Here is a 115,343-nt window from a genome sequence, read left to right as displayed (position 1 = left end):
GCCGGCAACCTGTACGTGCGCGACGCCAATGGCGGCATCAGCATCACCCGTGACATCGGCAGCATCGTCACCAAGGAGCCGGGTTTTCTCTGGGGCGTGTTCAAGGATGACGTGACCCACAGCGTCACCGCCAATGGCCTTGCGTCCGGCGGCAACCTGACCCAGTACGCCTCAAGCGTGAAGGGCACGATCGGTGCCGACACCCTCAACGCGCACGCAACGGGTGACTGGATGTTTGGCTTCGATGGCAACGACCATTTGCTCGGCAGCACCGGCAACGACGTGTTTGTCGGCGGGGCGGGCAACGACCTGATGGAGTCGGGCGGCGGAGTCGATACGTTCCTGTTCAGCGGCGCGTTTGGCCAGGACCGGGTGGTGGGTTATCAAGCCAACGACAAACTGGTGTTCCTCGGGGTTCAGGGCGTTTCGCCGAACGATGATTATCGGGCCCATGCCACGGCGGTGGGGCAGGATACGCTGCTGACGTTCGGCAGTGATTCGGTGACCCTGGTGGGTGTCGGGCTGGACAGTTTGTCCGGTAGCGGGATTGTGATCGCCTGAGTTTAGCGGGGCACCTGTCAGGGCCCTATCGCGGGCAAGCCCGCTCCCACAGTGGTTGGTGATGTTCACAAAATCTGTGTCCGCATCAAATCCCTGTGGGAGCGGGCTTGCCCGCGATGAACGATAACGCGGTAAACCTGCCTGTCTACGTGACCCGTCGGTCACCCTCGAACTCCAATACCTGCACCAACAGGAACTGGCACTAAACCATCAGCCCATTCGCGCGTTATACTATAACGCAGGTGCTGCATGCCGCCATTGAGTACAGGAGATTTTGCAACGTGAGTAACAGCAAGAGGTTCACCTTCGGTTTGGCGCTGGCCTTGTTATCGGCAACCGCCGCCGCAGAACTGCCTCAAAGCTCGATTCTGACCCGTTACGGGGTCACCTCCGATCAACTGCCGAAACCGGCGGCGATCGAAACCACCAAACCCGCCAAGCCCATCGAAGAAAAAAGCCGCTTTCAGGTCCAGCCGGAACAGCCTTGGGTGACAGTGCGCCTGGGCGACGGCAAACAACCGGAGAAGACCGGCAATATCAGCATTGATCGTTCAATGCAGCAGGAACGGGAGCGTTGCCAGCGGATGCAGGAACGACTGATCGGGCGCGCAGGGCCGTCCTTCTCCTGCGATAACAGCATTCCAGGGACTCACTGAGCAATGACCGAAACGGGCGTTGCCAGGCTAAAGAAACAGAGCCGAGCCCACTGACCACCACATGAGTGACTGATATGACCCTATCCACAAGCGTGGCCGGGCAGGCGGGAAGTGTTTCTTCTGCGCTTGCCTCCAGCGCTGCAAAAACCACCAGCCGGATGCTCGCCATCGATGCCCTGCGCGGCTTCGTCATGCTCTGTATGCTGGTCGACCATGTGCGGGAAACCTTTTTGCTGCACCGTCAGGTGACCGACCCGATCGACGCCTTGAGCGTTACCCCGGACCTGTTCTTCACCCGACTGCTGAGCACAATCTGCGCCCCGGTGTTCATCTTCCTCACCGGTTTGTCGGCCTGGCTCTACAGCCAGAAACACACGGCCAACGAGACGTCGGTGTTCCTGCTCAAGCGCGGGCTGTTCCTGGTGTTTCTGGAGCTTACGTTCGTGTGCTTCGCCTGGAACGCCGAGTTCCCGCCCAAGACGTTGTGGTTGCAAGTGATCTGGTGCATCGGCATTTGCATGATCGCGCTCGCCGGGTTGCTGCACTTCAAGCGCGGTTGGTTGATCGTGCTCGGGGTAGCGATTGTCGCCGGGCACAACCTGCTCGACGGCGTGACCGTAGGGCCGGAGTCGCCGTTCTACGTGCCGTGGTCGATCCTGCATCAGCGGGTGTTCATCGACATCACCGAGTTCACTCGGGCTCGCACGACCTATCCGGTGTTGCCGTGGATCGGGGTGATTCTGTTGGGCTGGGCCATCGGGCCATGGTTCGGTAAGGACATGGAACCGGCCGAGCGGATTTCGCGGTTACTGAAAGTCGGCGTCGGCCTGCTGGTGGCCTTCGTGTTCATCCGCTACTTGAATGTTTATGGCGAGAAGCCTTGGGTGCAAACCGGTGAGTCGTTGCGCACTTTCATGAGTTTCCTGAGCGCGAAGAAGTACCCGCCATCGCTGATGTTCCTGATGCCGACGCTTGGCCTGGGGTTGATTCTTTTGGCGTTGTTCGAGAAAGCCCAGGATCGCTGGTCCACCGCGACCTTGGCGATCTACGGCGGTGCGCCGATGTTTTTCTATTTGCTGCACCTGTACGTGCTCAAGGCGATGTACCTGGTGGCCGTCGCGATTTGGGGCACCAATCAGGGCACTTATTATGGCTTCGATAACCTGCCCATGGTCTGGCTGTGGAGCGTGATCCTCGGGGTGTTGCTGTTCTTCCCGACGCGCTGGTTCGCCAATCTCAAGCAGCGCCGTCGCGACATCGCGATTCTCAAATATCTCTGATTGGCTGCCCGCGTTGACAACAACGCGGGCAACCAGGAAATCAGTCTTCCTTGCGAACCGTGGCCACTTCATCGGCCCGGACTTTAACCTTCGCCCCGGAAATATCTTCAAATTCGTAGAATCCATCCTCGGTCTTGGTGTTCGGCATGTCCTTGGTCAAATACTGAGTGCCGTTCTGCAGGGTCACGACCGTTGGCGTCGAGCAACCGGCCAGGGCCAGAAAGGCCGCTACTGCCAGGGGTAAACCCAGAGTCTTGATATTCATACACACCTCTCCATCACTCAAAAAAAACAGCACGAACGCCTCGCTCGAGATCGATCGTCACTGTGCCTCTAACGCGGTTGGTGCGATGGAATGGCAGAAAGTTCGATGGTCACCCGAAAATTGCCGAATAGCGTCGCCACTGATCCTTTTCCATTTGCACCGGGTGGGGCATAGCTGGTATCTGTACGCATAACCAGTACTCGCTTGCCATGGCCCTTTTGCCCGTGATTGTAAATCCTCTCGACGACCCGTTCTATTACTTGAACAACTTCATGCAAGTGCTTGATTGGCTTGAGCATCGTTATGCCGATGTACTCAGCATCGAAGAACAGGATTTCATCCGCGACTTCAATCGACTGCCCCGCGAGTCCCAGGCCTTGCTGGTCAGACTGGTGATGCGCAAGGGCGTGCATTTCAGGGCGGGTAAACTGAGTTACGTCGAGATCGGCGACATCGACAGTGCTGCGGCGCCGCTGTTGGCATCGGGCTGGGTCGATGAGCAGTCGTCATTGCACATCGAGGACTTGTTCGAGGTGCTGCTCAAGGCCGAGATTCTCCAGTGCTTTGGCAGCGCCATCGATCAGCCCAAAGGTAAAAAGACCGATTGGCTGCCGGCCCTGAGCGAGCAGTTTCCCGAAGCGCAAAGTTTTGCCCAGTGGTGCCCGGCATTGAATGACCGGTTGTTCAGCCTGACCGTCATGGGCCTGTGCGACCGGCTGCGGCTGATGTTCTTCGGCAACCTTTACCAGGACTGGTCGGAGTTCGTGCTGGCTGACCTGGGCATCTTTACCTACGAAAAAGTCGAGTTCTGCGCCGAGTCCCGAGGGTTGCGCAGTCGCGAGGATGTCGATGCCTGCCTGTTCCTGCACAGCTGTCAGCAGCGTTTCGAGGCCGGTGAAGAGGTGGCGGCGATTGTCGAGCAGATCAACGGGCTGCAGCTCGGCAATCCCTGGCTGCAAAAACGTCGGGGCAAACTGCTGTTCCAGATCGGTCAGCACTGCGAGCGCGTCGCGGATTTTTCCACCGCCCTGAGCCTCTACCGCGAATGCGCCTACCCCGGCGCGCGTCTGCGGCTGATTCGCGTGCTGGAGCGCTGTGCTGAATACCAACTGGCGATGGACCTGGCCACTCACGCCGAGCAAGCCCCTGAAAGCGCCGCCGAGCATCAGCATCTATCGCGTGTGCTGCCCAGGCTGCGGCGCAAACTGGGCGGGCCGCCGATCAAGCGACCAGCCCCTCGGGCCATGCAGCGTCTGGACCTGCAACTGCCCCGGCACGATCCAGCGTTGTCGGTGGAGTCTTACGTTCAGGCGCACCTGGCAGACGATTCCGCGCCGGTGCATTACGTCGAGAACAGCCTGATCAACTCACTGTTCGGGCTGCTGTGCTGGCCGGCGATCTTCGCGCCGTTGCCGGGGGCGTTTTTTCACCCGTTCCAGCGCGGGCCGGTGGACCTGCTCAACGAGGACTTTCATGCACGGCGCGCGGAGCTGTTTCAGACCTGCCTCGCCGAACTCGATGACGGGCGTTATTTGCAAACGGTTCGCGAGCGTTACAGCGCCAAGTGGGGCGTGCAGTCACCGTTCGTATTCTGGGGCGCGCTGAGCGAGGAACTGCTGGAGCAGGCGCTCGATTGTCTGCCCGCCGAACACCTCAAGCACTGGTTCAATCGATTGTTGCTCGACATCAAGGCCAACCGCGCCGGCATGCCGGACCTGATCCAGTTCTGGCCGCAAGACAAAACCTACCGGATGATCGAAGTCAAAGGCCCCGGCGATCGGTTGCAAGACAATCAATTGCGCTGGCTGGAGTTCTGTCACGAGCACCAGATGCCGATCGCCGTGTGCTACGTGCAATGGGCGGAGCAGGGCGCGTGAGCTACAGCATTGCGGTGCGGGCGCTGTGTGAATTCACCGCCAAGGTCGGCGACCTCGACCTGCGCTTCACCCCGTCACCGACTGCGCTGGAAGGCATCGTCGGGCATCGCACCGTGGCGTCACGGCGCAGCGAGGGTTACCAGAATGAAGTCGCGCTTGAGGGCCAGTATCGAACCTTGACCGTGAAGGGCCGGGCGGACGGCTACGATCCGGCGCAAAACTGCCTCGAAGAGGTCAAAACCTACCGTGGCGACCTGAGCAAGCAACCGGCCAACCACCGCCAATTGCACTGGGCGCAGGCGAAGATCTACGGCGGGTTGATGTGTCAGAAACTGCAGTTGGAGCAGATTAATCTGGCGCTGGTGTACTTCGACATCGTCAGCGAAAAGGAAACCTGTCTGGTCGAGGCCTTCAGCGCCGCCGATTTGCAGCTGTTCTTCGAACACCACTGCGGGTTGTTCCTGCATTGGGCCGAGCAGGAAATGACCCATCGCGAAGGGCGCAATCTGGCGGCACAACGGTTGGCATTTCCCCATGCCGATTTTCGTCCCGGGCAACGGCATCTGGCTGAGTCGGTGTTCAAGGCTGTCAGCACCGGTCGGTGCCTGATGGCCCAGGCACCGACCGGTATTGGCAAGACCGTTGGCACGCTGTTCCCGATGCTCAAGGCGCTGGCGCCGCAACAACTGGACAAGGTGTTTTTCCTCACGGCGAAAACCCCGGGGCGCAAATTGGCGCTGGACGCCGCTCAGGTCATCCTCGACAGCGCCGACGCTCCACCGTTGCGAGTCCTCGAGATGATCGCCCGGGACAAGGCTTGCGAGCACCCGGACAAAGCCTGCCACGGCGAGTCGTGCCCGTTGGCCCAGGGTTTTTATGATCGTCTGCCGGCCGCGCGTCAGGCCGCCAGCCAACTGAGCCTGCTGAACCAGAGCGCCTTGCGCGAGGTCGCCCTGCAGCATGAGGTTTGCCCCTACTACCTGAGCCAGGAAATGGCCCGCTGGGCGGACGTGGTGGTCGCCGACTACAACTACTATTTCGACTTCAGTGCGTTGCTGTTTGGGTTGGCCCAGGCCAATAACTGGAAAGTCGCGGTGCTGGTGGACGAAGCCCACAATCTGGTGGAGCGCGGCCGGCAGATGTACAGCGCCAACCTTGACCAGGCGACGTTGAACAGCGTGCGAAAAACCGCGCCTGAGCCACTGAAGAGATCCTTGCAGCGGGTCAATCGCGAATGGAATGCCCTGCATGATCAGCAACTGAGCCCCTATCAGGCCTACGACAAAGCCCCGGAAAAACTGCTTCAGGCGCTGTCCTTATGCTGCGCAAGCATCGGCGACTACCTGAACGATCACCCTCAGGGCCTGGACAGCGGCTTGCAGGGTTTTTACTTCGACATGCTGCAATTCGGCCGCGTGGCTGAACTGTTCGATGAGCATTTCCTGTTCGACATCAGCAAACGCGACCTCGAGCGCAAGCGCAACCTGTCGCAGCTATGCCTGCGCAACGTGGTGCCCGCCGCTTTCATTCGCCCACGCCTGACTGCTGCGCGTAGCACCGTGCTGTTTTCCGCCACCCTGAGCCCTCGGCATTACTACGCCGATTTGCTGGGAACACCGACGAATACGGTCTGGATTGATGTGGAGTCGCCGTTCAGCGCCGAACAGCTGCAAGTGCACATCGTCAGCCAGATTTCGACCCGCTATGTCCACCGACAGGCTTCCCTTGAGCCTATCGTCGAGCTGATCGCCAAACAGTTCACCCAACGCCCCGGCAACTACCTGGCGTTTTTCAGCAGCTTCGATTATTTGCAGCAAGTGGCACAGTTGCTGGCCGAGCGGCATCCGCACATCACGCTATGGTCGCAGTCCCGGGGAATGGGGGAAGGGCCGCGTCAGGCGTTTCTCGATCAATTCACCGTCCATAGTCAGGGCGTAGGGTTTGCGGTGCTGGGTGGCGCATTCGGCGAAGGCATTGATCTGCCCGGCGCGCGGTTGATTGGTGCATTTATTGCCACCTTGGGGCTGGCGCAACTGAATCCGGTCAACGAACAGATGAAACAGCGCATGGCGGCGATTTTCGGTGCCGGGTATGACTACACCTACCTGTTTCCTGGCGTGCAGAAAGTGGTGCAAGCGGCAGGGCGAGTGATCCGCACTCAGCAGGATCAAGGGGTAGTGATGCTGATCGATGACCGGTTTGGCGAGAGCAAGGTCAAGCAATTGCTGCCGCGCTGGTGGTCGATGAAACCGGCGCTTTTTTAGCCTGCTGTGTAGCGCCCCCAAAGATCGCGTTTTTTTGAATTTCCAAACCTGCGGTTTGTCGCATACTCCAGAAGAACAACAACAAGGACAGGGATCCATGAGCGATGACCGGACCAGGATCAATAGCATCGAGGAGATGCGCTTTCGTCTGCTGATCGATGCTGTGATCGACTACGCGATCTACATGATTGACCCCGATGGCATCATCACCAGTTGGAACGCTGGCGCCAAGCGTTTCAAAGGGTATGAGGAAGCGGAAATTCTCGGTCAGCATTTCTCGCGTTTTTATACCGAAGAGGACCGCAAGGCCGGTTTGCCTCAACGCGCCCTTGATACCGCCATTCGCGAAGGACGTTTCGAGGGCGAAGGCTGGCGGGTTCGCAAGGACGGCACGCATTTCTGGTCCCACGTCATCATCGATCCCATTCTCGATCCGTCGGGCAGATTGCTGGGTTTTGCCAAGATCACCCGGGATCTGACCGACCGCAAAATGGCCGAAGAAACCCTCAAACAAAGTGAGCAGCAGTTCCGACTGCTGGTGCAAAGCGTCACCGACTACGCCATCTACATGCTCGCCCCGGATGGACGTGTGACCAACTGGAACCTGGGGGCCCAGCGAATCAAGGGTTACCGGCCTGAAGAAATCATCGGCCAACACTTCTCGCTGTTTTACACCCCTGAAGACCGCGAAGCCGGTGAACCGCAGCGGGCGCTGGACATTGCGATTCGCGAGGGGCGATTCGAAAACAAGGCCTGGCGCGTGCGCAAGGATGGCACGCGGTTTCTGGCACATGTCGTGGTCGACCCGATCAGGGGCGACACCGGCACGTTGCTGGGATTTGCCAAGATCACTCGGGATATTACCGAAGCGACACAAGCCCAACAGGTACTTGAGAAAACCCGCGAAGCATTGTTTCAGGCGCAGAAAATGCAGGCCATCGGCCAGCTCAGCGGGGGGATTGCCCACGACTTCAATAATCTGCTGACCGTTATTCTCGGCAATCTGGAAATCGTTCGTAAACGTGCGGTAGACGACCCGAGAATTACCCGTTTGCTCGACAACGCTACTCAAGGCGCCTTGCGTGGCGTTTCCCTGACCCAGCGTATGCTGGCGTTTGCCAGGCGTCAGGAACTCAAGACCGAATCGGTCGAGATACCGACGCTGATACAGGGGATTACCGGGCTGTTGCGCAGCTCTCTGGGGCCTGCGGTAATCATAGAAACCCGCTTTTCGCCTGAACTTGAACCGGCCATGGCCGACGTCAATCAGCTCGAACTGGCGGTGTTGAACCTGGCGACCAATGCCCGCGATGCCATGCCCGACGGTGGAAAACTTGTCATCAGCGCCCAAACCGAAGAAATCCACGATCAGCCGCAATTGTCCCTGGCGCCAGGCCGCTATGTCTGCCTGAGTGTCACGGATACGGGGGAGGGCATGGATGACGCTACGTTGGGGTCAGCAATGGACCCTTTCTTCACCACAAAAGGTGTCGGCAAAGGCACTGGCCTGGGGTTGTCGATGGTTCACGGGTTTACTGAACAACTGGGTGGGCGCTTCATCTTGAAAAGCCAGAAAGACGTCGGCACCACTGCCGAACTCTGGTTACCCGTTGCGCTAGCCAACTCGACCACTGAACCCGCTACCGAGGAGACAGCCATGTCGCGGGTGCCTCGTCTGTGTGTGTTGGTTGTGGACGACGATAGTCTGGTGTTGACCAGTACCAGCCTGTTGCTTGAGGACCTGGGTCATCGGGTGATCAGTGCAGCGTCGGGTGCACAGGCACTGGGGCTGTTCGACTGCGAGCACGACTTTGATCTGGTCATTACGGACATGGTCATGCCCAAGATGAGTGGCGAGCAACTGGCACAGGCTATTCGGGTGATAAGGCCACATCTGCCGATCATCCTCGCCACCGGTTACGCCGAGCGCCTGGAAGGCTTCGCGGCCAGACTTCCGCGCCTGTCGAAGCCTTTTACCCAACTTAATCTGGTGGAAGTTATTGCGCTGGCGATGAAGTGAGTCAGGTAGCGAAAATCCTGTAGGAGCGAGGCTTGCCCGCGAAGAACGATGACGCGTAATACCTGAAAAACCGCGGTGCATTCTTCGCGGGCAAGCCTCGCTCCTACAGGGTATGCGTCTTAACTCACCGCTATCAAGCAGCGAGATTGGGCGCGCCCAGCTCTTTTTTGTAGCGGGCTTTCAGGCTTTCCATCTCCGCACCCAATTCGTCGAGTGTCGTTTTGCCCAGTAGCTTTTTGGCCTGAGGAAACATTTCCTTTTCCTCTTCTTCAATGTGATGTTCCAGCAACTCCTTGACCACTTTCACTCGACCGGCAAATTCGAGGGTGGAAGGATCAGTGGTTTTCAGGTCTGGAAGCACCAGCGTATCGACGGTGCGATGTTCTTCCTTGGCTTCGTAATACATCACGTCCTGTTCCTTGCCCCCGGCTTTTTTATACGCCGGATACAAGACTTCCTCTTCCAGACGGGTATGGATCTTGATTTCCATTTCCAGTTTGGCCAGCAACTCAGTGCGCTTTTTAACCCCACGCTCGGTGGACTCGCTCAACTGGGCCAGGATGCCTTTTACGCGTTCATGGTCGGCTTTCAACAGGTCAATGGCGTTCATGGTCAAACCTCTTGTTTAGTCACGGGTCAGGCGCAAACGGTCTTCCTGCCGTTGTCGCTCACACTGCTGGAGCATTTCCCGTGCCTGTTTCAAAAATCCATAAAAAGCCAGTAAAAACAGATGGTTGTAATTGATTTGAGATGGCGTTTGTCGTGCAACCTGCATGAATATCCATTGCTGTTCAGTGCAGGTTGACCGAAGGAATGGTTTCGCCAAGGAAACCGTCAGACGTCCTTCTGATTGCGCCGCTCATAACGGGCCAGCATCGGTTGAGTACTGATGCCATGCGCCAGAATACTGAGCGCCACCACCGACAATGTCAGATCGGTGCACAGCGTCGCCGCCGCCGGACCGAGGTCATGGTTCAAGGCGTAGAACAGGTAATAAAAGCTCCCGATCCCGCGAATCCCGAACCAGCCGATCAACAGCCGCTGGCGACCGTCGAGCAAGCGCCCCCACGGCATGAGCCATACACACAAGGGGCGAATGGCACAGAACAACACCAGTGCAACCACCAACGCTCGCCAATCCCAATGGCCCACCAGCACCACGCCCAGCAGGGTGACCAGAAACACTTCCATGGCGCGTTCCACCAGACTGCCGAATGCCAGCATGTCGCCCATCATGATGCCCGCCGCGACTTGGGTTTCTGCCAAGTTCGTCACGTCGCCGTGGACGGCAGCCGCAGGTTCGACGTTCTGGTGGCCGACCACCGGTTGCACCAGATGCTCGGCGGGGATCCGCGCGTCGCCGGTGGATTTGACTTCGGCCTGCCGCAACCCCAGGCCGGCGGCGAATACCGACAAAAAGCCATAGGCATGTATCTCCTCGGCCGCGACATAAGCGAGGGCGATCAGGGCCAGGGTCAGATAATCGTTGGGAGAAATCGTGCTGTCGGCATTGCGGATGCGCATCGACAAGGTCAAGCGACCGATGCCATGGCCCATCCAGTAACCGATGAACAAACCGGCAGGCACGGCCCACAGCACACTTTTCAATGCCCACTCACCGAGCCAGGCGTCGCTATTGCCGCTCTGTTGCACAAACAACAAACCGAGGATCACGAAGGGGAAGGCGATGCCGTCGTTGAGCCCCGCCTCACCGGTGAGCCCGAAACGCACCGAATCGTAATCCCTGGCGTCGTTGACCTGTACCAGCGAGGCCAGTACCGGATCGGTGGGGGCCAGAATCGCCCCGATCAGCAGCGACGGCCCCCAGGCCAGGGCAAAACCGTAATGCAGTAGCAGGCAGACGCCAATGATGGTCAAGATCATCACCGGTCCTGCCAGGCCGAACGCCACCCGCCATCGAAGATCCTTCAGCGGCAGGCGCAATTTGAGTCCGCAGACAAACAGCGAAAAGAGCACCGCGACTTCCGTCAGGTGCTCCATCCAGATCGCCGCGTCCTTGATGTCCAGCTTCAGCAAGCCCAGGACCGCCGGACCGATCGCCACGCCCAGTGCCAGGCACACCGCCGAGGTGGTCACCGGCATCCAGCGCAGATAGGACGAGGTCAGTGCCAGGGTCAGCAGCACCGCCCCCAACACCGCCACCCATACAATGAAGCTCATGCCCGGTTCTCGGAGGTGTGCCGTAGACCGTCGAAGGATCGCGGGCTCAGGACAGTCAAACGCCGGTCACGCGTAAGTACTCAGGTCTCAGATAGTTGGACCAGAGCAAAATCATTTCCACCAGGATAGTCACCAGTACCAACAGCCCGACACCCCATAGGCTCGCCGCATTCAGCAGGCCTTGCTCCCTGCGTTCGTGCATGAAAATCGGCAAGCCGACGAACAGCAGGAACGTCGAATAGATAGAGGCGGCCCCCAGCACCGTGATCGCCAGCCAGCGGCTGGGGTACAGCCCGGCGATACCCGCGAGAAAAAACGGGGTCACGGTATAGGCGGCAAAACCGATGCACTGATTGACGTTGGGGCGTGAGTCGAATGTTCGCGACATCCAGCGGATGAACAGCCCCATCAGCACCACGCCGACAATGATGCTCAGGTACAGCAGCCCGCAGAGTTGCAGGGCGCTGGTGGTGGTGAGCCTGACCGTTTCGTTCTCGACCAGGCTCCAGCCGACGTAGGTGGTCCCGATGAACAGACATACGGCGGGAATCAAGGCGAGCAACAGCAAATGAGCGAGGTAATGGCGCGGATGCGCTTCCTCTTCCTTGCGAATATCTGTCCAGACGAAATTGGGCTGAGTGAACAGCCTGACGAAAGGTGCGGACATGACGACCTCCAGATAGCAAGCGGCCCGGCATAGGGGCCCCTAAAAGTATTGAGGTGCATCCATCGCCGGGGGTTCATTTTTTATCGGGGGCATGGGCGGTCTGCCCGAGGGAATGTTTGCCAGCGTCGAAGGTCAACCGAGCAGTTCCTCTTGCCTGGATGCCTTGTCATGAACGTCAGCCAAACCGTCGTCGAATATTTGCGCCAACACGACCTGCGACTGACGACCGCCGAATCCTGTACCGCCGGAAAGATCGTGACCTTGCTGGCCGAAGTGCCGGGCAGCGGGGACCTGATCGAGAGCGGTTACGTGGTCTATTCTTCCGAAGCAAAGCAACGCTTACTTAACGTCAGCCCCCATACGATCGAAACCTTCAACCTGACCAGTTGTGAAGTCGCTCGCGAAATGGCCTTGGGCGCCTTGCTCGACAGCACCGCCAACGTCGCCGTGGCCACCACCGGTATCCTGGGGCCAGAGGATGTAGACGGGATTCCGGCAGGCACCGTCTGTTTTGCCTGGGCCTACCAGACTGAGCAAGGAAAGTGTGTATTCACTCAACAGCATCGCTTTTACGGATCCCGCAGCAAGGTCCAGTTATTGGCCGCAGAACATGCCTTGAAGCGGATCTCGTTTTTTCATAAACGTGCGCTAGCTGGTGAATATGAGCGGTGAAAAGATCAGGTAAATCAATGAAAGACGAATCTCGCCGCACCGAATACCACAGCCGCGACTTTCCGGTGCGCGAAGACATGGCGTATCAGGTCAAGGTCTGGCGATTCGAGCGCTGGGGCTGGTACGTGATGGTACTGCTGGTGGTGCTGGCCTTGCTCGGCTTGTTTTCGCGTGGCCCGCTCAGCTCCCGGGACGTTCACGGCAGCGATGGCAAGGTACGGGTGGAGTACGAAATGTTCCACCGTCATGGCTCGACCAATCCGATGAAGGTCAGTGTGATCGGCCGGCCGGATGCCACGGTTGAGCTGGAACTGACCGGAAAACTGTTGGAGGGCTTCGAAATCGAAACCCTGCAACCAGAGCCTGTGCGTGCACTCAGTGGCGAGCAGGGCATGAAACTGTGGGTACAAACGGACGCGCAAGGGCAGGCCAGTCTTTACCTGACCTTGCGTGGCGAGGGGCTGGGTCTGTTCCGCAGCCATATCGCCTCGCCCGGTGCGGCCTCGGTCAAGGTGGATCAATTCATTTTCCCTTAGGTGACTTATGGATTCGGTATTGCGCGCGGCCGTGATGTACCTGGCGTTGATGGTGCTGTTCAAGATCGCCGGTCGGCGCTCGCTGGCCGAACTGACGACGTTTGATTTCGTGCTGCTGATGATCATCGGCGAGGCGACCCAACAAGCGTTGCTGGGCAATGATTTTTCCCTGACCAATTCCATACTGGTGATCATCACGCTGATTGCCATTGACGTCGGGCTTTCACTGCTCAAACAGCGCTCGCAATGGGTGCAGCGGCTGATCGATGGCGGGCCGACGATCATTGTCGAAAACGGCAAACTTCTGCACAAACGCCTGCGCCATGCGCGACTGGTGGAAGCAGATGTCATGGAGGCTGCGCGTTCGAGCCAGGGCATTGAAACCCTTGAGCAGATCAAATTCGCCATCATCGAGCGCAATGGCAAGATTTCGGTGATTGCTCAAGAGCCCTGACTTAAGCGAATGAACCGCTTTTCGTAGGAGCCAGGCTTGCCGGCGAAGGCGTCCTTAAGAGCGCCTTCGCCGGCAAGCCTGGCTCCTACAGGGGCCGAACGCAGGCCACGCTAGTAGCTTCAGAGCATCGGCTTGCCGCCCGTGACGCCATACCGTTGCCCGGTGATGTAGCTGGCTTCATCCGAGGCCAGCAGCACATAGATCGGCGCGACTTCCACCGGTTGACCGGGACGGCCGAGCGGGGTTTGCGATCCGAAGTTTTGCACGTCTTCCTCGGGCATGGTCGAGACGATCAGCGGCGTCCAGATCGGCCCCGGCGCCACGCTGTTTACCCGGATGTTCTTTGGTCCCAGCATCTGTGCCAGGCCGGCGGAAAAGTTGGCAATCGCGCCCTTGGTGGTCGCGTAGGCCAGCAATGTCGGCTTGGGCATGTCGGAGTTGACCGAACTGGTGTTGATGATCGAACTGCCGGGCTTCATGTGTTTCAGCGCGGCCTGACAAAGCCTGAACATGGCCGTGACGTTGACATCGAAGGTCATCACCCATTCTTCGTCCGGGATGTCCTCGATGTTTTCGTGGGTCATCTGGAACGCGGCGTTGTTGACCAGAATGTCGATCCGGCCAAAGCGCTCGACCGTTTTGTCCACCAGCGCCTGGCAGTGCGCTTTTTGCGCCACATCGCCAGGCAGCAGCAGGCATTGACGACCGGCCTGTTCGACCCAGCGCGCGGTTTCCTGCGCATCTTCAGTTTCATTCAAGTAGGCAACCACCACATCCGCGCCTTCCCGGGCGAATGCAATCGCCACCGCACGGCCGATGCCGCTGTCGCCCCCAGTGATCAGGGCAATCTTGCCCTCCAGCCGACCCGAACCTTTGTAGCTCTGCTCGCCACAATCGGGGTAAGGGTCCATTTTCGTTTGAACACCGGGGACTGGCTGGCTTTGTTTCGGGAAGGGTGGTTTTGGATAGTCAGTCATCGGGAAATCTCCTCTGTTCAAGGCAAAAGACTCAAGCGCCACAAGCACTCGTTGAGGGTTGACCCCGGTCTTTTGTCTTGAGTTCGGTTGGACTTCCGACGGGTTTAGCGCAAGAGGAGAGTTCGCTGTTCCTGCATACACTCAACTCATGAGTTAGGCTCAATGCGATGCAAGAAACTCGATGAGGAGTTGCTCATGAATACTCAATCGCTCGTTGCACTGGCACTATCGTTGGCATGTCTCGCAGGCTGTGAAAGCAAATACGAAGTGAATGAGAAAAATTGCGAGCCGAAAAACTTCATGAAGCTGCCGGACGATCAGAAGCGGGAAGCCTTCATCAAGGCTTGCATGGAGCGCATAACGCCTTGAACGGGATTCGATACTGCGCCTATCGCCCATAAAAAACCCGATGCACAGGCATCGGGTTTTCGGTATCAACCTGGGGTGTCAGGCCTGGCGGTTACGCAAACTACGCTCCATCCGCGCGATCCCTTCCTCCAGCAGCGCTCGCGGGCAGCCGAAGTTCAAGCGCACGAACTGCTGGGCGTTATCGCCAAAATCCAGCCCTGCGCTCAGCCCGACCTTGGCCTGCTCGAGGAAGAATTGCTGCGGGTCATCCAGCCCCAGCGCCGTGCAGTCGAGCCACGCCAGGTAAGTGCCCTGAGGGATGTTCATGGTCACACCCGGCAACCGCGTGCGAACCGCTTCCACCAGATAATCCCGATTGCTTTGCAGATAGGCCATGAGCTCGGTCAGCCACGGGCCGCCTTCGCGGTAGGCGACGCGGGTGGCTTCCAGGCCCAGCGGGTTGACGCTGTCGACCATGCCGCAGCGGGCGTTGTTGACCCGATGGCGCAGTGTCGCGTCCTGGATGATCATGAACGCCGTCTTCAAACCGGCGATGTTGTAGGCCTTGCTCGCCGACATCAGGGTGATGGTGCGCTTGGCGATTTCTGGGCTGAGCGAGGCGGTCGGAATGTGTACGCGGCCGTCGAAGCACAACTCGGAATGGATCTCGTCGGAGATGATCCAGGCGTCCTGCTCCAGGCAAATGTCGGCGACCGCTTGCAGTTCCTCACGCGGGAAGACCTTGCCCAGCGGGTTATGCGGGTTGCTCAGCAGCAGCGCGCCGCCCCCTTGCAGCGCCTCGCGCAAGGCATCGAGCGGCGTCGCATACGTACCATCAGTCAACGCGTCGAAGTCCAGTTCGACTTTGTTCAGCTGCCAGTGGCTCGGTGCATGGCGCAGCGGCGGGTAGTTTGGCGTTTGCACGACCACGTTCTGCTGCGGCTGAACCAGCGCATGCAGGGCCATGTTGAAACCCGACTCGATACCCGGCAGGAATACCAGCTCCTGAGGTTGCACACGCCAGGCGTACTTGCGCCACAGGTCGGCGACGATGGCGTCACGCAAGTCATCCTGCGCCACGCTGTAACCGAGCATCGGGTGTTCCAGGCGTTGTTGCAGCGCCTGAATGATCGCTGGCGGCGCGGCAAAGTCCATGTCGGCGACCCACATCGGCAACACGTCGGCCGGGTAGCGGCTCCACTTGGTACTGCCGGTGCCATGGCGGTCGAACACCTGATCAAAATCGAAAGTCATGCTCAGTCTCATAAAAGGCAGGGGGTTAATCCGGCGGCCATGATAAGCGCCAACCTCTGTGGAAGCGACCTGTGGCGAGGGGGCTTGCCCCCGTTGGGGTGCGAAGCGCCCCCGGCATTTCAAAATCAAATCGCATGTATAGGGTTTACGACTGCTTCGCAGCCGAACGGGGGCAAGCCCCCTCGCCACAGGTCGCTTCCACATTAATTGTGTGTCCGGCTGGCTTGCGGTATTACCCGACGGTCGGTTTTTCCACAGCACAAAACAGCATTGTCTACAGTTTAAAGTGGCGGTAGTTCCGTTGCCGTCACCGTGATCGTCTAGAAAAACCCGGCCAACGCACCGGGTTTCCACCTGATCAGGAGTGCACGATGGACCTCAACCGTCGTCAGTTCTTCAAGGTCGCTGGTCTCGGCCTTGCGGGCTCAAGCCTCGGCGCGCTGGGCATGGCCCCGACGCCCGCTTTCGCCGAACAAGTGCGTCATTTCAAGCTCGCCCATACCCATGAAACCCGCAACACCTGCCCGTACTGCTCGGTCGGGTGCGGCTTGATCATGTACAGCCAGGGCGACAACGCGAAGAATGTCGCCCAGAGCATCATCCACATCGAAGGCGATGCCGACCACCCGGTCAATCGCGGCACCCTCTGCCCCAAAGGCGCAGGCCTGCTCGATTTCATTCACAGCCCCAGCCGTCTCCAGTACCCGCAGGTGCGCAAGCCCGGCACCACGGAGTGGACGCGAATCTCCTGGGATGAAGCGCTGGATCGCATCGCTGACCTGATGAAGGCCGACCGCGACGCCAATTTCATCGAGAAGAACGCCCAGGGGCAAACGGTGAACCGCTGGCTGACTACCGGTTTCCTTGCGGCGTCGGCATCGTCCAACGAAGCGGGGTACATCACCCACAAGGTGATTCGCAGTCTCGGCATGCTGGGGTTTGATAACCAGGCACGTGTCTGACATGGCCCGACGGTGGCAAGTCTTGCCCCGACGTATGGCCGTGGTGCCATGACCAACCACTGGACCGATATCGCCAACGCGAATCTGGTTCTGGTGATGGGTGGTAATGCCGCCGAAGCGCACCCTTGCGGTTTCAAATGGGTGACTGAAGCCAAAGCCCACAACAAGGCGCGGCTGATTGTGGTCGACCCGCGTTTCACCCGTACGGCCTCGGTGGCCGATTATTACGCACCGATCCGCACCGGCACCGACATTGCCTTCATGGGCGGGCTGATCAATTACCTGCTGACCGAAGACAAGATCCAGCACGAATATGTACGCGCCTATACGGACGTGTCGTTCATCGTCAAGGCCAACTACGGTTTCGAGGACGGCTTGTTCAGCGGTTACGACGCGAGCAAGCGCACTTACACCGACAAGTCCGGCTGGGGCTATGAAATCGGCGAGGACGGTTTCGCCAAAGTCGACCCGACCTTGCAAGACCCACGCTGCGTCTATCAATTAATGAAGCAGCATTACAGCCGCTACACCCTGGAGCTGGCCAGTCAGGTTTGCGGCATGCCCGTGGACGCGATGCAGAAAATCTGGGAAGAGATCGCCACCTGCTCGCAACCGGGCAAAACCATGACGATTCTCTACGCGCTGGGCTGGACCCAGCACTCGACCGGGTCGCAGATGATCCGCAGCGCGGCCATGGTGCAACTGCTGCTGGGCAACGTCGGCATGCCGGGCGGGGGCGTCAACGCCCTGCGCGGGCACTCCAACATCCAAGGCCTGACCGACCTGGGCTTGCTGTCCAACCTGTTGCCCGGTTACCTGACCCTGCCGGCCGAGACCGAACAGGATTACAACGCCTACATCGCCAAGCGCGCACTCAAGCCGCTGCGTCCGGGGCAAATGTCTTACTGGCAGAACTACGGCAAGTTCCACGTCAGCCTGATGAAAGCCTGGTACGGCGCCAATGCCACCGCTGAGAATAACTGGGGCTACGACTGGCTGCCCAAGCTGGACATTCCCGGCTACGACATCCTGAAAATGTTCGACATGATGGGCAAGGGCGAGGTCAATGGCTACATGTGCCAGGGCTTCAACCCGATCGCCGCTTTGCCGGACAAGAACCGTGTAATGAAGGCGCTGGCCAAACTCAAATGGCTGGTGGTGATGGACCCACTGGCTACCGAAACCTCGGAGTTCTGGCGCAACGCCGGGCCTTACAACGATGTGCAAACGGCCGAGATCCAGACCGAAGTCATCCGTCTGCCCACCACCTGTTTCGCCGAAGAAAACGGTTCGCTGGTCAACAGCGGTCGCTGGCTGCAATGGCACTGGAAGGGGGCCGATGGCCCGGGGCAGGCGCGCACGGACGTGAAGATCATGGCCGAGCTGTTCTTGCGCCTGCGCAAGCGTTACCAGGCCAATGGCGGTGCCTGGGCCGAGCCGATCCTCAAGCTCGACTGGCCCTACAAGATACCCGATGACCCGACACCGGAAGAGCTGGCCCGGGAATTCAACGGTTACGCCGTCGCCGATGTCACTGACGCCTCGGGCGCGGTGATCAAGACCGGTCAGCAACTGTCCGGCTTCGGCCAACTCAAGGACGATGGCAGCACGGCGTCCGGGTGCTGGATCTTCTGCGGCAGCTGGACCGAGCAGGGCAACCTGATGGCCCGGCGTGACAACAGCGACCCGTTCGGCATGAAGCAGAACCTGGGCTGGGCCTGGGCCTGGCCGATGAACCGACGGATCCTTTACAACCGCGCCTCTTGCGACCCTCAAGGCAAACCGTGGGACCCGAACAAGCGGCTGGTGTGGTGGAACGGCAAGGTCTGGACCGGCACCGACGTGCCCGACTACAAGGCCGATGCACCGCCGGAAGCCGGAATGAACCCGTTCATCATGAACCCCGAAGGCGTGGCGCGTTTCTTCGCCCTCGACAAGATGAACGAAGGGCCGTTCCCGGAACACTATGAGCCGTTCGAGACGCCCATTGGCATCAACCCGATGCACCCCAACAACAAGCAGGCGACCAGCAACCCGGCCGGACGGATCTTCGATTCAGTCTGGGACACCCTCGGGCAGGCCAAGGACTTCCCTTATGCGGCGACCAGCTACCGGCTGACCGAACACTTCCACTTCTGGACCAAGCATTGCCCGATCAACGCCGTGACCCAGCCTGAGCAGTTTGTCGAAATCGGCGAGGTGCTGGCCAAGGAGAAAGGCATTGCTGCCGGTGACCGGGTGCGGGTCAGCTCCAAGCGCGGGCATATCGAAGCGGTGGCGGTGGTGACCAAGCGGATTCGTCCGCTGCAGGTCAACAATCAGGTGGTGCACCAGATCGGTATCCCGTTGCACTGGGGCTTCACCGGCGCCACCCGTCACGGTTACCTGACCAACACCCTGGTGCCGTTCCTCGGCGATGGCAACACACAGACCCCGGAATCCAAGTCATTCCTGGTCAACGTGGAGAAAGTCTAAATGGCCAGCCAAGACATCATCGCCCGTTCGGCCACCACCACCGTGCCGCCTTCGGTGCGCACGCAAGAGGAAGTGGCCAAGCTGATCGACACCACCAAGTGCATCGGCTGCAAGGCCTGCCAGGTCGCCTGCTCGGAATGGAACGAGCTACGCGACGATGTCGGTCACAACCTAGGCACTTACGACAACCCTCAAGACCTCAGCGCAGACACCTGGACCTTGATGCGCTTCACCGAGCATGAAACCGACGCCGGTAACCTCGAATGGCTGATTCGCAAGGACGGCTGCATGCACTGCGCCGAGCCAGGCTGCCTGGCGGCGTGCCCGAGCCCGGGGGCGATCATCAAACACGCCAACGGCATCGTCGACTTCGATCAGGACCATTGCATCGGCTGCGGGTATTGCATCACCGGTTGCCCATTCAACATTCCGCGCATCTCGCAAAAGGATCACAAGGCTTATAAATGCACGCTGTGCTCGGACCGGGTGGCGGTGGGGCTGGAGCCGGCCTGCGTGAAAACCTGCCCGACCGGCGCCATCGTTTTCGGCACTAAGGAAGACATGAAAGAACACGCCGCCGAACGTATCGTCGACCTCAAGAGTCGCGGTTTCGAAAACGCCGGTTTGTATGACCCCGCAGGCGTCGGCGGCACCCACGTCATGTATGTGCTGCACCATGCCGACACGCCGAGGTTGTATGCCGGGTTGCCGGATCACCCGGCGATCAGTCCGCTGGTCGACCTGTGGAAAGGCCTGAGCAAACCCTTGGCGTTGCTGGCCATGGGCGCGGCAGTGCTGGCCGGTTTCTTCCATTACGTGCGCGTTGGGCCGCAATTGGTCGAGGAGGACGAACATCCAGTCATCGTCGACCCAGCGGTGCATGAATTCGATCCATCGGTGCACACCTTTGATCCGACGAAACCCGGCGGGGAGGACAGGCCATGAACGACAAACCGATCCTGCGCTACACCTCCAACCAGCGCACCAATCACTGGCTGGTGGCGATGCTGTTTCTCATGGCCGCGCTGTCGGGGCTGGCCTTGTTCCATCCGGGATTGTTCTGGCTCAGCAACCTGTTTGGCGGCGGTTCGTGGACGCGCATTCTGCATCCGTACATGGGCGTGGCGATGTTTGTGCTGTTCCTCGGCCTGGTGTTCAGTTTCTGGCGGGCGAATTACTTCAGCGCCAACGACCGGTTGTGGCTCAGGCGCGTCGGGACTGTCATGCGCAACGATGAGGAGGGCGTGCCGCCGATCGGCAAATACAACCCGGCGCAGAAACTACTGTTCTGGGTGTTGCTGATCTGCATGCTGGTGCTGTTGTTCAGCGGGCTGGTGATCTGGCGTGCCTGGTTCAGCGCGTACTTCGGCATCACCGGTATTCGCTGGGCGATGCTGCTGCATGCGCTGGCGGGGTTCATCCTGGTGCTGAGCATCATCGTTCACGTCTATGCCGGTATCTGGATTCGCGGCTCGGTCCACGCCATGGTGCGTGGCAGGGTCAGCCGCGCCTGGGCGAAAAAACACCATGAACTCTGGTACCGGGAAGTGACCGGTGACGAAACGCCTGAGCGACCGATCACCAAAAAAGGATGACCCCTTGGCCACGATCCTCGAGCCTGGGCAGATAGAAGCGGCGGCGAGCTCACCGCCGTTTCTGTACCTGCCACCGAACAACCTGTTCACCTTGCGCGCGCTGCGTCTGGAACACCTGGCCGACGGGCATCCCATGGCGGACTACCTGCGTTTGATCGCGGGGCTGTGCCACGTTCAGCAGAACCTGATGGACGATCCGCCCGTGGCCGCCATGCCCGATCCCGAACGTCTTCGGGTGTGCGTAGAACATGGCTTGCCACCGTTCGCCGCCGACAGTCTGGTGCGCGAAAATGTTTGGCTACCGTATCTCGAAGCCTTGCTGCAACGCTATCAGCCACCGCCACAAACGGCGATAGAAAACGCCGTGGCGACTTTGCGCAGCGCCAACCCGGGGCTGCTCAAAGCGTGGGCAATTGCCTTGGTCAGCGGCCAGTATTCAATGCTGCCGGCAGAACTGGTGCCGTTCCTCGGTGCAGCGCTGCAAGCGGCCTGGAGTCATTGGCTGTTGAGCACGCCTGATCTTGAACTCAAGCGCGGTGACAGTCTTAGTCAATGCCCGGCCTGCGGTTCGCCGGCGATGGCCGGAGTGATTCGTCATCGCGGCAAATACAACGGTTTACGTTATCTGGTGTGCTCGTTGTGTGCCTGCGAATGGCATGCGGTGCGGGTCAAGTGCGTGTATTGCGAACAGAGCAAGGGGCTTCAATACATCAGCTTCGAGGATGACCGTCATGCTGCCAATCAGGCGCCGTTGCGGGCGGAAGTCTGCCCCGGCTGCAACAGTTATCTGAAACTGATCTACCTGGAAAACGATGCCGAAGCCGAAGCGCTCTCGGCGGACTTGGCCAGCCTGATGCTGGATATGCGCCTGGAGGAGGAGGGTTACCAGCGCCTATCGCCCAATTTGATGTTGGCACCAGGGGCATAGGTTTCTACGCGGGGCTTGGGGCTTTGTGTTGGGAGTACATATCCATTTCTGCGGTAAGGGCCGCTTAGGGTTCCGCCCTGACGGCGGGTCCCACGCATTTCCCTGTAGGAGCTGTCGAGCGAAGCGAGGCTGCGATCTTTTGATGTTGCCGTTGCTGTCGGAGTTGGCTTGCCTGCGAAGGGTGGTCTGATCGCCGACCTGTTTCTTGCAGATGTACACCGATCAAATTGTGGGAGCTGGCTTGCCTGCGATGGCGGCCTGATAGCCGACTGGGATTTTGATGGTGTACATATCCGTTTCTGCGGTAACGCCAACTGGCGGTTTCGCTTTTACAGCGAGTCCCTTTTCCAAACGCCGAAAAGGAACCAAAAGGCTTTGCCCCTCCATTCGGTGCCTCGCCTAGGCTCGGCATGCCATAACGAAGGCATTGCTCCGGGGGCCCGCCGCCATCGGCCATCCATGGCCGGGGGCGGCTACCGCGGCATCCTTGCCGCGGTGCCCCCTACGCAAAGCCTGCGTTCGGCCTCTGGGAAAGGGGCAACAGATCAAAATCAAAAGCCAAAGCAACAGCAAGATCAACAGCATCGCGAGCAGGCTCGCTCCCACAGGAGGAGCGGGTATATACAAAATCTGTGTACGACACAAATCCTGTGGGAGCGGGCTTGCCCGCGATAGCGGTGGGTCAGTCAATGTGATGTTGAATGTGCCGCCGCCATCGCAGGCAAGCCAGCTCCCACAAAAAATCAGAGTACATCCACTCTGCCTTTCACCACTCAACAGGCCGAGCGTTAGCTCGCCTGCAGCTCTTGATCTTGAGGCACCGCCAGCGGCCGTTACCGCAGCAACGGATATGCACACCATCAAAATCGGAAAGATACCCACGCACCGGAGGCGACTGAGCTTGCCCCCTTGGGCAGTGAGCTCAGCGACTACACTCAGACGCGACGGTCATTCGCTTCCGGGAGCCTCTGATGTCCGCAACCTCCGCCAGCCAAGCCTTGCGGCTGCCCTCTATCGACAGCTTGCTGCGCCATCCCGCCTGTCAGGCGTTGGCCGAGCGTTATGGGCGTGACGCGCTGCTGGCTGGCCTGCGGCAACTGCTCGATGATCTGCGCGAACCGGTGCTCAAGGGTGAACTCAATGCCGTTGAAATAGCCCCCGACGTATTGGCGGGTAGGGCAGGCGAGCGTCTGGCGATCCAGCATCGCAGCCAGGTCCGCCGGGTGTTAAACCTTACCGGCACGGTGCTGCACACCAACCTCGGGCGCGCGTTGTTGCCGGAGTCGGCTATCGAAGCCGTTCAGCTCGCCGCCCGCTATCCGCTCAATCTGGAATTTGATCTGCGCAGCGGCAAGCGCGGCGACCGCGATGATTTGATCGAAGGGTTGATCCGTGAGCTGACCGGTGCCGAAGCGGTAACCGTGGTCAACAATAACGCCGCCGCCGTGTTGCTGACGCTCAACAGCCTGGGCGCGCGCAAGGAAGGCATCATTTCCCGTGGTGAACTGATCGAAATCGGCGGCGCCTTCCGCATACCCGACATCATGGCCCGCGCCGGGGTCAAGCTTCACGAAGTGGGCACCACCAACCGCACCCATGCGCGGGATTACGAGGCCGCCATCGGTCCGCGAAGTGGTTTGGTGATGCGTGTACACGCGAGCAATTACACCATTGAAGGCTTCACCGCCCGAGTGCCTACGGCTGAGTTGGCGGAGCTGGCTCACCGTCACGGGCTGCCGCTGCTGGAAGACCTGGGCAGCGGCAGTCTGTTGGACCTGACTCGCTGGGGATTGCCCGCCGAACCGACGGTGCGTCAGGCACTGCTCGATGGTGCGGACATCGTCACCTTCAGTGGCGACAAATTACTCGGTGGTCCCCAGGCTGGTTTGATTGTCGGTCGCAAAGACCTGATCGCGAAGATCAAGAAGAATCCGCTCAAGCGTGCCTTGCGGGTCGACAAATTGACCCTGGCCGCCCTCGAAGCCGTGTTGGCGCTGTACCGCGATCCTGATCGGCTGGCCGAACGCTTGCCGAGTTTGCGCCTGCTGACCCGGCCTCAGGCCGACATCTTTGCCCAGGCCGAACGCCTGCAACCGTCACTGGCGCAGGTGTTGGGTGACGGCTGGAGCGTCAGCGCAGTGCCGGCGCTGGGCATGATCGGCAGCGGCAGCCAACCGGTGGCTCGCTTACCTGGCGCTGCGTTATGCCTGCGGCCCAACGTTTCCAAACGTCTGCGCGGGCGGCGATTGCTGGGGCTGGAGGCAGCGTTTCGTCGGCTGCCGATTCCCGTGCTCGGGCGCATTGACGGCGATGCGCTTTGGCTGGACCTGCGCCAACTGGACGACGAAGCCGCGTGGATGGCGCAACTCGATCAGTTGGCGCAATTCGATCAACTGCAGGAGGAGGGCCGGGACGGGTGATTGTCGGCACGGCGGGGCATATCGATCACGGTAAAACCTCCTTGCTCCAGGCATTGACCGGCCAGGCCGGCGACCGTCGCCGGGAAGAACGCGAACGCGGCATGACCATCGACCTCGGCTATATCTACGCGGCGCTGGAGCCGGACGCCGCCCTCACTGGTTTTATCGACGTACCCGGCCACGAGCGTTTCACCCACAACATGCTGGCCGGGGCTCAGGGCATTGATCTGGTGTTGTTGGTGGTGGCGGCCGATGACGGTGTCATGCCGCAGACCCGCGAACATCTGGCGATTGTCGAGTTGCTGGGCATCCCTCGGGCACTGATTGCTATCACCAAATGCGACCGCGTCGATCCTGCTCGGGTGCTAGAAGTCCGGGGACAGATCGAAGCATTGCTCATACCTGGCCCCTATGCCGGCGCGCCGCAAATCGCGCTGTCGAGTGTGACCGGCGACGGTATCGAGACACTGCGTAAGGCCTTGCTGGATGCGCAACATGAAGTCCTGCAACGCAGCGTCAGCGGCGGTTTTCGCCTGGCGATTGATCGGGCTTTCAGCGTGGCCGGTGCAGGGATTGTGGTGACCGGCACCGCGTTGTCCGGCCAGGTGGCCGTGGGCGATACGCTGATGTTGAGTCCGCAAGGCAAACCGGTACGGGTGCGAGGCCTGCATGCGCAGAATCAGGCGGCTGACAGCGCAACGGCCGGGCAGCGAGTCGCGCTGAACCTGAGTGCCGACCGTTTGGCCCTGGAGCAGATTCACCGGGGCCACTGGCTGTTGGCCGAATGGCTGCATGCGCCGACCCAGCGTCTGGATATCGAGATGACCTTGTTGGTCAGCGAGGCGCGAAGCTTCGAGCACTTTCAGCCAGTGCACGTGCATCTCGGCACTCAGGACGTGACCGGGCGAGTGGCGTTGCTGGAGGGCAGTAGCCTGGCACCGGGTGAGCAGATGTTCGCGCAACTGCTGGTGAACGCGCCGGTGCTGGCGGTGAAGGGCGATCGCTTGATCCTGCGTGACCAAAGTGCTCAACGCACCCTGGGCGGTGGCCGGGTGCTCGACCCGTTCGCCCCGGCCCGACACCGCCGCAGCCCCGAACGATTGGCCCAGCTACAAACGCTGGCCACCACGAACAGCCTGGAAGACGCACTGCCTGCGCTGCTGGCCAACAGCGACACCGGGCTCGATCCGCAGCGTCTGGAGCGTCAGTTCAATCGTCCGCGCGATAGCTGGACGTTGCCCGATGACGTGCGTTTGATCGAGACGCGGCAGGGACCGTTACTGTTCAGCGCTGCCCGCTGGGAAGCCCTGAAAGCACCGCTGCTGGAACACCTCGCACGCTTTCATCAACTCGAACCGGATCAAATGGGACCGGACAGGGATCGCCTGCGTCGCTTCGCCGGCACCGCGCTGGACCGACCAACCTTTATCAGTCTGCTCGACGAATTGCTGGCCAGTGGGGCCATTGTCGCCAGCGGCCCTTGGCTGCACTTGCCCGATCACCAAGTGCGTTTGAGCGAGGATGACGAAACCCTGTGGCAACATTTGCAGCCGCTGTTCGAACAGGCGGGTTTCGATCCGCCGTGGGTGCGTGATCTGGCTAAAGCGACGGGGCATGAAGAGGCCGCGGTGCGCCTGCTGCTGCGCAAGATGGCGCGGCTAGGATTGGTGCATCAAGTGGTTCGTGACTTGTTTTTTACCGAGACACTGGTGCGCCGATTGGCGGCTATGCTGGTGCAACTGGCAAGCGATGACCCGGTGATTCAGGTCGCCGCATTTCGCGATGCCGTGGGCCTGGGGCGCAAACGCAGCATTCAGATTCTTGAGTACTTCGACCGGATCGGCCTGACCCGACGTTTTGGCGATCGGCGCCATATCCGGCTCGACAATGCACTGGCCCAACAAACAGAAGACTGAGTTCAAGGAAGGCAATCGCGCCCGGTGGCGCGGCCGGGCTTCAAACCCGGTTGGGGACGGCATCCGTTCCCGGGCAGGTTCGACTCCGGCTGCCTTCCGCCATTTAGACATAGGTACAGGCAATGCAATCCCTGTGGGAGCGGGCTTGCTCGCGAAGACGGCGGCACAGTCAACATTGATGTCGCCTGACACACCGCTTTCGCGAGCAAGCCCGCTCCCACAGGTTCCGCTGACTGTCATCAGGGAAAACACACCAACAAACACAACTATGACCTACGCTTATTCCCAGACGCATGTTCAACGAACAGGGGCTCTTCCCTGATCGAAAACAACAAGAACAGCTATCCGGAGACGACTCATGTTTGCATTGGCCCGTCGATTCAGCAGCAACCTCGCCGTTTTAGTTACCGCCGCCGCGCTCGCATCACCGGTTTTTGCGCTGGACACCGTCAAGTTCATGGCCCCGGGCTCGGTCGGTGGTGGTTATGACCAGACCGCACGCGTCTTGGGCAAAGCCATGGTCGAGGCCAAAACGGCAAAGTCCGTCACCTTTGAGAACAAGGGCGGCGCGGGCGGCACCCTGGGGTTGGCGCAATTTGCCAACGGCACCAAGGGCGACCCGAATGCTTTGATCGTGGTCGGCGCGATCATGGTCGCGGCCATCGAGCAGAACAAACCGCAAATCACCTTGAAGGACGTGACGCCGATCGCCCGGCTGTTCACCGAATACAACGTGATTGCCGTGCGTGACGACTCCCCGTACAAAACCCTGGACGACTTGATCAAAGACTTCAAAGCCAACCCGTCCAGCATCAAGTTTGGTGGCGGCTCCAAGGGGTCGATCGATCACATTGGCATCGCCGAACTGGCGAGCAAAATGGACGTCCCCGTCAATAAGGTGAATTACGTCGCCTTCGCGGGTGGCGGCGAAGTCGTTGCCGCAACGCTGGGTGGCCACATCACGGTAATCACCGGCGGCTACGCCGAGCTGGCCAAATACGTGCAATCCAAGCAGTTCCGCTTACTCGCCATCGGCGCGCCCAGCCGCGTTGAAGGCATCGATGCACCGACTCTCAAAGAAAGTGGCTATGACGTGACAATCGGCAACTGGCGTGGCGTTTACGGCGCGGCGGGCCTGACGCCTGAACAGCGCAAAGAACTGACCGAAGCCGTCCTGACCGCGACCAAAAGCACTGTCTGGCAAGAAAACGTAAAAACCAATGCATGGTCACCAAGCATTCTGACCGGGGATGACTTCGGCAAATTCGTCGAAGAAGAACATGGGCGCCTGCGCGCGATGCTGGTCAAGGTCGGGCTGCTTTGAGATGGCCGGGCGCTGGAGAGTCATGCCGGCCCAACTGGCGATTGGTTTAGGTATCGTCGCCATCAGCGCGGTATTGGCGTTCGGCGCCTCGCGATTTCCTGCCGAGATGGGCTTCGTCATCATGGCGGCCTACGTCTATCCCTACGCCGTCGCGGCGTTTCTGGGCGTCGTCGGTCTGTTGATGTGCTATCAGGCGCTCACCGGTGGTTTTCGCAACCTTTCCGACGATCACGAGACTACCCAGGCTCAGCCCGGCGGCAAGCTCGGCGCAACCTGGGTCACGGCGGGGCTGGTGGGCGTCGCCTTGCTCATTTCCTACATCGGTTTCGTATTGGCCGCCTCATTGCTGTTTGCCTGTTCGGCAAGGGGTTTTGGCAGTCGCAGCCCGGTGCGGGACCTAGCCATAGGCATCGCGTTGACGCTGCCGATTTACTGGCTTTTCACCGCCGGGCTAGGGGTTTCCCTTCCGCCCCTGGTCAACGCCTGGATCTGATCCGGGCCGAAGGAGGTCGACAAGGTGGACATTCTCTCGAGTCTGGCAACCGGCTTCGGTGCCGCGTTGGCGCCGATCAATCTGATGTGGGGTTTTATTGGCTGTCTGCTGGGCACCGCGATCGGTGTTTTGCCGGGAATCGGCCCGGCGCTGACCGTCGCCTTGCTGCTGCCGATTACCGCCAAGGTCGATCCTACCGGCGCGCTGATCATGTTTGCCGGTATCTATTACGGCGCTCAGTTTGGCGGCTCCACCACCTCGATTCTGCTCAACACGCCCGGGGAGTCGTCCTCCATGGTCACGGCCCTGGAAGGCAACCTCATGGCCCGCAACGGACGGGCAGGCCCGGCGTTGGCGACAGCGGCGATAGGTTCATTTGTGGCCGGCACCATCGCGACAATTTTGCTGACCTTGTTCGCCCCCCTTGTTGCGACGTTGGCGCTGAAGTTCGGGCCGGCGGAGTATTTCGCGATTCTGGTACTGGCCTTCACCACGGTGTCGGCGGTGCTCGGTGCGTCGATGCTGCGCGGCTTCGCCTCGTTGGGCATCGGGCTGACCATCGGCTTGATCGGCTTGGACTCGACCTCGGGCATTGCCCGCTACACCATGGAGGTGCCCGAACTGGTCGATGGCATCGAAGTGGTACTCGTCGCGGTGGGATTGTTTGCCGTCGGTGAAGCCTTGTACAGCGTGCTTTACCAAAAGGAAGAAACGTCCGCCCGACACCGTTTGACCTCGTTATGGATGACCCGGGCCGACTGGAAACGCTCGGTTCCCGCCTGGTTACGGGGAACTCTGATCGGTTTTCCCTTTGGCTCGATTCCGGCCGGTGGCGCGGAAATTCCGACGTTCCTGTCTTATTCGACTGAACGAAAACTCAGCAAGTACCCGAAAGAGTTCGCGGCCAGCAAAGGCGAGGGCGCCATCGAGGGTGTCGCCGGGCCGGAGGCGGCCAACAACGCCAGCGCCACCGGTTCGCTGGTGCCGTTGCTGACCCTGGGCATACCGACCTCCGCCACGGCGGCGATCCTGTTGGCCGCGTTCCAGAACTACAACCTGCAACCGGGGCCGCTGTTGTTCCAGACTTCGGGCGAACTGGTCTGGACGCTGGTGGCTTCGCTGTACATCGGCAACGCCATCCTGCTGGTGTTGAACCTGCCGTTGGTGGGGCTGTGGGTCAAACTCTTGCAGATTCCACGACCGTACCTGAACGCCGGCATTCTGGTGTTCGCCACCATCGGCGTGTACGGCATGCGCCACTCAACCTTCGACCTGTTTCTGATGCTGGCCATCGGCTGGGCCGGGGTGTTGATGCGGCGTTTCGATTTCCCCGTCGCCCCGGTGATCGTCGGCATGCTGCTGGGCCCGATGGCGGAAAAACAACTGCGCAACGCCTTATCCATCAGCCAGGGCGACTGGATGATATTTGTGACGCAACCGATTGCGGCGTCGGTCCTGGTGCTGACGCTGTTGGTGCTGCTGGTTCCGTATTTGCTGCATAAGCGCGGCATCAAATTGCATGAGGATGATTGAGCGCTTCGCGAGCTGGTTTGATGATGCTTTGCCCTGGGAGCATGGCTCAAGAATCCCCATGTAGATCGTTCCCATGCTCCGCGTGGGAATGCCTCAACGGACGCTCCGCGTTCGACTCTGGAAGGGACGCAGAGCGTCCCGGGCTGCATTCCCACGCAGAGCGTGGGAACGATCATTGAGTAACCCACAAAATTTTCGGAAGTTTCTGACAGAGTCTCTCGTTGCGGCGCTCCAAGACGGCCCTTTATAGTTCCGGCTCGCGACAGATTCCGCGACGATCTTGGCCGGTCGATTACCAGGAAAACTCATTAATCAGGAGCTACCTCAATGTTCGATCAAGTCATGCCACGCTACCTCCCCATCGACACCTACGACGCCGATAACCCGGTGCTCTTCATCAACACCCACAAAGAGCTCAGTGACATGGCCGCCTGCGCCATGCACCGCTTCACCGTGGTTCGCGATTTGACCGACACCTTGTCCAGCCTCAACCTCACAGGTATTTCCGACTGCGACCTGACCCGCATCACCCGTGCGGTGCATCTGCTGATGCGCGAAGGTTGCGCAATACTGGATGTAATTCAGGCTCGGGCGTTGCAGCGGGAGGAGGGGTTCAAGACTGCTGTTTAGCGGTGTAGCGACGGACGCCTTCGCGAGCAAGCCCGCTCCCACACTGAACCGTATCCACCCTGAGAACGCGGCCAAATGTGGGAGCCTGCTCGCGATGGGGCCTCAAGACCGCAGCCTTCGGCAGCTCCTACGCCGACCGGGTACACCCGAGGAGTCAAAGTCGTACGCATATCCGTAGGAGCTGCCGAAGGCTGCGATCTTTTAAAGCAGCCAACGCCTATTGACTGCCTTGCCAAGCAGAATTCAGAAACGGAACGCTTGTCGTCCTACCAGTAGCCATTTGCCTTTCTGTTTTTGCCAGATCTGGAAGTTCTCGATTTCCGTGGGAACGATCTCGGTGCCCTTGATGGCCTGCGCCGAAAAATGATGGCGGACCAACGCCACATCACCCGAGACGGTGATTGTCTGGTTCTGCATCTCTAGCGTTTTAAATGCGCTTTTGCCGGTTTTGATGTCGGCAATGAATTCTTTCTTACCCTGGATTTTTCCGCTGGAATGCCCATAGGTGAGGTTCTCGGCGGTCAGCGCTTGCAGCTGGAGAACGTTCTTGTTCAGCATGGCTTGAGTTAGATGGTCTACCGCTGCGGCAACATCCTTCTCGCCCGGTGAAGGGGCGGCCGCCACGTAGCCGCTGAACAGGCATAAAAAACCGATAAGCAGTTTCACTTTTTTCATGGGTGATACCTTGTTGTTATGGGTGCAAGGACGACAGATGAGTTGTGCATCTCATCTGTCGTCGTACAACTTAGCAGGTTTTTACTGAAGATGCGGAGATGGCATTCAGCAAATGCCAGGGCAGCCGCCCCTCATGGCGTAAACGCGCGCCGATGCGCTGAATTTCAGCCTCACCCTGAACCAGCGCCGCTCTGCTGGTGTGTACCGAATAACTGCCCAGCACCAAATCGTGCGGGTGCTTCACCGCCGAGCCCAGCACGAAAGAGGTGTCGCCGCGCGCCACGAAGTCGATGGCTTGGTCTGACTCCTCGAACACCGCCAGTTCGCCAGCATCGACCGGACCACCCACATCCAGCCGACCGGCATTAACCGCCAGCCACGCCACGTTGTGGCCAGGGGGAGGGGTGTAGCGCCATTGTTCTCCATCTTTCAAGCGCACCACGAGGTAGTTCATGTCGGCAGGTGCCGCAATAGCACTTTTCGCGTCGCCGTAACGTCCGAGCAGCACACGCACCGGGCCTTCTTGCGGGATCTGTGAGGGCGCCAGGTAGAGACTTTCCGCCGGAGAGTTTTCGTGCGAAGCGGGCAGGGCGACCCAGAGCTGGAAGCCCAATATTGAGCCGTCACTGACCGGTGTAGCGTCATGCCACACGCCATTACCGGCACTCATCCACTCCACACCTCCAGTGGGCAGCATGCCGGTTTTGCCCGTGGTGTCTTCGTATGCCACGCCGCCTTCAATCATGTAGGTCAGCGTTGCGATCCCTGAGTGCGGGTGCATGCCGAAACCTTTCTGCCCACCTATAGGCTTGAAGCCGAAGAGATCAAGAAACACAAAAGGCTTCAACAACTGGCCCAAGTCGCCAGGGCTCATCAGCCGCGTGATCGGCCCGTGAGTGCTGCCGGATGTGAGGTGGACGATGGTGCGAGTCTGCGTTGCGACGATGCTGTTCATAGATTTTCCTCAAGTCTTGAGTCGGCCGCTGTTCCCATGGTTCAGCTCGCTGCACCGAGCCAGGCTGCGGGCTTCTGACGCCAAGTCACGAAGGCAGACATCGCCAGCAGCACCAGGGCAGGGGCGGGATTGCCGCCAATCACGAAGAGATGCGTGACCAAGGCACCAGCCATGGTCGCCGTCAGCAGCAACCCCGCGTAAAAGCCCGTGACAGGGACCAGCAGCAATACAGCGCCAACCACCTCAATGGTGCCGGTCAGGTAGCGGAACCATTGACCAACACCGACCGCGTCGAACACCTGGATCATTTGCGGCACGCCGGCCAGTTTGGCGATGCCGGCCGCGGCGAACGTCAAGGCCAGAAAAATGCGAACGCCCCAAAGGATGCGTTTCTGAATAGGGGAGAGGGATGAAGTATTAGTCATGGAAAACGATGTCCTTGCCTGTGGTTTGCGCAGTTAAAGGGCTAACTGCAACGATGCAAGGAGGATAAGCGTGTCCGGATTGATTGATTAGATGGCACAATTGGATTGGGCTCGTCCATTTTTTGCTGGAATTATCGCTTTATGCTCGACTTGAATGACATTGCCTTGTTTGTCCAAGTGGTCCGCAGCGGCAGCTTTGCCGAAGCGGCGCGGCGGCTGGGCATGCCGCCCAACACCGTAAGCCGGCGTGTCCAGCAGCTCGAGACGCAACTCGATACCCGGCTGCTGCAACGCTCCACGCGCAAGCTGACACTCACCTATGCCGGGCAGGCTTTTCACGAGCGTTGTGTGGGTGCGGTGGACGGGCTGATCGAGGCCGGGCATGAGTTAATGACGGGCAGCCAGGAACCCAGCGGCTTGGTGCGTGTTGCGGCGACGGCGGACTTCTTCGACTTCTTCCCGATGGAATGGGTGGCCGATTTTCTCGCTGCTTATCCTCGGGTGCGGCTTGATTTCGTGCTCAGTGATGCCCGTGCCGATTTGATCGCCGAGCGGATCGATGTCGCGTTTCGCGGTGGCCCTCTGCAAGACTCAGGCTACGTCGGGCGTCAGCTCTTCGGCGCAGGCAGCGAGGGGCTGGTGGCGAGTCCTGCCTACATTGCTGCGCGCGGTATGCCCGGTACGCTGCAGGATCTGGTGAATCACGATTGCGTGAGCTTCGGCCACCCCAGTGGTTTAACCACTTGGCGTCTTGGCCGGCCAGATGGCGTGGAGGAAGAGGTGCAAATCGCCAGCCGTTTTAACGGCAACACGGCTCAGGCGCTTCGCAAGGCTACAGTGGCCGGTCTGGGCATCGCGCTGTTACCGCCGACGATTGCCAGGCTCGATCTTCTGGCGGGGCGACTGGTACGGGTGCTGCCACAGTACCAGCGCGCCGGCTTTGGCCTGCACGTGCTTTACCCCAGCCGACAGCATCTGCCGTTGGCGGTATCGGCGTTCATTGAGCTGGTGATGGAGAAGCTGAGGGCGGAGGCATTCCCGGCGCAAGGCGACATTCGTCAGGTCTGACCTTTCCATGCATCAGCAGTGCCGTGCGAAAGCCCTCTATAATGCGCAAGCCTTTGACACAAGTGTATTCAACCACCCGGTACTCCCTTGAAACGCGATCTACGACTTGCCACTTTCCTGATCTTGCTGGTGTGTGTATCGGTGGCGCTGCTGACGGCCTGGCAGATATGGACAGCCCGACAGAACACCTTGAGTGATATCAGAACCGACACATTGAATCTGACCCATGCACTCAACACGTACACCGAGGGCACCTTCAAGCAAAGTGAAGTGCTACTGCTGGGCCTGACAGAAAGGATCGAGAAAGACGGCAGCGGCCCGCAGCAGCTCGAACGGCTGAACATGTTGATTGAGCAAGAGATGGATACACTCCCGCAATTGAATAGCGTGGTGCTGTATGACGCCCAGGGGGACTGGATATTCTCGACCAGCAGGCCGTTTTTACCCAATAGTAACAACGCCGATCGTGCGTTCTTCCAGCATCACCGCGACGTTCCGGATCGCGGCATATTTATCGGCCCGGCGATTCTCAGCCGAGCCACATGTGCTTGGGTGATTTCGGTCAGTCGACGCATCGATCATCCCGATGGAAGTTTTGCCGGGGTGATCGCCGCGACTATCAGCCTCGAGCATTTCCTCAAACTTTATCGAAGCATTCACGTGGGGCAATTCGGCGCGATCAGTCTGACCTCATCCGAAGGGCGCCTGCTGGTGAGGTATCCATTTCAGGTGGAAGACATCGGTCGCGACCTGTCTCACGCGCCAATATTTTCCGAATACCTGCGCAACACTTCATCAGGCACCGTGGACTTTGCTTCGAAAGTCGATGGTACCCATCGCCTCTATGCGTTCAAGAGAAGCGACCAATATCCCTTCGTGACGACGGTAGCGGTGGGGCAGGACGAGGCGATGCAAGCGTGGTTGAGTCAGACAAAACAATCTGTCGCTGTAGTGTTGGTGCTGCTGGGACTCTTGGTCGCGTTGGGGCGCAGGTTGATTTCCCACATCAGCCGGCGGATTCGGGCGGAGAACAAATTGCTTGTCACCCAGACCGCGCTGATCGAGCTTAACCAGTCACTGGAGATTCTCGCCAGCGAGGACAAGCTCACCGGTCTCGCTAACCGCCGTCATTTCGATCAGTTTCTGGATATCGAATTCAAACGCGCCAAGCGACTGGGAAGCCCTTTGTCACTGATTCTGATCGATGTGGATTTTTTCAAACGCTACAACGATCACTACGGACATCTCGCCGGAGACGAATGCCTGCGCGTCATCTGCCAGGCGATTAAGCACTGCGTACGTCGCCCAGGTGACATGACTGCTCGCTATGGCGGAGAAGAAATCGCCGTTGTGATGCCCAATACGGACGAATCAGGAGCTCGCACGGTTGCCGAAGCGATCCTGTCGGATATCGCTGCCGAGCGACTTGCGCACCTGTCGAGCCCGTTCGGTATCGTGACCGTCAGCCTGGGAGTGGCGACGTGTATTGCCAATAGCGACCCTGATGAAAAGGCGCTGATCGACCGGGCAGACCGCGCACTTTACGCGGCAAAGTCGCAGGGTAGAAATCGCTTGAGTGTCGCGTGATCAAGACGCTGATTTGAGTCTCATTGCCCCTGAGCCTGGCTTCTGGAAACAGATCACGTCGCCGTTTTGCCAGAAGCTGTAGTTCCCCCGGTAATCTTTGCCAGTGTATTGGGTGCCCGGTTCCGCAGTGCGCTTTTGATCACTTCATCATCTGCTTGGAACTCCCCGCCAGCCCCCCTCGTCATCTGCAATGAAGCACCACCGCGGACACCCCCGCGGTCACTTCCTGACGTGTTCATTACGAAGGCGATGGATGACATGACTATTCCAGACAGCAGAACCGGACAACCGGATGCCCCTCGGGATCCCGCAGGCTCCGAACAAAACTTTCAGCATTTAAAGGAGGAGGTTACCGAAGCGATAGGCGGTGCACGGCATCAGGCCGATGAGCAGTTCGGCCAGTACCGCGATACCGCAGCGGATCAGATTGAAGCATTGGCCAGAGGCGCCCAGTCAGTCGTTTCCGAGATCAGGACAAACGATACGTTTGGGATGTCCGACTACCTGGCAGACATGGCCGACAGCATGAGCAGCCTGGCGGGAAAACTGCGCAGCAAAAGTGCCGAAGAGCTTCTGCACGATGGCGCTGACCTGGCGCGCGACAATCCGGGGTTGTTCATTGTCGGCAGTATCGCGGTGGGGTTCGGTTTGTCACGATTCCTGAAAGCAGGCACGGCGACCCTGCCGACAACAACCGACCGTGAGTTTGCTTCCCAGAGCAGCACAGCCACGTTCACTGGCGATGGCTCGCAAGGACTTTATGAAACGTCGATGCCGCCCGGAGGCGAGCTGTCGCCCGGGTTGGCCTCTAGCATCACGCCGTCCTCGCCGAGTGCGCCCGACCATCGTGGCGACAGTTTCTCAATGCCGGGGTCCAGCCCCTTCACAGGAGAACGGTGATGAACAGAAACGATCCAGAACTGCAACCCACACCACCCGTCACACCGTCGGTCACGACGGCCGATCATGACGCTTCCGTGGTCGGTTTATTGCGGCAGTTAACTCGGGAAGTACCGGCGTTATTCACCAAGGAGCTGGCGTTGGCCAAGGTGGAATTGCAGGCCAGCCTGACGACATTGAAAGCAGGGATTGCCGGGGTCGCCGGCGGCGCCATTGTGCTGCTCGCCGGGTTCATCATTCTGCTGATGGCGGTCGTCTATGCCTTGAGCCTGGTGATGGCGCCCTGGCTGGCCGCGCTGATTGTCGGCGTCGTGGTGATGGTCATCGGGTTCGTGATGTTGCAGGCAGGCAAAAAACAATTCGAGCCTTCCCACTTCAAGCCTGATCGCACCCTGGACGCGCTGAACAAAGACCAGGAAGCCCTGCGGAGGAAAGTGTCATGAACCGAGAATTCGAAACCGAAGCGGCCAAGAGCCCGGAAACCATCGAGCGTGAAATCGATGCGCAACGGGAGAACATCGGGCATATCGTCGACGCGCTGGAAAGCAAGTTTACCCCCGGCCAGATGTTCGATCAGGCACTGCTGCTGATGCAAAGCAACGGCTCGACCTTCCTGACCAATCTGGGCACCAGTGTGCGCAATAACCCCGTGCCCGCCGTGCTGACCTCGGTCGGGCTGATGTGGTTGATGATGAGCCAGAATCGTCCGCCAACGCCCAGGGAATATCGCGTCGAGCCGGAGGTCGACTGGGCCGATGACTTGGCCGAAGGGCTCACCGATGGCATGGACAGCGCCCGACAGCGTCTGCACGACACCACCGATTCGCTCAAGGACAGCTATCAGGCGGTCAAGGGTAAGGCCGCGCACCTGAGCGACAGCCTGCATGCGAAGACCGATCACCTCAGTCACGCTGTCCATGACACCAGTGATCGCCTGGCGCGCAGGACCCATGAAATGGGCGACCAGTTCAGTCATCTGCTCAAGGAGCAACCACTGATGATGGCCGCGGTCGGTATGGCGGTGGGCGCGTTGCTGGGCGCGGCGCTACCAACCACCGCGACAGAGCGGCGTTATTTGGGCAGGACCAGCGCAAGCCTCACCGGCAAGGTCAAACAGCAAGCACGGGAGGGCTATGAGGCGGTGCGCGAAAAGGTGATGGAAACCACGGAGCCCCACGAGGCAATCGCTGGAGAAACGGGCGAGATGCGCAAGACCACGTCCGAAACCTCAGCCGACCTGTCGCGTGGGTTGGGGACTTCTTGACAGGCATCAGGGCAAGGCGGGAGGTCTGATGCACAGACGTCCCGTCGAGCCCGGTTTGTCGACGCCTTGAACAGGCGGGACTCCAAGATCAGACACCGGTTTTCAAGGACCGTGTGGCTGGCACTATCAAGGATTTGAAACTCACGTTGAGTGACGGAATGACGCTGGAGATTCACCCCGTTTCTGGCACCTGACTCATCGGTGACCAAAAGCTCATGCGTCAGCCTCCACTGATTTTCCAGTGTTTGACGTTATCGGCAAACACCATCTGATGCATTTCGTGGGCGATTCCGTAGGCCAGGGATTCATGCGCCGCAATGACTTTCTCTTCCGCTGAAAGGCAATGAAAAATATCCAGTTTGGTCTCCGCGTGGGCAGTTTCCAGGGCAAAGATTTGCACGTAGCGTGCGAGGTCGTTATCCAGGCTCAAGAGGTATTCGCGCAGGCGTTGATGGTCGACCGAGCTTTGGGGGAAGTACCAATTCATTGGGTGAATCAGAAACCGCGAATGGGGCGCGGTGATCCGTCGGCCGGCGGCGAGGAACATGATGATGCCCATCGACTCGATGTTGCCGGCATTGATCGCGCATAGCGGCACCGGCAGGGATTTAAGGAAGGTATAGAGGGCGAAGCCAAAGTTGGTGCTGCCGCCGCTGGTGGAGAGATTCAGCAGTAAGGATGAGGCGCCTTGGTCGATCGCGTCGAGGCAGCAGTCCCTGAAGCGCTCCATGGTGCCCTGATCAATCTGGCAATGAAAGTGGACGATGTGCTCTGTCATCGACGTACCTCCATACGGGATAAATGTGAGAGCTGATGATTAAGCGTAACTGCTTGAATGATGCCAGACCTCAACGCTCTTTTCTTTCATCAATTTGTATAAGCAAAGCCCATTTTTATACTCATTTAACGCACGCCCATTAGTCGCCGCAGCAGGAGTTTTCCGGAACTAATAACCCCAATCCGTTGGTCGCAAGAATGCCGCATCAGTTCAAACTTTCAACCCCGGAAAACCTCGGAATTAGACGAGCCTACAAAGGTTCGCGAGAAACAATGAGGAGAACGAAAATGGCTAACACCGGTAACAAAAACCCTGGCAATTTTGCCAACGACCCTCAAAAAGCCTCCGAAGCCGGCAAAAAAGGCGGGGAGTCGGGTGGCGGGATGATGAATGATCCGCAACGTCCCTCCGACGCTGGCAAAAAAGGTGGACAGGCCTCAGGGGGCCGTCAATCCAGCGATACCAATCGCTCCGGCAGCGAACAGGGAGGAGGCCGCTCGGGCAACTTTGCCGACGACAAGGATAGAGATGCAGGCAGAAAAGGAGGTGGGCAAAACCCTGGTGGCGGGCAAAATCCCGGCGGCGGGCGTAAACCCTGATGCCGTGTGAAATACATCAAGCCCCGCTTATGGCGGGGCTTGGTTTTATCCAGGTCAGATTCCTGTCGCCTCACGACTCATGATGGGCGCGTGCTGCGCCATCAACTCAGCGACCCAATCAATGAATACGCGCAACTTGAAGCTGATATGCCGGTTCGGCGGAAAGGCCACGTAGATCGGCATCGGATCCAGGCGCCAATCTTCGAACAAACGGACCAACTCACCGCGCGCTTCGTAGGTTTTGGACATGTAGTCTGGCAGCCAAAGCACTCCGAGGCCGGCCAGACCAGCCGCGATGTAGGCGTTGCCATCGTCGACCGCCAACACATAGCGACCCTTGATATGGACACTCTCACTATTGCTGCGCATGGCATAAGGCACGGCTTTGCCTGTGCGTGCCCACAGGAAACCGACGACACGATGATGCGAATCCTCCAGCTCTTGCGGATGCGACGGCGTACCGACGCGCTCCAGGTAGCTCGGCGCCGCAAAAACGCCCAACTGCAGGTCGCCTACCCGTCGGGCCATCAGAGACTGATCGGTGAGTTCGCCGCCGCGTACAACGCAATCTACATTCTCACCGATCATATCGACGATGCGATCGCTGACGCCCATGTCGATCTGGATGTCAGGGTATCGAGCATGAAATGCAGGCAACGCCGGCACCAGAATCATGCTGGCCAACGGGCTGGGCACATCCACTCGCAGCCGGCCCCGGGGCAGGGCCGAGGCGCTGGACAGGCTGGTTTCGGCATCGTCCATGTCGGCTAGCAGCCGTACCACGCGCTCGTAATAGACGGCGCCATCGGCGGTTACATTGACCTTGCGCGTCGTGCGGTTGAGTAATTTGACGCGTAACCGGGCCTCCAACTGCTGCACCAGTTGCGTCACGCTCGTCTTGCTCATATGCAGTGTTTCGGCCGCCTTGGTGAAGCTGCCCGTTTCCACCACCCGAGCAAATGCCAGCATCGCATCGAAACGGTCCAATTCTGCCCCGGATATCTATTGGATTGTTTGGGTTTTACAAACAGTGATGGCTACAGTTGCTCGTTTATCGGGCAGGCACAAGTCCTTAAAGTCTCTTCATCATTAATTGCGGGTCGTCTTTGACCCGTTGCTGGAGGCACTTCATGAGCAAGCGTGATGTTGTTTTTCCGCCCGGACGCCAAGCGCTTTATGAGCGCAATCGCTATTCGCCGGCTATCCGCTCCAATGGCTTTTTATTCGTTTCGGGGCAAGTCGGTAGTACCGAAGACGGCTCACCCGAGCCCGACCTGGAGACTCAGGTTCGGCTCGCGTTCAACAACCTGAATGCGATCCTGGGATCTGCCGGTTGCACCTTCGACGACGTGATTGACATAACGGTCTTCATCGTCGATCCGCAAGAGACGTTCGAAACGATCTGGAAAGTTGTGCCGGAGTTCTGGGGTAACGCACCGCACCCGACATTAACCGCTGTCGGGGTCACGTGGTTGTATGGCTTTGAGTTCGAGATCAAGGTGATCGCCAAGCTTCCTGAAACCATCAAGAGCTGAGCTGACCCGCGATAGCGCGGCGCAACTATTGGGAACCCATTTTTTGTCCCGTGACTCATTCGGTCACGGGACTTTTTTGGCGTGCAGGTTTTGGTGGGCAATGGATCATTCTTTGAGAAGTTACCCCGCCGCGTGACTGACCTGGTCCCTGCTCCTGAAATGCGAGAATTGGTAGGCAATTGCCAACCAAATGAACCATGCAGGCATCACGCACAGTGCAAGACGGGTGTCTGGCCGAAGGGCGAGCAAGCACAGCACAAATGCGAGAAATGCGAGGGAGAACCACGCCATCGGCACGCCTCCAGGCATTTTGTACCGCGATTGCGCATGAAGATCGGGTCTTGCTTTGCGATAAGCGATGTAGGACGCCAGGATGGTCGACCAGGTAAAGATCACCAGGATGGCCGACACTGTCGACACGATGGTAAAGGCGGTCATGACTTCAGGGATGATGAACAGCAGCAGGACCCCCAGCAGCATCAGAAAGGTCGTGAAGGCCAGGCTGATGAGCGGGACACTGTTTTTCGATAGCCGTCTGAAGATACCGGGTGCACTGCCAAGGTCGGCCAGGCCGAACAACATGCGGCTGGACGAGAAGACGCCGCTGTTGGCGGATGACGCCGCAGAGGTCAGCACCACAAAGTTCACAATACCGGCCGCCGCTGGAAAACCCGCGATCAGGAACAGTTCGACAAAAGGACTTTTGTTGGGCGACACCTGCTGCCATGAGGTCACCGCGATGATGCAGACCAGGGACAGAACATAAAAAAGAATGATCCTGAGCGGTATGGAATTGATGGCTTTGGGCAACGTCTTTTCGGGCGACTTGGTTTCGGCGGCCGCAGTGCCGATTAACTCTGTACCCGCGAACGAAAAGATCGCCATCTGAAAGCCAGCGAAGAAGCCGAACAGGCCGTTGGGGAAGGCGGCCTGCATGTCCAGCAGGTGCGTCAGGGAAGCCGTGACTCCCGTGGGTGAGACGAAGGAGGTGGCAATCAGCAGCACACTGACGGAGATCAGCGCGACGACGGCGATTATCTTGATGATCGCGAACCAGAATTCAACCTCGCCGAACAGTTTGACGGTGAGCACATTCAAGGCAAACAGGGTAAGCATCATGCCGATGGCGGGGATCCAGGCCGGTACATCAGGGAACCAGTATTGAAAGAACCCCCCAACGACCACTGCATCTCCCACAACGGCCACGCTCCAGCTCAACCAGTATGACCATCCGAGAAAGAAGGCCGCACGCGGGCCGAGGTAGGCCCCGGCAAAGTCAGCAAAGCTTTTGAAGTTCAGGTTAGATAAAAGCAGCTCTCCCATGGCACGCATGACGAAGTAAACAAAAAGACCGATGATCATATAGATAAGTATGATCGAGGTGCCGGACAGGGCGATGATCTTGCCGGAACCCATGAACAGCCCCGTACCAATGGCGCCGCCCATGGCCATTAGTTGAATGTGGCGATTGCTGAGCGTGCGCTGCAATGCGGGTTGTTCAGTTATTTCATGCGTATCTGATTTCATCACAAAACCTCTTGATTTTATGTTTTTTGAGTTTTGGCAGAGAAATAGTGTGTGTGTTTTATTGTTGTGAGTTCGCCATACATCAGGATGATGGTTCAAACGTTGCAGTATCGGTTAATCAGTAAGGTGTTCGTGGCTCGCCACCTGGTTTGATAGCGAGCTATCGTGTGACTTAACTTGCTGCTCGCTGGTGTTTTTGCGGGGACGATGCTGATGAAAGATCGGAGCTTTCATCAATCAATTGATACAGGTTTTTAATATTGGCCGGCATGGGTACAAGATGGATTTTCTCACCGATCGCGTATTTCCTAGCCTGGTCATACAAATAACGAAGTGAGGAAAAGTCTTCTAGAGCGAATCCCACCGAGTCGAACACTGTGACTTGCGTGTCATGCTCCCGGCCTGGTTCGTTATCCCGAACGATGCGGAAATATTCGATGACAGGATGGTCAGCGTCCAGTTGCTGAATGTCGCCTTCAATGCGCGTCTGCGGTTCAAACTCGACAATGATCCGGGCGTTGCGCAGGATATCGGCATGAAGTTCGGTTTTCCCGGGACAGTCACCGCCAACCGCGTTGATATGCATGCCGGGCTCGATCATGTCGGGCGTCAAGATTGTCGCGTAGGCCTTGTCCGCCGTGACCGTGGTGATGATATCAACGCCTTTGACAGCTTCATGCACCGAGGCGGCTACGGTGACATTAATGCCGGTATAGCTTTCCAGGTTTTGTTTCAATTTCAATGAAGCGGCGCTATCGATATCAAATATCCGCACCTCGTTGATCCCGAGCATTTCATAAAAGGCAATCGCCTGGAATTCGCTCTGGGCGCCATTGCCGATAATGGCCATGCGTGTCGAACCCTTGCGTGCCAGGGACTGGGCTACCAGCGCGGACGTTGCCGCTGTGCGAACCGCGGTGGTCAGGGTGAGTTCGCTGAGGACGGCGGGGTATCCGCTATCGACGTTCGCCAATACACCAAAGGCCATGACTGTCAGCAGGTTGTTGCCAGCATTTCCTGGGTGGCCGTTTACGTATTTGAATGAATACTGTTTGCCGTCGTCAGTCGGCATCAGTTCGATCACCCCGCAAATGGAGTGATTGGCGGTGCGTGGGGATTTATCAAAGTCAGCCCAGCGGCAGTAATCAGCCTTGATGTAGCTGGCCATTTGCGTGATGGCCTGACCAATTCCGATCTTGCCAAAAAGCGTGGCGGCATGATCAACGTCTATGAATAGAGTCATCTATGTTTCTCTCTGAGTTGTAAGTTGAGGGAAGTTGTCTAGGCTGCTGAAACTTAGAATTGTTTGCTCTCATACCCATGAAGTACATTGACCGCATTGATGCCGATCTCATCGACCATGTATCCGCCTTCCATGACGAAGAGTGTCGGTGCGCCGACAGTGGCGATGATTTCACCCATGCCAAAGAAGTCCTGGCTTTCCAGAAGAAAGTGGCTGATCGGATCGTCCTTGAACGTATCGACGCCCAGGGAAATTACCAAGAGTTCAGGCGAGAAGTTACGAAGTTTTTTACAGGCATGGATCAAGGCGTTTTGATAACTATGCCAGGTGGTGTTTTTCGGTAAAGGGTAGTTCAGGTTATAACCCTCACCGGCACCTGCTCCACACTCGGTACTGAAACCCGAGTAATAAGGATAGGAAACCGACGGATCTCCATGCAGGGAAGCAAACATCACATCGTTGCGATCGTAGAATATGTTCTGCGTTCCGTTGCCATGATGGAAGTCGACGTCCAGCACCGCGACACGTTTAGCACCTTGAGTCAGTGCATGTTGCGCGGCAATGGCCGCGTTATTGAGGTAGCAGTAGCCTCCCATGTATTCACGAGCAGCGTGGTGTCCGGGTGGACGACACAGGGCAAAGGCGCTGTTGTGGCCTTCGTTGATCAACGACAGTCCAGTGAGTGCAATGTCCGCGCTGGTTTTGACGGCTTGCCAGGTGGTCGCGGTGATCGGCGAGCCGGCATCCATGGCAAAGAAACCGAGCTTGCCGTCAATGAACGCGGGGACATGTTCATTGGACAAGTCGCGCACCGGCCAGACCAGGGGAAGGGCGTCGTGCTCCCGGCCGGTTGCCGTCCATTCGGACCACGCGGTTTCCAGAAAGGAGACATAGCGCTCACTGTGTGCATTGACGTAGCACGCCCGGTCAAACGTTCGCGGGACGATGATATCGCCGAGCCCAACGTGCTGGACTCGGTCGCGAACGGTATCCGCTCGGCTTGGCTGTTCGAAAGAAGGTTTGAGAACGCCGTCCTTTAATTCGGTCCCATGGTGCAAGCGATGGGAATCGCTGAAAACTGTAAGCATTTATACGCATCCGTCGTGGTGGTCCAGTGCCAATAGTTTGTTCTGGTACGGATGCACTTTCTTTGCTTTTTGTTCTCGCTCTGCTAGCGTAATCGGGATTATTTTCCCGTGGATGGCACCATGCAGAAAAAAAATACCCATCGCGCATTGCTTGACGATACCGACCTTTCCATCCTGGCTTTGTTGCAGGAGGACGCCAGCATTTCCAACGCCGAGTTGAGTGAGCGCCTCTCGCTAAGCCTTACTCCATGCTGGAGGCGGCGCAAGAGATTGGAAGAGGAGGGCGTGATCAAGGATTACCAGGCAAACCTCGATCGAAGGAAGTTGGGGCTGGATATCATGGCGTTCGTGCATATCCGCTTTGCCACGCACACTGACCACACCCCCGAGGCCTTTGAAGCCGTCATCATGCAGCTCCCGGAGGTCTTGTCTTGTCACAAGATAACCGGGGATGCCGATTACCTTCTGCAAGTGTTGGCTCAGGATCTTGATAGCTACAGTGACTTTGTCGAGAGCGTATTGAGGCGACAACTCGGTATCGCCTCTATCCAGTCAAGTCTTGCGTTGCGTGAAGTCAAAACGACCAGTCGTATCGCCATTGCGGGGAGGACAAAGCAGTAAGGGGGTTCTGAAGCGTCCAGCCCGAGAAATTCATTTCCCCTGAGCCTGGCTGCCCGGACTGGCTCCTCTCATTGCATCACATAACGCCCCGGCGCCGACTCAAGTGCCGGGTGTTGCGCGTTCCCGGTGCTCAGCACTGAAGGCTGGCGTTCCCCAGCGTGTTCGGCCAGCCAGACGAACCAGTCGTTCCACCAGCTACCTGGGTGCTGCTGGGCATTCTTGAACCAGGTTTCAGGGTTCTTGGTGACGCGATTGTTGGTCCAGTAATGGCGTTTTTCCTTGGCCGGTGGGTTGATCACCCCCGCGATATGCCCTGAGGCGCCGAGCACGAAACGCTTGGTTCCAGACAGTAGCTCGGTGCTGGCGTAAGCGCTCTTCCATGGCACGATATGGTCGTCATGGGTGGCGAGGATGTACGCCGGGGCATCGATGGCGCGCAGGTCGAGCTTGACCCCGCAGCAATCCAGTTCGCCGGATTTCAGATCGTTTTGCAGATAGGTATGGCGCAGGTACCAGCAGTACATCGGCCCGGGCAGGTTGGTGCTGTCGTTGTTCCAGAACAGCAGGTCAAGGGGTATCGATTTCTGCCCCTTGAGGTATTTGTCGACGTTGTAGTTCCACCACAAGTCATTGGGGCGCAGCAACGAGAATGTATTGCCCATGTCCTCGCCCTTGAACAGGCCGATGGGGCCATTGAGGCCGCCGATGGTGCGCTCGCGATAAGCCACCAATTGCTCGTCGACGAAGATGTCGATGGGGCCGGTATCGAGGTAGTCGAGGAAGGTGGTCAGCAGGCTCACGCTGGCGATCTCTTTGTCGCCACGGGCCGCCAACACGGCCAGCGCCGAGCTCAACAACGTACCACCAATGCAGAATCCCACGCAGTTGGGCCGTTGCTCGCCGCTGATTTCACGGGTCAGCTGCAGCCCTTTGATAATCCCGGTTTCGATCAGGTCATCCCAGGTGGTGCCGGCGTGTTCCTGGTCGAAGTTGCGCCACGACATCAGAAAGACCGGGTGGCCTTGCAGCAACAGGTGGCGAACCATCGAATTGTCGGGGCGCAGGTCGAGGATGTAGTACTTGTTGATTGACGGAGGAACGATAAATACCGGGCGCCGGTACTGGGTTTCGCTTTGCGGATAGTACTGGATGAGCTGGAAGAGTTCGTTCTCGAAGACCACTTCGCCGGGGGTGTTTGCCAGGTCGACACCCACTTTGAACGCGCCGGCGTCGCACTGGCGCATCTTGCCTTCCTGCAGGTCGCTGGCCAGGTGCATCAGGCCTGTGAGCAGGCTGCTTCCTTGGGTGTCAACGACCCGTTGCAGCGCATCGGGGTTACTGGCCAGAAAATTGCTCGGCGCGCCGGCGGCGATGGCTTGTTCCGCCAGATAGAGCAAGCGTTGACGCGGCTTTTTACCGTCGATCGGCAGCTGATCGAGCAGCTTCAGCAGAAAGCCGGCATTGAGCAGATAAAACGCCGCGAGGGAACCGAACAGCGGTTGGCTCCAGTTGCCGCTGGCGAAACGCCGATCTTCGAAGCTGAAGGGCTGACCGGTCAACAGACGCTGGCCGAGTTCACACCATTGTTGCTGGTAGTCCGATTGGAGGCTGTCCAGGGTTTCGCGTGGCAGCTCGAACCAGGCGTTGTAGTCCTGCCCGGTAAACCAGGGATTGGTGCTGACCCAGAGCCTTAATTGTTGCACTGCAAAGGAAGCAATGAACGGAACCTGGCCCGACCAGAGTGTGTTTAAGGTATGCGCGTTGTCCATGGAACTCCTTGCCCACATGAATAAACCGGACGGAAAAAAACGCGGCGCCGGACGTCGGCGCCGCGTCTGATAACTCAGCCTGTGTTTCTAACGCTCGATGACCAGGCTGACGCCCTGACCGCCGCCGATGCACAAGGTGGCCAGACCTTTTTTGCCATCGCGACGGATCAGTTCATGTACCAGCGACACCAGAATCCGCGCGCCTGACGCGCCGATCGGATGACCGAGGGCAATGGCGCCACCGTTGACATTGACCTTGCTCATGTCCCAGCCCAGCTCCTTGCCGACAGCCAGGGACTGCGCGGCGAACGCTTCGTTGGCTTCGATCAGGTCCAGGTCGTCCAGGCTCCAGCCGGCTTTCGTCAAGACCAGACGGGTAGCGGGCACCGGGCCGATGCCCATGATCGACGGGTCCACCCCGACGCTGGCATACGCCTTGATACGCGCAAGCACTGGCAAGTCCAGCGCCAGGGCCTTGGCGGCGCTTGCCAGCATCAACACGGCGGCGCCGTCATTGAGGGTCGACGAGTTGCCCGCGGTCACACTGCCGTTTTTCTGGAACGCGGGTTTGAGGTTGCCCAGTGCCTGGAGCGTGCTGTCTGGACGCGGCTGTTCATCGGTGTCGAAGACCAGCGGCTCGCCCTTGCGCTGGGGAATCGGGATCGGGGTGATTTCACCCTTGAAGTAACCCGCCTCGATGGCGGCGGAGGCCTTCTGTTGCGAGGCCGCCGCGAAGGCGTCCTGATCTTCGCGACTGATACTGTATTGATTCGCCAGATTCTCGGCAGTGATGCCCATGTGGTAGTCGTTGAAGGCATCCCACAAACCATCCTGAATCACGCTGTCTTGCAGTTGCGCATGTCCCAGACGCAGGCCAGTGCGCGCCTTGGGCAGAACATAGGGCGCCAGGCTCATGTTTTCCTGACCGCCGGCAATCACCAGTTCGGCGTCGCCGCAACGGATCGCCTGAACCGCGAGCTGGACCGCCTTGAGGCCTGAACCGCAGACTTTGTTCAGGGTCAGGGCAGGGGTGGTATGGGGCAGGCCGGCCTTGATTGCGGTTTGGCGTGCCGGGTTTTGCCCCGAGCCTGCAGTCAGCACCTGGCCGAGGATGACTTCATCAATCTGCGCAGCGTCGATCCCGGTCTGTTCGAGCAGGCGACGAATCACCGCCGCGCCCAATTCGGTGGCTGGGATGGCGGACAGTGAACCTTGAAAACTGCCAATGGCGGTGCGAGTAGCGGCAACGATTACGACTTCGTTCATGCATGACCTCATCAAAATTTTGTCGAGCGGGAGCAGGGCATCAATGCCCTGACAGGCTTACTGCATGTTCATGCCGCCGTTGACCGAGAAGTCGGCACCGGTGCTGTAGGCCGATTCATCGGACGCCAGCCAGGCGACGATCGAAGCGATTTCTTCGGGTTGGCCAAGGCGCCCGACCGGTGTGGCTGCGATCATGGTCTCGAGAATGTCCGGGCGGATGGCCGCGGTCATGCTGGTCTGGATGTAGCCGGGCGATACGGTATTGACGGTCACGCCCTTGCCCGAGACTTCCCGGGCCAGTGCCATGGTGAAGCCATGGATACCGGCTTTGGCCGCGCTGTAATTGGTCTGGCCGAACTGGCCGCGCTGACCGTTGATCGAAGAGATGTTGATGACCCTTCCCCAGCCCTTGGCCAACATGCCTTCAATCACCTGCTTGGTAGTGTTGAACAAGCCACTGAGGTTGGTCCCGATCACCGCGTTCCAGTCTTCTGGAGTGAGTTTGCGAAAGGACGCGTCCCGAGTGATGCCGGCGTTATTGACCAGCACATCGATCGGGCCGAATTGTTCTCTTGCCATCTCGAAGGCCTTGCGGGTCGACTCCCAATCGGTGATGTCGCCAAAGATGCATTCGAACTCATAACCCGCTGCCAATTGGGTCGCTATCCATTCGTTCTTGCGGGCGGAATCCGAGCTGCAGCCGACGATGACCTTGAATCCTTCCTTGTACAGGCGTTGGCTTATCGCAGTGCCAATCCCACCCATACCACCCGTGACCAACGCAATACGACCAAGCGACTTCATACAATCCATTCCTTTCTTTGTTTTGCGTTGCAAGATAGGGGATTGTTCGGCATTGGCCGGGTGTACGGAAGTGTTGAGAGGTGACTGTCTGGTGTCCAACGGTGCCATGCCCCGGTGAATGCCGGGTGGCGAAAAACGCGGGTTACCTATACTGGGATCAATATTGGCAACTGAAGAACCCGTTAGTCTTTGATTCATCGCAGATCAGTTATGGCTCTGGACAGGATGTTCGGTTCCACAGGTCATTGAGGACGCCATGTACAGAATGAGTTCAGGCTATGCCAGCGTGCTGGCGAATACGCTCTCGGCTCAAGGGCTGGATGTTGCCAGTCTGTGTCGGGAGGCTGGACTAGACATGAAGCTCGCGAACAAACCTGGAGCGTTTTGCGAGCGAAGGGCGATTTATCGATTATGGGATCTGGCTTCGCAGGCCTCGGGTGATCCGGACATCGGTCTGAAAGCCTACGGAAACTTCAATCCCGGCACGTTTCAGATTGTCGGCTACACCATGATGTCCAGTCTCAATCTGAAAAAAGCGCTGGAACGGCTGGTTCGCTTCAGTCCGTTGATAGGCACCGGATTCAGCCTTTTCCTTCTACCGGAACAGCAAAACTATCGACTGTCCGGCCTCGACCATCAACAAAGCGATTCAGTCAAACCACGCCAATACAGTGATGCCGGGTTGGCGTCATTGCTGGGGATCTGCCGTTGGTTGGCAGGCAGCAAATCAATGCAGCCCTTGAGTGTGGATTTCACGTATCCCGAACCTGAAGACACCTCCGAACACCGTCGCCTGTTTGGTTGTGAGCTGCATTTCGATGCGGCCTACGACAGCATTGTGTTCGACGGGGAGGAGCTGCAGCGCCCCCTGAGCATGGCCAATGAAGCGTTGGCGGTGTTGCATGACAGCTTTGCCGAGGCGCAATTGGACCTGCTGTTTGGTTTTTCCGTTGTCGGCAGGATTCGGGCGCTGGTTACCGAGCGCTTGAGTCAGGGGCAGGGGCAGTGCGACATGGAGTCGATCGCTGCATCTTTGAACATCAGCAAGCGAACCCTACAACGCGCTCTGGAAAAAGATGGCACCCAATTCAAGGACGTGCTGAATGCCATACGCAGGCAATTGGCTGATTTCTATCTGCGTCATTCCCACTTCAATATGAAGCACGTGGCCTATCTCCTTGGTTTTCATGATCACAGCAGCTTCAACAAAGCCTGCAGCCGCTGGTTTGACATGACGCCGGGGCAATATCGGGCCGATGAATCGTTCGAGATCAAAGAGGCCACGTTGGTCTGACACGGCCTTCCGTCAGCGTTCAACGTTATTTCACCGGAGGTTTTTTTACGGCTTTCTTGCCCTTGGCAGGTTTGCGCACCGGACTCACCACCTTGGCGATGGGGTCAGGGGTCACTGCGGGGATTTTCTGCCTGATCGGCTCAGGGATGAGCACCGGGATGACCACTGGGTTGGCTTGCTTGATCGGCTCTGGCGTTATCGCCGGGACTTTCACTTCGATAGCATCGGCGGCACCGGGTGGTTGGGTCAGGCTGAAACCTGGCAGCGGAACGTCGAGTAGCGTGTGCAGCTCACACCAGCATGGGTTGTTTGCGCCGCTGGTCAGCAGTTGCGGCAGTAAGTCGGCGACGGCCGCCAGCACTTGTTGGCGCTCTTGGGCCTCAATCAGCATCAAGGGCAGGCTGTGCAGGCTTTCTTGCGGATGAGTGGCGACCAGCAGTTTTTGCAGGCGCAGGGTTTCGCGCAAATCAAGTGGCTTGGCACTGTAGTCCTGGAGCAGCACCTGCAGTTGCAGGATCAATTTCTCGACGCTTTCCTTGCCCGGTTCGTCGCTGTCGCGGCCCAGCAGGAACAAAATCCGTATCAAGGCTTCCATCAGACCGCCAAGGGGCAGGGCATCCTGCAGACGCTCGATCAGAACCTGGTCGTGCTGCTTGGCGTGTTCCTGCAGATTTCGCCCGGGTGCATTGCCGGCGAGGCTATTGAGTGCCCCATACACGCCGTAGAAACACATTTCGTGAGCCGCATCACGCAGGTCCCGATAGCCGTTCAAGGCGTCCTGCACCTGGTTGGAAAACAGTTCCTGCCAGACCAGCAACGGGTTGCTCTGGCTGGCGGGGTGACGATCCTTGCTCACTTGGGCGGCACTGCCAGTCAGCCACCACAGCGCCGGGTTCAAACTGCTCCAGGCCACTTGCTGCTGATGGAAAGGGTGCGCGCGGCGCAGCATTTCGGCGCTCGGTTCGTTGATCAGCAGGCGCAACCATGGGCGTATGAATTCGTCGTACACGCTGTTGTTGATGGCGGATGCGCGCTGCACCAGCGCGAATTCGCGATCGTCATCACGGGGCGGCTGCACTTGGCCATGAATGTCGGCGATACGCCGGGGCTCGAAACGCACGGTATACGGCGTCGCCGAGTGCTCCGGCAGGTCGTCGATCAGCATTTCGTACAGCCCGGCCGGCAGCGCATTGATCGCTTCGACCGCACCCAGCAACTCGCGGTGCTCACGCCGCGCCACTTCACCGGACACAAAGATGCCCAGGTGACCGATGCTCGCATGCCGCAGGTAAACGATGGTGCGTCCGGCATTTTGCAAGGCGAGATCGCTGGGATAGACGTCGGTGATCCAGTCCAGCGCCTGCTGCGGGGAGGTGATGTTGTCGCCATAGGAACAGAACACCACCACCGGCACTTCGATCAATTTGAGGTCAAGCCCGCTGCTTTTGCGCCCCAGGCCGCCGGACAGCTGATTACCGATGAACAGGTCGTCGACAATCATCTCGATTTCTTCGCTATTGAGCAGGGTCGGGCTGCCCCACCAGCGTTCGAAATCCAGAAAGCGTGCGGCCTCGCTGTCGACTTCACTGAACAGGTGGTAGTACTTGTCCCAATAGGTGTTGGCCGGGTCCAGGTTTTCGAAATTGCTCACCAGCCAGGTGCCGTCGAAACGGTCATTACCGAGGTCGCTCCCCAGGCGCGCCATCCAGCCACCGCCCAGCAAACCGCCGGTGTAGCGCATCGGATTGCGGCCATTGACGCCGGCCCAGTACGACAACGGCGCGCCGTTGACGATGATCAGCCCCGGCAACTCTGGCCGAGTGGCCGCCAGGCCCATTAACGCCCAGCCCGCTTGGCAGTTACCAATGACGACAGGTTTGGCGCTGTCCGGATGCCGGGTGCTGACGACCTCGATGAACCGTGCCTGGGCGTCTGTGATATCGGCAAGGGTTTGCCCTGGGCGTGGCGAGTGACTGAAGGCGATGAAGTAGGTGGGATGGCCGGCTCTCAGGCTTTCGCCGATGACCGAGTCCTGTTTGAAACCGCCGATCCCCGAGCCGTGACCGCCGCGGGGGTCAATGATGATCACGGGCTGTTTTTTGCTGTCGATCTGTTGCCCCGGGCCGCCGAGAATTCGCAACAACGAATAGTTGACCGTACGAGGCAGGTCTTCACCAGCGACCAGCGTTTCATGATTGAACTTGAGCAGCAGTGGATACCCGGCGCGTTCGTGGGCCAGGGTATTGTCGCCGCGCTGACGCAAGGTGTCCCAGAACAGCACGCTGCGCTGGCCAAGGTCAGTGAAGTATTCCTGCCAGTCAGCCGGTGTCGGCAGTCTGAGTTGCCCAAGGCTTAAAGGCGCGAAGGTTTTTGCCTGGCGCTTCTGCACGGCATCGAGGACGTTGTGGGTATTGAGGCGTTGCAGATGATTAAGGTGTTCGAACAAGCCAGCGGGGTCGCTACGCTCTTCATCTTGCAGCGCAATATTTACTTCCTGACCCATGGTGATCTCCTGCTGCTATGCATGGGAACCTGCGCATCTGAACCCTTTAGTTAAAGAGGGCTAGGCTGGCCGTTCGATGAGCAGGAGTCTACAGCGAATAAGGAGGGGGTTAGCAATGTTTATTTTGCACCGCACAAAATAGGCGTTGCCAAATAGTTTTGTGCACTGCAATATCAAGGCTAACGCGATGACTGGCCGGATCGCTATCGCGTCCTCAGGCCCATCAGGGCCTTCCAGTACCAGGAGATTCAAGCATGTCTTTTTTCAATTCGGAAAAACTGCAAACCGCTCAGAAAGCCAACCTTGACCTTTTGCAGCAAATCAGCGGCAAAGTGTTCGCCAGCGTTGAACAGCTCAGCCAGTTGCAGTTCAAGGCACTGCGCGACTCCACCGAAGAGCACTTCGAAGGTGTTCGCAAGCTGCTGGCCGTCCGTGATCCACAAGGCTTCGCCGAGCTGCAGGCTTCTTTCACCCAGCCGAGCGCGCAAACCGAACGCCTGGCCGAGTTCAATCGTCAGGTTCAAGCATTGATCGTCGGTACTCAGTCGGACATCGCCAAATTGACCTCGAGTCAGGTCGAAGCGGGCACCCAGCAGATGCATGAGTTCGTTGAAACGATCAGCAAGAATGCACCGGCCGGCTCCGAGCCAGTTGTGGCCGCGTTCAAGTCGGGTCTGGCGAATGCCGGTACTGTGTTCGAAAGCGCACAGAAAGCCGTAAAACAGGCTGCCGATGTGGCTCAGAGTGGTTTCGAGGCAGCGACTGCCGCGGGCACTAAAGCTGCCCCGGAAGCTAGCGCCAAGCCTAACAGTGGTAACAAGTAAGTCACGTCAAGCCAGCGGCACCAATGGCGATGGGTTTATTCCCCATCGCCATTTTTTTTCGTTCCGCCATCGGCACCGGGCTTGCCGCCGAACATGCCGAAAAGGTTCTGGGTGTTCAGGTACAGCGCCTTGGACTGGTCGACATATTGCCGCATCAGGTCCTGCATCACTGGCGCTTGCTGGTGCATGAAGGTGCTCCAGGCTTCGGATGATTGCGCACCGGTCTGGGACTGGATGTCGATTACGGTCTGAATGCTTTTGTCCAGGTAACTGCCAAGTACGCCCTGATAAGGGCCGTAGAACTGGATAATCCCCATCAGCATCTCGCTGGTGAAGATCGGCTCACCGCCGCTTTCGGCTTCCAGAATCACTTGCAGCAAGATGCTGCGCGTCAGGTCCTCGCCGCTCTTGGCATCGACCACCTGAAAGGCAATTTTATCGACCACCAATTGGCGTATGTCCGCCAGCGTCAGATGACTGCTGGTATGGGTGTCATACAGTCGGCGATTGGGGTACTTCTTGATCAGGCGTGGGGTGGTATCAGTCATGCGGGCGTCTCGCGGCGGGCCTGGTTTGCAGGCATCTTAACCTACAATCATCATTGGTGTTCTTCAGGCCGCCTTCGCGAGCAAGCCCGCTCCCACACTTGACCGAGTCTCCCATGAGAATGCGGTTAAATGTGGGAGCGGGCTTGCTCGCGAAGAGGCCCGCCATCACAGCACAAATCCAGCAGCAAAAAGGAGACTGCGCCGTCAAGCGAGTCCCCCCTTGTGTAACCAGAACTGAGTTACCAGATCGACAAGGTGTAGCTGACGATCAGGCGGTTTTCATCCAGGTCGCTGCCAAAGTGGGTCGAGCGAACTGTCGCGTTACGCCATTTCACCCCGACATTCTTTAATGGCCCGCTCTGCACGACATAGCCGATGTCGGTATCACGTTCCCATTCCTTGCCTTGCGGGCGGTTGCCGCCCAGATCGATATTGTCGCCGGTGAGGTAACGGGTCATGAAGCTCAGCCCCGGAACGCCAATCGCCGCAAAGTTGTAGTCGTAACGTGCCTGCCAGGATTTTTCGTCCTTGCTGGCGAAGTCGCCGATCTGCACGAAGTTCACCAGGAATGCATCGGTGCCGTTGACGTAGGCATAGCCGGTGTCGCCGTTCATGCCTTGATAACCCAGGCCCAACGCATGCCCGCCGAGGCTGTAGGTGAACATCGCGCCGATGGCATTGTTATCGACATTACTGCCACCGTCGTCCGTGGAGCGGGCGAAGCGCAGATCCATCTTCAGCGACTGGCCGGTTGTGACCGGCAACACGTAGGTCAGGTTGACCAGGTGCTGGCTGTAGAAGTTGTCGAGGTGGCCATAGCTGTAGCCGGTGGCGAGGTTGCTGGTCCATTTGTAGTTCAGGCTGGCGAAATCGAAGCTGTCGCTATCGAGATGACGTGTGGTGATGCCCTTGGCGCCGGTGCGGGTGATGCCCATGTCCTCGTAGTCCGAGGAGTCGCGCTGACTGACCTGCGTCAGTCGCCCGGCATCCACGGTCAGGCCTTCGAGTTCCAGCGACGTCAACTGACCGCCCTTGAAGGTTTGTGGCAACAGCCGTGAATCGTTGGCCAAGACCGTCGGCAGTTTCGGCAGCAGCGTGCCGAGTTTCAGTGTGCTTTTTGAGGCACGCACTTTGGCCGTCAGGCCCAGTTCGCCGTACTCGTCCTGCGCACCTTTGCTCGTGTCGCGGTGACGTTTGAGCAAGCCGGAGCCTGCGCGATCGGGGCTGGAATCGAGCTTGACGCCGACCAGACCGATGGCATCGAAGCCGATTCCGATCAAACCGTCGGTGAATCCCGATTCATAGCGCAGCAGGAAACCTTGCGCCCATTCCTCTTGTTTGGATTGCGGGGCGTTGTCCTGGCGATAGTCGCGATTGAAATAAAAGTTGCGCAGCTCCAGGCTGGCCTCGCTGTCTTTGACAAAGTCAGCAGCGGCGGGGGCCGAGAGGCTGATGACGCCGCCGGCCAGCAATAATCGGGTAGCGAGGATGCGGGTGTTGCGGTCCATGGTGAAGCCCCTTTGTTTTTATTATGGAAAGACAGGTCCCGCGGCCCTCACCAGGTGGGCGAGGGCTTATCAATAAAAAACGCGAACGCCAAAAAGAGAGGAGCGTGGCGCCGCGTGCGGTTCAATCGTTAGAACTGTTCGGCGCTCAGGCCAAACAAGGAGGCACTGCCCGCGCGGATGGATTGCTCCAGGCTCAGAATGCGCGGCAGCAAGCGGTGGATGTAGAAGTCGGCGGTGGCGATTTTCGCGCCATAAAACCCTGGATCTTCGGGCAGTTTTTGCTTGGCAACCTGCGCCATGCGCGCCCAAAGCCAGGCATAAGCGACGTAACCGAACAGGTGCAAATACTCCACCGAAGCAGCGCCGACTTCGTTGCGATTGGTAGTCGCCTGGTCCTGCAGCCAGTCGCTCAGGTCTTCCAGGCGCTGCACGGAATCGAACAGTTGAACGGAGTAGGGCGCATCCGGCTGATGGGCGAAATGACGGATCTCGCCGGTGAACTGGCGCAGCGCGCAGCCCTTATCGCCGAGCACTTTGCGTCCAAGCAAGTCCAGGGCCTGAATGCCGTTGGTGCCTTCGTAGATCTGCGCGATGCGCACGTCGCGGACCAATTGTTCCTGGCCCCACTCGCGGATGTAGCCATGGCCGCCGAACACTTGCTGGCCGTTGATGCAGCTTTCCAGGCCGGTGTCGGTGAAGAACGCCTTGGCCACCGGCGTGAGCAGCGCCACCAGGATTTGCGCGCTGTCCCGTTCCTTGGCGTCATCGGAAAATTTCGCCAAGTCCAGTTGCTGCCCGACATAACTGGCGAACGCACGGCCGCCCTCGGTCATGGCTTTCATGCTCAGCAGCATGCGGCGCACATCAGGGTGAACGATGATCGGGTCGGCCACTTTGTCCGGAGCTATGGCACCGGTCGGCGCGCGACTCTGAACACGTTCACGTGCATAGGTGACGGCGCTCTGATAGGACGCTTCGGCGCAGCCAATGCCCTGAATGCCGATGGACAAGCGCTCGTAGTTCATCATGGTGAACATCGCCGCCAGGCCTTTGTTGGCTTCGCCGACCAGCCAGCCGCTGGCGCCGTCGAAGTTCATTACGCAGGTGGCCGAGGCCTTGATGCCCATCTTGTGTTCGATCGAACCGCAACTCACGGCGTTGGCATCGCCGAGGGAACCGTCGGCGTTGACCAGCACTTTGGGGACGACAAACAGCGAGATGCCTTTCGGCCCATCCGGTGCGTCCGGCAGTTTGGCCAGCACCAGATGCACAATGTTTTCGGTCAGGTCCTGGTCACCACCGGTGATGAAGATCTTGCTGCCGGTGATGCTGAAGCTGCCGTCGGCCCGGGGTTCGGCGCGGGTGCGGATAATCCCCAGATCGGTGCCGGCGTGGGCTTCGGTCAGGCACATGGAACCGGCCCAGCGGCCTTCGTACATCGGCGGCAGGTAGAGGTTTTTCAGGGTGTCACTGGCGTGGGCATCCAGCGCCAGGCAGGCACCGGAACTCAACGCCGAATACAGTGCGAAGCTGGAATTGGCGCCGTAGAGCATTTCTTCGAACTGCACGGCGAGCATCTTCGGCATGCCCAGGCCGCCAAAATCGGCGTTGCCCGACAGGCCCACCCAACCGCCTTCGATGTAGGTGGCATAAGCCTGTTTGAAACCGATTGGCGTGCTGACCTGGCCATCGACCCACTGGGCGCCTTCCTCGTCGCCACTGCGATTCAGTGGCGCAATCAGGTGCGAGGTGACTTTGGCCGCCTCCTCAAGAATGGCGTCGGCGGTGGCGGCATCGACACTGTCGGCCAATGCCGGCAGGCGTGCCCACAAGGCCGGGGCATCGAACACTTCATGCAATACAAAGCGCATGTCGCGCAGCGGGGCGTTGAATTCGGGCATAACGTGAACCTCAAAAGGGTGTGCGATGGACACGGCGCCGCTTGAGCAGGCCGTGCCCTTTCTATCAATGGGCGGAAGCGCTGGCGGCGCCGAGGCCGGTCTGGGCACGAACGAACTGGTCGGCGTAAGCATCACGCTCCTTGTCGGCCCGCGCGCTGCGGTCGAGTTTCGACACTACGATGATCACGAAGAACGCCAATGGCATGGAGAACAGCGCCGGGTGGTCGTACGGGAAAATCGCATGCGCATGGCCGAGCACGGTGACCCAGACCGCTGGCGAGAGGATCACCAGGACCAGCGCGCAGATCAGCCCGGCGAAACCGCCGATGATTGCGCCTTTGGTGGTCAAGCCTTTCCAGTACATGGCCATGATCAGCACCGGGAAGTTGGTCGACGCAGCGATGCCGAAGGTCAGGCCCACCAGGAACGCGACGTTCATCTTCTCGAACAGAATGCCCAGCAGAATCGCGATGATGCCAAGGCCCACGGTGGCCATGCGGGTCACGCGCATTTCCTGTTTCTCGCTGGCTTTGCCCTTCTTGAACACCGTGGCGTAGAGGTCATGGGAAATCGCCGAAGCGCCGGCCAGGGCCAGCCCGGAGACCACCGCAAGGATGGTGGCGAAAGCAACGGCCGAGAGGAAACCGAAGAACAGATTGCCACCGACCGCTTTGGCCAAGTGCATGGCGACCATGTTGCCGCCGCCAATCAAGGCGCCGCCGACTTCACCATTGACGTAGTACTGCGGGTCGGTGCCGATGATCACCATCGCGGCGAAGCCCAGGGTGCATACCACGAGGAAGAAGAAACCGATGAAGCCGGTGGCGTAGAACACCGATTTGCGCGCTTCCTTGGCGTTAGGCACGGTGAAGAAACGCATCAGAATGTGCGGCAGGCCGGCAATCCCGAACACCAGGCCCAGCGACATCGAGGCGGTGTTGATCGGGTCGGCGAGCATCGAACCGGGGCCCATGATGTTCCAGCCACTGGCGTGCGCCTGGACGGCTTTGTCCGCGAGGGTTTCGTAGCTGAAGCCGAACTGCGACATGGCCATGAATGCCAACGTCGTGCCGCCGGCAAGCAGTAGCACGGCCTTGATGATCTGCACCCAGGTGGTGGCGATCATGCCGCCGAAAATCACATAAACCAGCATCAGCGCGCCGACGATCACCACGGCTACCGGGTAGTCGAGGCCAAACAGCAACTTGATCAACTGACCCGCGCCGACCATCTGCACGATCAGGTAGCAACACACCACGGTCAGCGAACCGAAGGCGGCGAAGATCCGCACTTTGTTCTGGTCCAGGCGATAGGACACGATGTCGGCAAAGGTGTAGCGCCCCAGGTTGCGCAAGCGCTCAGCCATCAGGAAGGTGATGATCGGCCAGCCAACAAAGAAGCCGATGGTATAGATGAAGCCATCGTAGCCCTTGGCGAACACCAGGCTAGACAGCCCCAGCAGCGTAGCGGCGGACATGTAGTCACCGGCAATTGCCAGACCGTTCTGAAACCCGGTGATACCACCGCCCGCGGTGTAGAAGTCCGACGTGGATCTGGTTTGCCGCGCCGCCCACCAGGTGATGGCCAGCGTGCCCAGCACGAAGACGAAGAACATGCCGATCGCATGCAGGTTGAGCGGCTGTTTTTCCACTGCACCCAGCGCGGGCGCAGCCAGCACAACGGAAGCCGGCAACAACCCGGCAGCGGCGAGGAGAAGTTTACGCAGCAGAGTCATCACTTGCTCTCCTCGAGAATGGCGGCGCCCAGTGCGTCGAAACGTGTGTTGGCGCTGTAGACGTACCAACCGGTCAGCAGCCAGGAAAAAATGATGATCGCCGCGCCCACCGGCATGCCCAGGGTCAACATCCGATGCTCGGCGATCGGCGCGTGCAGCCACTGCGGGGCAAACGCCACCACCAGCATGAACGCGTAGTAGGTGCCGAGCACGGCAGCACTCAGCGACCAGGCCAGGCGCGAACGGCTGCTCACCAATTGAAGGAATTTGGGGTTGGACCGAATGCGTTCACAGCGTTGGGTATCGGTTGAATGGATGTCGATCATGGGTGGCTCCACATTGTTTTTGTTATCAGTGTGTAGGTCAGGGGCAGGGCCAAATTCAGCCTGCACGAGCCCGAAGCGGCAGGTAAAACACCTGCCGCTGGGTGGGTACAACGTCGATTCGGTTAGAGCGCTTTGGCCCTGTCGCGCAGCACGTACTTCTGGATCTTGCCGGTTGAAGTCTTCGGCAGCAGGGTGAAAATCACGGTGCGTGGGACTTTGAAACCGGCCAGGTGCTCGCGGCAGAAACTGATGATGTCGGCCTCGCGAACGTCCTGGTGATCAGCCTTCAATGTGATAAAGGCACAGGGCGTTTCACCCCATTTCTCATCGGGACGGGCGACGACGGCCGCTTCCATGACGGCTGGATGGCGATAGAGCACACCTTCCAGTTCGATGGTGGAAATGTTCTCACCGCCGGAAATGATGATGTCCTTGAGTCGGTCCTTGATCTCGACATAACCGTTCGGATGACACACCGCCAGGTCGCCGGTGTGGAACCAGCCGCCGTCGAACGCCTCGGCTGTGGCGGTCGGGTTCTTCAGGTAGCCCTTCATCACGGTGTTGCCACGCATGAAGATCTCACCGATGGTCTGACCGTCTCGCGGGGTCGGCTCCAGCGTCTTCGAATCGCCAACCATCACGCCTTCGAGCGTCGGGTAGCGCACGCCTTGACGGGATTTGATTTGCGCCCGTTCGTCCAGCGGCAACTCATCCCATTCGGCATGCCAGGCGCAGAGCGTCACCGGGCCATAGGTTTCGGTCAGACCATAGACGTGGGTGACCTTGATGCCCATTTGCTCCACGGCACCGATCACTTTGGCCGGCGGTGCGGCGCCGGCGACCATCGCGTTGACCGGATGATCGATCGCCGCTTTCGCCGATTCCGGCATGTTGACCAAGGCATTGAGCACGATCGGCGCAGCGCACAGATGGGTGACCTGATGCTCGCGGATCAGCGTGAGGATTCTCTGTGGATCGACGCGGCGCAGAAACACATGCACACCGGCCATGGCGGTGATGATCCACGGGTAGCACCAACCGTTGCAATGGAACATCGGCAAGGTCCAGAGGTACACCGGATGGTTACCCATGGCCCAGGTCATCTGGTTGCCCAATGAGTTCAGGTAGGCACCGCGATGGTGGTAAACCACGCCTTTGGGGTTGCCGGTGGTGCCGGAGGTGTAATTCAGCGAGATGGCTTGCCATTCATCATCGGGCCACTGCCAGGCGAAAGCAGGGTCGCCTTCGGCCAACAGCGCTTCATAGTCCAGATCGCTGACAGCCTGGCCTTCGCCGTATTCCGGATCATTGACGTCGATGACCAATGGCGGGTGATCCAGCATGCCGATCGCCGCGTGAATCACATCATGGAACTCACGGTCGGTAATCAGCACCTTGGCTTCACCATGCTGCAGCATGAAGGCAATGGCTTCGGCATCCAGGCGCACGTTGAGCGGGTTGAGCACCGCGCCAATCATCGGCACGCCGAAATGCATCTCGAGCATCTCGGGAATGTTGGGCAACATCACCGCCACGGTGTCGTTCTTGCCGATGCCGCGACCGGCCAGCGCCGAGGCCAGACGGCGGCAGCGGGTGTAGGTCTGCGCCCAGGTGCGGCGGATCGAGCCATGGATGACGGCGGGATAGTGCGGGTAAACGCTGGCGGTGCGCTCGATGAAGCTGAGCGGAGACAAGGCAATATGGTTGACAGCCGCAGGGCCTAGCCCTTGTTCATAGATCGACATGTACGGGTACTCGGTGGCTGATTGTTAGCTCTATAGGTGACCTTGCAGCGTAGCCGCTGAGGTCGCCTTTTATGTCCGGCTTGCTTTATATAACATTCAGCTAACGATATGGAAGTACAACCTACGTCATATGGGATATGTACTATATTTGATTCTTTCGGATCTAAATGAATACAGTGACACCGCCAAGGCCGGTATATCCTTGGCTTCCCCAACGAAGCGGACCTGTGATGACCCTGACTCCCGTTCGATTGCACAGCTGGTTGCGCCTGCAGCGCGAGGGTGTGTCTCTGGCCGCCCGGGCCGATGCGTTGTGCCGTGCGCTGCAGGATTGCCCCGAGGTGCGCCGGGCGGTTTATTTGAGTTGGCAACCCAATGCGCGGATTTACAGCCACGAGGGCGCCGCCCAGCATTTTCCACCGGGGCTGGGCGACCCTTCGCTGGCTAGCGATCAGCGGTTGTTTGACCGGCTGGCCGCAGCGGGGCGGCTGGATCTGGCGCAAGTACGTCAACTCGATTGTTGGCTGGCCGGCCGACTGCGCCGGGCCGCTATCAGCCATGGCCAGGTGTTTGATCTGGCGTTGCAACCGGGGCAGGCGGGTTTGTTGCTGGTGGAAGTGTGCGAGGGCGTGAGCCTTGATTGGCTGGGTTGGGTGCAGGACTTGCTGACGACGTTGCTGAGCAGCGTCAACGGCATGCTGCGCGGCTCACCGCTGTTGGGGCACGACCCGCAACCGAGTCTGTTGCTCGATGCGCAGGGCCGGCCGCTGGAATTCAATGCCGCGCTGTTGGCACTGCTCGCCGAAAAACCGCTGACCGATGTGCTGGGTTTTCTGCCGGTCAATCACCGGGTGCTGGTTCGCGCCTGCCTGGACCAGCAACGCGCCATCGAAGGTGTCGAAGCCCAATTCGAAGCGCAGATCCTGATCTGGACGTTTATCCCCGATCCCCAGGACAACCGTGTGCTCGCCCGGTGTCGCGATGCCACGGCACAAGTGCTGGCCGAGCGTGAAGCGGCCACGGCACGGCGGCTGTACCGGCTGATCATTGAAAACACCACTGACCTGATTTCCCGACACACACCGGATGGGCGCTTTCTCGATGCCTCGCCGGCGTCCTGGACACTGCTCGGCTACTGGCCGGAGGAGTTGCGCGGGCAAATGGCCCAAGGCTTGTTCCATGGTCAGGACCTGGCCAGCTTGGTGCAGCGCGCGCGGGATGCCCTGGAGCAGGACGGTTATCACACGATGACGTATCGGATTCGCCATCGGGATGGGCATTACCTGTGGTTTGAAACCGCCAGCCGGGCGATTCGTGAGACCTATACCGGGACGGTGGTGGAAGTGGTCAGCGTGTCCCGGGACATTACCGCCCGGGTGCTCGCCGAGGAGAACAAGCGACGCCTGGCGGAAGTCGTCGAGGCCAACACCGATCCTGTGTTGTTCATCGACCCCGAGGGGCAAGTCACTTACCTCAATCCAGCGGCGCGGCGCATCCTGGGGATCGACGAGCAACAACCGATGCCAGCCCTGGCAACGTTGTTCGCCAGCGGCGACCTGGCACGTCTGCAGCGTGATGGCTGGAGCAGCGCCGAGCGCGACGGTGTCTGGAGCACCGATGCGCGATTGCAGCCACCGGCAGGCGGCACTTCAGTGCCGGTATCGCTGGTGCTGCTGGCGCACCGTTCGGCCGGCGGCGAGCGCTATTACTCGTTGGTGGCGCGGGACATGACCGAGCGTGAACTGCGTGAAGTGCAGCAGCGCCGTCATCAGGACGAACTGGCGCACACCGCGCGGTTGGTCACCCTGGGTGAATTGGCCTCGGGCATCGCTCACGAAATCAACCAGCCATTGGCTGCGGTAGTCAATTACGCCAATGCCAGCCAGCGCTATTTACAGACGCTGGACTCCAATCCCCAGGCCGCCGCCAAAGTGGCGCAAGGGCTGGAGCGCATTACCCATCACGCCACTCATGCTTCAGAAGTGATCAGACGTTTGCGGGCGTTTCTGCGCAAGGGGCAACGCCGCATGCAGGCCTTGAATTTCACCGAGGTCGCCCGCGAGGCCGTGCGTTTATGCGCCTGGGAGGCGAGCAATTGCCAAGTGACAATCGAGGATCGCCTACCGGATAATCTGCCGCCGATTTATGCCGACCGAGTGCTGCTGGAGCAGGTCCTGCTCAATCTCTTGCGAAATGCCATCGATGCCAACCGCGAACAACATCCGGGGCAACCCTCGCTGATCGTGATGGCTGCGGGGCAGGGCGGTGGTGCAACCGTGGAAATCAGTGTGCAAGACCAGGGGCCAGGCGTCAGCGAGCCCGAACTGGAGCAGATATTTACCCCGTTCTATACCAGCAAGGTCGATGGCCTGGGGCTTGGCTTGTCCATGAGTCGCAGCATCATCGAAGGTTTTGGTGGCGAATTACAGGCCCGACGCCAACCTGTCGGGCTGCTGATGAGCTGCCGCTTGCCGCTGGTCGGCCCAATAAAACAACAACAGGAATAACGTAATGGCAGGTGCGACGGAGCACGTGGTGTATGTGGTCGACGATGACCAAGGCATGCTCGATTCGACAGTCTGGTTGCTGGAGTCGGTAGGGCTCAAAGCCTTGCCGTTTACCAGTGGCGTGGCGTTTCTCAATGCCTGTGATGCCAGTCTTGATGCCTGCGTGCTGCTCGATGTTCGCATGCCCGGCATGGGCGGTTTGAACGTGCAGGAAGAGATGCGCGCACGTGAGCTGAACCTGCCGATCATTTTCGTCAGCGGGCACGCGGATGTGCCGATCGTGGTTCGCGCTTTCAAAGCGGGTGCTCATGACTTCATCGAGAAGCCCTACAACGAACAATTGCTGCTGGACAGCGTGCAACAGGCGCTCAGCAACTGCGCGGCAAGCCGCTCGGGTAATCAGGGGTACGATGCCTTGCAGGCGCGCTTGCTGACCCTGACCCCACGGGAGCGCGATGTCTTGCTGCCGCTGGTCCAGGGTTACACCACCCGCGAGATCGCTGAGCAACTGGGTGTCAGTGCGAAAACCGTCGATCTGTATCGTTCGCGGGTGATGAAACGCATGCAAGCCAATACCTTGCCGGACCTGGTGGGCATGGCCATCGCCGCTGAACTGGTCGATCCGCTGAAGTTGCGGTGATTGCTCGCATTTTCTAATGAGCGTCTATGGGGGGAGGATCATCCGCAGGGCAGACCGGACGTCCCACCAACGTTATGACTGCCTGAGCTTGCGCTAGCATGAAAGATGTTCAGGCCACTCGCCATTGAGACTGGTCATGGGGCTCTGCCACTGGCAGGGGCCGGAGGAGGCGTGTTGAAACCATTCCAGCTCAGACCTAGCGCCTCAACCCTGAACATGTTGCGTCAAGCGTGCCTGCAACGCCGTGATGCGGTGCCGCCAACGTTAACGGAAAAAGCGCTGATCCCGGGCATTCCAGATGCTCGCTACTGGCTGGACCAGGACCTGACGCCGTTCATTCGGGATGTGAGCTTGGCCAACCTTCGAGAGGCTGAGGCGCTCGCCAGCGCAGGGCTACCGAACGATATCCTGCCGCGGGCAAATCTGCTGGCCGTTTCGGGCGGCGGCGACGCCGGCACATTCGCCGGGGGCATCATTGCGGGATGGACCCGGCATGGGTCTCGACCTGTGTTCAAAGTCGTCACCGGCATTAGCGCTGGTGCCCTGGTCGCCCCGTTTGCCTACCTGGGGCCCCAGTACGACGAGGTCATTGTGCGTATCTGCAATGCAGTCGGTCCAAAAGACATTTTCCATGCGCGTAATATGCTGACCCGTCTTACCAGCGATGGTATGGCGCACAGCAAGCCACTGTCGCGGCTCATTGCACAGCACGTCACTGCCGAGATTCTCGCGGCGATCGCGGCGGAATACGCCAAGGGACGGCTCCTGATGATCGGCACAACCGACCTTGATTCAGGCCGTCCGGTCACCTGGAACATGGGGGCTATTGCCTCCAGCCAGGCACCGGGAGCGCTTGAGCTGTTTCGCAACATCATGGTCGCGTCGATGAGTATTCCAGGAGCCGTCTCACCCGTCATGATTGATGTGGACGTTAACGGCCACCCGTTTCAGGAAATGCACGTGGACGGAGGTGTCCTTACGCAGGTGTTCCTTTACCCACCCGGCACCGTGATGGCGCTGAACCAAGTGCCCGGGGCGCGTTTGCGGCGTGAACGGCATTTCTATGTGATTCGCAATGGCAAACTGGAACTGCAATGGTCCGGAACCAAGCGCCGAACCTTGAACATCGGCGGTCGAGCCATCAGCGCATTGATCCAGAATCAGGGGATCAGCGATCTGGATCGAATTTACCGAATTGCCCAGCAGGATGGAGCGGATTTCAATCTGGCGTACATCGGCTCCGACTTCCGCATTTCTCGCCTCCATAAATTCGATGGCGAGTACATGAAGCGCTTGTTCAAGTACGCCTTTGAACTCAGTGCCAAAGGCTATCCGTGGCATAAATCGCCGAGTACGTGAAAGACGGTCTCAGCCGATCGGCTCGGCCGTACAACTCATTTCCCCTGAGCCTGGCTTCTGGAAAAGCACCACGTTACCGTCTTGCCAGAAGCTGTAGTTCCCTTGGGAATCCTTGCCGGTGTATTGGGTTCCCGAATCATTCTGCACCTGGTTCAGGGTGATCGAAGCGTTCGCCCATTTCAGGTACACGACACCAGGCTGGGTGTTAAAGAAAGTGGCGGTAATCAACGCGTTTAACCCTGCGCAACGAAAAGCCAGGGGGCCTTCGGTGAGTCTGTCTGGATCCTTGGTTCTCGCAATTGCCGAGCCTTGGCGCAGCTGGTGCGCGCGCTCGGCATAACTTCGGATCGCGCACGTCTTGGGCGCAGTCTCGGAGGCACATTGATTGCGGGCGTCGACCCAGAACTGCTGGTCGATCATGACTTTGTCTGGGCGCGGTACTGAATGATCATCCGTGAGCGCCAGGCGATAAAGACGCGTCAGTTCAATATCCATCTGCGTTAGTTGTGGATCGCGACAGATAAGCTTTTCGACGGATGCCCTTGCCGTGGCGCAGTCGAAGCTGGTGTGGATGATTGGCGAAGCAGGTGAGGCATTGGCACAGGTGCTCGTCGCCGCGCACACGCTGGCAGCGAGCAGACAGCTGAAAAGGGCCATGATCGTTTTCATGTTGGCTTGATCATTACGTGATGCCCGGATTGCTGTGGGATCTATCGATCCGTTAAGCAGTCATTTGTTCGCATTGGGTGTATCGCAGTGTAAGTCAGTGCTCAAAACTTGCCACACCCGTTCGAGGGAGTAGAAGTACAAAAGGAATTAGAGGTTGCATCATAAGAACATTGTTTCAGGGTTGGTCGCCCAGATGCTGAGCTAGACTAAAAGATCCAAAGCACACTGATAGCAGTGGAGTCTTTATGAAAAAATCCATCCCACCCTGTCTGGCTACGATTGTCTCGGTATTCTGCCTTTGCGCTTCAGCCGAGACCGTAACGCCGCTCAAAGGGCAGTCTCCCGAAATCATTCAGCAGGACATTAGTTCATGCCAGGCTCAGGCCAGCAGCACAGCAAGCACCAGCTCAGCATCTGAATCAGGCGGACGTGCCCGTGGTGCGGCTACTGGTGCCGTTGCCGGTGCGGCGGTTGCCGGAGCACGCGGTCGTCAGCATGACGAGCTTTATGACAAGGTAGACGACGATGTCAAACAGGAATACCGACAGAACAAAGCCAAGGATGCTGCTGTGGCAGGTGCGGTTGTAGGTGGATCCCGGCAACGTCAGGATCGTCGTGAGGATCGCCGGGCAGAACCGGCTGCCACTGCTTCCGCCTACAGCAGTTGCATGCAGCAACGGGGCTACCAGATAACCCCTTGAACGGGCGGTACTATCAAGGCGCTCAAGTCTGCCTGATCACAGAGGGGGTGCAATGCGCATTCCATTGTTTTACGCGGTGTCAGCTGTATTGTTTTTGAGTGGACCTTACTGCCTGGCGCAGCCATTGGATGCGAGCGCGACCACAAACGCTGCCGATACAGCGCCCGTCACCGCGGCGGCCAAAGATGCCGTGTTTACCCAGGAGCAGCTGGATCAAATGCTGGCTCCCATTGCGCTTTACCCGGACCCACTGCTGGCACAGGTGCTGATGGCCACCACGTACCCCGGGGAAGTCGCCGAAGCGGTGACCTGGTCTAAAGCACACCCGGAGGCCAAGGGCGATGATGCGGTAAAACAGGTGGCGAGCCAGCCTTGGGATCCGAGTGTGCAGGCGCTGGTCGCCTTCCCCCAGGTCCTGGCAACGCTGGGACAGGATCCCGTCTGGGTACAACGTCTGGGGGATGCCTTCCTGGCGCAGCCCGACGATGTCATGGGGGGCGTGCAACGCTTGCGTCATCAGGCGCAAGCCGCAGGCAACCTGCAGAGCAACCAATATCAGAACGTGACGGTTCAGGCTGTTGCGGCCCCGGCCCCCACGTCTGCCGCACCGGCCCCTGCCAGCAGCACCTCCACCATCATCATTCAGCCCTCCGATCCGCAGGTGGTTTACGTACCCAGTTATAACCCGACAACCACCTACGGCACCTGGCCCTATCCTGCGGCGCCTCCCGTGTACTATCCACCGCCACCAGCCTATTACCCCGGTTCGGCATTGCTGGCCGGGCTGGCGTTTGGTACCGGCGTGGCGATCATCGGCTCGTTGTGGGGTGATTGTGACTGGGACAACAACGACATCGACATCGACATCGATCGCTACAACAACATCAATCGCAACAACCAAATCACCAATAATCAGAACAAGTGGCAGCACAACACCGTTCACCGCGATGGCGTTCCCTATCGAGACACCAGAAGCCGCGAACAGTACGGCCGACAACTGGGCGGTGCCAATCAGCGTGAGGCTTATCGAGGAGACAATGCCCAACGTGCCCAGGCGCGTGAAAAAGCCCGTAGTTCAATGGACAAGCACGGTATCGAACGACCTGCCACCAGCAACCGCGAAGCCCGTGATCGAGCACGCGAAGCCCAGTCTGGAACCTCGGCCGGTAATCGGATGCAAGCAGGTGCAGACAAGCCGAGGACGACTGACAGAAGCCAGGGCACTGCCAGAAACACTCGGGAGGGTCGGCCGCCCGCCAGACAGACCGCTCAGGTGAATCAGCGCGCACAGGGCACCTCACAGGCGCGCCAAACTACGCAAAACCGGCCGTCCGCCAGTACGGGCAGTGCCCGCAACAATGCATTCGCCGGCGCGCGCTCACCGTCCCAGACCAACGCACAAGCCAGTCGTGGCCGGACCAGCCAGGCATCCGCCCAGCGCCCCAGTGCCTCGCGATCGGCCGGCCATCAGGTCAGTCGCCCCTCCAGTCCACCCGCGCGTCAAAGAGGGGGCCGTCGTTGAAAAACAATCCTCGAGTGAAGGCACTCACGGGCTTGCTCCCTCAGGTCCTGGCGATAACTGCCGGCTTGGCGTGGTCGTGCATGGTTACGGCACAGCAGGCCTTTCCAACGCCAGAAAAGGCCGCTCAAGCGTTCGTCGAAGCACTGGGCACGGAACACGCCGATCAGGCACGCCTGACAGCGTTGCTGGGTAATGAATGGCGCAGTTACATCCCGCGCGAAGGCGTGGAGCGCAAAGATGTGGATGCGTTTTTGAAGCAATACCACGAGCAACACAGCATTGAAAAAACCAGCGACAGCAAGGCACTCCTGGCGGTCGGCAGTGACCACTGGACGCTGCCTATACCCCTGATAAAAGACGCAAACGGTTGGCGCTTCGACCTCAACGCCGGTAGCGCCGAAGTCCGTGCACGTCGAATTGGCCGCAACGAACTCACCGCGTTGCAATCGGTTCTGGCCTATCACGACGCCCAGATGGACTATGCGTCAGTAGATCGTAACGGTGACGGCGCACTCGCCTATGCGCAGAAAATCTTCAGCACCGCCGGCGAGCACGACGGACTCTATTGGGCGGACGACGATAGTGGTCAGATCAGCCCGGTGGGGCCCGCGTTCGGCAAAACCATTGCCGGCGAAGACTGGCATGGTTACCACTTCCGCATCCTTGATGGCCAAGGTCCTTCGGCACCTGGTGGCGCCTACAGCTACCTGATCGGTGACAAGATGAGTCGTGGCTTTGCACTGATCGCCTGGCCGGCGAAGTACGATGACAGCGGGGTGATGAGTTTCATGATCAGTCATGAAGGACAGGTGTTCGAAAAAGACTTGGGACCCGAGGGTGACAAGTTGGCGCAGTCGATGAAGCGCTTTGATCCAGATGACAGTTGGAAGGTGGTTACGGAGGGTCAAGAGTAGATCTACCTGCGCCTCCTCAACCTTTTTTACGCGGACATCAAGCGTCCTGTAATCGTCGCATTAACTTAGCGTGCTCTCACGGCCCTTTCATATCGATCATCCATTAAAAAAAGCCCCCCTTAGCCCCAGATAACATGATTTTTCACGCGGTCAAGCCTTCCATATAGTCATCGCAAGCCCAACCGGAACACCTTAGTGTTTCATCGATGCGAGATAAATTTATGGATGACAAGATGAAGCCCGACCAAAGCCAGGGTGCTGGTATGGGGACACGAGTGGTTTGGGGAGGGGAGCAAGTTCAGCATCCCTACAACGCTACCCAGACTCCCATCGTCGTCAGCGCCGCCTACGGTTACCAAGATATCGATGAATGGTATGACGTGGCGTTGGGTAAAGAACCTGGCTTCATTTACAGCCGCATGAGCAACCCGACTGTCTCTGTCCTGGAACACAAACTCTGCGAGCTTGAAAGCGCAGAATCGGCTGTCGCTTTCAGCACCGGGATGGCTGCAATCAGTGGTGTGTTGCATACCTTCCTGTCCTGTGGTCAACGTGTGGTTTCTACCCGCGACAGCTACGGTGGCACAAACAAGATCTTTGAAGAGTTTCTCCCTCGCATGGGCGTCGAGGTCACGCTTTGCGATACCCTCGACACCGAAGCTATTGAGCATGAGATCGCTAAAGGCTGCAATGTTCTCTATCTGGAAACCCCGACGAACCCAACGCTGAAAGTCCTGGATATTCGACGTCTCGTGGCGGCGGCGAAGCGTGTTGGGGCTTTGGTCATAGCAGACAATACGTTCGCGACGCCTTTGAATCAGAACCCCCTTGCACTCGGGGTTGATGTAGTCGTGCACAGTGCTACCAAGTTTCTATCCGGTCATGGCGATGTGCTTGGCGGTGTGGTCTGCGGCACCGAGCATCTGATGTCTAAAGTTCGCCATTACCGCGAAATCAATGGGGCCTCGCTGGATCCTTTCTCGGCTTATCTCATCATCCGGGGTATCAAGACTCTGGCTTTGCGTTTGCGCCAGCAACAGGCGAGCGCGCAAGTACTGGCCGAGTATTTATGCTCCGAGCCATTGGTGGAGTCTGTGAACTATCCGGGACTCCCTCAACATCGAAGTCATGTCATTGCTCGCTCGCAGATGCGCGGATTCGGCGCAATCATCAGCTTCGTGCTGGTGGGAGGCATGGACACGGTGACTCGTTTGTTACCACTGCTTAAGTATGCACATCGGGCGGGTAACTTAGGCGCGGTGGAAACCATCTACGGGCCGGCACGAACAACCAGTCACGTAGAAAACACCTTGGAGGAACGCGAAGCACTTGGAATTTCCGAGGGCTTGGTCAGGGTCTCCGTGGGTATTGAAGAGACGGCCGATTTGTTGGCTGATCTTAAACAAGCGTTCACGTTAGTTCGCAGTAAACAAAATCATGCACATCACCACGCTGATAACACCGAGCGTTTCACTGAGGTGGGAACCTGAACTCGGATAAGACTGCCGACTGCAGGGTCGGACAGTTCTTCATGAATAGTAAAAACAATAACAACTAGCGACAAATTAATGGTGCTGCCTAATAGCCAGTGACAAGGAAATTTGTCCGAACATTTCATGAGAATATAGCGATGACCACTCAAGTAAAAAATGATCAGCCCGATCCAGAATCAAACTTCAAGAAAGAAATGCAGAGCCGCCACATTGTCATGTTGGCGTTGGGCGGTGTTATCGGCACGGGATTATTCCTTACTTCCGGTTACACCGTTAATCAGGCAGGGCCGCTCGGCGCGGTGATTGCCTACATCATCGGTGCTGTGATGGTGTATCTGGTAATGGTCTGTCTCGGTGAGTTGGCGGTACAGATGCCAGAAACCGGATCTTTCAGTAGTTACGCAACTCGATACCTGGGCCCAGGCACGGGCTATACCGTGGCGTGGTTGTACTGGCTCACTTGGGCGGTCGCTATTGGCTCTGAGTTTACGGCTGCGGGTATCCTGATGGTTCGGTGGTTCCCTGATACACCGGTCTGGATCTGGAGCGCGCTTTTTGCCATGGCGGTCTTTTCAAGCAACGTTGCATCTGTTCGTTTGTTTGCAGAAACCGAGTTCTGGCTTTCACTCATCAAAGTTTTGACCGTTATTACTTTTATTGTCATTGGTGGTGCGGCCATTTTCGGTCTCTTCCAAGTACAGCACTTGCAGGGTGTCGGGCTCTCGAATTTTACCCGTGAAGGGCTTTTCCCGACGGGTTTCTTACCCATTGCGATGACACTTCTAGCTGTCTCCTTCGCATTTTCCGGGACTGAGCTTATCGGGATTGCCGCCGGTGAAGCGCAGGACCCTCAGACAAGCGTTCCCAAGGCGATCCGCACGACAGTAGTCCGTTTGGCGCTGTTCTTCGTGGGTACGATTTTCGTACTGGCGACGTTGCTGCCCCGCGAGCAGGCGGGAATCATTGAAAGTCCGTTCGTGATGGTGTTTGAGCTGATTGGCATCCCGTACTCAGCTGACATTATGAACTTCGTCATTCTCACCGCCTTGATTTCCGCCGCTAACTCGGGGCTGTATGCAGCTTCGCGCATGCTTTGGACGTTGAGTGATCAAGGGCACATGCCCAAGCGCTACGCCAGGCTTTCGCGCCGGGGCACACCGGTTAACGCGATTGTTTTGAGTATGGCGGGTGCTGTGGCATCTCTGCTAAGCAGTGTGCTTGCCCCTGACACGGTTTACTTGGCCCTGGTGTCGATTTCGGGCCTTGCAGTCGTGGTCGTATGGATGAGCATCGCCGCGAGCCAAATCGCCTTCCGACGTCATTACGTGGCCAATGGCGGACGAGTTGAAGATCTGCATTTCCGGGTGCGCGGCTACCCTTGGGTTCCCATTGGTGCGCTGTTGTGTTGCTTGCTGGCCTGTGTCGGTATTGCTTTTGATCCTGAGCAGAGAGTGGCGCTTTACTTCGGTCTTCCGTTTATCGCGTGGTGCTACTTTGTTTATTGGATCACTCGCAAGAAGCGGGAAGAGCGGTTGGCATTAGCCGCGGCTGTCAATCATTCCGCTGGCGCAGCGTGAATAGCTCAGGCAATGATTGAGCAGAGTTAATTCCCGATGAGGTTGCGCCGATGAGTCAAAAATCACTACCGCCCCTGAATTGGCTGAGGGCATTCGAAGCATCGGCGCGGTATTTGAACTTCACCCATGCAGCCGAGGAGCTGCACCTGACTCAAGGTGCAGTCAGTCAGCAGATCCGTCAGTTGGAGTGTCATCTCGGTGTGGCGCTATTCAAGCGCCTGCCCCGAGGGCTTGGATTGACGGAAGAAGGGCAGTCGTACCTGCCGGTAGTTCAAGACGCGATCAGTCGTCTTGCAGTGGGTACAAACGAGATTTTTGGCCAGCGCAATCGAAGGCATGTGAAGGTGCGTGGCAGCCTTTCCTTCCTTCACTATTGGTTGGCCCCTCGGCTCGCAGATTTTTGTCGAGAGTATCCGCAAATCGATATCCGATATATCAGCAACATTTGGGTGAAGGAACCCGATGGAGAGGATGACCTGGAGATTCGCTGGGGATGCGGAGAGTGGTCGGGATTGCACGCTCAGCGATTAACGTGGGACATCCTCCAGCCCGTTTGCTCGCCACAGCTCATGGCCAGCTCACCGATACGTGAGCCTCGCGATTTGATGAACCATTCTTTGTTACATGTATTGGGATACGAGGAAGGTTGGGGTTACTGGTTGAAGCGGGTGGGTGCAGACGATGTCGATTATTCCCGTGGTCTTCAGTTCGACACACTGATTTCCACAATCCGCATGGCGGAACTGGGTCAGGGCGTTGCCTTGGCGCGGTCTTCCGTCGTGGAAGACTTGCTCAAGAGTGGGCACCTGATTGCTCCCTTCAGTCACCGAATTGAAGCCAGCGAGTCCTTTTATCTAGTGCGCGAGCAGGCCGAGGTGCTCTCGCCTGATGCCGCGACTTTTTCTACATGGCTGGTGGCTCAAGCCCACCGCCCTTTGTAATTCGGAGTCATCCATGTATTACGTAAGCACACGCGGCGGTGAAGTGCGGGCGGACTTTCGCAGTGTGGTTCTGTCGGGGCTTGCCGAAGATGGCGGTCTCTATGTCCCGGCAAGTTTGCCTGTCTTCACTGAGGAGCAGATTACCAGTTGGTCGTGGCTGCCATTCGATGAGCTGGTCTGGCGAGTGGTCTCACCCTACGTTGGCTCTTCCATGGACGAAAGCACGTTGCGTGCCTTGCTCAGCGACAGCTATCGGAACTTTAATCATCGCGCTATTACGCCGCTTGAGCAGATTGGCCATAACGAGTGGATACTCCAGCTGTTTCATGGCCCGACCCATTCTTCCAAAGACTTCGCTGCACAACTGCAATCGCGTTTGGTGGCGCATTTCCTGGGTGAGGTCGGTGGCGAGGCGCTGATCGTCGGTGCGACCAATGGTGATACCGGGCTGGCGGCGCTTGAGGCATTCGCTAACTGCCCGGGCACTCGCATGGCGATTATGTATCCGCGCAATGGGGTACCGGCTGAACAACTCTCTGCCCTGCAAGCGGCGGACCCAGAGCGGGTTCAGCTTTTCCCGGTAGACGGTAATTTCGACGACTGCCAGACGTTGGTCTCCCGGCTCTTGCGTGACTGGCCGTTAGAGGGGGTAATACCGGTCTGTTTCAACTCCACCAACTGGGTCGGTGTCCTCGCACAGATCGTTTTTTATTTCCACGCGGCCTTGCAGCTGGGCGCAGGGACACGTCCTGTAGGCTTCAGCGTTCCAGCGGCCAGCTCTGCTGAGATCTACGCCGGCTACCTTGCCCAGAAAATGGGATTACCCATCAACCAGGTGATCATTTCTACGAACAGTAATGATGCACTTCACCAGTTCATTCATCGCAATCGCTATTCGACCCGAGTGAGTAACCGTACGTTATCTCCCGCGATGGATTTCTCTCTTTTCTCCAACCTGGAACGGTTCATCTGGGAGCTGTATGGGCACGATGGGGGCTCAGTGAAGGCGCTGATGGAGCATTTTGAGGACTGCGGCGAGTTAAGCATTGGCAACCAGCAGTGGCTCCGGGCCCGAGTGCTGTTCGATTCCTATGCGGTAGACGAATCACAGGTTCGCGACGAAGTCGTCAAGTTGTTCCGTGAAACCGGGTCTGCAATCGATCCACATACCGCTGTTGGTGTGCTGGCTGGCCGAATTCATCGGCGCAGCCTGGGGGCTCCGATGGTGACCTTTGGGCAAATTGCTCCGGCCAAGTCTGCGGTCCTATTGTCCGAATTAGGTGTCTGGCGGGGAGAGGTGCCAACGACTCCCGACATTTCCGCTCAGCCACCCTACTTGGCTAAAGGCGATCTGGAGGGTCTGTGCCAAGCCCTCTTGTTGGCGCAGCAGAGGCAGGTATGAAGCGCATTCTGGATCCGCTGGATGAGCGCATCCTCGCCGAACTTACAGCGAATGCTCGAGTCGCCCATGTTGAGCTGGGCGCCAAGGTCAACTTGTCTCGCAATGCTGTGCGACAGCGCATTGAGCGTCTTGAGCGAGACGGCGCCATTCAGGGGTATACGGTGCGTCTCGGTGATTCCCGACGGCCTTCATCGCTGATCAGTGCCGTGATCTTTGTCTACCGCTACGACCGCATGCGTGGGGAAGAGGTACTTGCCGCGCTGCGCTCGCTCCCCGAGGTGGTTCAGTGTGAAGTCTTGAGTGGTGAGTTTGATCTGATGCTTCGAGTCAATGCAGCCTCACCCGAACGCGTCCACCTCGTCTGGAAGGAAATCTCGGCGATGCCTGGGGTGGAAAACACCGTCACCTCATTCGTTCTTTCTGCAGTGTTCTGAACACAAAAAAAGGGGCTTTCTGCCTAATGCCGGTAAGTTAAGACGCAGAACCTGTGGGAGCGTGGCTTGCCCGCGAAGAACGATGACGCGTAGTACCTGAAAAACTGCGGTGCATTCTTTGCGGGCAAGCCACGCTCCCACAGGATTTTCGTCGCTCCAACTTACCGGCATCAGGCTTTCTGCCTCTGTACACCTCGTTTTCCTGTACGGGCAGAATGACCAACAAATACAGCACTCTGCCATATTCAACTGCCAAAGCCCGACTCTTACGATGTTCCTGTCGAACAACATCCAAGAGGACTGCTTTCATGACTGAATACAAAATTGCCCTGGTGGGTTTTGGTGGCGTCAACCGTGGCCTGGCTCAATTGATTGCAGATCGCAACGCCGAGTGGAAAGCATCGCTGGGTTTTGGGATCAAAATCGTCGGTGTGACTGATATTTTTCTTGGTTCCATCGTTGCTAAAGAGGGGCTGGATGCAAAGCAGTTGGTCGCTCTGCCTATCGAGAAGGGGGCGTTCGCTCATCTGCCTGGAGGCACCGCTGAGGCGTTAAACGAAACCGTCATCAAGCATTCCGGTGCTGACATGATTGCTGAAGCCACCTTCACTAACCCTGTCGATGGTGAGCCCGCTACTACCTTCTGCCGCTGGGCTCTGGAAAGCGGCATCCATGTTGTGACCACCAACAAGGGGCCCATTGCATTGCACGGCGCTGAGCTTAAGGATTTGGCCCGTCGTCATGGTGTTGCCTTCGAATACGAAGGTTCGGTCATGAGCGGTACGCCGGTGATTCGTCTGGCAAGACAGGCGCTGGCAGGTGCAGAGGTTCAAGGCTTTGAAGGCATCCTGAACGGGACTTCCAATTACGTGCTGACCCGCATGAAGGACGGCCTGACGTTTAACGACGCAGTTGCTCAGGCTCAACAACTCGGCTACGCCGAGGCCGACCCAACTGCTGATGTAGAGGGGTTTGACGTCCGCCTCAAGGTAGTGATCCTCGCCAACGAACTGCTCAATGCTCGATTGAACGTCAGCGATGTGGCTTGCTCGGGGATCAGCAGCATCAGCCCAGAAGACATCGCTCAGGCAAGCGCCAACGGTGCCAGTTGGAAGCTGATCGGCTCTGCAAGTCGCGAAGTTGATGGCTCGGTTCGGGCGAGTGTGGAGGCTCGACTGCTGCCGAATTCGCATCCTCTCGCCGGTATTTGCGGTGCCACCAACGCGGTGTCGTTCAACACGGCATTGCTGGGTGCCGTTACGGTATCCGGTCCTGGGGCAGGACGTACCGAGACTGCCTTCGCGCTGCTGTCAGACATCATCGCCATCCATACCACCCACGGCAAGTAACAGGAGAGTCGTCATGAGTGTATCCAGCATGGCCAGTATCCAGCTTGTTGATGCCAAACAGATTGATGTGTTCAGTCCATTCGATGGTCGCTTGGTGGGAAGCGTGCCTTGCCTCGATGCAACCGCTGTTCCTGGCTTGCTGGAGCGTGCGCGAATTGGCGTGCGTGAGAGTGCGGCAATGCCTCGTCACTTTCGTGCACGCGTCCTTGAGGAAGCGGCTAGGCGGGTGGAACTTGAGGCTGAAGCGTTTGCCAGACTCATTGTTGCAGAGGCCGGAAAGACGCTGCGACAAGCAGAGAAGGAAGTGAAGCGTTGTGTGAACACGCTGAAGCTATCGGCGGATGAGGCTCGTCGTAACGCCGGGGAAGTGATTCCATTTGAGGCATATGAAGGCTCAGAATCGCGCCAAGGCTGGTTCACTCGCGAACCGTTGGGACTTATCGTCGCGATCACCCCCTACAACGATCCGCTGAACCTGGTCGCCCATAAACTGGGCCCGGCCATCGCCGGTGGCAATGCAGTGATTCTGAAACCTTCAGAGCTCGCACCGTTGTCAGCTCTCAAGCTGGTTGAGTGTCTGGTGGCGGCGGGTCTGCCTCCGTCCGTGGTGACCCCGGCGACGGGAGGCGTCGATCTGGGTAAAGCACTGGTGGAGCTGCGCGAAGTACGGATGATCTCTTTCACAGGTGGTTTTGCCACTGGAGAGTCCATTGCTCGTAGTGCAGGCTTGAAGAAGTTGGCCATGGATCTGGGGGGAAATGCACCGGTTCTCGTGCTCGAAGATTGTGATCTTGAACCGACCGTAGAGTCTTGTGTATCAGGTGCTTTCTGGGCAGCAGGACAGAATTGCATCGGCACGCAGCGCATCCTCGTACACCGTTCAATCTACGAAGATTTCCGCGAGCGTTTTGTCAGCCAAACGCGTGCATTGGTACTTGGCGATCCTGATCAGCGAGCAACGGATGTTGGCCCAATGATTACGGAGCAGGCGGCTCGTCGCACCGAACAGTGGGTGAATGAGGCGCTGGCCGAGGGGGCTCTTCTTCTGTGCGGACACCATCGTCAAGTGGGAAGCTATGCGCCAACTGTGCTGGAGCGTGTAAGCCATAGCAGTCGGATCTGGCAACAGGAGGTCTTCGCACCGGTGGTCATCCTGGAGCCTTTTGACCATCTGGATGACGCCGTTGCTCTGGCCAATGCGCCAGAATACAGCTTGCATGCGGGACTCTTCACCCGTGATCTTTCCAAGGCCTTGAAATTGGCGCGGCAAATTGAAGCCGGAGGGGTGATGATCAATGATTCTTCCGATTATCGTTTTGATGCCATGCCTTTCGGTGGCTTCAAGTACGGCAGTCTGGGGCGAGAAGGTGTTCGATTTGCCTACGAGGACATGACGCAACCCAAAGTGGTCTGCATCAATGAGATGGGTTGAGCCTCTGCTTTGGTGTCGAGAGAACCGAGCTCAGGTTGGCCCTTGGCAACTAATGCAAATTTTGTCGCAGGGAGCTCCCATCAAACGCTCCATGCGATAAACCAGGGAGGAATATGATCAACATTCGTGAAGCTACCAAAGCCGACCTCGATGTTCTACGTGAAGTCGGCTGTAAGACCTACCGAGAGCATTTTTCGGCCATTTGGTCTCTCGCCGGTATGCAGGGCTTCCTCAATCGAGACTTCTCACCCAGCGCGCTCGGCCAATCACTCGAATCATCCGCTAGCCATTTGTGGCTTATAGCCTCAGACGAAAGCGGTAGGGTCGTAGGCTTTTCCAAAATTAACTGGTCGGCACCTGCGCCTTTAACTGGCGAAGTGGGCGTGGAGCTTCAAAAGATTTACTTCCTCAAATCCGAAGCAGGGCGAGGGTATGGGAAACAGCTTCTGCGCTTCATTTGCAACCGAGCGATAGAGCGCGGAGAACGCTTGCTCTGGCTTGACGTGCTCAAGACCAATTCAAATGCGCGGCGCTTCTATGAGGGTTTCGGTTTCCAAAAAATCGGTGAGATCCCGTTCAAAACTGACTTGGCTGAAATTGGGATGGTTGTAATGGCCTGTGAACTTTCCCGATAGGCGCGTTCGATGGCCTCTGCAAATTCCCTGTGGGAGCGGGCATGATCGCTCCCACAGGATGTGGCCTAACCCAAGGTTGTGAAATCGCTGGCATGCAGCGCCTGTACGCCCACCAATTGGATTTCGAACTCGGGGGTGGCGCCGGCGTTGACACTGCCGTAGAGAATGCCATCGGCAAAGCGCAGTTGGCCGGTGGCGTCGGCAGGGTCGAAGGCGTTGCTGCCGATGAAGGTGAACGCGTCGACAGCGGTGGTCAGCGGGTTGGCGTCCAGGCCGGTGAAATCCAGAAGATCGCCCTCGGTGCTCTTGAAGCCGTTGATCACATCACGCAAAGCCCCGACGCCCATATCGGACAGAGCACCAAACGCGTAGGTATCCGCGCCCGTGCCAGCGGTGAGGTTGTCGGTGCCTGCACCGCCGATCAGCCGGTCATCGCCCGAACCGCCCACCAGCGTATCGCTGCCCGCACCACCATTCAGAACGTTCGCGGCGCTGTTGCCCGACAGACTGTCGGCGTAGGCGCTTCCCGTCAGGTTTTCGAAGAGTTTCAAGGTGTCGAGCCCGGAACTCACGGTGTTTTGTTGCGCTGACGTCGAGAGGTTTACGGTCACGCCGGACAGGGCGCGTTCAAAAGACACCGTGTCATTGCCATCGCGCCCGTCCAGCACATTGTTGCCGGTTCCGGCGAACAGCGTGTTGTCCAACGCGTTGCCCGTGCCATTGGCCGCGCCAGTGCTATCGATATACAGACGCTCGACGTTGTTGCCGAGGGTATAGGCGGCCAAGCTGCTGTGCACACTGTCGATTCCTCCAGATGCCGCATTGCTGTTGATCTCGATCACGGTATCGCCGGCGTTGTCGACATAGTAGGTGTCGTTGCCATCGACGCCGCTCATGCTGTCGTCCCCGACGGCACCATTGAGCACGTTATTGGCGGCATTGCCGGTGATGAAGTTGTGCCGCTCATTGCCGGTGCCGTTGATGGCCGACACGCCGGTGAGCACCAGGTTCTCGAGATTGGCGCCCAGGGTCCAACTGACCGAGGCCTGCACCGTGTCAATCTGCGAGGTCGAGGTGTTGGTTTCCACCACGCGGTCGGACGCGTTATCGACCACATAGACGTCGTTGCCATTGCCACCGGTCATGGTGTCGGCGCCCAGGTGGCCATCCAGCGTGTCGTTGCCCGAACTGCCCACCAGGGTATCCGCCTGGTCGGTACCGGAAATCATGTTCTGAGCGTTGTCGAAGATGTCCTGCACGCTGTTGTTGTCGTTGGGGTTGCCCTGGAAGCCAAGGTCATTGGCGATGTAGTCGGCCAGGCGCTGGCCGACGATCTCTGCCGACTCCTCGTGCAGGTGCCAGACGTCGTCCGGATACGCCAGCGGATCGACCTCGTAGCGCAAGGGGAGGTCGGTGTAGTCCACCGCCAGCTTGACGTCGGCGCGCTCGGCGGCGATGGCTTCCTGGGCGGCGCGGACATAGCCAACCCCCTCGACGATGGAGGCAATTTTCTCCTCCGAATAACCACGGGCACGCGCCGCGTCCTGTTCGTAGTGACCGGTTTCCATCATGTACACGTTGAAGTTGCCGAACTGGGCATGCAGGTAATCAAACACCTTCAGGGTCGCGGCCTTGTAGGCCGCTGCTGCCGCTGCTTTGTCCGTGGCGCGGCCGATCTCCTGGGCGGCTTCCTCGCCCTGGCCCCAAATGATGCCCATAGTGACGTTATCGATGGATTGCAGTTCGGTGCGCTGGTCCCGCAGCAGCGTCACGGCGCGCAACAGCGCAGCCCCGGGTTGGTTGGTGTCGGTCAGCCACCAGCACAACTGGAGTTCCTCGGTGCTGAGCGTCGACAGGCCGGTGACCGTGCTGCCGCCCACCGCGATGTCGATGCCGTTGCCATTGGCATCGGTGAACTGGCTGCGCACGTCATAGGGGGTGTAGCGGTCCAGGTCGTTGACCAGCATCGAGGTGCCGGACTGATTGTCGTCCTCCGTCATGCGCAGCAGGCGCGCATTGGATTGGCCGAGGGTGGGCAGGTAGAGGATGTCCTGCTGGGTGCTCTCGCCAAACACGAAGTCGCTGGCGGTCAGGGTGTTGAGGTAGTTGCCGTTGAGGGCGATTTCAAAACGATTGCCATCGGCATCCGCTTCGGCGGACTTGATGTAGGTCTTGTCGCCGGCCGCGTTAAGGGTGATGTACAACGTGCCATGGCGGCCATCGCCGAGGCCGACAAAGCCCAGGCCTGAAACATCGATCTTGTCGACGCCCACGGTGAAGTCATAAATCGTGTCGGTGGCCGTGATACCACCCGTGTCGTAGTCGCGGTAGCTGTCGAGCACGTTGGCGTAGCGGAAGGTGTCGGCACCATCGCCGCCGTACAGCGAGTCGCGTCCGGCGCCGCCGTCGACGATGTCCGCGCCGGTGCCGGCCTTGATTGTGTCGTTGCCACCGAGGCCGAGGATCAGGTCTGCGCCCGCCGTGCCGTTGAGGGTTTCTGCGTTGTTGGTGCCGGTGATGGTGTTGGCGGGCGCATCGGCCACTACCAGGGCAAAGCTATCGCTGACCGATGCACCGGCCGGGTCCGTGGCTTTGACCAGCACGTTGTAATTGCCGGACGCGGTGCTGGTCGGCGTGCCGGTGAAGGTCAGGTTGGTGGCATTGAAGCTCAGCCACACGGGCAGGGCGCTGCCATCGGCGAGGGTCGCGGTGTAGCTGAGGCTGTCATTATCCGGATCGGTGAAGCTGGTGGCCGGCACCGCGTAGCTGAACGGGGTGTTTTCGGTCGCGTTCTGATCCAGCAACGCCGTGGCCAGCACCGGCGCCTGGTTGGTCGGTGACGACGAGGCGAAGACGAAGTTGGCGCTGGTCAGCTTGCCGAGGTAGTTGCCGTCGAGTGCCACTTCGAAGCGGTTGCCATTGGCGTCGGCGGTCAGGGTTTTGATGTAAGTTTTGGTGCCGGCACTGTTGAGCACCACGTACACGGTGTTGTTCTTGCCATCCCCCAAGCCGGTGAAACCTATGGCCGAGAGGTCGATCTTGTCGGCGGTGATATCGAAATCGGTGATCAGGTCGCCAAGGTTGGCACCGCCGGTGTTGTAGTTGCGGTAACTGTCCAGGCGATTGGAGAACACAAAGATGTCCGCTCCAGCGCCGCCGGTGAGGGTGTCCATGCCTGCGCCGCCGTCGAGCTTGTCGTCGCCCGCGCCGCCACTGAGGCTGTCGTTGCCCGCCAGGCCGAGGAGGGTGTCGGCCGAATCGCTACCCAGCAGCGAGTCGCTGCCGCTGGTGCCGGTGAGCACACGATTGAAGATGAAATTGCTGGCTGTCAGAGTGCTGGCGAGGTTGCCCGAGAGGATCAGCTCGAAACGATTGCCGCTGGCGTCGGCATCGTAGTCCTTGATGTAGGTGCGGTCGCTGCTGGCGCTGTAGCTGACCTGCAGGGTGCCGCCACGGCCATTGCCCAGGCCGGTGAAACCGAGGCCGGCGAGGTCGATCTTGTCCTGAGTGACATCGAAGTCGGTGATGGTGTCATCGAAGCTTGTGGTTGCGTTGCGGTAACTGTCGGACTGAGCGACGAAACGGAACGTATCGGCGCCGGTACCGCCGGTGAGTTTGTCGATGCCTGCACCCCCCACCAGAATGTCGCCACCGGCCCCGCCATTGATGGTGTCGTTGCCGGCAGCGCCGTAGAAAATCTCGCTGGCAGCGCTGCCCAACAGGATGTCATTGCCAGCCGTACCTTGCACGGTGGTCATCGGCACCGTGGCGCTGACGTAGCTGCCGTCGCCATAGATCAGCGTGGCGCCCTTGCTGGTGTGACTGATGGTGTTGCCAATAATGGCGTTGCGATCAGTGCCGTCTTCGTTGCGCTCGGCGACGCCGTAGGTCGACAGGTCGCTGCCGATGATGATGTTGCCCTGGATGGAGTTATCGCTGCCGTTGAAGTACTTGCCGGACACGCCCAAGGTGTCGTTGTAGGACTGGATGATGATTTCCGGTACGGGGCTGCCCAGGGAATTGTTGGTGAGCGTGTTGTCGATGATCTCGACGTGGTTACTGCCGTAGATGCGTATCCCGGCGCTGGTGTTGTCGTGGATGTCGACGCCGCTGACCGTCACCTCGCTGGACATTTTGATCAGCACCCCTTCGGCGCCGTTGCCGTACACCTCGCCACCGGTGATGGTTATGTTGCTGGGGGAGGGGATGTCCTCGCTGCCGCGCTGCACCACGATGCCATTGCCGCCGTTGTTGTAGGCCACGTTATTGGTGAGCGTGAAATCGTGGGTGCTGGTAACGATGTTGAAACCGTGCCGGTCGTTGTCGTAGGCGATGTTGTTTTCGAAGGTGCTGTCGCTGAGGAAGTCAGCCACGAAGCCGTCCAGGCCATTGCCGTGGGACACGCTGTTCTTGATGACCATGTTGACGGTCTGCTCGTGGGGGTCGAAACCGTACCCGGAGCAATCCTTGATCTCGACGCTGTCGAGGGTAACGTTGGAGTCGTAGCCTGCTTCGCCGGGAATGTAGCCGTTGAACCAGCCGTCGATCTTGCCGGTGGTGCTGTCACGGTTGCCGTCAATGGTGAGGTTGCTGACGCCGAAGTCGTGAGTTTCCTCGCCATAGGCGGAGCGGATGACTCCCGTGATCTTGGTGTCGGAGCCGTCAGCCACCTTGACGGTGGTTGCGCCCATGCCGTCGCCGTACAGGTAGACGTTGCTCTTGAGCATCAGGCAACCGTCGGAGGGTTCCTCACCGCCCGAAACGATATAAGTTCCGGTGGGCATATACACCTGCCCCCCGCCTGCAGCGGCCGCCGCATCAATTGCACTTTGTATCGCCGCTGTGTCGTCAGTGATGCCATCTCCTTTGGCGCCAAAATTTTGTACATTTAAAATCATGAGCTTATCTCCGTATCAGGCGAAAACCTCGGTAAATGCCAATATTCCATCGACAGGTACCGTGTTATGACCCAACGGAGGGCAAAAGTTGTGACCGCGTATCGGGGAAGTGTCAAAAAACCGGACTAACTGATTAGCGGTTGCGAGATATTTTGAGGTGTTTCGAAAAAATAACGTTCTGTTGACGCTTACTCAGGTAGCGAGCGATGCCTGTGGGAACGGGCTCGCGGAGACGGTGGTTCAGGTTCGATCATGGGATGTGCCTCGGCATGGGTATTGATATTCATGCCGAGGTGTTGAAGGAACCTGCCATTGCGGGTTTTCAATGAAGGGGGAGGTTGGGTCTACAGGAAGGCGGGTGAACATCTCGGAACGCGCGAAATCGATCTGGCTCCCTTCGCCACTCGTACCATACTACTTGAACGTATTAATGAGGCCTTCGATCTGATGCATGAGGGCACTATCAAATACTGATCCGCACCCTGGAGCTCAGGCTCCAGGTCCAGTTCCAATACCACCCTGATATTGGAGGTTTATCGTGAGCAAATTGAAGCTTCATCCTTCGCTGGACAGCGGAATAGAGCCAAGCTCTGCAAACTTCTCTGGCGGCACCCTGCAATGCCTGTGTCCGACTGATAAGGTTGAAATCAGGATTGACGCCCAGACCCTGCACAATCATGCCTGTGGCTGCAGCAAATGCTGGAAGCCCACAGGTGCGAAATTCGCGGTCGTTGCTGTCGTTCCCCGCGATAAAGTCAGCGTCACCGCGAACGCTGAGAAGCTGGTTATCGTCGACGAGAGCGCGACTATTCAACGACATGCCTGCAAAGAGTGCCATGCACATATGTACGGCCGCATCGAAAATAAAGACCACGCGTTCTATGGCCTGGATTTTGTGCATACCGAGCTATCCCCGCAAAAAGGGTGGGCTGCACCGGGCTTTGCAGCTTTCGTTTCGTCGATCATCGAAACCGGCACCCCACCGGAGGACATGAAGGAAATCCGCGGAAAACTGCGCGCGCTCGGTCTGGAACCGTATGATTGCTTGTCGCCAGATCTGATGGACGCATTGGCTACGCAAGTGGCGAAGTTGAATGGTGTTCTCGCATCCCGCTAAGCCCGGCACGACCCACCTTGGCTGAACCATTGGTGCAACGCCCTTCACCTATATCTGTTTCAGGTGAAGGGCGTTGCGCTCAAGCCCTGTTTTTCCGGATAAGGGTGGTGTTTTGATGGGCATGGAGGCCCGTTAGCCAGAAACCGGGTTAGAGTGTTCATCAATGTCTGTTCATAAGGGCCCTCCACTCGATTCGCGTAGTCGCGCCAAGCGGTTCCAGCGAACGAGCCGGGCAAAAAAAACCGTATTTCAATCGTTATGTGAAGAATGAATCGTTCGCTGTTTGTTTCTCTAGATGGGCCCAAGGGAGCCGGCAAAACCACACTGTTGGAGGCCGTTACGAAAGTACTGAGGGCAGACAACAAAAAGGTGATCCGACTTTGCGAGAAAAAAAGCGATCCCTATAGGGGTGAAACAATGGCCCTCGTTAACAAGCTCGTCAGAAATCCCACCCGGGATTTGGAGTTGGAGGTTTGTGAGCGCTTTGCTGATAGCCGTACCTGGATTTCCCGGCACGTGCTGGCTAAACAGCCACCAGGCAGCATCATCTTGATCGATCGCTGGTATCCGTCTGATGCCGCGTTTCGCCGGATAGTCCCGTTTGCAGAGATTCTACAGTTGAACATTGATCGAAACGTGCAAGTGCCAGACCTGCATGTCGGGGTTGTCACCGCCCCTGAAATCTCATGGGCGAGGGCAGCGGCACGACGGCGCGGGCTGAGCAGTACTGTGCTCCATAAGCTGGAAGAACATGTCGCTTGTACCAAGGCGTTCGAGCGAGCGATTGCAGATCACGGCTGGGTTTTATGCCGTAATGAAGGAACGATCGAAGACGCAACGATGCAGGTGATTTCTGAGATCTATAGAGTCCTTCGATGCGCCGGCCTTGATGCGGTTGAGATAGCCGTAGATATAGATCGTTAGCTGGTTTGTCGCCGCAGCGGTAGCCGGCTGATGCTTTGATCTGGGTGCCTGTCATCGAGCTCTGAGCCGAAGCTTCCCGGGGTGGGTCATATATGATCAGACGGTTCGAGCGTCGATTGCTGGAGCCGGGGTATTGAGTTGGCTCAAACAGGGATCGGGGATTGGTAGCTTGAAAGAACCTTTAGTAGAAGTTCCGTCCTGACACAGCATTTAACATAATATACATTACACGCAACAATGTATTTCAGGATTAGCCTGGTTGCACGCAGATTTTGAAGCCCTGGATTCGCCTAAGCCCTCATCCTTGCGTCAGCTTTCCAACCAGCTCCGCATGCTCGGGAAATTGCACTCCGAGCTTCTGCCGGCTGCCCATCTCCATATCTGCAAAATCAAACCCTGGTGAAACCGCTTCACTGATCAAACCGTATTCCGCCAAACCATTCATAAGCTGCGAAGCTTTCCAGACGCCACCCGGTACATGCAACTGCAAACATTGCCCGGCAATAACGTCGCTGCCCATCACCACAGTATTCAACGTGCCGTCTGGAAAAATCAGGCTGTACTGAATCGGGTTTCCCAAATGGTAGTAATGAACGATGTCCGATTGATTCAGGTGGAAATGACCGATCGGCGAATCCTTGGTCAGCAAGTAATAAATTGAAGTCATCAAATGACGTTTACCCCCATTGATCTCGACCATAGCGTGGTGATCCGATTGAAAGGTTCTTCGGTAGAAACCGCCTTCCATGTGAGGCTCCAGAGCCAATGCAGCAATCACTGCTTCAGCGTCTGGAATGTGAGTATCGAATGCATTGATGGTCATGTAGATTGCCCTCCCATAAAATACCAAAACTATAACAGCCATACATCTAATAGATTATAACTATGCTAAATAACCATTTAGTAGAGCTGATTAATTGTCTCAATAGCCGCATACAGTTTCTACTTGGACCTTCGCTCTACCACCCTTCCCTCCCGGCTCTTCTGCCCTCATCCGACTGGCTAAAAAGCACTGACCTGCTTGCGTTACTATTTCTATGGCAGGGTCGACGCTTGAGGTGCTCAGCCGATGACAATCCCCCGCAGCCTAACCCTTCATAGCCGGATCACAGGGGTGATGATCCATCGCAAAATCTCCATAGGCGAGCATTGCGGTATCCCAATTCACATCCAGATGGGACGCCATCACCTGAAGGTCACGCCAGTGTCGCTGCACCGGGCTCGCCTCGAAAATCACCGCAGTCCCCATTTGCTGCACCAGCCGCTGAACGGCCTGCACACATGACCGAACCAGATACGCGCGATCTCGCTTGAGGGTGAGCAGTTCTTGCACCGACAGTGACCTGCCAGCGACACCGGCGTCATGCAACAACAAGGCAATGGCGTGGTAAAGGTGCCTGGCACAGCTCAACTGCGCAGCACTTTCCGCAAGTCGTTCCAGCAGTATTGGCCGAGCCCTTGAAACGGCGTCCGCCTTAGAGTCCCCGCGATTTCGCAGTGTTGCAATGCAATCATCATAGGCCCCCTCCGCACAGCCAAGCACCGGGCCTATATGCAGACTGCCCAGATACGGAATGAACTCCACATCAAACAGGTAGCCGTCCGGATTGTGCCTGGCGCCTGTCGGTGCCGGGCCGAAACACTCGGATTGCGAGACGACCCAAACATCTGACACAAAGACATCATCCAGCCGAAGGTCTTTTGATCCGGTACCGCACATTCCAGCGACATCCCAGACATCCTCGACCTGAACCTGATCCGCCCGGAGCGTGAACAACAGCGTCTGGCCGTCACGAGGATCCTTGCCGGACACGATCACCCAGTTGGCATGATCAATTCCTGAACTGAAACGCCATGTTCCGTCGATACGAAAACCACCATCTTGCTTCAGGATCGAGACCTCTTTGGACACGGAAGCAGTCGCTATGATCTGCCCGGGTCCATCGGCAAAGACCTGCTCCTGACAGGCGGGAGGAAGCCGCCCGACAATCGCCGCATGGCTGCCCACCAGGCCGATCATCCAACCGGTCGACGGACAAGCTCGTGCGGCAATTCGGGATGCTTCAACCAGGGTTGGCCAGTCGCGTTGCAGCCCACCATAGCGTCCAGGCACAAATAACTGCATAAGTCCTTCTGCATGCAATTCCTCCACCGTCTGCGGCGAAATACAGCGAGCCTGTTCGGTTTCAGCGGCACGGGCCCGCCACCGGCCAAGCAGTTTTCGCGCGCGATCACAGGTTTCATGATGTTCCAATGACAGGTTAGCCATCCAGTCCATGAACTTCGTTACCTCGACAATCAGCATTAGGGACGGGAAAGTTTCCTGACAACCGGAGACTCGAAGCAGAAACCTTCGGGGATAAAGGGCTCGCCTAGCAGTTCGATGAACCTGCTGATGCTGTTTTCGTCATTGGACGCCACAAACTCATAGAAATTGGTGCCGTTCCAGATGACATAAATATGAGAAAAATAGCGGGACGCGGCTTCGACGAAATCAGAGAAAAGGATCTGACCGTTTTCCATCTGCACTAACATGGCCTCCCTTTTCCAGGCTATCTGCGCCTCGGAAAAATAATGAGACTTGTGCTTTTCGTCCTTTACCCGCTCGCGTCGCTCATACTCTTGGATGTCGCTCTGATTGCATTTTTCCAGGAAGAAAGCGAGGCCATCCTCTCGCAAAAAGCGGGAAACGAACCTCAGGTGCTCATCCCTGTTTCTGCCATAGAACTGAAAGGCCGCCATCTCATAGAGGTAGTCGACCCCGAAAAACGGGCTGTCGACGCCTAAGGAATCCGCCACGATATCCTCTGTGATCTGAAGAAATGACCCCGAATAAAACGCAGAGATTTCCTTGTCGGCGTGGGCGTCGAAATGTTGCTGGTTGGCTTTGTTCGGAGAATTGGTCAGGGTTCTGATGGCCCCATTGGAATACTTCGCCAAGGCTCTTGCACTGCTCCCGTCAAACGCATCGATTTCCCACAGGGAAAAGTTCCGCTCGTCTTTTTTTCGTCGCTCACGGGTATATCGGTCGAGCGCCACACCGATGCGCGAAAGCTCCTCCACAATCCCCGGCACACTGGCCAGGAAGTGCGAAAAAAGCGGACCCGCCTGCGTCACCAGCAAATCATGGTAGGCCCTTACATCATCGTCCTGGATACGCTCGCGTATTCTCGTTGTCACAGGCTGCTTGGGCACCTGCACTCTCCCGTTGGCCAGATCGTCAAAATAATCGGCCAGTTTGTTCATGGCAGAATCGACAAACGCAGGGTTTGAATCAGTGGTCATTTCCGTAATTCCATTTACGCATTGAGTATTTATTAAATGGCTATAGCGCCGGCGGCCAGGAGATGCGCCGTGGTTTTGCCGTTGAGGTTACGGGGCAACGCCGCATGAAAACTGACAATGGCGGGCACCATGTACCAATCCAACTGCGTGGCGCAGTACTGGATGAGCGCATCAGCGGACAACTCATGGCCTTCTTTCAATACCACGCAGGCCTTTGGAACCTGACCGGCCACTTCATCGGGAAAGGCAATGACAACCGCTTCGCTCACAGCCTCATGGGCGACGATAACGTGCTCGATTTCCCGGGGGTTTACCTGAAAAGTCCGCCGCGTAAATACGTTGTCTTTTCTACCCACGAAGTAGAGATACTGTTCACTGTCCCGTTTGAACAGGTCACCGGTGAAGTAAACCCGCGTTTCACCGAACAGATTGTTTTTAACGACCTGGCGGGTCAGTTCTGGCTTGTTCCAGTAACCGAGCATCACCAGATCACCCGCGACTACAAGCTCTCCCACACAATCAGGCCGGGTAATCAGTTGCCCGGCATCGTCAACCAGGAACACCTTGACCCCAGGAATCGCCTTACCCACCGAACCGGGGCGTTGATCAAGTTGCTCTGGAGGTAAATACGCAACTCGCTTGCACTCCGTCAGGCCATACATGGAGTAAACGGCAACGCCTGGAAGGAGCGCTCGCAATAGCTGTATATGCTTGGGTGGCAACGCCTGCCCGCTGCTGGCAATGTACTTCAGGGATTTGATTTTTTGCGGTTGAAACGTGTCGGGGTCGGCCTGCAAGAGGTAGTGAATGGCGGGTGGCAGAATATGCATCCCGGTTATGCCTCGGCGTTGAATCAAATCGAGCAAATGCTCCGGCTGCTCAGGCAGTGCATTTTCGGAAACCGAATGACCACCGCCGAGCAACGGCATCATTATGTTGTAAAAGCCGTAATCAAAATGCAGAGGTGAGAAGTTCAGAATGACCGCATCCGCGAAGTCCCCCAGATAACTGGAAACCGCCGTGTAGGCCGCCATCATATTGCTGTTGCTGACCGCCACGCCTTTCGAGTCTTTCGTCGAACCACTGGTGTGAAAGATGACGCGGACTTCACTGCCCTCAAGCCCCCCATCACACTCCGGGAACGCTTCATTCAACCCGGCAAATCGGCTGGTGTGCCAATCGCCCATGTGCAAGACGAACTGTAAATGGACCTTCCCGGTCAACTCAACGAGGCTAGCACTTGCCGGTACGATCAAGGTCTTTGCCTTGATATCGTTAAGTTGATGGATCAGTTTTTCGGCGGCGATACCGTAATGCATCAGCGCCAGGACGAATCCGGCTTTCATGACGCCCAGCGCGCAGGCGATGGTTTCGATGGAAGTGGGTGCATGAAGTGCGACCCGATCACTCGCTGCCATCCCCGTGCCCACTAACTGCCGGGCTACCACGCAGGCGAGTTCGTCCAATGCTCCGTAGGTGATCTTTCGGCCACTGATGGTCAGCGCAATCTTGTCCGGCGTTCGCTCGGCGTGGTCTTTTACATAGTCATGGAACTGTTTCATCGGGCCACCTCGCTACCATCCGCCAAGGATGACGACGAAGAGCCGTCTTCCCTGTTCGCCTGTAAGACTTCGTTATCCTTGGGGGCGAGCAGCACAATTGCCCCCACGATCACTTCGAAAATCCCGGCGCCGACAATAACCAGGCCGGTTTCAAAGCGGGCATACAGCGCAGCACCGCAGGCACCGGCAATCAGAATCGAGGCGCCCAGCGCCGCAAAACGCAGCCGTGCCAGCCCGGCGATTTCGCTTTGCCTGAACCGGGTTTGAATCAGCAGAATGAATGAGATGTCGATCAGTGGCCCGCCGAGTGCCGCAAGACTTGCGCCGACCATCATCCCCGTCAGGACGTGTTCCGGTGGCAGGTACAGCACGGCCGCACCGATGATCGCGATGCCCAGGCCGTTGACCACGGAACCGAAGGTAAACCCGTGATACAAGCGGCGGATCTGCAGATTGCCCACAACAAAAATGGAGATCAGGTTCCCTGCCCCGTAAGCCCCCATGATCAGGCCGTAGGCAGCAAAACCCTGTACGCCGAATCCCTGGATATCGTATTTGACGACTGCCAGCGCCATGCCGATCGATATACCCACGCTCCAGGCAACATTGCCCAGTCCCGCACACACATACACCGCCTGCATCTGGCTGCGTCCCGCAAGACTTCTCCAACCGGCGGTAAATCCGGCACGCCGGCTTGTTGCCTTTGCGGGTTGGCGCGGCAGCGCTTTGCTCAACTTCATGACCGCCCACGCGGAGATCAGGAAGGTGATGCTGTTCAGGGTAAACAGATGCTCGATCGGAATCAGCAGCGTAATCGCCGCTGCCAGCATTGGCCCGATCACCCGGGCGACCCGGATGATGGCATCGAACAGCGCGTTGACCGATTGCAGCTGGTCCGGCGCCGCGGCAATCCGCGGAAGACTGGCGCGTAGCGCCGGCTCGAACAGCGAGTTGACGATCATCATGAGCATGAGCGGAACCGCCAGCATCCACAGACTCATGATGCCGAACCCCCAAGCAAGCACCGGAATCAAGGCAAGCCCGGCCCGCGCCAGGTCGGCACCGATCATCGTGCGACGGTGGTCCCAGTGCTCTGCCCATATCCCCCCCAGCAAAGCACCTGCCAACGCGGCAGCACCGCGTAAAGCACTGAGCCAGCTTGCATCGGTTCCAGCGATCTGCACCGCCATCCAGGCGATGGCAATCGCGAAGAGTTCGTCACCGATTGAAGAAAGCGCCAACCCTCCCCACAGTAAGGCTACGGGCCGCTGAAGCAACGGCCTGAACAATTTCATATCATCAACTCCGCACAGTCACTCAACAGGTCTGAAAAAGCCCCTATCGTCTCGTTACTCGTTGGTTGGAAACGACTGTCCCGTCGAACAGATAGTCCATTTCGGAACTCAGTACGAAGAGGCACTCTGATTGTTTATTGAGTGGCGCTCGGTTCCTGCGAGGGGAGGATTGAAAACGCTGACCAGAATAAGGTCCGTGAACTTGCCACCACGCAGATAGTGACGATCATGTTTGTCCAGAACGTACATATCTCCCGGACGGATTGCATGGATGGTGCCCTCCATGTCTTCGATTTCGCCCTCACCACCGATGCAATAGCAAGCCTCGAGATGATTGCGGTAATGAAGTAGCGATTCCGTACCGGCTCGAACCACAGTGTGGCAAAGGGTGAAGCCGACTCCGTCCTGCTCTGTCAGCAGACGGTGGCTGGTGCCTGAGCCCCACTCGACGAAAAAATCGGTTTTTTCAACATCGCGGATACTACGAACAAACATATTCAGTTCCTTTTGAATATTTGGGGCTTGCCGCCTTGAACGTGCAAGGCGAACAGAGTGGTTGCGGCGGTAAACGTCAAGCGGGCAACACAGAGGCAGGCTTGCATACGACAAATGTTCAGCAGCTCGTTGGAAACCCCTCTGTCGAGATAGCGCTGTCTTTCACTAATCGAATGAAAACCGGCCCTCTGGTCAGAGGCAAATCACAACCAGATAACAGGGATGCTTTCCCGCGGGAAATGCAGGAAGACTTGTCGAAGGACGTGCCTGTAGCACGCATGCTATTACGGCTGACCAGTCATTCCATGACCCAGTTGTTGCTCCCTGAAGACCCCGGATCCTACGTGTAACAATTTGTGAGTGTCAACGGGTTTTTCAGACTCGGTTCAAGGCAGGCGACGGCACATTCGAGGTCCGATTCAAGGTCCGCGCGCGCCACAGGCCGGCTTGATCCTACGCCTCTCGCTCCGCGATCCAAACTGGCCTCAGACAATTGCACAGACGACGGCAATAAAAAACCCGGCCTTATCAGCCGGGTTTTTCAGGCACTCGATTAGAGTATGAAGCAACTTCAGAATTGAGCTTTGCGATCAATCAACAACAGCGAGTCTGTCCATTCCCGCCTCCGTAACGAGCCTCCTGACGTTCGCGAAAGAACACCTCGTAGCTCATCACCGGCTTATCCGGGTGTTTGGTTTGCATATGCTCAACGTAAGTGTCGTAGTCAGGCATTCCAACCATCAAGCGGGCAGCCTGACCCAGGTATTTACCAAGGCGACTCAGGTCATTGAACATGGGCACCCTCCTCCATCAAGCATCCGGCAGAGCCTGGAATGGCGCTTCTTTATCCGTACGCTCTTTGGTGCCCCAGGCGGCGATACCAACCTTGAGCGCAAAGAACAGGATGCTGAACACCACGAGCAAAAACAGCGCGGTCAGCGTTGCGTTGGTGTAAGCGTTATAGATCACATGCTGCATCTGCTCGATGCTCTTGGCCGGCGCGAGGACCTGACCGTTGGCCAGGGCATCGCTGTATTTCTTCGCCAGTGCCAGGAAGCCGATTGCCGGGTTGGCGTCGAACAGTTTGATGAAGCCTGCGGTGGTGGTGCAGATCAGCAACCAAACCGCTGGCAGCATGGTCACCCAGACGTAGCGTTGGCGTTTCATTTTGATCAGCACGACGGTCGCCAGCATCAGCGCGATACCCGCCAGCATCTGGTTGGAGATACCGAACAGCGGCCACAAGGTGTTGATGCCTCCCAGTGGGTCGATCACGCCTTGGTACAGCAGGTAACCCCACATTGCCACGCAACCGGCGGTCGCGATCAGGTTGGCGGTCCAGGACTCGGTGCGTTTGAGCGCCGGCACGAAGGAACCGAGCAAGTCCTGCAGCATGAAGCGTCCGGCACGGGTACCGGCGTCGACCGCGGTCAGGATGAACAGCGCTTCGAACAGGATCGCGAAGTGGTACCAGAATGCCATGGTGTTTTCACCCGGCAGAAGTTGATGCAGGATCTGCGCGATACCGACCGCCAGGGTCGGTGCACCGCCGGCACGGGCCAGGATGGTGGTTTCACCGATGTCCTTGGCCACTGCTTGCAGCGCTTCCGGGGTAATCGCAAAGCCCCAACTGCTGACGGTCTGAGCCACCGAAACAGCATCCGAGCCGACAAGGGCTGCGGGGCTGTTCATGGCGAAGTACACGCCCGGTTCGATCACCGAAGCGGCAACCATTGCCATGATGGCCACGAAGGACTCCATCAGCATGCCGCCGTAACCAATGTAACGGGCATGGCCTTCACTGGCGAGCAGCTTCGGCGTGGTGCCGGAAGCAATCAGCGAATGGAAACCCGACACCGCGCCACAGGCAATGGTGATGAAAAGGAATGGGAACAACCCACCCTTCCATACCGGCCCGGTGCCGTCGATGAATTGGGTCAGCGCCGGCATTTTCAGGTCGGGCATGGTGATCAGAATGCCGATCGCCAGCGCAACGATGGTGCCGATCTTCAGGAAGGTCGACAGGTAATCGCGAGGCGCCAGAATCAGCCACACCGGCAACACAGCGGCCACGAACCCGTAGCCGATCAGCATCCAGGTAATCTGGATGCCGGTGAAGGTAAAGGCCTTGGCCCACACCGGGTCAGCGGCAATCTGTCCGCCCAGCCAGATCGAACCCAGCAGCAATGCCACGCCGATCACCGAGATTTCACCGATGCGGCCTGGGCGGATGTAGCGCATGTAAATGCCCATGAACATCGCGATCGGAATGGTCGCCATCACCGTGAACATCCCCCACGGGCTTTCGGCCAGGGCCTTGACCACGATCAGCGCCAGCACCGCGAGGATGATGATCATGATCAGGAAGCAGCCAAACAGCGCGATAGTCCCGGGGATGCGGCCCATTTCTTCACGGACCATATCGCCCAAAGAACGACCGTTGCGGCGGGTGGACAGGAACAGGACCATGAAGTCCTGAACCGCACCGGCCAGCACTACGCCGGCAATCAGCCACAGCGTACCGGGCAGATAGCCCATTTGCGCCGCCAATACCGGGCCGACCAGCGGCCCCGCGCCAGCGATGGCCGCGAAGTGGTGACCGAAGAGTACGTGTTTGTTGGTCGGCACATAGTCCAGACCATCATTGTTGAGTACGGCGGGAGTGGCTCGATTGGGATCGAGTTGCATCACCTTGGTGGCGATGAACAGGCTGTAATAGCGGTAAGCGACGAGATAGATAGCGACTGCTGCGACTACGATCCAGAGGGCGTTGATGGCTTCGCCGCGGCGCAGGGCCACGACACTTAGCGCAAACGCTCCCAAGACAGCCACGGCAAACCAGGCGAGGTGTTTAGCCAGACGGGGCATAGCGTGTCTCCTGCCGACAACCAGTGGCTGCGGCGGTAATTATTATAATTGTGTCCGCATTGCGGAGCGGGCCCAATATCCGCCCATGCTGTCGACAAATAAATCCGCGTTACTACGTACGTGGCGTCTACGTAGTTCTACGTAGACACCGCTGATCCGTCCGTTGAAATGCAAAACCTGTGGGAGCGGGCGTGGCGAGGGGGCTTGCCCCCGTTGGGCTGCGAAGCAGCCCCAAAAAATCTCTGATGTACCAAATATCTTGTGAGTGCTACGCACTCAAACGGGGGCAAGCCCCCTCGCCACAGCCCGCTCCCACAGTTTTTTGCGTTTCATGACGGCCGCAGGTCATTCCGTCCAGCACTGCTACTGGAGGCACGTATCTTTGGCATATGATGCCGGGCCTTCGCCTTCCATCGGTCTGGCCAGGAGTAGAGATGCAGCTCAAACACAAAATCGTCGCGCTCGGGATTCTGCCGCTGGTGTTGGCGATCGCGGTCATCTGCGCGCTGGTGATTTCCCTGAACCGCCAACTGGGTGATCAACAGGCGCAACTGATCGAAGACAGCATTCTGGCCAGTAAGCGCGCAGAACTGAAAAACTACGTCGAAATGGCGCAGAGTCTGATCGCGCCGCTGTACGACGACGGTCGGGGCGATGAGCGCGCGCAACAACAAGTGCTCGAAGAACTGCGCAAGCTCAGCTTTGGCATCAACGGCTACTTCTTCGTCTACGACCGCGAGGGCCGCAGTCTGATGCACGCGCGCCAGTCAGAGCTGGTGGGCAAATACCTGTGGGACATGACCGACCCTCACGGTTTACCCGTGATCCAGGCGTTGCTCAAAAGTGCGCAATCCGGCGAAGGCTTTCAACGTTACGCCTGGAACAAACCCTCTTCCGGCCAAGTGACCGACAAGCTCGCCTACGTAGTAATGCTGGATCGTTGGGGCTGGATGCTCGGCACCGGCATCTACCTTGAAGACGTCGAACACGCCACCCAACAAGCACGCGCCGAAGTGGCACAGGGCATTCGCAAAACCATGCTGGCGATTGCCGCGGTGGCCCTTGTGGCGGTGCTGTTTGTGTTCGCCAGCGGCATGACGCTGAACGTCAGCGAACATCGCCTCGCCGACAAGAAACTCCAGCGCCTGACTCAACGCATCGTCAGCTTGCAGGAGGAAGAACGGTCGCGGGTTTCCCGAGAGCTGCACGACGGCATCAGTCAGCTACTGGTGTCTATCAAGTTTCAGTTCGAACTGGCCAGCCATGTGCTGGAGAATGGACAAGACAAGGGCTTAAGCATTTTAAGAGACGCCACGGAGCGCTTGGGGGAAGCGATTGGCGAGGTTCGCAGCCTCTCTCACGACTTGCGCTCGTCGCTGCTCGACACCCTCGGCCTGCCGGCGGCGATTGGTCAACTCGCCGCAGAATTCGAACAGCGCAGCGGTCTTGTCGTGACCTTCGACGATAACGAATTCGACTGTCACCTGGTCGATGGCGCTGCCGTCTCGTTGTTTCGCATCGTGCAAGAAGGCCTGACCAATATCGAACGCCACGCACAGGCAAAAAACGTCATCATTACCCTGCACGGCTGTGAAAAGTCCGTACGGTTGACGGTGGTCGATGACGGTGTCGGTTTCAACGTCGCCCAGGTCGAACGTAGTCACGCTGGCATTGGCCTGCGCAACATCCGTGAACGTGTCGAGCATTTTGGCGGTCGATTCGACCTGACATCGATGCCGGGAAGAAGTGAGCTGGACGTGCTGCTGCCGATGAAACTGCCCGGTACAGAACGCTGACTCAACCCATAACAATTAGAGTGAATGCCTGCGATGAACCTGCCCTACCCGATCCGCGTCGCCCTGGTCGACGATCACTCCCTGGTCCGCGACGGAATCAAATCGCTGCTGGCGGTCATGGCGCAGCTGGAAGTGGTGGGAGAAGCCGAGAATGGCGTCGACGCCATCGAGATGGTCGGACGATGCCAGCCGGATCTGTTGCTGGTCGACATCAGCCTGAAGGACATCAATGGCCTCGAGCTGACGCGGTTGTTACGCAGTCAGTACCCGTCGCTCAAGGTGCTGGTGCTGAGCATGTATGACAACTATGAATACGTGAGTGAGTCCGTTCGCTCGGGTGCCAGCGGCTATGTGCTGAAGAACGCGCCTTCACGGGAAATCATTGCGGCGATCGAAGCCATTGTCAGTGGCGGGACGTTCTACAGTGCCGAAATCGCACAGCGGCTCATTGCCGATAAAAGTACCGACAACGAGCTGACTCCGCGCGAAAGCCAGGTGCTGTACAAAATGGCTCAGGGGCTGAACAACAAGGAAATGGCTCGCGAACTGGACATCAGTGTCCGGACTGTAGAAACCCATCGCCTGAGCATCCGTCGCAAGCTCAACATCGACAAACCCGCGGCCCTCGTAAAGTACGCGATCGATCACGGGATCATTTCGCGCTAGAGGCGATTCACACCGCACTCGTATTAACGACACGTGCCGTGCGAATAAACAACGCGCGTACCTTGTCCCAGAAATTTCCCCCAAGTACGAAAAAGCTGCCGATCAGCATGGCATCGCCCAGCGCCTGGAGCTGCCAGAGATTCGGTCTCAGCCCCGGCCAAAGAGTGTCTATGTAAGGTTCGAGAAATGCCGAGATCAGCGGCAGGCAAAACATTACAAGACCGATTCTATGGCGAGCCGGGCCTACTTCCACGTCTGTCGCCGGTGCAAGCGCGGAGACATAACCAAACAGGCTGCGCTTGAGTTGCTGAAAGCCGGCTTTGCCCATGATCGCAATCGCGAGAATCAACAGAATTTTGTTACTGATAAATAAAACGCCGGTCAGGGCCGCAATCTTTGAACCTGATACATCCGCCGCGGCAGCGAGAGGCACCATCAGCCACGATCCCAGCATCAAACAGATAATCGCGATGCCCACTTTGAAACGCCATCCGGTGGAGCTGGGTACATTGTCATCCTGAGGGTTGCTCATGGTCTTCTTAACCTTCTTTTCTGGCCGCAATTAATAGATCTTCAGAAGCGTAGCAGTTGGTCGATCCTATGATCATTCAACATGACCTTGTATTTGTCCGGGCTGTACTAACCTAAGCGAACCGGTAACCAACGCCATTTCAATGCCAGGGATGTTCGGATGACGTTTTCCCAAGATCTACTATCAGTGCACCGATGCTAACGCGCTCAGGTCCTCTGCTTCTATTGGTCGCCCTTGGCCTTGGCGGTTGTGTCCGTCTAGGGCCGGATTTTCAGCACCCGGGCGAAGCCTGGACAAAACTCTGGAGCAGCCCCGCGCTTGAGCAGGCCAGCCAACGAAGCCTGAATCCCGACCTTCGCCAGTGGTGGCAAGTGTTCGCCGACCCGGTCCTCGACGCGCTGATCGCCGAATCGGACGCGCACAATTCAGACCTGAAAATTGCCGGCCTTCGCGTCATGGAAGCCCGTGCGCGGTTGGGCATTGCGCAAAGCGGACGCTATCCGCAACTGCAACAGGCCAGCGCCGACAGCCTGTACTTCAACCGCCAGCAGTCCGGCGGCAACAACCCGCAAGACAGCCACTTCTGGCAACACAGCGCGGGCTTTGACGTTGGCTGGGAACTGGACTTCTGGGGGCGTTTCAGTCGAGCCATCGAGTCATCCGATGCCAGTTACTTTGCGGCTCAAGCCAACTATGAAGACGTACTTGTACTGCTGCGTGCTCAGGTGGCCGATACCTACTTTTCGTTGCGCACCACCGAAGCGCGTTTGCGCGTTGCCCGCGAAAACGCCCAACAGCAGAAGCGCAACTTTGAGATCACCGAGAAACTGTTCAACAGTGGCCAGAGCGCCGAACTCGACTTGCAACAAGCCAAGACCCAATACCTGGGCACCTTGAGCAGCATTCCGGATTTTGAGGCGCAAGTACTGCGCACCCGCAACGCGTTGGCCGTGCTGATCGGCCGGCCACCCAGTGCCCTGCCCCAATTGCTCGAAAATGAAGGGCTGATCCCGCTGGTGGACCAAGCCGTGCTGCAAGACGTGCCGGCCAACCTGTTGTTGCGTCGACCGGACGTGCGCGCCGCCGAGCTCAATGTCGCGGCCCAGTCGGCACTGATCGGTGTAGCGGAAACCGACTTCTATCCGTCGCTGACCTTGCTGGGCAGCATCGTCTGGACCACCGACACGTTGAGCGGCACCTCCAACAGCCTGGACCTGATCGGCGGCCCCAGTTTGCGCTGGAACCTGTTTGACCACGGCCAGATCAGCAACAACGTGCGTGTACAAGATGCGCGGTTACAGCAGCTGATTGAGGTTTATCGCGACAAAGTCCGCCAGGCCGCACGGGAGGCCGATGATGCCGCCGGCAGTCTGATCAAATCACTGGAGCGCGAGCGCATCCTGGGTGAAGCACAGATCGCCGCCGCGCGTTCGTTGAGCCTGGCCAGCACTCAATACCGGGAAGGTTACTCGGACTTCCAGCGCGTGCTGGATGCTCAACGCGCATTGCTCGAACAGCAGGACAACTACCTGCTGAGCCGCAGTAATGCGGTGAGCAACCTGATCGCCCTGTACAAAGCCCTTGGCGGTGGTTGGTACAGCGCCCAGACGACAGTCGATCAAGAAACTCGCCAGCAAATGGAACAACGCACCGACTGGGGTAACCTGCTGAATGAGCCGGCCCCTTCGCAAGCATCCTATCCTGTGCCAGAAGGTCAAAGCCGATGACTGAACCCTCGCCGCCCTCCACTGAGGCACCCTCCCCCAAGGCGCCAGAGCCTGCTGCCGATCCCGCAAAAAAGGGCATCAAATGGGTGATGCTGCTGATCGTATTGAGCCTGGCCTGGTACTTGTTGGCTGACCGGTTCACGCCGTATACGCAACAGGCTCGGGTGGGCGCCTTTGTCATTCCGGTGGCATCCGAAGTGGCCGGTCGGGTGATCCGTGTGAATGTGCGCAACAATCAGGACGTCAAAGCGGGCGATGTGTTGTTTGAAGTGGATCAGCAGCCCTATCAAATAGCCGTCGACCGCGCCCGCGCAGACCTGGAGTCCACACGCCGCCAGATCGGTGCCAGCACCGCCGGTATTGCTTCGGCTCAAGCCAATTTGCGCGCCGCCCAGGCCAATGAACTCAAGGCGCGACAGGACAATCAGCGTCTTGAAGGTTTGTACCGCGAAGACCCCGGCACCATTTCCGTGCGCCTGCTTGAGGTGTCTCGGGCCAGCCGTGAACAGGCCGTCAGTCAGGTCGCCGCAGCCCATGCCGAAGTCCAGCGGGCACGGGAACAGGAAGGCGGCAGCGAGGACGACAACGCGCTGTTGCGTAGCGCTGCCACGGCGTTGTCAAAAGCCGAACTGGACTTGTCCAACACGCAGATACGCGCACGGTCAGCGGGGCTGATTACCGATCTGCGCACCGATGTCGGACAGTTCGCCACTGCCGGCAGCCCGGTCATGACCCTGATTGCCATCCATGATGTGTGGATCAGCGCGGACATGACCGAAAACAACCTCGGCCTGGTCGAGGTCGACACCCCTGTTTCGATCGTTCTGGATGCCCTGCCGGGAAAGGTTTTCGACGGCCGTGTGCGCAGTGTCGGCTACGGCGTCAGCGTGGGGCAGACCACTGCGCCCGGCAGCCTCCCCAGTGTGCAGAACAGTCGTGACTGGCTGCGTCCGGCCCAGCGTTTTCCGGTGATTATCGAGTTTTCGGAGGAATCGAGGAAAACGCTGTTCGACAGTCGCGCCATCCGTGCCGGTGGGCAGGCTGAAGTGATGGCGTTTCCTACCGAAGACAATCCGCTGAATCTGCTCGGCCGATTGTTTGTGGGGCTGATGAGCTGGCTGAGCTATGCCTATTAAGGGCGCGCCTACTCAGCGCACGCCTCGTGTTCAACGGGCGTTGCGTCTCGCCACCGGCACGGCGCTGTGCCTGGCCATCAGCTACGGCCTGGCGCTGCCGATCCCCTTTATTTCGCCAGTGCTCGCCGTGTTGCTATTGGCCTCGCTCAATCGGCCTTTGCCATTCAAGGCCGGATTGATTCTCGCACTGGCTGCGATGTTAACCACTGGTGTCGGCCTGTTGTTGATTCCGATCCTGCGTTATTACCCGATTACCGGCGTGCTGCTGATTGGAGTCAGTTTGTTCCTGGCCTTTGGTTTTGGCCTGCGCGGCGGCAACACCTTGATCATGACTTTCCTGATCATTGGCCTGACCATGATTTCCTCGGCCGGCGTTGCCGATTTCGATCTGGCGATGATGGTCATTGGTGCCTTGGTCATGGGCTTGATCCTCGCCGTCATCGTCGTGGCGTTCAGTCATTGGTTGTTTCCCGACCCGGCCAATGCCCCCTCTCCACCCGCCGCCAGCGCTTTGCCTGCGCAGGAAGTGGGCCGGGTTGCACTGCGTGCGACCCTGATTGTTATACCGGCGTTCCTGTTGGCACTGATCGACCCGGCCAGCTACCTGCCGATCATTTTGAAAGCGGTCAGCCTTGGTCAGCAGAGTTCGACGACAACGGCGCGCAACGCTGCTCATGAACTGCTCGGCTCGACCTTCATGGGCGGGCTGTTGGCTATTATGTTCTGGTGCGCGCTCAGCCTGTTTGTGCACCTGTGGATGTTCTTTCTGTGGATGCTCCTGTTCGGCTTGCTGTTGGCACGCAAGCTCTATGCCCTGAGCCCGACCCGACAAACCCCGGGGTTCTGGCTCAACAGCCTGATCACACTGATCATCCTGCTGGGTCAATCGGTTCAGGACAGCCTTGCCGGGAAAGACGTCTATACCGCCTTCGTCGTACGCATGGGATTGTTTATCGCCCTCACGCTCTATGCCTTGCTGATGGTTCATTTACTCGATCGGCGGCAGCGCAATCCAGGCGTCACTCAGCTCACGGAGTGACCTGATAACCCCGTCCTTGCAGGCAGCCGTGATAGTGCTGTTTCACGTCCTCGACCGGCTCATAAAATTCGTCATGTTGACGTCCTCGTACCTCCGCATCCGGCGCCCCGGCAGCAGCATCCACCGCAGCACCCTCCGAGGGTGGCGGGCTTGAGGTGCTCTGGCTCGCCGTGACGTTGCTGCAATCACTTATATCCAGCTGGACTTGTTGCGAGTTCTGCCCGTTCAAGGGCACGACCGTTTCGGCTTGCACCTGCGTATAGACCATCGACATTAGGACACACAGGCTGAAAGACGATAACCGACTCATGATGACCTCCGACACGGTCCACAGTGTTTGCGGGCCAGCGTTTGGCTGGGAAGTTCCTGGAACAAGGCCCGATAACTGCTGGAAAACCGCCCCAAATGCCAGAACGACCAATCCATCGCCACTTGCGCGACCGTCGTTTCCCCGGCCGTTCGCCTGAGCAATTCGCGGCGCGCACTGTTGAGTCGACGCAAGCGCAGCCAATGCGTGGGTGTCATTGCGGTATACGCCTTGAACGCATGCTGCAACTGACGCAGCGAAACCCCGGCCACCTGGGACAGCTCCAGCAAATTGAGGGTTTCTTCCGGTGTATCGGCGGCCCATTCGGCGACGCGCTTCATGATCGTTCGCTCTTCCGCCCGACGCTGCAAACCTGCGCGATCCAGGCACACACAAGCGTTATCGAGGATGTACAAACAGTCCTCCAATAGTTGCTGGGTTAACGCCTCTTTGCTCGGCGGATCCAGCGTCTGCGTCAGCCGCGTCAACGTCCCACTCAACCAGCGGCTGAACAGTGCGTTCTGGCCTGAATTGAGCTGCGACATGAACAAACCTTCGAGCCGCGCCACGTCCAGGCCATGCCGCTGAACGAATTCCGGACCGAACACCACGGCGATCTCCTGGTAGTTCTCCGGGGTGATCCAGATGTTGCGGCTTTCACCGTTCAGCACGTACAGCGAGTTGTCGCTGCGATCGAAACAGAACGCCAGCGCGCCTTCCGGGGCGCTGAAATTCTGCTCGACGCGGGTGTTCATCTGTTCCTCGTAAATCTCTACGCCTTGCAGGTCCAGATAGCGCACCCGCCCGGCAAAATGCCCCGGAGACATCTGCTGATAGTGCTGCACCCAACCCGGTGTGGCGCGGATTTGCTCGGCCACGTCGGCGGTGTTGAACGCTTGAACCTGTAACGGATTGCACGCTGTCATGGGGCGCCTTACGCACTCTTTTGGTGCGCTTTGTGCTGTTTAAAGTGGATAGATGGAACGGCAAGGCTCACCCAAGATAGTCGTCAACGCGCCACAGGGGAAGTGTTCGGTGGATGAAGCCGCTTTCCCCGGCGTCAATAAAACCAACAACGAGGTCTTTATGAATGTCCCTTTCGATCAGCTGCTCACGTGGCTGAAAGATCACAAGATTACCGAGGTCGAGTGTGTGGTCAGCGACTTGACCGGCATTGCTCGCGGCAAGATTGCACCCACCAACAAGTTCCTGCATGAGCGAGGCATGCGCCTGCCGGAAAGTGTGTTGTTGCAAACGGTAACCGGGGACTTTGTCGACGATGACATCTACTACGACCTGCTCGACCCGGCCGACATCGACATGGTCTGCAAGCCCGTCGCCGACGCGGTTTACGTCATTCCATGGGCCATCGAGCCGACTGCCATCGTGATCCACGACACGTTCGACAAGTTCGGCAATCCCATCGAACTGTCGCCACGCAACGTCCTGAAAAAAGTCCTGAAGCTCTACACCGACAAAGGCTGGAAGCCGATTGTCGCGCCGGAAATGGAGTTCTACCTGACCCAGCGCTGCGAAGACCCGGACTTGCCGCTCAAGGCGCCACTGGGACGCTCGGGCCGTGCGGAAAGCGGTCGCCAGTCGTTTTCCATCGACGCCGCCAACGAGTTCGATCCACTGTTTGAAGACGTCTACGACTGGTGCGAGCTCCAGGGCCTGGACCTCGACACACTGATCCACGAAGACGGCCCGGCGCAGATGGAAATCAATTTCCGTCACGGTGACGCCCTCGATCTGGCGGACCAGATCACCGTGTTCAAACGCACCCTGCGCGAAGCGGCACTCAAGCACAACGTCACCGCGACTTTCATGGCCAAACCCATCGGTGACGAACCCGGCAGTGCCATGCATATCCATCAAAGCGTGGTGGACATCGCCACTGGCCAGCCGATTTTCGCCGATGCCGACGGGCAGATGAGTGAGCTGTTCCTGCACCACATCGGCGGCTTGCAAAAGTACATTCCCAAAGTGCTGCCGATGTTCGCGCCCAACGTCAATTCGTTCCGCCGCTTCCTGCCCGACACCTCGGCGCCGGTCAACGTCGAATGGGGCGAAGAAAACCGCACCGTCGGCCTGCGCGTACCGACCTCCACCCCGGACGCCATGCGCGTGGAAAACCGCCTGCCGGGCGCTGATGCCAACCCATATCTGGCGATTGCCGCGAGCCTGTTGTGCGGTTATCTGGGCATGGTCGAACGCATTGAACCGAGCGCAGCGGTACAAGGCCGCGCCTATGAACGCCGCAACCTGCGCTTGCCGATCACCATCGAGGACGCACTGACGCGCATGGAAGAGTGCGAAACCATCGAACGCTACCTGGGCAGCAAATTCGTGCGGGGTTACGTCGCGGTCAAGCGTGCGGAGCACGAGAACTTCAAGCGGGTAATCAGCTCCTGGGAGCGCGAGTTCCTGCTGCTCAGTGTCTAGTCCCCTGTGGGAGCGGGCTTGCCCGCGATGAGGCCAGCACATTCGACATCATCGTTGACTGACAGACCGCTATCGCGGGCAAGCCCGCTCCCACAAAAACCCAATAACTAAAAGAGGTGTCGATATGCGTCTATTGAAATCCGTGGTTCCGGTCGCGCTGGCGTTGCTGTTCAGCGCCACTGCACAAGCTCAGCCAAGCGTGAGCGTCTATAACTGGACCGATTACATCGGCGAGACCACCCTCGCCGACTTCCAGGCGAAAACCGGGACCAAGGTGATCTACGACGTATTCGATTCCAACGAAACCCTGGAGGGCAAACTGCTCGCCGGCCGCACGGGTTATGACGTGGTGGTGCCCTCCAACCATTTCCTCGCACGCCAGGTGAAGGCCGGCGCGTTTCTCAAACTGGATCGCTCGCAGCTGCCCAACTGGAAAAACCTCGACCCGAAATTGCTGGCTTTGCTGGAAAAAAACGATCCGGGTAATGAACATTCGGTACCGTACCTGTGGGGCACCAACGGCATTGGCTACAACGTCGACAAGGTCAAGCAAGTGCTGGGCATCGATCGCATCGATTCCTGGGCGGTGTTTTTCGAGCCAGAGAACCTGAAGAAGCTCAGTCAGTGCGGCGTGTCGATGATGGATTCGGCCGATGAAGTGTTCCCGGCGGTCCTGAACTATATGGGCATGGACCCACGCAGCGAAAATCCCGCGGACTTTAAAAAGGCCGAAGCCAAACTGCTGACCATCCGGCCTTACATCACCTATTTCCATTCGTCCAAGTACGTGTCGGACCTGGCCAATGGCGACATTTGCGTTGCGTTCGGCTATTCGGGCGATGTGTTCCAGGCGGCGAACCGTGCCAAGGAAGCGAAGAATGGCGTGAACATCGCCTACTCGATCCCGAAGGAAGGCAGCAATCTGTGGTTCGATCTGTTGGCGATTCCCGCCGACGCCCGCAACCCGAAAGAGGCCCACTCGTTCGTCAACAACCTGCTGGATCCGCAGGTAATCGCCAAGGTCAGCGCCTCGGTCGGTTACGCCAATCCGAACCCGGCGGCCAAGCAATACATGGACCCCGAGCTGGTCAATAATCCAGAGGTCTATCCTCCTCAGGAAGTCCTCGACAAACTCTACATCTCCACCACCCCGCCCCAGCCGATCATGCGTCTGATGACCCGCTCCTGGAGCAAAGTGAAGTCCAACCAATGAATCAGTACGACAACAAACACGCTCACTCCTATTACGCTGCATCGGCCAAGGGCATGACCCCCTACCCCACGCTGGACTCGGATCTTGAGGCCGATGTCTGCGTGGTGGGCGGCGGCTTTACCGGGGTCAACACCGCGATTGAACTGGCGCAGCGCGGGCTTTCGGTGATTTTGCTGGAAGGCCGACGGATCGGCTGGGGCGCCAGCGGGCGTAATGGCGGGCAGTTGATTCGCGGCATCGGTCACGATGTCAGCGGTTTCGCCCGATATGTCGGTCAGGAAGGTGTGCGTTATTTGGAGCGTGCAGGCATCGAGTCCGTGGAGTTGGTGGGCAACCGCATCCGCGAGCATGGGATCGATTGCGACCTGCGCTGGGGCTTCTGCGAGCTAGCCAACACCCCGGCGCAGTTCGAGGCGTTCAAAACGGAACTGCAAAGCCTCGCCGAACTGGGTTACACCCATGAAACCCGCCTCGTTGGCCCCGAGCAGATCCGCCAACAAGTGGTGGGCTCCGATGTTTATGCCGGCGGCCTGATCGACATGGGTTCGGGGCATTTGCATCCGCTGAATCTGGTGCTTGGCGAAGCGCGCGTTGCCGAATCTCTCGGGGTGCGAATATTCGAGCAGAGCCCGGTGCTGGAGTTGATCCATGGCAGCACCGTGCAGGTTCGATGCGCTGGCGGCACGGTACGCGCCGGCAGTCTGGTGCTGGCCTGCAACGCACACCTGGAAGAACTCGAACCACACCTGAGCGGCAAGGTTTTACCGGCGGGCAGCTACATCATCGCCACCGAGCCTTTGACGCCTGAGGTTGCCGCGCAACTGATCCCGCAGAACCTGGCGCTGTGCGACCAGAAAGTCGGCCTCGATTACTATCGGCTCTCGGCGGATCGACGCTTGCTGTTTGGCGGTGCCTGCCATTATTCCGGGCGTGATCCGGAGGACATCGGCGCATACATGCGGCCAAAAATGCTCAAGGTCTTCCCACAGTTGGCGGACGTGCGCATCGATTATCAATGGGGCGGCATGATCGGCATCACCGCCAACCGCTTTCCCCAAGCCGGACGCTTGAGCCAGTACCCGAACGTGTTCTACGCCCAGGGTTATTCCGGTCATGGTTTGAACGTGACCCATTGGTGCGCACGGTTACTGGCCGAAGCGATTCATGCCGGGCACAGCAAAGGGCTGGACGTTTTCAGCGCCGTGCCGCACATGACCTTTCCCGGTGGAAAAGCCCTGCGCTCACCGCTGCTGGCCCTCGGCATGTTCTGGTATCGCCTGCGCGAATTGCTCGGCTGACTACCCTTACAGGAGCTGCCGGAAATTCCCCGGTTGACTAACTCCCCCGTAGGAGCTGCCGCAGGCTGCGATCTTTTGATCTTGCTTTTAAAAGTCAAAAGATCGCAGCCTGCGACAGCTCCTACAGGGAACTCATTGCCTGCCTTGATCAGTCTTTTAATTTGCTCAATCGCGAGTCACTTCTATATTGAGGGGGTGCTCTGACTTTCCTGTCTCCTGGCGAGTGCGGCCTATGGCTACGACTGACCAACTGATCATCTGCGAGCACTGCGACTGCGTGTATGAAAAAGTCACGCTCGCCAAACATCAAAAAGCCCTGTGCACCTGCTGCGGCGGCGTGCTCCAGCGTTATAACGCGTTATCAGTGGAGCAGCGTCTGGCCTTGGCCTTCACGGCGGCGATGCTGTGGATTTTCGCCAACTTCTATCCCGTCATGAGCATCAGCATGAAGGGCCTGAAAAACAGTGCGACGCTGTGGGATTCGGTATTGGCATTGAGCCAGGGGCCGATCACCTTTATTGCGCTGGTGGCGGCGATATCCATCATCATCGCGCCGCTTTTTCAACTGGTGTTGCTGATCTGGGTCCTGAGCTTCGCCCTCGTACATCGGCGCTCGCCCGGTTTCAAAGTGTGCATGCGCTGGCTGGAAACCCTCAGGCCCTGGAGCATGCTCGAGGTCTGCCTGCTGGGCGCAATGGTCGCGGTGTTCAAACTCGCAGGGTTGCTGGATGTCATCCCCGGCATCGGCCTGTTTGCCCTGGCCGTTCTCAGCCTGCTGTTGATTCGCATCGCCGGGCGCGATGTCCGTGAACTGTGGGACATCCTATGAACAGGCCACCGCTCGCCAGCGAACTCAATCTGTGCCTGTGCCATAGCTGCGGCCTGGCTTGCGACATCACCGACAACCCTCATGAATGCAAACGCTGTGGCGCGCCACTGCATGCCCGTAAAGCCGATTCATTGACCCGCACATGGGCCTATCTGCTGGCCGCATTGGTGTTTTACATCCCGGCCAATCTGCTGCCGGTCATGAACACCAGCCTGTTTGGCAGCGGTTCCGACAGCACCATCATGAGCGGTGTGCTGGAGTTCTGGGAACATGGTGCGTGGGACATTGCCCTGATTATTTTCATCGCCAGCATCGCGGTACCGGGCATCAAGTTCGTTGCCCTTTCCCTGCTGCTGATCACGGTGCAACGCGGCAGCCTTTGGGCGCGCAAGGAGCGTTCGAAGCTTTACCGTTTCGTCGAGCTGATCGGCTACTGGTCGATGCTCGATGTGATTGTGGTCGCGCTGGTCGCCGCACTGGTTAAATTCCAGGCTCTGGGCGATATTCAACCGCGCCTGGGCATTCTGTTTTTTGGTCTGGTGGTGGTATTCACCATGCTGTCGGCGATGAGTTTCGACCCGCGATTGATCTGGGATAAGGCGCGGGAAAAACCACAAAACGAGGAGCTCACGGATGAAGTCGCAAGCCACTGATGGGCCGCAAGCCCCTGGCCAGGCCAGTATCAAAACCCGTCGCTTCAGCGTTTCGCTGGTGTGGATCGTGCCGATCGTTGCGGTGCTGGTGGGGATCTCCCTGGTGATACACAACGTGATGCAGGAAGGCCCGACCATCACTGTCACGTTCAAGACCGGTAGCGGCCTTACGGCCAACAAGACCGAGGTCAAGTATCGCAATGTGGTCATCGGCCATGTGTCGGAAGTAAAGCTGAGCGACGATCAAAAAAGCGTTAACGCCACGATCAAACTCGACAAACAGGCTGAAAGCTTCACCCGCGAAGATTCGCAATTCTGGGTCGTGCGACCACGCATTGGTGCCGGTGGCGTCTCGGGCATCGATACCCTGCTGTCAGGCGATTACATTGGCGCCGACATCGGCCAGGCCAATGCCCGTTCCAAACACTTTATTGGTCTGGAAAACCCGCCGCCCATTACCTATGGCGAACCGGGTAAACGCTTCATGCTGCACACTCAGGACCTCGGCTCGCTGGATATCGGCTCCCCTGTTTACTACCGTAAGATCCCGGTCGGGCAAGTGGTCGCATATGCGCTCGATGCCGACGGCAAAGGGGTGAACATCGAAATCTTCGTGCACTCGCCCAATGACGCCTACGTCACCGAGAACACCCGGTTCTGGAACGCCAGTGGTATTGATGTGAACGTCGGCGCCAACGGTTTTGCGGTGAGTACCGAGTCCTTGTCGTCCTTGTTGGTGGGCGGCATCGCGTTTCGCGCACCGGAATACAGCCCCAACGATCAGCCGGCCAGCGAGAATAAGACCTTCGACCTGTTCGAGGATCCGCAAACCGCCCTCGCCCCGCCCCACGGTAAGGGGCAGTACTTGAGCTTGCGTTTCGATCAGGCCTTGCGCGGGCTCAAGATCGATGCACCGGTGGAGTTTCTCGGCGTGGAATTCGGCAAAGTCGTGTCGATCAATCTGGATTTCGACGCAAAAAAACGCAGCTTTCCGCTCAATGTCGGCATCGTGATCTACCCGCAACGCCTCGGCCAGGCTCATTTAAAAATGCTCGAGGCCTTGAAGCATAATCCTGAAGACGAAGCCGCTAGCATAAAGCTCATGGGCAGCTTCATCGAAAACGGCCTGCGGGCCCAGGCCCGTAGCGGCAATCTGTTGACCGGTCAGCTGTACATCGCGCTCGACTTCTACCCCAAAGCCGAGAAAGTCGTGTTCGACCCAACCGCCCGCCCCGTCGTTATTCCAACCATTCCTGGCAGCCTCGAGCAGTTGCAGGAAAAACTGGAAGGCATGGTCAACAAGATCAATCAGCTGCCAATCGAACGCATCGCCGGCAATCTCGACAGCAACCTCGTCGAACTGCGCAAGGGCCTCGTACAGTTCAACGCCAGGACCCTGCCCGGCGTGCAAACCACCCTGGCGGACGTCAGCAAGACTTTGCAATCGGCCAGCTCGACCCTCGCCGACGATTCGCCGCAACGGGAACAACTGAACGACACCCTGAACGAACTCGGGCGCATGTCACGCTCGTTGCGTGAACTCTCGGATTATCTGGGCCGGAACCCGGAATCGCTGATTCGCGGCCGTCCCGACAATGCCGCGCCGATAGACTTGCAGCCGCCACCGCGCAACTGACCACAGGAGCAACACCATGGCTTTTTCGCTAAAGATCACGCTGGTCACCGCGTTGTTGTTGCTCACCGCGTGCAGCAGCGAGCCGATTCGGTTCCACACCCTGACCCCGGCCCAACCGGGCGTCGCAAGCAGCAGCGGCGCGGAAGTTCAGATCGAAGCGATCACCGTGCCGCCCCAGGTCGACCGCCCGCAGATCGTCATTCGTCAGGGCAACGCCGGCCTCGCAATCCTCGAAACAGAATGGTGGGGCGCGAGTCTGGTGGACGAACTACGCAGCGCCCTTGTCGATCAACTGGTCAACAATAACCTGCAACGCAGAGTGTCGTTGCGTCTGGACGTTCAGCGCTTTGATTCGATTCCCGGCCAATATGCGTTGATCGACGTCAGATGGCGCCTGCGCAGTCTCGGCAACGGCGATGCCGCAATGGTCACCTGTCGCAGCACATTGCAGACCCCTTCCGGCCCGAGCATCGACGATCTGGTGGTAGCCCATCAGAACAATGTGAAACGGTTAGCTGCTGCCATTAGCCAATCCGTAATGGGCGCTTCGCAGGGCTGTCCGTCGGTCAAGTAGCGAATGCGCAAGAAATGCCGGTGTGGTTTTCCCTCGATGGCAAAGCACGTAGGATGCCGTCCAACCACCGAGGCTGACCGATGTCCCATACAGGTACCCTTCAGGGTTCGAGCGTAAGAGTCCTGATTTATCTTCTGTTCGCGATCCAGCTCATCTCCATGGGCGCGATGGAAATGAGCGGGCCGTTCTGGCCCGTCCACCTGCGTGGGCTGACGTCGTCGGAGTCGGTGTTCAGCTTCGCCAGCATCGCCGTATACGTCGGGCCGATGCTGGGCATTATTCTGACCAGTGCATTCTGGGGCCGTATCGGCGACCGGTATGGCCACAAGTTGATGATGATCCGCGCCTTGGCCGGTTTGTCATTGACCCAGCTTGGGCTGGCCCTCTTCAGCGATATCTGGGTGATCCTGCTCCTGCGCTTTTTGCAGGGCGCGTTCGCCGGGTACATCGCCCCGGCCCAGGCTTACGGCGTCAGCATCGAAGCGCCTTCACGTCGGGCGCGGCTGTTTGCAATCCTGCAAATATCCACCAACGTCGGTTCGTTGCTCGGTGCCGTGGCCGGTGGGCTGATCCTCGATTACGCGACCTTTTTCTGGATCAATATCATTGCCGCGGCCCTCTGTGCGATCTGCACCGTGGTGGCGGCCGTGACCTTGCCGGATGTGCCGCCAGTGAAGAAAACCCCGGTGGTGGATGCCGCGGCGCCAGTCAGCCGCTCACGCAGCGTGTGGCAAGGTTCACCGCTGCTGTCGTTGCTGGGCGTGATGGGGATTCTGCTGCTGGCGCGGATGCTGCCGCAGACTTCGTTCTCGCTGTATGTCAGCTCGGTATTCGAGGTCAGTAACTCGGTGGTTGGCCTGTGCTACGGCTTGCTGGCCCTGGGTTTCATCATCTCGGCGACGCCGTGGTCGCGCTACTTCGAACACCGTAGCCAGCAGGAAACCCTGCACCGCATCACCTACATTGTTATCGGTTGCATCGGCCTGACCGCCATGGCCGGCATCACCCGCAACCCGGCGGTGTTTGTCATTGCCTACTTCGTGTGGGGCGTGCTGCTGGGGGCGACGACGCCGGTGCTGATGGCACTGATCTCGAAAACCGCCGACAGCTCACAGCAGGGTTATGTGCTGGGGATTGCCCAAAGCACCGCGCAATTCGCCTCCATCGCGGGCATCTCGGCCGGTGGTTTGCTCAGCCAGGTTTATGGCTTGCAGTACACCTATCTGTTTGTTTGCCTGGCCTACATGGTTGCGCTGATTCCGATTATCGCCCTGCGCTATCGGCCGGTGGTGATGCAGCCGAGCCAGGTGCCTCCCGGCGATTGATCCTGAAGGCGCCTCTTGCGCCGCAGGGCCACAGTAACCTAGCATTGGGAATACTTCTCAATCGCTAAAAATTATCATCCATGAGCGATACCCTGCCCGCGACCCACAACAATCATCTGCGCATGATCGAGGCCCTGTACAGCGGCCATCACGGCTGGCTGTACGCCACGCTGCGCAAAAAACTGGGCAACGCCATGGATGCGGCTGATCTTGCACAGGACACCTTCACTCGCATACTTGCTTCCCGGGTCGCGGTTATTGAGCAGCCCCGGGCTTACTTGAGCTGCGTGGCCAAGGGCATTCTGGTCAATTGGTATCAGCGCAAGGCGCTCGAACGCGCCTACCTGGATGCCTTGGCGTTGTTGCCCGCGCCTGAAGTGCCCTCCCCCGAACTGCGCTTCATGGTGCTGGAAACCCTGCACGAAATCGACGCGATGCTCGACTCGCTGCCGCCGCTGGTAAAACGTACGTTTTTGCTGTCGCAAATCGGCGGGCTGAAATACGAGGACATCGCCACGCAACTGGGCGTCTCGCTGATTACCGTCAAGCGCTACATGAAGCAGGCCTTCGTACAATGCCTGATGCTGGTGGAGTGAATGTCGACTCGCCACGGTGACGCGCAAATCGATCCGCGAATTCTCGAAGAAGCTGCCGAGTGGCTGATGCGTCTGAGCGAAAGCGACTTCAATGAAACCGAGCGTGCCGAGTGGGAATGCTGGCGGGTCAGCAGCCCCGAACGGCATCGCGCCTGGGCTCGTGCGCAATTGCTGCAAAGCAAGCTCGGCGGGCTGCCGCCGTCGCTTGCGATGTCGGCGCTGGACCGCCCAAGCAATCCGGAACGACGCACCGCACTGGCAAAACTGGCAACAATCCTCGCGGTACTCCCCGCCGGCTGGGGCAGCTGGAAGCTGATGGAATCGCAGCAATGGACGGCCGACTACCGAACTGCCGTGGGCCAACGTCGTGAAATGACCCTGGCCGACGGCTCGCGCATCACCCTGAACACCGACACCGCCATCGACGTGCTGTTCGACGCTAACCAGCGACTGATCAACTTGCGCGAAGGCGAAATTCTGGTGCAAACCGCGCCGGATGTATTGCCCCAGGCCAGGCCCTTTCTGGTCAGCACCCGTCAGGGGCGCATGCAGGCCTTGGGCACACGGTTTACCGTTCGCGAATGGCAGACCCGCACCCACCTTGCCGTGCTGGACGGCGCAATCAGAGTCGAATTGCCCCGTGACAGCCACGTCGCCCCATTAATCGTCAATGCCGGGCAACGCACCGATTTTTCCGCGCAAGCCTTTGGCCGGTTGAACCCGGTGGACAGCGCCGTCAGCGCCTGGTCTCAAGGCATGTTGATGGCTGACAACGTACGTCTGGCCGACTTCCTCGCCGAACTGGCGCGCTATCGCAAAGGCTTCGTACGCTGCGACCCGGGCATTGCCGATCTGCGCATTTCAGGCGCCTTCCCCATCAGCGACACCCAACGCACCCTGAACATGCTCGTGCAAACGTACCCGGTGATCGCCACCGGACATTTAAGCGGCTATTGGGTCACGCTTTCTCCTGCCTAAGCTCGAAAAAAGTCTCGCCAAAACGCTTTGCAAAAACGCCCCGCAAAAAAAATTGCGGCGCAGGTGATACTTTTTTTGATCTCGACTGGCTAGGGAAGGAAGAACTTCTCAACCTCGTCGAAAGGGTCATCACTCCATGTTCGTTGCACGCCCTCAGTGTTCGGATCGCTCATTGAAACTGGCTGTCCGTAGCGCGTTGCTAAGCCTTGCCCTGACCGGTGTCGCCAGCCCGTTTGCCTCCGCCGCCGCGCCGGTACAACAGGATGCCACCGCCACCCGTGCCTACAACATCGCGCCGGGGCCATTGGGTGCAACGTTGTCGAGATTTGCCGTCGACGCCGGCATTGCCCTGTCGTTTCAACCTTCGATGACCGAAGGCCTGACCAGCCCGGGCCTGTCGGGCACTTACTCGACGCAGGAAGCGCTCAGCCGATTGCTGGCCGGCAGTGGCCTGGAAATCGTCTCGCGCAATGACGGCAGCTACACCTTGGCACCGCGTCCGGCCGACAGTGCAGGCGGGTTGACCCTTGACGAAACCACGGTCAACGGCATCGACGCTCGTACCAACAGCCTGCCGCCGGCTTATCCTGGCGGTCAGGTCGCTCGTGGCGGGCGCCTCGGTCTGCTGGGCAACAAGGATGTGATGGACGCGCCCTTCAGCGTCAGCAACTACACCTCGGCACTGATGAAGGATCAGCAGGCGGTCACCGTGGCCGATGTGCTGGAGCGCGACTCCTCGGTACGCTCCACAGGCCAGACCGGCGGCATCGTCGACTCGTTCTTCATCCGCGGCTTCCCGGTGGGTGAAGGCAACCTCGGTGAGTTGGCGTTCGACGGTGTGTATGGCGTGGCCCCCAACTATCGGGTGTTCACCGAGTACGCCGAACGCATCGAAGTAATCAAAGGCCCTGGCGCCCTGCTCTACGGCATGTCACCCAACAGCGGCGTCGGTGGCGTGATCAACGTGGTGCCCAAGCGCTCTCTCGATGAAGACTTGACCCGGTTCACCGCCGGCTATGCCATGGACTCGCAGATCGGTGGGCACATCGACGTCAGTCGGCGCTTCGGTGAGGAACGCCAGTTCGGCGTGCGCATCAACGGCAGCACCCAGCAAGGCGACACCGCCATCGACGATCAATCCCGTGATGTCGATATCGGTTCGATCTCGCTGGATTATCAGGGTGAGCGACTGCGCACCACCCTGGACCTGATCAGCCAGAAGGAGGAGTTCGACGGCGCGTCACGGCCGTTCCTCATTGCTTCCGGCGTGGACATTCCTTCCGCAGCCAATGGCCGTACCAACGTCAGCCAGGACTGGGGTTGGTCTGAAACCCGTGACAAATCGGCCCTGCTCGGCGCCGAGTACGACCTCAACGACGCCCTGACCGTGTTCGCCCACGCCGGCGGCGGCAAGTCGGATGTCGCGCGAATGTCCGACCAGACCCCGACCATCCTCAACAGCGCTGGCGATACGCGGTCGGTTCCCGGCTATTACAAATTCGAAGTCGAGCGCTACACCGTCGATGCCGGTGCCCGCCTGCGCTTCGACACCGGCCCGATCAGCCACAGCACCACCGTGCAAGTCACCCGTTACCGTGACGAGTTGTCCCGGGGCATCAACTCCGGGCCGGCGGTTCTGTCGAACATGTATCACCCGGTCGACCGTCCGAAACCGTCGATTGCCAGCCCCGATGCGCTGAAAGTCTCCGAGACCGAACTGTCCGGTGTGGCCCTGGCCGACACCCTGTCGATGATGGACGAACGCTTGCAGGTCACCCTCGGCTTGCGCAAGCAGAAC

Annotated in this window: 99 protein-coding genes and 1 tRNA gene (2 of these 100 only partly in view); 63 read left to right on the top strand and 37 right to left on the bottom strand. The window is 58.5% G+C overall.

Features of this window, described 5'->3' with window-relative positions; genetic code table 11:
* From TU81_RS03785 to TU81_RS03775, 3 genes are all read left to right on the top strand, one after another.
* Positions 1 to 561, top strand: partial view of a polyurethane esterase gene (locus TU81_RS03785; protein WP_048393461.1) — the end only. The gene continues 1,293 nt to the left of window position 1, outside the view; only the last 561 of its 1,854 coding nucleotides appear in the window; its start codon lies beyond the left edge, outside the window; its stop codon occupies positions 559 to 561.
* A gap of 281 nt (positions 562 to 842) precedes the next feature.
* Entirely contained in the window at positions 843 to 1,217 is a 375-nt protein-coding gene (locus tag TU81_RS03780) for a hypothetical protein (protein WP_048393459.1), read from the top strand.
* A 74-nt stretch (positions 1,218 to 1,291) separates the two neighbouring features.
* The gene (locus tag TU81_RS03775; protein WP_048393457.1) at positions 1,292 to 2,497 is read left to right on the top strand and encodes a DUF1624 domain-containing protein; all 1,206 of its coding nucleotides are present in this window, start codon (positions 1,292 to 1,294) and stop codon (positions 2,495 to 2,497) included.
* Positions 2,498 to 2,537: 40 nt separating this feature from the next.
* Here TU81_RS03775 and TU81_RS03770 read toward each other — a convergent pair whose 3' ends face one another.
* Complete coding sequence (locus TU81_RS03770) at positions 2,538 to 2,762, bottom strand: YgdI/YgdR family lipoprotein (protein ID WP_038983339.1); 225 nt, start codon at positions 2,760 to 2,762, stop codon at positions 2,538 to 2,540.
* A gap of 209 nt (positions 2,763 to 2,971) precedes the next feature.
* Between TU81_RS03770 and TU81_RS03765 the strand changes: the two genes are divergently transcribed.
* From TU81_RS03765 to TU81_RS03755, 3 genes are all read left to right on the top strand, one after another.
* Positions 2,972 to 4,639, top strand: coding sequence for a VRR-NUC domain-containing protein (locus TU81_RS03765; RefSeq protein ID WP_048393455.1), 1,668 nt, complete (start codon positions 2,972 to 2,974; stop codon positions 4,637 to 4,639).
* Complete coding sequence (locus TU81_RS03760) at positions 4,636 to 6,903, top strand: ATP-dependent DNA helicase (protein ID WP_048393454.1); 2,268 nt, start codon at positions 4,636 to 4,638, stop codon at positions 6,901 to 6,903. Before TU81_RS03765 ends, TU81_RS03760 begins: the two co-directional genes overlap by 4 nt.
* 97 nt (positions 6,904 to 7,000) lie before the next feature.
* Entirely contained in the window at positions 7,001 to 8,923 is a 1,923-nt protein-coding gene (locus tag TU81_RS03755) for a hybrid sensor histidine kinase/response regulator (RefSeq protein WP_048393451.1), read from the top strand.
* A gap of 133 nt (positions 8,924 to 9,056) precedes the next feature.
* Here TU81_RS03755 and TU81_RS03750 read toward each other — a convergent pair whose 3' ends face one another.
* The 3 genes from TU81_RS03750 to TU81_RS03740 form a co-directional block, all read right to left on the bottom strand.
* Positions 9,057 to 9,533, bottom strand: a complete 477-nt coding sequence (locus TU81_RS03750) for a hemerythrin domain-containing protein (protein WP_038983335.1) — start codon at positions 9,531 to 9,533, stop codon at positions 9,057 to 9,059.
* A 224-nt stretch (positions 9,534 to 9,757) separates the two neighbouring features.
* Positions 9,758 to 11,104 carry a cation:proton antiporter gene (locus TU81_RS03745; protein ID WP_038983334.1) on the bottom strand — a complete coding sequence of 449 codons (1,347 nt, stop codon included), beginning with the start codon at positions 11,102 to 11,104 and terminating at the stop codon, positions 9,758 to 9,760.
* Between the two features lie 55 nt (positions 11,105 to 11,159).
* Positions 11,160 to 11,771, bottom strand: a complete 612-nt coding sequence (locus TU81_RS03740; RefSeq protein WP_038983333.1) for a Yip1 family protein — start codon at positions 11,769 to 11,771, stop codon at positions 11,160 to 11,162.
* Positions 11,772 to 11,939: 168 nt separating this feature from the next.
* On the opposite strand from TU81_RS03740, the gene TU81_RS03735 reads away from it, so the two are divergent.
* The 3 genes from TU81_RS03735 to TU81_RS03725 are packed head-to-tail and all read left to right on the top strand — an operon-like array spanning position 11,940 to position 13,433.
* Positions 11,940 to 12,443 (top strand): CinA family protein, encoded by a 504-nt coding sequence (locus TU81_RS03735; RefSeq protein WP_038983332.1) that lies wholly within the window; start codon positions 11,940 to 11,942, stop codon positions 12,441 to 12,443.
* Positions 12,444 to 12,460: 17 nt separating this feature from the next.
* Entirely contained in the window at positions 12,461 to 12,979 is a 519-nt protein-coding gene (locus TU81_RS03730; protein ID WP_048393449.1) for a hypothetical protein, read from the top strand.
* Positions 12,980 to 12,986: 7 nt separating this feature from the next.
* Positions 12,987 to 13,433 carry a DUF421 domain-containing protein gene (locus tag TU81_RS03725; protein ID WP_038983330.1) on the top strand — a complete coding sequence of 149 codons (447 nt, stop codon included), beginning with the start codon at positions 12,987 to 12,989 and terminating at the stop codon, positions 13,431 to 13,433.
* Positions 13,434 to 13,552: 119 nt separating this feature from the next.
* Here TU81_RS03725 and TU81_RS03720 read toward each other — a convergent pair whose 3' ends face one another.
* Complete coding sequence (locus TU81_RS03720) at positions 13,553 to 14,410, bottom strand: SDR family oxidoreductase (protein ID WP_038983329.1); 858 nt, start codon at positions 14,408 to 14,410, stop codon at positions 13,553 to 13,555.
* 195 nt (positions 14,411 to 14,605) lie between these two features.
* On the opposite strand from TU81_RS03720, the gene trbK reads away from it, so the two are divergent.
* Positions 14,606 to 14,779 (top strand): entry exclusion lipoprotein TrbK, encoded by a 174-nt coding sequence (trbK, locus tag TU81_RS03715; protein ID WP_080772170.1) that lies wholly within the window; start codon positions 14,606 to 14,608, stop codon positions 14,777 to 14,779.
* A 78-nt stretch (positions 14,780 to 14,857) separates the two neighbouring features.
* On the opposite strand, the gene TU81_RS03710 is transcribed toward trbK, so the two are convergent.
* Complete coding sequence (locus TU81_RS03710) at positions 14,858 to 16,012, bottom strand: MalY/PatB family protein (protein ID WP_048393447.1); 1,155 nt, start codon at positions 16,010 to 16,012, stop codon at positions 14,858 to 14,860.
* 371 nt (positions 16,013 to 16,383) lie between these two features.
* Between TU81_RS03710 and fdnG the strand changes: the two genes are divergently transcribed.
* From fdnG to TU81_RS03650, 11 genes are all read left to right on the top strand, one after another.
* Positions 16,384 to 19,449, top strand: a complete 3,066-nt coding sequence (gene fdnG / locus TU81_RS03700) for a formate dehydrogenase-N subunit alpha (protein WP_151152198.1) — start codon at positions 16,384 to 16,386, stop codon at positions 19,447 to 19,449.
* On the top strand, positions 19,450 to 20,394 hold the full coding sequence (fdxH, locus tag TU81_RS03695; protein ID WP_048393441.1) for a formate dehydrogenase subunit beta: 945 nt from the start codon (positions 19,450 to 19,452) through the stop codon (positions 20,392 to 20,394). It begins immediately after the preceding gene.
* A complete protein-coding gene (locus TU81_RS03690) occupies positions 20,391 to 21,044 on the top strand; it encodes a formate dehydrogenase subunit gamma (RefSeq protein ID WP_048393439.1) in 654 nt (217 codons plus the stop codon). The genes fdxH and TU81_RS03690 overlap by 4 nt, the downstream gene beginning before the upstream one ends.
* Positions 21,045 to 21,048: 4 nt before the next feature.
* Positions 21,049 to 21,972: a formate dehydrogenase accessory protein FdhE gene (gene fdhE, locus TU81_RS03685; protein ID WP_048393437.1), complete on the top strand. Its 924-nt coding sequence runs from the start codon at positions 21,049 to 21,051 to the stop codon at positions 21,970 to 21,972.
* Positions 21,973 to 22,943: 971 nt separating this feature from the next.
* A complete protein-coding gene (selA, locus tag TU81_RS03680) occupies positions 22,944 to 24,392 on the top strand; it encodes an L-seryl-tRNA(Sec) selenium transferase (RefSeq protein ID WP_048393436.1) in 1,449 nt (482 codons plus the stop codon).
* Entirely contained in the window at positions 24,389 to 26,308 is a 1,920-nt protein-coding gene (gene selB, locus TU81_RS03675; RefSeq protein WP_048393434.1) for a selenocysteine-specific translation elongation factor, read from the top strand. Before selA ends, selB begins: the two co-directional genes overlap by 4 nt.
* A 6-nt stretch (positions 26,309 to 26,314) precedes the next feature.
* A tRNA-Sec gene (locus TU81_RS03670) sits at positions 26,315 to 26,410 on the top strand.
* Positions 26,411 to 26,666: 256 nt separating this feature from the next.
* Positions 26,667 to 27,632 carry a tripartite tricarboxylate transporter substrate binding protein gene (locus tag TU81_RS03665; RefSeq protein ID WP_038983319.1) on the top strand — a complete coding sequence of 322 codons (966 nt, stop codon included), beginning with the start codon at positions 26,667 to 26,669 and terminating at the stop codon, positions 27,630 to 27,632.
* Position 27,633: 1 nt separating this feature from the next.
* Complete coding sequence (locus TU81_RS03660; RefSeq protein ID WP_038983318.1) at positions 27,634 to 28,125, top strand: tripartite tricarboxylate transporter TctB family protein; 492 nt, start codon at positions 27,634 to 27,636, stop codon at positions 28,123 to 28,125.
* 24 nt (positions 28,126 to 28,149) lie between these two features.
* The gene (locus TU81_RS03655; protein ID WP_038983317.1) at positions 28,150 to 29,658 is read left to right on the top strand and encodes a tripartite tricarboxylate transporter permease; all 1,509 of its coding nucleotides are present in this window, start codon (positions 28,150 to 28,152) and stop codon (positions 29,656 to 29,658) included.
* A gap of 327 nt (positions 29,659 to 29,985) precedes the next feature.
* Positions 29,986 to 30,288: a hypothetical protein gene (locus tag TU81_RS03650; protein WP_038983316.1), complete on the top strand. Its 303-nt coding sequence runs from the start codon at positions 29,986 to 29,988 to the stop codon at positions 30,286 to 30,288.
* A gap of 243 nt (positions 30,289 to 30,531) precedes the next feature.
* On the opposite strand, the gene TU81_RS03645 is transcribed toward TU81_RS03650, so the two are convergent.
* The 3 genes from TU81_RS03645 to TU81_RS03635 all read right to left on the bottom strand — a co-directional run bounded on the left by TU81_RS03645 (position 30,532) and on the right by TU81_RS03635 (position 32,343).
* Positions 30,532 to 30,963, bottom strand: a complete 432-nt coding sequence (locus TU81_RS03645; protein WP_048393432.1) for a nuclear transport factor 2 family protein — start codon at positions 30,961 to 30,963, stop codon at positions 30,532 to 30,534.
* 70 nt (positions 30,964 to 31,033) lie between these two features.
* Complete coding sequence (locus tag TU81_RS03640) at positions 31,034 to 31,918, bottom strand: pirin family protein (protein ID WP_048393430.1); 885 nt, start codon at positions 31,916 to 31,918, stop codon at positions 31,034 to 31,036.
* Between the two features lie 41 nt (positions 31,919 to 31,959).
* Positions 31,960 to 32,343: a DoxX family protein gene (locus TU81_RS03635; RefSeq protein ID WP_038983314.1), complete on the bottom strand. Its 384-nt coding sequence runs from the start codon at positions 32,341 to 32,343 to the stop codon at positions 31,960 to 31,962.
* A gap of 141 nt (positions 32,344 to 32,484) precedes the next feature.
* On the opposite strand from TU81_RS03635, the gene TU81_RS03630 reads away from it, so the two are divergent.
* From TU81_RS03630 to TU81_RS03605, 5 genes are all read left to right on the top strand, one after another.
* On the top strand, positions 32,485 to 33,411 hold the full coding sequence (locus TU81_RS03630) for a LysR family transcriptional regulator (RefSeq protein ID WP_038983313.1): 927 nt from the start codon (positions 32,485 to 32,487) through the stop codon (positions 33,409 to 33,411).
* 87 nt (positions 33,412 to 33,498) lie between these two features.
* Positions 33,499 to 34,998, top strand: a complete 1,500-nt coding sequence (locus tag TU81_RS03625) for a sensor domain-containing diguanylate cyclase (RefSeq protein WP_038983312.1) — start codon at positions 33,499 to 33,501, stop codon at positions 34,996 to 34,998.
* 258 nt (positions 34,999 to 35,256) lie between these two features.
* Positions 35,257 to 35,898: a hypothetical protein gene (locus TU81_RS03615; protein WP_038983311.1), complete on the top strand. Its 642-nt coding sequence runs from the start codon at positions 35,257 to 35,259 to the stop codon at positions 35,896 to 35,898.
* Entirely contained in the window at positions 35,898 to 36,341 is a 444-nt protein-coding gene (locus tag TU81_RS03610) for a phage holin family protein (protein ID WP_048393427.1), read from the top strand. The genes TU81_RS03615 and TU81_RS03610 overlap by 1 nt, the downstream gene beginning before the upstream one ends.
* Positions 36,338 to 37,162, top strand: a complete 825-nt coding sequence (locus TU81_RS03605; protein ID WP_048393425.1) for a DUF3618 domain-containing protein — start codon at positions 36,338 to 36,340, stop codon at positions 37,160 to 37,162. Before TU81_RS03610 ends, TU81_RS03605 begins: the two co-directional genes overlap by 4 nt.
* Positions 37,163 to 37,382: 220 nt before the next feature.
* On the opposite strand, the gene TU81_RS03600 is transcribed toward TU81_RS03605, so the two are convergent.
* The gene (locus tag TU81_RS03600) at positions 37,383 to 37,940 is read right to left on the bottom strand and encodes an ATP-dependent Clp protease proteolytic subunit (protein WP_038983309.1); all 558 of its coding nucleotides are present in this window, start codon (positions 37,938 to 37,940) and stop codon (positions 37,383 to 37,385) included.
* Positions 37,941 to 38,227: 287 nt separating this feature from the next.
* On the opposite strand from TU81_RS03600, the gene TU81_RS03595 reads away from it, so the two are divergent.
* Positions 38,228 to 38,539 carry a KGG domain-containing protein gene (locus TU81_RS03595; RefSeq protein WP_080772138.1) on the top strand — a complete coding sequence of 104 codons (312 nt, stop codon included), beginning with the start codon at positions 38,228 to 38,230 and terminating at the stop codon, positions 38,537 to 38,539.
* 54 nt (positions 38,540 to 38,593) lie between these two features.
* Here the strand turns inward: TU81_RS03595 and TU81_RS03590 are convergent, their stop codons facing one another.
* The gene (locus tag TU81_RS03590; protein WP_038983307.1) at positions 38,594 to 39,526 is read right to left on the bottom strand and encodes a LysR family transcriptional regulator; all 933 of its coding nucleotides are present in this window, start codon (positions 39,524 to 39,526) and stop codon (positions 38,594 to 38,596) included.
* Positions 39,527 to 39,669: 143 nt separating this feature from the next.
* Between TU81_RS03590 and TU81_RS03585 the strand changes: the two genes are divergently transcribed.
* Complete coding sequence (locus tag TU81_RS03585) at positions 39,670 to 40,074, top strand: RidA family protein (RefSeq protein ID WP_048393421.1); 405 nt, start codon at positions 39,670 to 39,672, stop codon at positions 40,072 to 40,074.
* Between the two features lie 120 nt (positions 40,075 to 40,194).
* Here the strand turns inward: TU81_RS03585 and TU81_RS03580 are convergent, their stop codons facing one another.
* The 3 genes from TU81_RS03580 to TU81_RS03570 form a co-directional block, all read right to left on the bottom strand.
* A complete protein-coding gene (locus TU81_RS03580; protein ID WP_048393420.1) occupies positions 40,195 to 41,601 on the bottom strand; it encodes an amino acid permease in 1,407 nt (468 codons plus the stop codon).
* A 172-nt stretch (positions 41,602 to 41,773) separates the two neighbouring features.
* Complete coding sequence (locus tag TU81_RS03575) at positions 41,774 to 42,844, bottom strand: ornithine cyclodeaminase (RefSeq protein WP_048393418.1); 1,071 nt, start codon at positions 42,842 to 42,844, stop codon at positions 41,774 to 41,776.
* Between the two features lie 53 nt (positions 42,845 to 42,897).
* Positions 42,898 to 43,932, bottom strand: coding sequence for a histone deacetylase family protein (locus tag TU81_RS03570; protein ID WP_048393414.1), 1,035 nt, complete (start codon positions 43,930 to 43,932; stop codon positions 42,898 to 42,900).
* Between the two features lie 120 nt (positions 43,933 to 44,052).
* Here TU81_RS03570 and TU81_RS03565 point away from each other — a divergent pair, with 120 nt between their 5' ends.
* The gene (locus tag TU81_RS03565) at positions 44,053 to 44,553 is read left to right on the top strand and encodes an Lrp/AsnC family transcriptional regulator (protein WP_048393412.1); all 501 of its coding nucleotides are present in this window, start codon (positions 44,053 to 44,055) and stop codon (positions 44,551 to 44,553) included.
* A gap of 68 nt (positions 44,554 to 44,621) precedes the next feature.
* Here the strand turns inward: TU81_RS03565 and phaC are convergent, their stop codons facing one another.
* From phaC to phbB, 3 genes are all read right to left on the bottom strand, one after another.
* A complete protein-coding gene (gene phaC, locus TU81_RS03560) occupies positions 44,622 to 46,322 on the bottom strand; it encodes a class I poly(R)-hydroxyalkanoic acid synthase (protein ID WP_038983301.1) in 1,701 nt (566 codons plus the stop codon).
* An 87-nt stretch (positions 46,323 to 46,409) separates the two neighbouring features.
* Positions 46,410 to 47,588 carry an acetyl-CoA C-acetyltransferase gene (locus tag TU81_RS03555; protein ID WP_048393410.1) on the bottom strand — a complete coding sequence of 393 codons (1,179 nt, stop codon included), beginning with the start codon at positions 47,586 to 47,588 and terminating at the stop codon, positions 46,410 to 46,412.
* A 57-nt stretch (positions 47,589 to 47,645) separates the two neighbouring features.
* Positions 47,646 to 48,392: an acetoacetyl-CoA reductase gene (phbB, locus tag TU81_RS03550; protein WP_038983299.1), complete on the bottom strand. Its 747-nt coding sequence runs from the start codon at positions 48,390 to 48,392 to the stop codon at positions 47,646 to 47,648.
* Positions 48,393 to 48,648: 256 nt separating this feature from the next.
* Between phbB and TU81_RS03545 the strand changes: the two genes are divergently transcribed.
* A complete protein-coding gene (locus TU81_RS03545; RefSeq protein WP_038983298.1) occupies positions 48,649 to 49,686 on the top strand; it encodes an AraC family transcriptional regulator in 1,038 nt (345 codons plus the stop codon).
* 25 nt (positions 49,687 to 49,711) lie between these two features.
* On the opposite strand, the gene TU81_RS03540 is transcribed toward TU81_RS03545, so the two are convergent.
* Positions 49,712 to 52,189, bottom strand: a complete 2,478-nt coding sequence (locus tag TU81_RS03540) for a DUF3141 domain-containing protein (RefSeq protein WP_048393407.1) — start codon at positions 52,187 to 52,189, stop codon at positions 49,712 to 49,714.
* 254 nt (positions 52,190 to 52,443) lie between these two features.
* On the opposite strand from TU81_RS03540, the gene phaP reads away from it, so the two are divergent.
* Positions 52,444 to 53,013, top strand: coding sequence for a TIGR01841 family phasin (phaP, locus tag TU81_RS03535; RefSeq protein WP_048393405.1), 570 nt, complete (start codon positions 52,444 to 52,446; stop codon positions 53,011 to 53,013).
* A gap of 35 nt (positions 53,014 to 53,048) precedes the next feature.
* On the opposite strand, the gene phaR is transcribed toward phaP, so the two are convergent.
* From phaR to TU81_RS03505, 6 genes are all read right to left on the bottom strand, one after another.
* Positions 53,049 to 53,561 (bottom strand): polyhydroxyalkanoate synthesis repressor PhaR, encoded by a 513-nt coding sequence (gene phaR / locus TU81_RS03530; protein ID WP_038983295.1) that lies wholly within the window; start codon positions 53,559 to 53,561, stop codon positions 53,049 to 53,051.
* Positions 53,562 to 53,800: 239 nt separating this feature from the next.
* Positions 53,801 to 55,069: an OprD family porin gene (locus TU81_RS03525; protein ID WP_048393403.1), complete on the bottom strand. Its 1,269-nt coding sequence runs from the start codon at positions 55,067 to 55,069 to the stop codon at positions 53,801 to 53,803.
* A gap of 128 nt (positions 55,070 to 55,197) precedes the next feature.
* Entirely contained in the window at positions 55,198 to 56,970 is a 1,773-nt protein-coding gene (locus TU81_RS03520) for an acyl-CoA dehydrogenase C-terminal domain-containing protein (RefSeq protein WP_048393401.1), read from the bottom strand.
* A 64-nt stretch (positions 56,971 to 57,034) separates the two neighbouring features.
* Positions 57,035 to 58,705: a cation acetate symporter gene (locus tag TU81_RS03515; protein ID WP_048393400.1), complete on the bottom strand. Its 1,671-nt coding sequence runs from the start codon at positions 58,703 to 58,705 to the stop codon at positions 57,035 to 57,037.
* Positions 58,705 to 59,031 (bottom strand): DUF485 domain-containing protein, encoded by a 327-nt coding sequence (locus TU81_RS03510; protein WP_048393398.1) that lies wholly within the window; start codon positions 59,029 to 59,031, stop codon positions 58,705 to 58,707. Before TU81_RS03510 ends, TU81_RS03515 begins: the two co-directional genes overlap by 1 nt.
* A 122-nt stretch (positions 59,032 to 59,153) precedes the next feature.
* Positions 59,154 to 60,776, bottom strand: coding sequence for an acyl-CoA synthetase (locus TU81_RS03505; protein WP_048393396.1), 1,623 nt, complete (start codon positions 60,774 to 60,776; stop codon positions 59,154 to 59,156).
* Positions 60,777 to 61,006: 230 nt separating this feature from the next.
* On the opposite strand from TU81_RS03505, the gene TU81_RS03500 reads away from it, so the two are divergent.
* The 3 genes from TU81_RS03500 (at position 61,007) to TU81_RS03490 (ending at position 65,282) form a co-directional block, all read left to right on the top strand.
* Positions 61,007 to 63,283 (top strand): PAS domain-containing sensor histidine kinase, encoded by a 2,277-nt coding sequence (locus TU81_RS03500; RefSeq protein ID WP_048393394.1) that lies wholly within the window; start codon positions 61,007 to 61,009, stop codon positions 63,281 to 63,283.
* Between the two features lie 4 nt (positions 63,284 to 63,287).
* Positions 63,288 to 63,923, top strand: a complete 636-nt coding sequence (locus TU81_RS03495) for a response regulator transcription factor (protein ID WP_048393393.1) — start codon at positions 63,288 to 63,290, stop codon at positions 63,921 to 63,923.
* Positions 63,924 to 64,097: 174 nt separating this feature from the next.
* Positions 64,098 to 65,282, top strand: coding sequence for a patatin-like phospholipase family protein (locus TU81_RS03490; protein WP_038983733.1), 1,185 nt, complete (start codon positions 64,098 to 64,100; stop codon positions 65,280 to 65,282).
* Between the two features lie 9 nt (positions 65,283 to 65,291).
* Here TU81_RS03490 and TU81_RS03485 read toward each other — a convergent pair whose 3' ends face one another.
* Entirely contained in the window at positions 65,292 to 65,951 is a 660-nt protein-coding gene (locus TU81_RS03485; protein ID WP_038983288.1) for an MliC family protein, read from the bottom strand.
* A gap of 245 nt (positions 65,952 to 66,196) precedes the next feature.
* Here TU81_RS03485 and TU81_RS29250 point away from each other — a divergent pair, with 245 nt between their 5' ends.
* The 11 genes from TU81_RS29250 to TU81_RS03430 all read left to right on the top strand — a co-directional run bounded on the left by TU81_RS29250 (position 66,197) and on the right by TU81_RS03430 (position 78,351).
* A complete protein-coding gene (locus TU81_RS29250; protein WP_080772136.1) occupies positions 66,197 to 66,652 on the top strand; it encodes a YMGG-like glycine zipper-containing protein in 456 nt (151 codons plus the stop codon).
* A gap of 52 nt (positions 66,653 to 66,704) precedes the next feature.
* Positions 66,705 to 68,174, top strand: a complete 1,470-nt coding sequence (locus tag TU81_RS03475) for a DUF3300 domain-containing protein (RefSeq protein WP_048393391.1) — start codon at positions 66,705 to 66,707, stop codon at positions 68,172 to 68,174.
* 80 nt (positions 68,175 to 68,254) lie between these two features.
* Positions 68,255 to 69,088, top strand: a complete 834-nt coding sequence (locus TU81_RS03470) for a DUF2950 domain-containing protein (protein ID WP_048393389.1) — start codon at positions 68,255 to 68,257, stop codon at positions 69,086 to 69,088.
* A 221-nt stretch (positions 69,089 to 69,309) separates the two neighbouring features.
* On the top strand, positions 69,310 to 70,578 hold the full coding sequence (locus TU81_RS03465) for a cystathionine gamma-synthase family protein (protein WP_048393659.1): 1,269 nt from the start codon (positions 69,310 to 69,312) through the stop codon (positions 70,576 to 70,578).
* A 140-nt stretch (positions 70,579 to 70,718) separates the two neighbouring features.
* Entirely contained in the window at positions 70,719 to 72,158 is a 1,440-nt protein-coding gene (locus TU81_RS03460; protein ID WP_038983285.1) for an amino acid permease, read from the top strand.
* A gap of 50 nt (positions 72,159 to 72,208) precedes the next feature.
* Entirely contained in the window at positions 72,209 to 73,099 is an 891-nt protein-coding gene (locus tag TU81_RS03455) for a LysR substrate-binding domain-containing protein (protein ID WP_038983284.1), read from the top strand.
* 13 nt (positions 73,100 to 73,112) lie between these two features.
* Positions 73,113 to 74,501 carry a threonine synthase gene (gene thrC / locus TU81_RS03450; protein ID WP_048393387.1) on the top strand — a complete coding sequence of 463 codons (1,389 nt, stop codon included), beginning with the start codon at positions 73,113 to 73,115 and terminating at the stop codon, positions 74,499 to 74,501.
* Complete coding sequence (locus tag TU81_RS03445; protein ID WP_038983282.1) at positions 74,498 to 74,935, top strand: Lrp/AsnC family transcriptional regulator; 438 nt, start codon at positions 74,498 to 74,500, stop codon at positions 74,933 to 74,935. The genes thrC and TU81_RS03445 overlap by 4 nt, the downstream gene beginning before the upstream one ends.
* Positions 74,936 to 75,243: 308 nt before the next feature.
* Positions 75,244 to 76,284: a homoserine dehydrogenase gene (locus tag TU81_RS03440; RefSeq protein WP_048393385.1), complete on the top strand. Its 1,041-nt coding sequence runs from the start codon at positions 75,244 to 75,246 to the stop codon at positions 76,282 to 76,284.
* 13 nt (positions 76,285 to 76,297) lie between these two features.
* A complete protein-coding gene (locus TU81_RS03435; protein WP_048393383.1) occupies positions 76,298 to 77,716 on the top strand; it encodes an aldehyde dehydrogenase family protein in 1,419 nt (472 codons plus the stop codon).
* 113 nt (positions 77,717 to 77,829) lie between these two features.
* Entirely contained in the window at positions 77,830 to 78,351 is a 522-nt protein-coding gene (locus TU81_RS03430; RefSeq protein ID WP_038983279.1) for a GNAT family N-acetyltransferase, read from the top strand.
* Between the two features lie 65 nt (positions 78,352 to 78,416).
* Here TU81_RS03430 and TU81_RS03425 read toward each other — a convergent pair whose 3' ends face one another.
* Complete coding sequence (locus TU81_RS03425) at positions 78,417 to 83,249, bottom strand: M10 family metallopeptidase C-terminal domain-containing protein (protein ID WP_048393381.1); 4,833 nt, start codon at positions 83,247 to 83,249, stop codon at positions 78,417 to 78,419.
* A gap of 538 nt (positions 83,250 to 83,787) precedes the next feature.
* On the opposite strand from TU81_RS03425, the gene gfa reads away from it, so the two are divergent.
* Together gfa and TU81_RS03415 are read left to right on the top strand one after the other, a co-directional pair.
* Entirely contained in the window at positions 83,788 to 84,366 is a 579-nt protein-coding gene (gene gfa / locus TU81_RS03420; RefSeq protein ID WP_038983277.1) for an S-(hydroxymethyl)glutathione synthase, read from the top strand.
* 267 nt (positions 84,367 to 84,633) lie between these two features.
* Positions 84,634 to 85,290 (top strand): dTMP kinase, encoded by a 657-nt coding sequence (locus tag TU81_RS03415; protein WP_048393379.1) that lies wholly within the window; start codon positions 84,634 to 84,636, stop codon positions 85,288 to 85,290.
* A 298-nt stretch (positions 85,291 to 85,588) separates the two neighbouring features.
* On the opposite strand, the gene TU81_RS03410 is transcribed toward TU81_RS03415, so the two are convergent.
* The 8 genes from TU81_RS03410 to TU81_RS03375 all read right to left on the bottom strand — a co-directional run bounded on the left by TU81_RS03410 (position 85,589) and on the right by TU81_RS03375 (position 94,795).
* A complete protein-coding gene (locus TU81_RS03410; RefSeq protein WP_048393377.1) occupies positions 85,589 to 86,113 on the bottom strand; it encodes a cupin domain-containing protein in 525 nt (174 codons plus the stop codon).
* Between the two features lie 264 nt (positions 86,114 to 86,377).
* On the bottom strand, positions 86,378 to 87,568 hold the full coding sequence (locus tag TU81_RS03405; protein WP_048393657.1) for an acyl-CoA dehydrogenase family protein: 1,191 nt from the start codon (positions 87,566 to 87,568) through the stop codon (positions 86,378 to 86,380).
* Between the two features lie 26 nt (positions 87,569 to 87,594).
* Entirely contained in the window at positions 87,595 to 88,575 is a 981-nt protein-coding gene (locus TU81_RS30585) for a hypothetical protein (protein WP_038983274.1), read from the bottom strand.
* Between the two features lie 32 nt (positions 88,576 to 88,607).
* Entirely contained in the window at positions 88,608 to 90,137 is a 1,530-nt protein-coding gene (locus tag TU81_RS30580; protein WP_197282307.1) for a class I adenylate-forming enzyme family protein, read from the bottom strand.
* Complete coding sequence (locus tag TU81_RS03390; RefSeq protein ID WP_048393375.1) at positions 90,134 to 91,432, bottom strand: MFS transporter; 1,299 nt, start codon at positions 91,430 to 91,432, stop codon at positions 90,134 to 90,136. The genes TU81_RS30580 and TU81_RS03390 overlap by 4 nt, the downstream gene beginning before the upstream one ends.
* A gap of 108 nt (positions 91,433 to 91,540) precedes the next feature.
* Complete coding sequence (locus tag TU81_RS03385) at positions 91,541 to 91,927, bottom strand: ectoine synthase (protein WP_038983728.1); 387 nt, start codon at positions 91,925 to 91,927, stop codon at positions 91,541 to 91,543.
* Between the two features lie 594 nt (positions 91,928 to 92,521).
* Entirely contained in the window at positions 92,522 to 92,722 is a 201-nt protein-coding gene (locus TU81_RS03380; RefSeq protein ID WP_038983272.1) for a YbdD/YjiX family protein, read from the bottom strand.
* A 15-nt stretch (positions 92,723 to 92,737) separates the two neighbouring features.
* Positions 92,738 to 94,795 (bottom strand): carbon starvation CstA family protein, encoded by a 2,058-nt coding sequence (locus tag TU81_RS03375; protein ID WP_048393372.1) that lies wholly within the window; start codon positions 94,793 to 94,795, stop codon positions 92,738 to 92,740.
* Between the two features lie 434 nt (positions 94,796 to 95,229).
* Between TU81_RS03375 and TU81_RS03370 the strand changes: the two genes are divergently transcribed.
* Positions 95,230 to 96,591, top strand: coding sequence for a cache domain-containing protein (locus TU81_RS03370; RefSeq protein ID WP_038983270.1), 1,362 nt, complete (start codon positions 95,230 to 95,232; stop codon positions 96,589 to 96,591).
* 33 nt (positions 96,592 to 96,624) lie between these two features.
* Entirely contained in the window at positions 96,625 to 97,257 is a 633-nt protein-coding gene (locus TU81_RS03365) for a response regulator (protein ID WP_008015035.1), read from the top strand.
* 7 nt (positions 97,258 to 97,264) lie between these two features.
* Here the strand turns inward: TU81_RS03365 and TU81_RS03360 are convergent, their stop codons facing one another.
* The gene (locus TU81_RS03360) at positions 97,265 to 97,789 is read right to left on the bottom strand and encodes a transporter suffix domain-containing protein (protein ID WP_048393369.1); all 525 of its coding nucleotides are present in this window, start codon (positions 97,787 to 97,789) and stop codon (positions 97,265 to 97,267) included.
* 194 nt (positions 97,790 to 97,983) lie between these two features.
* On the opposite strand from TU81_RS03360, the gene TU81_RS03355 reads away from it, so the two are divergent.
* Genes TU81_RS03355 through TU81_RS03345 form a run of 3 tightly spaced genes read left to right on the top strand, consistent with a single transcriptional unit; the run spans position 97,984 to position 101,691 of the window.
* Positions 97,984 to 99,516 carry an efflux transporter outer membrane subunit gene (locus tag TU81_RS03355; RefSeq protein ID WP_048393367.1) on the top strand — a complete coding sequence of 511 codons (1,533 nt, stop codon included), beginning with the start codon at positions 97,984 to 97,986 and terminating at the stop codon, positions 99,514 to 99,516.
* Positions 99,513 to 100,652: an HlyD family secretion protein gene (locus TU81_RS03350; RefSeq protein ID WP_038983267.1), complete on the top strand. Its 1,140-nt coding sequence runs from the start codon at positions 99,513 to 99,515 to the stop codon at positions 100,650 to 100,652. The genes TU81_RS03355 and TU81_RS03350 overlap by 4 nt, the downstream gene beginning before the upstream one ends.
* Positions 100,642 to 101,691: a DUF2955 domain-containing protein gene (locus TU81_RS03345; protein ID WP_048393365.1), complete on the top strand. Its 1,050-nt coding sequence runs from the start codon at positions 100,642 to 100,644 to the stop codon at positions 101,689 to 101,691. Before TU81_RS03350 ends, TU81_RS03345 begins: the two co-directional genes overlap by 11 nt.
* Here TU81_RS03345 and TU81_RS03340 read toward each other — a convergent pair.
* Positions 101,681 to 102,001, bottom strand: a complete 321-nt coding sequence (locus tag TU81_RS03340) for a hypothetical protein (RefSeq protein WP_038983265.1) — start codon at positions 101,999 to 102,001, stop codon at positions 101,681 to 101,683. The genes TU81_RS03345 and TU81_RS03340 overlap by 11 nt on opposite strands.
* Positions 101,998 to 102,924, bottom strand: a complete 927-nt coding sequence (locus tag TU81_RS03335; RefSeq protein WP_048393364.1) for a helix-turn-helix domain-containing protein — start codon at positions 102,922 to 102,924, stop codon at positions 101,998 to 102,000. The genes TU81_RS03340 and TU81_RS03335 overlap by 4 nt, the downstream gene beginning before the upstream one ends.
* A gap of 160 nt (positions 102,925 to 103,084) precedes the next feature.
* Here TU81_RS03335 and TU81_RS03330 point away from each other — a divergent pair, with 160 nt between their 5' ends.
* The 11 genes from TU81_RS03330 to TU81_RS03280 all read left to right on the top strand — a co-directional run.
* A complete protein-coding gene (locus tag TU81_RS03330; protein WP_038983727.1) occupies positions 103,085 to 104,443 on the top strand; it encodes a glutamine synthetase family protein in 1,359 nt (452 codons plus the stop codon).
* Between the two features lie 124 nt (positions 104,444 to 104,567).
* Positions 104,568 to 105,656: a polyamine ABC transporter substrate-binding protein gene (locus tag TU81_RS03325; RefSeq protein ID WP_048393362.1), complete on the top strand. Its 1,089-nt coding sequence runs from the start codon at positions 104,568 to 104,570 to the stop codon at positions 105,654 to 105,656.
* The gene (locus tag TU81_RS03320) at positions 105,653 to 106,954 is read left to right on the top strand and encodes an NAD(P)/FAD-dependent oxidoreductase (RefSeq protein WP_048393361.1); all 1,302 of its coding nucleotides are present in this window, start codon (positions 105,653 to 105,655) and stop codon (positions 106,952 to 106,954) included. The genes TU81_RS03325 and TU81_RS03320 overlap by 4 nt, the downstream gene beginning before the upstream one ends.
* A gap of 232 nt (positions 106,955 to 107,186) precedes the next feature.
* Positions 107,187 to 107,783 (top strand): paraquat-inducible protein A, encoded by a 597-nt coding sequence (locus tag TU81_RS03315; RefSeq protein ID WP_038983261.1) that lies wholly within the window; start codon positions 107,187 to 107,189, stop codon positions 107,781 to 107,783.
* Positions 107,780 to 108,436, top strand: a complete 657-nt coding sequence (locus tag TU81_RS03310) for a paraquat-inducible protein A (RefSeq protein ID WP_048393359.1) — start codon at positions 107,780 to 107,782, stop codon at positions 108,434 to 108,436. Before TU81_RS03315 ends, TU81_RS03310 begins: the two co-directional genes overlap by 4 nt.
* Complete coding sequence (locus TU81_RS03305) at positions 108,417 to 110,072, top strand: PqiB family protein (RefSeq protein WP_038983259.1); 1,656 nt, start codon at positions 108,417 to 108,419, stop codon at positions 110,070 to 110,072. Before TU81_RS03310 ends, TU81_RS03305 begins: the two co-directional genes overlap by 20 nt.
* 16 nt (positions 110,073 to 110,088) lie before the next feature.
* Positions 110,089 to 110,646: a PqiC family protein gene (locus TU81_RS03300; protein ID WP_038983258.1), complete on the top strand. Its 558-nt coding sequence runs from the start codon at positions 110,089 to 110,091 to the stop codon at positions 110,644 to 110,646.
* An 80-nt stretch (positions 110,647 to 110,726) separates the two neighbouring features.
* A complete protein-coding gene (locus TU81_RS03295) occupies positions 110,727 to 111,971 on the top strand; it encodes an MFS transporter (protein WP_038983257.1) in 1,245 nt (414 codons plus the stop codon).
* An 80-nt stretch (positions 111,972 to 112,051) separates the two neighbouring features.
* Complete coding sequence (locus TU81_RS03290) at positions 112,052 to 112,567, top strand: sigma-70 family RNA polymerase sigma factor (RefSeq protein WP_038983256.1); 516 nt, start codon at positions 112,052 to 112,054, stop codon at positions 112,565 to 112,567.
* Positions 112,568 to 113,545 (top strand): FecR domain-containing protein, encoded by a 978-nt coding sequence (locus TU81_RS03285; RefSeq protein ID WP_038983255.1) that lies wholly within the window; start codon positions 112,568 to 112,570, stop codon positions 113,543 to 113,545. It abuts the gene before it with no gap.
* A gap of 136 nt (positions 113,546 to 113,681) precedes the next feature.
* Positions 113,682 to 115,343, top strand: partial view of a TonB-dependent receptor gene (locus TU81_RS03280; RefSeq protein ID WP_038983254.1) — the 5' portion only. Its footprint extends 771 nt past the window's final position; 1,662 of the gene's 2,433 nt are visible here — the first part of the coding sequence; the start codon lies at positions 113,682 to 113,684; the stop codon falls past the right edge of the window.

Origin of the sequence: Pseudomonas lini (genome assembly GCF_001042905.1) — a bacterium.
GTDB classification, from domain to species: domain Bacteria; phylum Pseudomonadota; class Gammaproteobacteria; order Pseudomonadales; family Pseudomonadaceae; genus Aquipseudomonas; species Aquipseudomonas lini.
The sequence above is the reverse complement of the archived record's forward strand: the minus strand, read 5'-3'. Positions and strand labels throughout refer to the sequence as shown.

What these genes read in the sequence shown, in the direction of transcription:
- TU81_RS03775 (WP_048393457.1), top strand. Translation starts at nt 1,292, where the DNA reads ATGACCCTATCCACAAGCGTGGCCGGGCAGGCGGGAAGTGTTTCTTCT.
- TU81_RS03770 (WP_038983339.1), bottom strand. Translation starts at nt 2,762, where the DNA reads ATGAATATCAAGACTCTGGGTTTACCCCTGGCAGTAGCGGCCTTTCTG.
- TU81_RS03765 (WP_048393455.1), top strand. Translation starts at nt 2,972, where the DNA reads ATGGCCCTTTTGCCCGTGATTGTAAATCCTCTCGACGACCCGTTCTAT.
- TU81_RS03755 (WP_048393451.1), top strand. Translation starts at nt 7,001, where the DNA reads ATGAGCGATGACCGGACCAGGATCAATAGCATCGAGGAGATGCGCTTT.
- TU81_RS03750 (WP_038983335.1), bottom strand. Translation starts at nt 9,533, where the DNA reads ATGAACGCCATTGACCTGTTGAAAGCCGACCATGAACGCGTAAAAGGC.
- TU81_RS03745 (WP_038983334.1), bottom strand. Translation starts at nt 11,104, where the DNA reads ATGAGCTTCATTGTATGGGTGGCGGTGTTGGGGGCGGTGCTGCTGACC.
- TU81_RS03740 (WP_038983333.1), bottom strand. Translation starts at nt 11,771, where the DNA reads ATGTCCGCACCTTTCGTCAGGCTGTTCACTCAGCCCAATTTCGTCTGG.
- TU81_RS03735 (WP_038983332.1), top strand. Translation starts at nt 11,940, where the DNA reads ATGAACGTCAGCCAAACCGTCGTCGAATATTTGCGCCAACACGACCTG.
- TU81_RS03730 (WP_048393449.1), top strand. Translation starts at nt 12,461, where the DNA reads ATGAAAGACGAATCTCGCCGCACCGAATACCACAGCCGCGACTTTCCG.
- TU81_RS03725 (WP_038983330.1), top strand. Translation starts at nt 12,987, where the DNA reads ATGGATTCGGTATTGCGCGCGGCCGTGATGTACCTGGCGTTGATGGTG.
- TU81_RS03720 (WP_038983329.1), bottom strand. Translation starts at nt 14,410, where the DNA reads ATGACTGACTATCCAAAACCACCCTTCCCGAAACAAAGCCAGCCAGTC.
- trbK (WP_080772170.1), top strand. Translation starts at nt 14,606, where the DNA reads ATGAATACTCAATCGCTCGTTGCACTGGCACTATCGTTGGCATGTCTC.
- TU81_RS03710 (WP_048393447.1), bottom strand. Translation starts at nt 16,012, where the DNA reads ATGACTTTCGATTTTGATCAGGTGTTCGACCGCCATGGCACCGGCAGT.
- fdxH (WP_048393441.1), top strand. Translation starts at nt 19,450, where the DNA reads ATGGCCAGCCAAGACATCATCGCCCGTTCGGCCACCACCACCGTGCCG.
- TU81_RS03690 (WP_048393439.1), top strand. Translation starts at nt 20,391, where the DNA reads ATGAACGACAAACCGATCCTGCGCTACACCTCCAACCAGCGCACCAAT.
- selA (WP_048393436.1), top strand. Translation starts at nt 22,944, where the DNA reads ATGTCCGCAACCTCCGCCAGCCAAGCCTTGCGGCTGCCCTCTATCGAC.
- TU81_RS03665 (WP_038983319.1), top strand. Translation starts at nt 26,667, where the DNA reads ATGTTTGCATTGGCCCGTCGATTCAGCAGCAACCTCGCCGTTTTAGTT.
- TU81_RS03660 (WP_038983318.1), top strand. Translation starts at nt 27,634, where the DNA reads ATGGCCGGGCGCTGGAGAGTCATGCCGGCCCAACTGGCGATTGGTTTA.
- TU81_RS03650 (WP_038983316.1), top strand. Translation starts at nt 29,986, where the DNA reads ATGTTCGATCAAGTCATGCCACGCTACCTCCCCATCGACACCTACGAC.
- TU81_RS03645 (WP_048393432.1), bottom strand. Translation starts at nt 30,963, where the DNA reads ATGAAAAAAGTGAAACTGCTTATCGGTTTTTTATGCCTGTTCAGCGGC.
- TU81_RS03640 (WP_048393430.1), bottom strand. Translation starts at nt 31,918, where the DNA reads ATGAACAGCATCGTCGCAACGCAGACTCGCACCATCGTCCACCTCACA.
- TU81_RS03635 (WP_038983314.1), bottom strand. Translation starts at nt 32,343, where the DNA reads ATGACTAATACTTCATCCCTCTCCCCTATTCAGAAACGCATCCTTTGG.
- TU81_RS03630 (WP_038983313.1), top strand. Translation starts at nt 32,485, where the DNA reads ATGCTCGACTTGAATGACATTGCCTTGTTTGTCCAAGTGGTCCGCAGC.
- TU81_RS03615 (WP_038983311.1), top strand. Translation starts at nt 35,257, where the DNA reads ATGACTATTCCAGACAGCAGAACCGGACAACCGGATGCCCCTCGGGAT.
- TU81_RS03610 (WP_048393427.1), top strand. Translation starts at nt 35,898, where the DNA reads ATGAACAGAAACGATCCAGAACTGCAACCCACACCACCCGTCACACCG.
- TU81_RS03605 (WP_048393425.1), top strand. Translation starts at nt 36,338, where the DNA reads ATGAACCGAGAATTCGAAACCGAAGCGGCCAAGAGCCCGGAAACCATC.
- TU81_RS03600 (WP_038983309.1), bottom strand. Translation starts at nt 37,940, where the DNA reads ATGACAGAGCACATCGTCCACTTTCATTGCCAGATTGATCAGGGCACC.
- TU81_RS03595 (WP_080772138.1), top strand. Translation starts at nt 38,228, where the DNA reads ATGGCTAACACCGGTAACAAAAACCCTGGCAATTTTGCCAACGACCCT.
- TU81_RS03585 (WP_048393421.1), top strand. Translation starts at nt 39,670, where the DNA reads ATGAGCAAGCGTGATGTTGTTTTTCCGCCCGGACGCCAAGCGCTTTAT.
- TU81_RS03580 (WP_048393420.1), bottom strand. Translation starts at nt 41,601, where the DNA reads ATGAAATCAGATACGCATGAAATAACTGAACAACCCGCATTGCAGCGC.
- TU81_RS03575 (WP_048393418.1), bottom strand. Translation starts at nt 42,844, where the DNA reads ATGACTCTATTCATAGACGTTGATCATGCCGCCACGCTTTTTGGCAAG.
- TU81_RS03570 (WP_048393414.1), bottom strand. Translation starts at nt 43,932, where the DNA reads ATGCTTACAGTTTTCAGCGATTCCCATCGCTTGCACCATGGGACCGAA.
- TU81_RS03565 (WP_048393412.1), top strand. Translation starts at nt 44,053, where the DNA reads ATGCAGAAAAAAAATACCCATCGCGCATTGCTTGACGATACCGACCTT.
- phaC (WP_038983301.1), bottom strand. Translation starts at nt 46,322, where the DNA reads ATGGACAACGCGCATACCTTAAACACACTCTGGTCGGGCCAGGTTCCG.
- TU81_RS03555 (WP_048393410.1), bottom strand. Translation starts at nt 47,588, where the DNA reads ATGAACGAAGTCGTAATCGTTGCCGCTACTCGCACCGCCATTGGCAGT.
- phbB (WP_038983299.1), bottom strand. Translation starts at nt 48,392, where the DNA reads ATGAAGTCGCTTGGTCGTATTGCGTTGGTCACGGGTGGTATGGGTGGG.
- TU81_RS03545 (WP_038983298.1), top strand. Translation starts at nt 48,649, where the DNA reads ATGTACAGAATGAGTTCAGGCTATGCCAGCGTGCTGGCGAATACGCTC.
- TU81_RS03540 (WP_048393407.1), bottom strand. Translation starts at nt 52,189, where the DNA reads ATGGGTCAGGAAGTAAATATTGCGCTGCAAGATGAAGAGCGTAGCGAC.
- phaP (WP_048393405.1), top strand. Translation starts at nt 52,444, where the DNA reads ATGTCTTTTTTCAATTCGGAAAAACTGCAAACCGCTCAGAAAGCCAAC.
- phaR (WP_038983295.1), bottom strand. Translation starts at nt 53,561, where the DNA reads ATGACTGATACCACCCCACGCCTGATCAAGAAGTACCCCAATCGCCGA.
- TU81_RS03525 (WP_048393403.1), bottom strand. Translation starts at nt 55,069, where the DNA reads ATGGACCGCAACACCCGCATCCTCGCTACCCGATTATTGCTGGCCGGC.
- TU81_RS03520 (WP_048393401.1), bottom strand. Translation starts at nt 56,970, where the DNA reads ATGCCCGAATTCAACGCCCCGCTGCGCGACATGCGCTTTGTATTGCAT.
- TU81_RS03515 (WP_048393400.1), bottom strand. Translation starts at nt 58,705, where the DNA reads ATGACTCTGCTGCGTAAACTTCTCCTCGCCGCTGCCGGGTTGTTGCCG.
- TU81_RS03510 (WP_048393398.1), bottom strand. Translation starts at nt 59,031, where the DNA reads ATGATCGACATCCATTCAACCGATACCCAACGCTGTGAACGCATTCGG.
- TU81_RS03505 (WP_048393396.1), bottom strand. Translation starts at nt 60,776, where the DNA reads ATGTCGATCTATGAACAAGGGCTAGGCCCTGCGGCTGTCAACCATATT.
- TU81_RS03500 (WP_048393394.1), top strand. Translation starts at nt 61,007, where the DNA reads ATGACCCTGACTCCCGTTCGATTGCACAGCTGGTTGCGCCTGCAGCGC.
- TU81_RS03495 (WP_048393393.1), top strand. Translation starts at nt 63,288, where the DNA reads ATGGCAGGTGCGACGGAGCACGTGGTGTATGTGGTCGACGATGACCAA.
- TU81_RS03485 (WP_038983288.1), bottom strand. Translation starts at nt 65,951, where the DNA reads ATGAAAACGATCATGGCCCTTTTCAGCTGTCTGCTCGCTGCCAGCGTG.
- TU81_RS29250 (WP_080772136.1), top strand. Translation starts at nt 66,197, where the DNA reads ATGAAAAAATCCATCCCACCCTGTCTGGCTACGATTGTCTCGGTATTC.
- TU81_RS03475 (WP_048393391.1), top strand. Translation starts at nt 66,705, where the DNA reads ATGCGCATTCCATTGTTTTACGCGGTGTCAGCTGTATTGTTTTTGAGT.
- TU81_RS03470 (WP_048393389.1), top strand. Translation starts at nt 68,255, where the DNA reads ATGGTTACGGCACAGCAGGCCTTTCCAACGCCAGAAAAGGCCGCTCAA.
- TU81_RS03465 (WP_048393659.1), top strand. Translation starts at nt 69,310, where the DNA reads ATGGATGACAAGATGAAGCCCGACCAAAGCCAGGGTGCTGGTATGGGG.
- TU81_RS03460 (WP_038983285.1), top strand. Translation starts at nt 70,719, where the DNA reads ATGACCACTCAAGTAAAAAATGATCAGCCCGATCCAGAATCAAACTTC.
- TU81_RS03455 (WP_038983284.1), top strand. Translation starts at nt 72,209, where the DNA reads ATGAGTCAAAAATCACTACCGCCCCTGAATTGGCTGAGGGCATTCGAA.
- thrC (WP_048393387.1), top strand. Translation starts at nt 73,113, where the DNA reads ATGTATTACGTAAGCACACGCGGCGGTGAAGTGCGGGCGGACTTTCGC.
- TU81_RS03445 (WP_038983282.1), top strand. Translation starts at nt 74,498, where the DNA reads ATGAAGCGCATTCTGGATCCGCTGGATGAGCGCATCCTCGCCGAACTT.
- TU81_RS03440 (WP_048393385.1), top strand. Translation starts at nt 75,244, where the DNA reads ATGACTGAATACAAAATTGCCCTGGTGGGTTTTGGTGGCGTCAACCGT.
- TU81_RS03435 (WP_048393383.1), top strand. Translation starts at nt 76,298, where the DNA reads ATGAGTGTATCCAGCATGGCCAGTATCCAGCTTGTTGATGCCAAACAG.
- TU81_RS03430 (WP_038983279.1), top strand. Translation starts at nt 77,830, where the DNA reads ATGATCAACATTCGTGAAGCTACCAAAGCCGACCTCGATGTTCTACGT.
- TU81_RS03425 (WP_048393381.1), bottom strand. Translation starts at nt 83,249, where the DNA reads ATGATTTTAAATGTACAAAATTTTGGCGCCAAAGGAGATGGCATCACT.
- TU81_RS03415 (WP_048393379.1), top strand. Translation starts at nt 84,634, where the DNA reads ATGAATCGTTCGCTGTTTGTTTCTCTAGATGGGCCCAAGGGAGCCGGC.
- TU81_RS03410 (WP_048393377.1), bottom strand. Translation starts at nt 86,113, where the DNA reads ATGACCATCAATGCATTCGATACTCACATTCCAGACGCTGAAGCAGTG.
- TU81_RS03405 (WP_048393657.1), bottom strand. Translation starts at nt 87,568, where the DNA reads ATGGACTGGATGGCTAACCTGTCATTGGAACATCATGAAACCTGTGAT.
- TU81_RS30585 (WP_038983274.1), bottom strand. Translation starts at nt 88,575, where the DNA reads ATGACCACTGATTCAAACCCTGCGTTTGTCGATTCTGCCATGAACAAA.
- TU81_RS30580 (WP_197282307.1), bottom strand. Translation starts at nt 90,137, where the DNA reads ATGAAACAGTTCCATGACTATGTAAAAGACCACGCCGAGCGAACGCCG.
- TU81_RS03390 (WP_048393375.1), bottom strand. Translation starts at nt 91,432, where the DNA reads ATGAAATTGTTCAGGCCGTTGCTTCAGCGGCCCGTAGCCTTACTGTGG.
- TU81_RS03385 (WP_038983728.1), bottom strand. Translation starts at nt 91,927, where the DNA reads ATGTTTGTTCGTAGTATCCGCGATGTTGAAAAAACCGATTTTTTCGTC.
- TU81_RS03380 (WP_038983272.1), bottom strand. Translation starts at nt 92,722, where the DNA reads ATGTTCAATGACCTGAGTCGCCTTGGTAAATACCTGGGTCAGGCTGCC.
- TU81_RS03375 (WP_048393372.1), bottom strand. Translation starts at nt 94,795, where the DNA reads ATGCCCCGTCTGGCTAAACACCTCGCCTGGTTTGCCGTGGCTGTCTTG.
- TU81_RS03370 (WP_038983270.1), top strand. Translation starts at nt 95,230, where the DNA reads ATGCAGCTCAAACACAAAATCGTCGCGCTCGGGATTCTGCCGCTGGTG.
- TU81_RS03365 (WP_008015035.1), top strand. Translation starts at nt 96,625, where the DNA reads ATGAACCTGCCCTACCCGATCCGCGTCGCCCTGGTCGACGATCACTCC.
- TU81_RS03360 (WP_048393369.1), bottom strand. Translation starts at nt 97,789, where the DNA reads ATGAGCAACCCTCAGGATGACAATGTACCCAGCTCCACCGGATGGCGT.
- TU81_RS03355 (WP_048393367.1), top strand. Translation starts at nt 97,984, where the DNA reads ATGCTAACGCGCTCAGGTCCTCTGCTTCTATTGGTCGCCCTTGGCCTT.
- TU81_RS03350 (WP_038983267.1), top strand. Translation starts at nt 99,513, where the DNA reads ATGACTGAACCCTCGCCGCCCTCCACTGAGGCACCCTCCCCCAAGGCG.
- TU81_RS03345 (WP_048393365.1), top strand. Translation starts at nt 100,642, where the DNA reads ATGCCTATTAAGGGCGCGCCTACTCAGCGCACGCCTCGTGTTCAACGG.
- TU81_RS03340 (WP_038983265.1), bottom strand. Translation starts at nt 102,001, where the DNA reads ATGAGTCGGTTATCGTCTTTCAGCCTGTGTGTCCTAATGTCGATGGTC.
- TU81_RS03335 (WP_048393364.1), bottom strand. Translation starts at nt 102,924, where the DNA reads ATGACAGCGTGCAATCCGTTACAGGTTCAAGCGTTCAACACCGCCGAC.
- TU81_RS03330 (WP_038983727.1), top strand. Translation starts at nt 103,085, where the DNA reads ATGAATGTCCCTTTCGATCAGCTGCTCACGTGGCTGAAAGATCACAAG.
- TU81_RS03325 (WP_048393362.1), top strand. Translation starts at nt 104,568, where the DNA reads ATGCGTCTATTGAAATCCGTGGTTCCGGTCGCGCTGGCGTTGCTGTTC.
- TU81_RS03320 (WP_048393361.1), top strand. Translation starts at nt 105,653, where the DNA reads ATGAATCAGTACGACAACAAACACGCTCACTCCTATTACGCTGCATCG.
- TU81_RS03315 (WP_038983261.1), top strand. Translation starts at nt 107,187, where the DNA reads ATGGCTACGACTGACCAACTGATCATCTGCGAGCACTGCGACTGCGTG.
- TU81_RS03310 (WP_048393359.1), top strand. Translation starts at nt 107,780, where the DNA reads ATGAACAGGCCACCGCTCGCCAGCGAACTCAATCTGTGCCTGTGCCAT.
- TU81_RS03305 (WP_038983259.1), top strand. Translation starts at nt 108,417, where the DNA reads ATGAAGTCGCAAGCCACTGATGGGCCGCAAGCCCCTGGCCAGGCCAGT.
- TU81_RS03300 (WP_038983258.1), top strand. Translation starts at nt 110,089, where the DNA reads ATGGCTTTTTCGCTAAAGATCACGCTGGTCACCGCGTTGTTGTTGCTC.
- TU81_RS03295 (WP_038983257.1), top strand. Translation starts at nt 110,727, where the DNA reads ATGTCCCATACAGGTACCCTTCAGGGTTCGAGCGTAAGAGTCCTGATT.
- TU81_RS03290 (WP_038983256.1), top strand. Translation starts at nt 112,052, where the DNA reads ATGAGCGATACCCTGCCCGCGACCCACAACAATCATCTGCGCATGATC.
- TU81_RS03285 (WP_038983255.1), top strand. Translation starts at nt 112,568, where the DNA reads ATGTCGACTCGCCACGGTGACGCGCAAATCGATCCGCGAATTCTCGAA.